This window comes from Streptomyces sp. NPDC050610, from assembly GCF_040654875.1.
Lineage (GTDB): Bacteria > Actinomycetota > Actinomycetes > Streptomycetales > Streptomycetaceae > Streptomyces.
Window position 1 is genome coordinate 55873 of the sequence record NZ_JBFAIV010000012.1, and the last position, 114831, is coordinate 170703.

100 protein-coding genes, 1 pseudogene and 1 riboswitch (2 of these 102 cut by a window edge) are annotated in these 114831 nt (G+C 71.7%); of the genes and pseudogenes, 67 read left to right on the plus strand and 34 right to left on the minus strand.

Going from position 1 to position 114831, the window contains the following annotated elements:
* A protein-coding gene (locus AB0I22_RS17015; RefSeq protein ID WP_363131571.1) for an EamA family transporter crosses the window boundary here: on the plus strand, positions 1 to 733 show its 3' portion. Its footprint begins 311 nt before the window's first position; only the last 733 of its 1044 coding nucleotides appear in the window; its start codon lies beyond the left edge, outside the window; the stop codon is at positions 731 to 733.
* 67 nt (positions 734 to 800) lie between these two features.
* Here the strand turns inward: AB0I22_RS17015 and AB0I22_RS17020 are convergent, their stop codons facing one another.
* Positions 801 to 1604 (minus strand): DUF2306 domain-containing protein, encoded by an 804-nt coding sequence (locus AB0I22_RS17020; RefSeq protein ID WP_363131572.1) that lies wholly within the window; start codon positions 1602 to 1604, stop codon positions 801 to 803.
* A 149-nt stretch (positions 1605 to 1753) separates the two neighbouring features.
* On the opposite strand from AB0I22_RS17020, the gene AB0I22_RS17025 reads away from it, so the two are divergent.
* From AB0I22_RS17025 to AB0I22_RS17090, 14 genes are all read left to right on the plus strand, one after another.
* Entirely contained in the window at positions 1754 to 2329 is a 576-nt protein-coding gene (locus AB0I22_RS17025) for a TetR/AcrR family transcriptional regulator (protein ID WP_363131573.1), read from the plus strand.
* Positions 2330 to 2705: 376 nt separating this feature from the next.
* The gene (locus AB0I22_RS17030) at positions 2706 to 3572 is read left to right on the plus strand and encodes a TIGR03084 family metal-binding protein (protein WP_363131574.1); all 867 of its coding nucleotides are present in this window, start codon (positions 2706 to 2708) and stop codon (positions 3570 to 3572) included.
* A 158-nt stretch (positions 3573 to 3730) separates the two neighbouring features.
* On the plus strand, positions 3731 to 5491 hold the full coding sequence (locus AB0I22_RS17035; protein WP_363131699.1) for an acyclic terpene utilization AtuA family protein: 1761 nt from the start codon (positions 3731 to 3733) through the stop codon (positions 5489 to 5491).
* On the plus strand, positions 5488 to 7098 hold the full coding sequence (locus tag AB0I22_RS17040) for a carboxyl transferase domain-containing protein (RefSeq protein ID WP_363131575.1): 1611 nt from the start codon (positions 5488 to 5490) through the stop codon (positions 7096 to 7098). Before AB0I22_RS17035 ends, AB0I22_RS17040 begins: the two co-directional genes overlap by 4 nt.
* A gap of 7 nt (positions 7099 to 7105) precedes the next feature.
* Positions 7106 to 9289 (plus strand): biotin carboxylase N-terminal domain-containing protein, encoded by a 2184-nt coding sequence (locus AB0I22_RS17045; protein ID WP_363131576.1) that lies wholly within the window; start codon positions 7106 to 7108, stop codon positions 9287 to 9289.
* A 52-nt stretch (positions 9290 to 9341) separates the two neighbouring features.
* A complete protein-coding gene (locus AB0I22_RS17050; RefSeq protein ID WP_363131577.1) occupies positions 9342 to 10493 on the plus strand; it encodes an acyl-CoA dehydrogenase family protein in 1152 nt (383 codons plus the stop codon).
* A gap of 182 nt (positions 10494 to 10675) precedes the next feature.
* Positions 10676 to 12277, plus strand: a complete 1602-nt coding sequence (locus AB0I22_RS17055; protein ID WP_363131578.1) for a 4-coumarate--CoA ligase family protein — start codon at positions 10676 to 10678, stop codon at positions 12275 to 12277.
* A complete protein-coding gene (locus AB0I22_RS17060) occupies positions 12274 to 13113 on the plus strand; it encodes an enoyl-CoA hydratase family protein (protein WP_363131579.1) in 840 nt (279 codons plus the stop codon). The genes AB0I22_RS17055 and AB0I22_RS17060 overlap by 4 nt, the downstream gene beginning before the upstream one ends.
* On the plus strand, positions 13101 to 13718 hold the full coding sequence (locus tag AB0I22_RS17065) for a TetR/AcrR family transcriptional regulator (RefSeq protein ID WP_363131580.1): 618 nt from the start codon (positions 13101 to 13103) through the stop codon (positions 13716 to 13718). The genes AB0I22_RS17060 and AB0I22_RS17065 overlap by 13 nt, the downstream gene beginning before the upstream one ends.
* 253 nt (positions 13719 to 13971) lie before the next feature.
* On the plus strand, positions 13972 to 14682 hold the full coding sequence (locus AB0I22_RS17070) for an FCD domain-containing protein (RefSeq protein ID WP_363131581.1): 711 nt from the start codon (positions 13972 to 13974) through the stop codon (positions 14680 to 14682).
* Complete coding sequence (locus AB0I22_RS17075) at positions 14679 to 15923, plus strand: MFS transporter (RefSeq protein ID WP_363131582.1); 1245 nt, start codon at positions 14679 to 14681, stop codon at positions 15921 to 15923. Before AB0I22_RS17070 ends, AB0I22_RS17075 begins: the two co-directional genes overlap by 4 nt.
* A gap of 279 nt (positions 15924 to 16202) precedes the next feature.
* Positions 16203 to 18005 carry a thioester reductase domain-containing protein gene (locus tag AB0I22_RS17080; RefSeq protein WP_363131583.1) on the plus strand — a complete coding sequence of 601 codons (1803 nt, stop codon included), beginning with the start codon at positions 16203 to 16205 and terminating at the stop codon, positions 18003 to 18005.
* Positions 18006 to 18399: 394 nt separating this feature from the next.
* A complete protein-coding gene (locus AB0I22_RS17085; protein WP_363131584.1) occupies positions 18400 to 18831 on the plus strand; it encodes a hypothetical protein in 432 nt (143 codons plus the stop codon).
* A gap of 412 nt (positions 18832 to 19243) precedes the next feature.
* Positions 19244 to 20473: a cell filamentation protein Fic gene (locus tag AB0I22_RS17090; protein WP_363131585.1), complete on the plus strand. Its 1230-nt coding sequence runs from the start codon at positions 19244 to 19246 to the stop codon at positions 20471 to 20473.
* A gap of 170 nt (positions 20474 to 20643) precedes the next feature.
* On the opposite strand, the gene AB0I22_RS17095 is transcribed toward AB0I22_RS17090, so the two are convergent.
* Positions 20644 to 21198 carry an EF-hand domain-containing protein gene (locus AB0I22_RS17095; protein WP_363131586.1) on the minus strand — a complete coding sequence of 185 codons (555 nt, stop codon included), beginning with the start codon at positions 21196 to 21198 and terminating at the stop codon, positions 20644 to 20646.
* A gap of 507 nt (positions 21199 to 21705) precedes the next feature.
* Between AB0I22_RS17095 and AB0I22_RS17100 the strand changes: the two genes are divergently transcribed.
* Positions 21706 to 22713: a hypothetical protein gene (locus tag AB0I22_RS17100; protein ID WP_363131587.1), complete on the plus strand. Its 1008-nt coding sequence runs from the start codon at positions 21706 to 21708 to the stop codon at positions 22711 to 22713.
* Here AB0I22_RS17100 and AB0I22_RS17105 read toward each other — a convergent pair.
* On the minus strand, positions 22652 to 23071 hold the full coding sequence (locus tag AB0I22_RS17105) for a hypothetical protein (RefSeq protein ID WP_363131588.1): 420 nt from the start codon (positions 23069 to 23071) through the stop codon (positions 22652 to 22654). The two genes, AB0I22_RS17100 and AB0I22_RS17105, sit on opposite strands and share 62 nt — an antisense overlap.
* 190 nt (positions 23072 to 23261) lie before the next feature.
* Between AB0I22_RS17105 and AB0I22_RS17110 the strand changes: the two genes are divergently transcribed.
* Complete coding sequence (locus AB0I22_RS17110; protein WP_363131589.1) at positions 23262 to 24569, plus strand: hypothetical protein; 1308 nt, start codon at positions 23262 to 23264, stop codon at positions 24567 to 24569.
* Positions 24570 to 24708: 139 nt separating this feature from the next.
* Here AB0I22_RS17110 and AB0I22_RS17115 read toward each other — a convergent pair whose 3' ends face one another.
* Positions 24709 to 25179: a hypothetical protein gene (locus tag AB0I22_RS17115; RefSeq protein WP_363131590.1), complete on the minus strand. Its 471-nt coding sequence runs from the start codon at positions 25177 to 25179 to the stop codon at positions 24709 to 24711.
* 315 nt (positions 25180 to 25494) lie between these two features.
* Between AB0I22_RS17115 and AB0I22_RS17120 the strand changes: the two genes are divergently transcribed.
* The 5 genes from AB0I22_RS17120 to AB0I22_RS17140 all read left to right on the plus strand — a co-directional run bounded on the left by AB0I22_RS17120 (position 25495) and on the right by AB0I22_RS17140 (position 27380).
* Positions 25495 to 26325 carry a helix-turn-helix transcriptional regulator gene (locus AB0I22_RS17120; protein ID WP_363131700.1) on the plus strand — a complete coding sequence of 277 codons (831 nt, stop codon included), beginning with the start codon at positions 25495 to 25497 and terminating at the stop codon, positions 26323 to 26325.
* Positions 26326 to 26327: 2 nt separating this feature from the next.
* Entirely contained in the window at positions 26328 to 26522 is a 195-nt protein-coding gene (locus AB0I22_RS17125; RefSeq protein WP_363131591.1) for a DUF397 domain-containing protein, read from the plus strand.
* Between the two features lie 164 nt (positions 26523 to 26686).
* Positions 26687 to 26896 carry a DUF397 domain-containing protein gene (locus AB0I22_RS17130; RefSeq protein WP_363131592.1) on the plus strand — a complete coding sequence of 70 codons (210 nt, stop codon included), beginning with the start codon at positions 26687 to 26689 and terminating at the stop codon, positions 26894 to 26896.
* A 26-nt stretch (positions 26897 to 26922) separates the two neighbouring features.
* Positions 26923 to 27144: a DUF397 domain-containing protein gene (locus AB0I22_RS17135; protein WP_363131593.1), complete on the plus strand. Its 222-nt coding sequence runs from the start codon at positions 26923 to 26925 to the stop codon at positions 27142 to 27144.
* Between the two features lie 5 nt (positions 27145 to 27149).
* Positions 27150 to 27380 carry a DUF397 domain-containing protein gene (locus AB0I22_RS17140; RefSeq protein ID WP_363131701.1) on the plus strand — a complete coding sequence of 77 codons (231 nt, stop codon included), beginning with the start codon at positions 27150 to 27152 and terminating at the stop codon, positions 27378 to 27380.
* Between the two features lie 139 nt (positions 27381 to 27519).
* Here the strand turns inward: AB0I22_RS17140 and AB0I22_RS17145 are convergent, their stop codons facing one another.
* Both AB0I22_RS17145 and AB0I22_RS17150 read right to left on the minus strand, forming a co-directional pair.
* Positions 27520 to 27969, minus strand: a complete 450-nt coding sequence (locus tag AB0I22_RS17145; RefSeq protein WP_363131594.1) for a GNAT family N-acetyltransferase — start codon at positions 27967 to 27969, stop codon at positions 27520 to 27522.
* A gap of 274 nt (positions 27970 to 28243) precedes the next feature.
* Positions 28244 to 28828, minus strand: a complete 585-nt coding sequence (locus tag AB0I22_RS17150) for a helix-turn-helix domain-containing protein (protein ID WP_363131595.1) — start codon at positions 28826 to 28828, stop codon at positions 28244 to 28246.
* Positions 28829 to 28898: 70 nt separating this feature from the next.
* Here AB0I22_RS17150 and AB0I22_RS17155 point away from each other — a divergent pair, with 70 nt between their 5' ends.
* Positions 28899 to 29792: an NADP-dependent oxidoreductase gene (locus AB0I22_RS17155; RefSeq protein WP_363131596.1), complete on the plus strand. Its 894-nt coding sequence runs from the start codon at positions 28899 to 28901 to the stop codon at positions 29790 to 29792.
* 135 nt (positions 29793 to 29927) lie between these two features.
* Here the strand turns inward: AB0I22_RS17155 and AB0I22_RS17160 are convergent, their stop codons facing one another.
* Positions 29928 to 30389 (minus strand): SRPBCC family protein, encoded by a 462-nt coding sequence (locus AB0I22_RS17160; RefSeq protein WP_363131597.1) that lies wholly within the window; start codon positions 30387 to 30389, stop codon positions 29928 to 29930.
* 277 nt (positions 30390 to 30666) lie between these two features.
* On the opposite strand from AB0I22_RS17160, the pseudogene AB0I22_RS17165 reads away from it, so the two are divergent.
* From AB0I22_RS17165 to AB0I22_RS17180, 4 genes and pseudogenes are all read left to right on the plus strand, one after another.
* Positions 30667 to 31476, plus strand: a pseudogene (locus tag AB0I22_RS17165) (helix-turn-helix transcriptional regulator); the annotation flags it as partial.
* Positions 31477 to 31673: 197 nt separating this feature from the next.
* Entirely contained in the window at positions 31674 to 32573 is a 900-nt protein-coding gene (locus AB0I22_RS17170; protein WP_363131598.1) for an aldo/keto reductase, read from the plus strand.
* A 153-nt stretch (positions 32574 to 32726) separates the two neighbouring features.
* Positions 32727 to 33503, plus strand: coding sequence for an alpha/beta hydrolase (locus AB0I22_RS17175; RefSeq protein WP_363131599.1), 777 nt, complete (start codon positions 32727 to 32729; stop codon positions 33501 to 33503).
* Positions 33504 to 33891: 388 nt separating this feature from the next.
* On the plus strand, positions 33892 to 35016 hold the full coding sequence (locus tag AB0I22_RS17180) for a hypothetical protein (RefSeq protein WP_363131600.1): 1125 nt from the start codon (positions 33892 to 33894) through the stop codon (positions 35014 to 35016).
* Between the two features lie 88 nt (positions 35017 to 35104).
* Here the strand turns inward: AB0I22_RS17180 and sigJ are convergent, their stop codons facing one another.
* On the minus strand, positions 35105 to 36064 hold the full coding sequence (gene sigJ, locus AB0I22_RS17185; protein WP_363131601.1) for an RNA polymerase sigma factor SigJ: 960 nt from the start codon (positions 36062 to 36064) through the stop codon (positions 35105 to 35107).
* Positions 36065 to 36259: 195 nt separating this feature from the next.
* Here sigJ and AB0I22_RS17190 point away from each other — a divergent pair, with 195 nt between their 5' ends.
* Positions 36260 to 36658: a hypothetical protein gene (locus tag AB0I22_RS17190; protein ID WP_363131602.1), complete on the plus strand. Its 399-nt coding sequence runs from the start codon at positions 36260 to 36262 to the stop codon at positions 36656 to 36658.
* Positions 36659 to 36889: 231 nt separating this feature from the next.
* Positions 36890 to 38848, plus strand: a complete 1959-nt coding sequence (locus tag AB0I22_RS17195) for a phosphocholine-specific phospholipase C (protein ID WP_363131603.1) — start codon at positions 36890 to 36892, stop codon at positions 38846 to 38848.
* Between the two features lie 45 nt (positions 38849 to 38893).
* Here AB0I22_RS17195 and AB0I22_RS17200 read toward each other — a convergent pair whose 3' ends face one another.
* The gene (locus AB0I22_RS17200; RefSeq protein ID WP_363131604.1) at positions 38894 to 39994 is read right to left on the minus strand and encodes a citrate synthase 2; all 1101 of its coding nucleotides are present in this window, start codon (positions 39992 to 39994) and stop codon (positions 38894 to 38896) included.
* 415 nt (positions 39995 to 40409) lie between these two features.
* On the opposite strand from AB0I22_RS17200, the gene pdxH reads away from it, so the two are divergent.
* Together pdxH and AB0I22_RS17210 are read left to right on the plus strand one after the other, a co-directional pair.
* Positions 40410 to 41099, plus strand: coding sequence for a pyridoxamine 5'-phosphate oxidase (pdxH, locus tag AB0I22_RS17205; protein ID WP_363131605.1), 690 nt, complete (start codon positions 40410 to 40412; stop codon positions 41097 to 41099).
* A 569-nt stretch (positions 41100 to 41668) separates the two neighbouring features.
* Positions 41669 to 43063, plus strand: a complete 1395-nt coding sequence (locus AB0I22_RS17210) for a PAS domain-containing protein (protein ID WP_363131606.1) — start codon at positions 41669 to 41671, stop codon at positions 43061 to 43063.
* 40 nt (positions 43064 to 43103) lie between these two features.
* On the opposite strand, the gene AB0I22_RS17215 is transcribed toward AB0I22_RS17210, so the two are convergent.
* On the minus strand, positions 43104 to 44009 hold the full coding sequence (locus AB0I22_RS17215; RefSeq protein ID WP_363131607.1) for an SIS domain-containing protein: 906 nt from the start codon (positions 44007 to 44009) through the stop codon (positions 43104 to 43106).
* Between the two features lie 233 nt (positions 44010 to 44242).
* Between AB0I22_RS17215 and AB0I22_RS17220 the strand changes: the two genes are divergently transcribed.
* The 3 genes from AB0I22_RS17220 (at position 44243) to AB0I22_RS17230 (ending at position 46760) form a co-directional block, all read left to right on the plus strand.
* Positions 44243 to 44935, plus strand: a complete 693-nt coding sequence (locus AB0I22_RS17220; RefSeq protein WP_363131608.1) for a metal-dependent transcriptional regulator — start codon at positions 44243 to 44245, stop codon at positions 44933 to 44935.
* Positions 44936 to 45617: 682 nt separating this feature from the next.
* Positions 45618 to 46487 (plus strand): alpha/beta hydrolase, encoded by an 870-nt coding sequence (locus AB0I22_RS17225; RefSeq protein ID WP_363131609.1) that lies wholly within the window; start codon positions 45618 to 45620, stop codon positions 46485 to 46487.
* Positions 46488 to 46634: 147 nt separating this feature from the next.
* Complete coding sequence (locus AB0I22_RS17230; RefSeq protein WP_363131610.1) at positions 46635 to 46760, plus strand: hypothetical protein; 126 nt, start codon at positions 46635 to 46637, stop codon at positions 46758 to 46760.
* A gap of 16 nt (positions 46761 to 46776) precedes the next feature.
* Here AB0I22_RS17230 and AB0I22_RS17235 read toward each other — a convergent pair whose 3' ends face one another.
* Positions 46777 to 47145, minus strand: coding sequence for a hypothetical protein (locus AB0I22_RS17235; RefSeq protein ID WP_363131611.1), 369 nt, complete (start codon positions 47143 to 47145; stop codon positions 46777 to 46779).
* A 333-nt stretch (positions 47146 to 47478) separates the two neighbouring features.
* Here AB0I22_RS17235 and AB0I22_RS17240 point away from each other — a divergent pair, with 333 nt between their 5' ends.
* The 3 genes from AB0I22_RS17240 (at position 47479) to AB0I22_RS17250 (ending at position 51509) form a co-directional block, all read left to right on the plus strand.
* Positions 47479 to 48999 carry an FAD-dependent monooxygenase gene (locus AB0I22_RS17240; RefSeq protein ID WP_363131612.1) on the plus strand — a complete coding sequence of 507 codons (1521 nt, stop codon included), beginning with the start codon at positions 47479 to 47481 and terminating at the stop codon, positions 48997 to 48999.
* A gap of 435 nt (positions 49000 to 49434) precedes the next feature.
* Positions 49435 to 50154, plus strand: a complete 720-nt coding sequence (locus AB0I22_RS17245; RefSeq protein WP_363131613.1) for a hypothetical protein — start codon at positions 49435 to 49437, stop codon at positions 50152 to 50154.
* Positions 50151 to 51509: a HAMP domain-containing sensor histidine kinase gene (locus AB0I22_RS17250; protein ID WP_363131614.1), complete on the plus strand. Its 1359-nt coding sequence runs from the start codon at positions 50151 to 50153 to the stop codon at positions 51507 to 51509. Before AB0I22_RS17245 ends, AB0I22_RS17250 begins: the two co-directional genes overlap by 4 nt.
* Positions 51510 to 51903: 394 nt before the next feature.
* Here AB0I22_RS17250 and AB0I22_RS17255 read toward each other — a convergent pair whose 3' ends face one another.
* The 3 genes from AB0I22_RS17255 to AB0I22_RS17265 form a co-directional block, all read right to left on the minus strand.
* On the minus strand, positions 51904 to 53544 hold the full coding sequence (locus tag AB0I22_RS17255; protein WP_363131615.1) for a transporter: 1641 nt from the start codon (positions 53542 to 53544) through the stop codon (positions 51904 to 51906).
* Entirely contained in the window at positions 53541 to 54329 is a 789-nt protein-coding gene (locus AB0I22_RS17260; RefSeq protein WP_363131702.1) for an ABC transporter ATP-binding protein, read from the minus strand. The genes AB0I22_RS17255 and AB0I22_RS17260 overlap by 4 nt, the downstream gene beginning before the upstream one ends.
* Before the next feature lie 249 nt (positions 54330 to 54578).
* Positions 54579 to 55253, minus strand: a complete 675-nt coding sequence (locus AB0I22_RS17265; protein WP_363131616.1) for a bifunctional DNA primase/polymerase — start codon at positions 55251 to 55253, stop codon at positions 54579 to 54581.
* Between the two features lie 350 nt (positions 55254 to 55603).
* On the opposite strand from AB0I22_RS17265, the gene AB0I22_RS17270 reads away from it, so the two are divergent.
* The 4 genes from AB0I22_RS17270 (at position 55604) to purU (ending at position 60733) form a co-directional block, all read left to right on the plus strand.
* Positions 55604 to 56992, plus strand: a complete 1389-nt coding sequence (locus AB0I22_RS17270; RefSeq protein WP_363131617.1) for a transcriptional regulator — start codon at positions 55604 to 55606, stop codon at positions 56990 to 56992.
* A gap of 170 nt (positions 56993 to 57162) precedes the next feature.
* Complete coding sequence (locus AB0I22_RS17275) at positions 57163 to 59064, plus strand: hypothetical protein (protein WP_363131618.1); 1902 nt, start codon at positions 57163 to 57165, stop codon at positions 59062 to 59064.
* Between the two features lie 147 nt (positions 59065 to 59211).
* Positions 59212 to 59712 (plus strand): hypothetical protein, encoded by a 501-nt coding sequence (locus AB0I22_RS17280; RefSeq protein WP_363131703.1) that lies wholly within the window; start codon positions 59212 to 59214, stop codon positions 59710 to 59712.
* A 148-nt stretch (positions 59713 to 59860) separates the two neighbouring features.
* On the plus strand, positions 59861 to 60733 hold the full coding sequence (purU, locus tag AB0I22_RS17285; RefSeq protein WP_363131619.1) for a formyltetrahydrofolate deformylase: 873 nt from the start codon (positions 59861 to 59863) through the stop codon (positions 60731 to 60733).
* Positions 60734 to 60787: 54 nt separating this feature from the next.
* Here the strand turns inward: purU and AB0I22_RS17290 are convergent, their stop codons facing one another.
* Together AB0I22_RS17290 and AB0I22_RS17295 are read right to left on the minus strand one after the other, a co-directional pair.
* Positions 60788 to 62089 carry a zf-HC2 domain-containing protein gene (locus AB0I22_RS17290; RefSeq protein WP_363131704.1) on the minus strand — a complete coding sequence of 434 codons (1302 nt, stop codon included), beginning with the start codon at positions 62087 to 62089 and terminating at the stop codon, positions 60788 to 60790.
* 200 nt (positions 62090 to 62289) lie between these two features.
* On the minus strand, positions 62290 to 62853 hold the full coding sequence (locus AB0I22_RS17295) for a sigma-70 family RNA polymerase sigma factor (RefSeq protein ID WP_363131620.1): 564 nt from the start codon (positions 62851 to 62853) through the stop codon (positions 62290 to 62292).
* 491 nt (positions 62854 to 63344) lie between these two features.
* On the opposite strand from AB0I22_RS17295, the gene AB0I22_RS17300 reads away from it, so the two are divergent.
* A complete protein-coding gene (locus AB0I22_RS17300; RefSeq protein ID WP_363131705.1) occupies positions 63345 to 63704 on the plus strand; it encodes an STAS domain-containing protein in 360 nt (119 codons plus the stop codon).
* Between the two features lie 69 nt (positions 63705 to 63773).
* Here AB0I22_RS17300 and AB0I22_RS17305 read toward each other — a convergent pair whose 3' ends face one another.
* On the minus strand, positions 63774 to 64892 hold the full coding sequence (locus tag AB0I22_RS17305; protein ID WP_363131621.1) for a histidine kinase: 1119 nt from the start codon (positions 64890 to 64892) through the stop codon (positions 63774 to 63776).
* 259 nt (positions 64893 to 65151) lie between these two features.
* Entirely contained in the window at positions 65152 to 65877 is a 726-nt protein-coding gene (locus AB0I22_RS17310; RefSeq protein WP_363131622.1) for a response regulator transcription factor, read from the minus strand.
* A gap of 179 nt (positions 65878 to 66056) precedes the next feature.
* Between AB0I22_RS17310 and AB0I22_RS17315 the strand changes: the two genes are divergently transcribed.
* Positions 66057 to 66962: a DUF4344 domain-containing metallopeptidase gene (locus tag AB0I22_RS17315; RefSeq protein WP_363131623.1), complete on the plus strand. Its 906-nt coding sequence runs from the start codon at positions 66057 to 66059 to the stop codon at positions 66960 to 66962.
* 37 nt (positions 66963 to 66999) lie between these two features.
* On the opposite strand, the gene AB0I22_RS17320 is transcribed toward AB0I22_RS17315, so the two are convergent.
* Positions 67000 to 68370, minus strand: a complete 1371-nt coding sequence (locus AB0I22_RS17320; protein WP_363131624.1) for a helix-turn-helix transcriptional regulator — start codon at positions 68368 to 68370, stop codon at positions 67000 to 67002.
* Positions 68371 to 68454: 84 nt separating this feature from the next.
* Here AB0I22_RS17320 and AB0I22_RS17325 point away from each other — a divergent pair, with 84 nt between their 5' ends.
* Positions 68455 to 69777 (plus strand): alpha/beta fold hydrolase, encoded by a 1323-nt coding sequence (locus AB0I22_RS17325; RefSeq protein WP_363131625.1) that lies wholly within the window; start codon positions 68455 to 68457, stop codon positions 69775 to 69777.
* Between the two features lie 358 nt (positions 69778 to 70135).
* Positions 70136 to 71455, plus strand: coding sequence for a M64 family metallopeptidase (locus tag AB0I22_RS17330; RefSeq protein ID WP_363131626.1), 1320 nt, complete (start codon positions 70136 to 70138; stop codon positions 71453 to 71455).
* Here the strand turns inward: AB0I22_RS17330 and AB0I22_RS17335 are convergent.
* On the minus strand, positions 71452 to 72186 hold the full coding sequence (locus AB0I22_RS17335; protein WP_363131627.1) for a TetR/AcrR family transcriptional regulator: 735 nt from the start codon (positions 72184 to 72186) through the stop codon (positions 71452 to 71454). The genes AB0I22_RS17330 and AB0I22_RS17335 overlap by 4 nt on opposite strands.
* A gap of 178 nt (positions 72187 to 72364) precedes the next feature.
* Here AB0I22_RS17335 and AB0I22_RS17340 point away from each other — a divergent pair, with 178 nt between their 5' ends.
* Positions 72365 to 73834, plus strand: a complete 1470-nt coding sequence (locus tag AB0I22_RS17340; protein WP_363131628.1) for an MFS transporter — start codon at positions 72365 to 72367, stop codon at positions 73832 to 73834.
* A 61-nt stretch (positions 73835 to 73895) separates the two neighbouring features.
* Here AB0I22_RS17340 and AB0I22_RS17345 read toward each other — a convergent pair whose 3' ends face one another.
* From AB0I22_RS17345 to AB0I22_RS17370, 6 genes are all read right to left on the minus strand, one after another.
* Entirely contained in the window at positions 73896 to 74666 is a 771-nt protein-coding gene (locus AB0I22_RS17345; protein ID WP_363131629.1) for an SDR family oxidoreductase, read from the minus strand.
* Positions 74659 to 75858 (minus strand): MFS transporter, encoded by a 1200-nt coding sequence (locus AB0I22_RS17350; protein WP_363131630.1) that lies wholly within the window; start codon positions 75856 to 75858, stop codon positions 74659 to 74661. The genes AB0I22_RS17345 and AB0I22_RS17350 overlap by 8 nt, the downstream gene beginning before the upstream one ends.
* Before the next feature lie 64 nt (positions 75859 to 75922).
* Positions 75923 to 77644, minus strand: coding sequence for a thiamine pyrophosphate-dependent enzyme (locus AB0I22_RS17355; RefSeq protein ID WP_363131631.1), 1722 nt, complete (start codon positions 77642 to 77644; stop codon positions 75923 to 75925).
* Entirely contained in the window at positions 77644 to 78468 is an 825-nt protein-coding gene (locus AB0I22_RS17360; RefSeq protein ID WP_363131632.1) for a phytanoyl-CoA dioxygenase family protein, read from the minus strand. The genes AB0I22_RS17355 and AB0I22_RS17360 overlap by 1 nt, the downstream gene beginning before the upstream one ends.
* Before the next feature lie 27 nt (positions 78469 to 78495).
* Positions 78496 to 79368: a fumarylacetoacetate hydrolase family protein gene (locus AB0I22_RS17365; protein ID WP_363131633.1), complete on the minus strand. Its 873-nt coding sequence runs from the start codon at positions 79366 to 79368 to the stop codon at positions 78496 to 78498.
* A gap of 4 nt (positions 79369 to 79372) precedes the next feature.
* A complete protein-coding gene (locus AB0I22_RS17370; protein WP_363131634.1) occupies positions 79373 to 80413 on the minus strand; it encodes a hypothetical protein in 1041 nt (346 codons plus the stop codon).
* Between the two features lie 1408 nt (positions 80414 to 81821).
* Between AB0I22_RS17370 and AB0I22_RS17375 the strand changes: the two genes are divergently transcribed.
* From AB0I22_RS17375 to AB0I22_RS17390, 4 genes are all read left to right on the plus strand, one after another.
* On the plus strand, positions 81822 to 82283 hold the full coding sequence (locus AB0I22_RS17375; RefSeq protein ID WP_363131635.1) for a nuclear transport factor 2 family protein: 462 nt from the start codon (positions 81822 to 81824) through the stop codon (positions 82281 to 82283).
* 145 nt (positions 82284 to 82428) lie between these two features.
* Positions 82429 to 84213, plus strand: a complete 1785-nt coding sequence (locus tag AB0I22_RS17380) for a serine/threonine-protein kinase (protein WP_363131636.1) — start codon at positions 82429 to 82431, stop codon at positions 84211 to 84213.
* Between the two features lie 154 nt (positions 84214 to 84367).
* A complete protein-coding gene (locus tag AB0I22_RS17385; protein WP_363131637.1) occupies positions 84368 to 85990 on the plus strand; it encodes a succinic semialdehyde dehydrogenase in 1623 nt (540 codons plus the stop codon).
* Positions 85991 to 86044: 54 nt separating this feature from the next.
* Positions 86045 to 87835 (plus strand): GMC family oxidoreductase, encoded by a 1791-nt coding sequence (locus AB0I22_RS17390; protein WP_363131638.1) that lies wholly within the window; start codon positions 86045 to 86047, stop codon positions 87833 to 87835.
* 610 nt (positions 87836 to 88445) lie between these two features.
* Here the strand turns inward: AB0I22_RS17390 and AB0I22_RS17395 are convergent.
* Positions 88446 to 88733, minus strand: a complete 288-nt coding sequence (locus AB0I22_RS17395; RefSeq protein WP_363131639.1) for a chorismate mutase — start codon at positions 88731 to 88733, stop codon at positions 88446 to 88448.
* Between the two features lie 270 nt (positions 88734 to 89003).
* Between AB0I22_RS17395 and guaA the strand changes: the two genes are divergently transcribed.
* The 6 genes from guaA (at position 89004) to AB0I22_RS17425 (ending at position 94934) form a co-directional block, all read left to right on the plus strand.
* Positions 89004 to 90590: a glutamine-hydrolyzing GMP synthase gene (guaA, locus tag AB0I22_RS17400; RefSeq protein ID WP_363131640.1), complete on the plus strand. Its 1587-nt coding sequence runs from the start codon at positions 89004 to 89006 to the stop codon at positions 90588 to 90590.
* A gap of 117 nt (positions 90591 to 90707) precedes the next feature.
* The gene (locus tag AB0I22_RS17405; protein WP_363131641.1) at positions 90708 to 91304 is read left to right on the plus strand and encodes a Uma2 family endonuclease; all 597 of its coding nucleotides are present in this window, start codon (positions 90708 to 90710) and stop codon (positions 91302 to 91304) included.
* Between the two features lie 103 nt (positions 91305 to 91407).
* Positions 91408 to 91992 (plus strand): Uma2 family endonuclease, encoded by a 585-nt coding sequence (locus AB0I22_RS17410; protein WP_363131642.1) that lies wholly within the window; start codon positions 91408 to 91410, stop codon positions 91990 to 91992.
* 56 nt (positions 91993 to 92048) lie between these two features.
* The gene (locus tag AB0I22_RS17415) at positions 92049 to 92882 is read left to right on the plus strand and encodes a class II aldolase/adducin family protein (RefSeq protein ID WP_363131706.1); all 834 of its coding nucleotides are present in this window, start codon (positions 92049 to 92051) and stop codon (positions 92880 to 92882) included.
* Positions 92883 to 92994: 112 nt separating this feature from the next.
* Positions 92995 to 94275, plus strand: a complete 1281-nt coding sequence (locus tag AB0I22_RS17420) for a hypothetical protein (protein ID WP_363131643.1) — start codon at positions 92995 to 92997, stop codon at positions 94273 to 94275.
* Positions 94276 to 94418: 143 nt separating this feature from the next.
* Positions 94419 to 94934: a DoxX family protein gene (locus AB0I22_RS17425; RefSeq protein WP_363131707.1), complete on the plus strand. Its 516-nt coding sequence runs from the start codon at positions 94419 to 94421 to the stop codon at positions 94932 to 94934.
* A 73-nt stretch (positions 94935 to 95007) separates the two neighbouring features.
* Here the strand turns inward: AB0I22_RS17425 and AB0I22_RS17430 are convergent, their stop codons facing one another.
* Both AB0I22_RS17430 and AB0I22_RS17435 read right to left on the minus strand, forming a co-directional pair.
* On the minus strand, positions 95008 to 95226 hold the full coding sequence (locus AB0I22_RS17430; RefSeq protein ID WP_363131644.1) for a hypothetical protein: 219 nt from the start codon (positions 95224 to 95226) through the stop codon (positions 95008 to 95010).
* Between the two features lie 53 nt (positions 95227 to 95279).
* Positions 95280 to 96587 carry a PspC domain-containing protein gene (locus AB0I22_RS17435; protein WP_363131645.1) on the minus strand — a complete coding sequence of 436 codons (1308 nt, stop codon included), beginning with the start codon at positions 96585 to 96587 and terminating at the stop codon, positions 95280 to 95282.
* A 132-nt stretch (positions 96588 to 96719) separates the two neighbouring features.
* On the opposite strand from AB0I22_RS17435, the gene AB0I22_RS17440 reads away from it, so the two are divergent.
* The 4 genes from AB0I22_RS17440 to AB0I22_RS17455 all read left to right on the plus strand — a co-directional run bounded on the left by AB0I22_RS17440 (position 96720) and on the right by AB0I22_RS17455 (position 101154).
* Positions 96720 to 98744 (plus strand): serine/threonine-protein kinase, encoded by a 2025-nt coding sequence (locus AB0I22_RS17440; RefSeq protein ID WP_363131646.1) that lies wholly within the window; start codon positions 96720 to 96722, stop codon positions 98742 to 98744.
* 113 nt (positions 98745 to 98857) lie between these two features.
* Positions 98858 to 100132, plus strand: a complete 1275-nt coding sequence (locus AB0I22_RS17445) for a PspC domain-containing protein (protein WP_363131647.1) — start codon at positions 98858 to 98860, stop codon at positions 100130 to 100132.
* Positions 100133 to 100172: 40 nt separating this feature from the next.
* The gene (locus AB0I22_RS17450; protein ID WP_363131648.1) at positions 100173 to 100886 is read left to right on the plus strand and encodes a response regulator transcription factor; all 714 of its coding nucleotides are present in this window, start codon (positions 100173 to 100175) and stop codon (positions 100884 to 100886) included.
* Positions 100887 to 100917: 31 nt separating this feature from the next.
* On the plus strand, positions 100918 to 101154 hold the full coding sequence (locus AB0I22_RS17455) for a DUF397 domain-containing protein (RefSeq protein ID WP_363131649.1): 237 nt from the start codon (positions 100918 to 100920) through the stop codon (positions 101152 to 101154).
* Here AB0I22_RS17455 and AB0I22_RS17460 read toward each other — a convergent pair.
* The gene (locus tag AB0I22_RS17460; RefSeq protein WP_363131650.1) at positions 101149 to 101607 is read right to left on the minus strand and encodes an ATP-binding protein; all 459 of its coding nucleotides are present in this window, start codon (positions 101605 to 101607) and stop codon (positions 101149 to 101151) included. The two genes, AB0I22_RS17455 and AB0I22_RS17460, sit on opposite strands and share 6 nt — an antisense overlap.
* A 221-nt stretch (positions 101608 to 101828) precedes the next feature.
* Between AB0I22_RS17460 and AB0I22_RS17465 the strand changes: the two genes are divergently transcribed.
* From AB0I22_RS17465 to AB0I22_RS17480, 4 genes are all read left to right on the plus strand, one after another.
* Positions 101829 to 102692: a helix-turn-helix transcriptional regulator gene (locus AB0I22_RS17465; RefSeq protein WP_363131708.1), complete on the plus strand. Its 864-nt coding sequence runs from the start codon at positions 101829 to 101831 to the stop codon at positions 102690 to 102692.
* A 13-nt stretch (positions 102693 to 102705) separates the two neighbouring features.
* The gene (locus AB0I22_RS17470; RefSeq protein ID WP_363131651.1) at positions 102706 to 102903 is read left to right on the plus strand and encodes a DUF397 domain-containing protein; all 198 of its coding nucleotides are present in this window, start codon (positions 102706 to 102708) and stop codon (positions 102901 to 102903) included.
* A gap of 241 nt (positions 102904 to 103144) precedes the next feature.
* A complete protein-coding gene (locus AB0I22_RS17475) occupies positions 103145 to 104260 on the plus strand; it encodes an alpha/beta hydrolase-fold protein (RefSeq protein ID WP_363131652.1) in 1116 nt (371 codons plus the stop codon).
* Positions 104261 to 104347: 87 nt separating this feature from the next.
* Entirely contained in the window at positions 104348 to 105010 is a 663-nt protein-coding gene (locus AB0I22_RS17480; RefSeq protein ID WP_363131653.1) for a hypothetical protein, read from the plus strand.
* A gap of 36 nt (positions 105011 to 105046) precedes the next feature.
* Here AB0I22_RS17480 and AB0I22_RS17485 read toward each other — a convergent pair whose 3' ends face one another.
* Entirely contained in the window at positions 105047 to 106174 is a 1128-nt protein-coding gene (locus tag AB0I22_RS17485; RefSeq protein WP_363131654.1) for an NlpC/P60 family protein, read from the minus strand.
* Positions 106175 to 106619: 445 nt separating this feature from the next.
* Between AB0I22_RS17485 and AB0I22_RS17490 the strand changes: the two genes are divergently transcribed.
* Entirely contained in the window at positions 106620 to 106973 is a 354-nt protein-coding gene (locus AB0I22_RS17490; RefSeq protein WP_363131655.1) for a hypothetical protein, read from the plus strand.
* Between the two features lie 41 nt (positions 106974 to 107014).
* Here AB0I22_RS17490 and AB0I22_RS17495 read toward each other — a convergent pair whose 3' ends face one another.
* On the minus strand, positions 107015 to 108196 hold the full coding sequence (locus AB0I22_RS17495; protein WP_363131709.1) for an NlpC/P60 family protein: 1182 nt from the start codon (positions 108194 to 108196) through the stop codon (positions 107015 to 107017).
* A gap of 46 nt (positions 108197 to 108242) precedes the next feature.
* Positions 108243 to 108422: riboswitch (cyclic di-AMP (ydaO/yuaA leader) on the minus strand.
* A gap of 266 nt (positions 108423 to 108688) precedes the next feature.
* Here AB0I22_RS17495 and pcrA point away from each other — a divergent pair.
* Positions 108689 to 111241 carry a DNA helicase PcrA gene (gene pcrA, locus AB0I22_RS17500; RefSeq protein WP_363131656.1) on the plus strand — a complete coding sequence of 851 codons (2553 nt, stop codon included), beginning with the start codon at positions 108689 to 108691 and terminating at the stop codon, positions 111239 to 111241.
* Between the two features lie 170 nt (positions 111242 to 111411).
* On the opposite strand, the gene AB0I22_RS17505 is transcribed toward pcrA, so the two are convergent.
* Both AB0I22_RS17505 and AB0I22_RS17510 read right to left on the minus strand, forming a co-directional pair.
* Entirely contained in the window at positions 111412 to 113166 is a 1755-nt protein-coding gene (locus tag AB0I22_RS17505) for a peptidoglycan DD-metalloendopeptidase family protein (RefSeq protein ID WP_363131657.1), read from the minus strand.
* Between the two features lie 185 nt (positions 113167 to 113351).
* Entirely contained in the window at positions 113352 to 114200 is an 849-nt protein-coding gene (locus AB0I22_RS17510; protein WP_363131658.1) for an alpha/beta fold hydrolase, read from the minus strand.
* 334 nt (positions 114201 to 114534) lie between these two features.
* Here AB0I22_RS17510 and AB0I22_RS17515 point away from each other — a divergent pair, with 334 nt between their 5' ends.
* Positions 114535 to 114831, plus strand: partial view of a cobalamin B12-binding domain-containing protein gene (locus tag AB0I22_RS17515; RefSeq protein ID WP_363131659.1) — the 5' portion only. Its footprint extends 114 nt past the window's final position; only the first 297 of its 411 coding nucleotides appear in the window; the start codon lies at positions 114535 to 114537; the stop codon falls past the right edge of the window.

A 114831-nucleotide genomic window follows, 5' to 3' on the forward strand; every position in this document is an offset into this window, starting at 1 on the left:
CCTGGCGGGGATGAACACCCTCTTCTACCAGGCCATCGACCGGATTCCGCTGGGCGCGGCGGTCACCCTGGAGGTGCTCGGCCCGCTGGTGCTGTCGGTGGCGGCCTCGCGCCGGCTGGTGAGTCTGGTGTGGGCGGCGTTGGCACTGGGCGGGGTGTTCCTGCTGGGGCGCAGCGGCTTCGACTCGCTGGACCCGGCGGGCGCGGGGTTCGCGCTGGCGGCGGGGGTGCTGTGGGCCTCGTACATCCTGCTGTCGGCGCGTACCGGACAGCGCTTCCCGAAGGCGGACGGGCTGGCGCTGGCGATGAGCGTCGCGGCGGTGCTGAGCATTCCGCTGGGGGTGGTCAGCAAGGGGACCGCGCTGCTGGACCCGGCGACGATTGGGCTGGGCGCGGCGGTGGCGCTGATGTCGTCGGTGCTGCCGTACACGCTGGAGCTGCTGGCGTTGCGCAGGCTGCCCGCGTCGGGATTCGCGGTGCTGATGAGCCTGGAGCCGGCGGCGGGCGCGGCGGCCGGGTTTCTGCTGCTGTCGCAGTCCCTGTCGGTGGCCGAGGGGGTGGCGATCCTGCTGGTGGTGGTGGCCAGCGTGGGGGCCGTCCGTACGTCTTCGGGGAGGGGTGGGGGTGGCAGTGGCGGCGATGGCGGCGATGCCGGTGGCGGCAGTGGTGGCGGTGGAGAGTCGGTGCCGGTCGTGGGCGGCGAGGGGGCGATGGTGCTGCCGGTGGGGGAGTGACGGTGGGGCTTGTGGGTGGCACCTCGGTGGTGCCGGGGCGGTGCCTGGGCCGGCCTCTCTGACCGGGTCACGCGACAGGCCGTCCGGCGGCGGCCGGGGGCCGCGGGGAAGGCTCGCCGCGCCGGGCGGCGGGAGGCGTGGTGGTGAGGTGCAGCGCCGGCAGGCCGCGGCGGCGGATCAGGAACTCGGCTATGACGATGTTGGGCAGCCAGGCCAGGAAGGGCAGGGGCGCGTAGGCCTGTTCCAAGATGGCCTCTGCCGCGTCCGGGCCGTGCACGAAGGGTACTTGGATGAAAATCAGCACTCCGAACCAGAGCCGCAGGGTGACGGCCGCGTAGGTGAGCGCGAAGTTGCGGATCATCCAGGCTTGGTGGCTCCGGATGTCGCGTTCGCGGATGGCGCGGTAGGCGCGCCATGCCGTCCATCCCCATAACACCGCCAGTGAGCCGAAGCCGAAGAAGCCCAGCAGGCCCACTGAGTTGAACATCGACATGACGAGGGCGGAGACCGCGCCGAGCGCGACATTGGCCAGGTACGCGCGCCCGATGCCGCGGTGGACCCGTATGCGGCGCTTGCGCAGGCGCTTGGAGAACTGCCACGGGCCCAGCGCCAGCGCGAGCCCGGCGGTCACGATGTGCACGTAGAAGGCGATACGGATCGGCAGGGCCCGGGAGGCGTAGGCGTCCGAGAGCCCGACGTGCTGGTGCGCCAGGGAGTCGAGGGTGCCCTGGGCGTACTGGCCGGTGAAGTAGCCGGCGACCGCCAGCGAGGAGAGGGCCACCCAGACCCAGCTCCACTGCGCGCGCCTCAGTCGGGAAAACGCTTTGGGGGAAGGTTCTTTGGGGGGTGCGGAGGGTGCGGTGGAAGTCATCCGAACTCCATGCGGTTTCACGGTGCCCCAATGTGAATACCTTTAACGTAACAGGGGATGTTAGAGGCAGTAACATAAAACCGGCCACAGTTGTCCGAGCCGCTCGCGGCGTCCCGGCGTCAGGTGCGGCCAGTGAGGAGAAGCAGTCGGTGACACGGGCGACCTACCACCACGGCGCACTGCGGCAGGCGCTGATCGAGGGGGCGCGGGAGATCCTCGCCGAACGAGGGCACGAGCAGTTCAGCCTGAACGAGGTCGCCCGCCGGGCCGGTGTGAGCACGGCCGCCCCCTACCGCCACTTCAGCGGCAAGGACGAGTTGCTGGCCGCAGTGGCCGAGCAGGGCTACGCCACACTGCTCGACAGTCTCAGGAGGACGGCGGCGGACACGGCCGGGGCGCGCGAGCGACTGCTCCGCCTGTCCGGGGCGTACGTGCGCTTCGCGCAGGACCACCCCGACCTGTTCATCACGATGTTCCGCAGCCATCCGGGCGCCGACCCGATCGGCCACGAATCGTTCGAGGTGCTCCTGAGCGCGGTCGCCGACGCCCAGCGGGCCGGGCTCATTCCCGCGAAGCCCACACCGGAACTGATGGCCAGATCGCTGTGGGCCACGGTGCACGGCCTCGCGGTGCTCAGCCTGCGCCGGCCCCACCGGCGGTTCGCCATGGACGAGCCGGCGGAAGACCTCGCCGCCGGGACCTTGGTCGCGATCTTCGGGCTGTAGTCGGGGCGTGCGTCGGGGGTCGGGGGCGGCGGCTCTGGCGGGCTTTGGCTAGCTCCGGCTGGCTTTGGCGGGCTCCGACAGGCTCCGGCAGGCGTACGGGCGTGCCTTCCGGCGGCTTGCCTTTGGGGTCGCGCGGCCCTTTGTCTTCCTGTGCGCTCGCCATGATTAATGCAATCACGCTTGATTGTTTCGCCGTGCGCTGCCACGCTCGGAGTGCGCGGCGTGGCCCAACACGCCTTGCCTGTACGGGCGTAGCGGACCGGAACAGGACGCGGCAGGACGCAGCGAAACGCGGCAGTCGGAGTCCGATTCGGGCTCGGTGGCTTGGCGACTCGGTGACGGTGATGGTGGCGGTGACTCGGTGAGGGGGCGCGGCGTGGCCGATCCAGCGGAAGTACTCGGCGATCTGCGGGCGGAGGGCGAGGCGCTGGACGACCTGGTGGCCCGTATCGCCCCGGAGCGGTGGGCGACGCCGACGCCCGCTCCAGGCTGGACGATCGCTCACCAGATCGCGCATCTCGCGTGGACGGACGACTGCGCCGTGCGGTCCACCGAGGGGGCCGAAGCCTTCCAGCCGCTCCTCGACAAGGGGCTCGCCGCGCCCGACTCCTTCGTCGACGAGGGCGCCGCGCTGGGCGCCGCCCTGCCGCCCCCCGAACTGCTCGCCCGCTGGAGGGCGGGGCGCGAGCGGGTGGGCCGGGCGCTCGCCGGGCAGCCCGAGGGGGTCCGGCTCCCGTGGTACGGGCCGCCGATGAGCGTCGCCTCGATGGCGACGGGCCGGCTGATGGAGACCTGGGCGCACGGCCAGGACGTCGCGGACGCGCTGGGCGTGACGCGCGAGCCCACGGCCCGGCTGCGGCACGTGGCGCGCATCGGCGCGCGGGCCCGGAACTACGCCTACGCCGTACGCGGACTCACCCCGCCCGCCGAGGAGTTCAGGGTGGAGCTGACGGCGCCGGACGGGGACGTGTGGTCGTACGGGCCGCCGGGCGCGGTGCAGCGGGTGACGGGGCCCGCGCTGGACTTCTGCCTGCTGGTCACGCAGCGGGCGCACCGTTCGGAGGTGGCGGTGACGGCCGAAGGCCCGGACGCCGAGCACTGGTTGGACATCGCCCAGGCCTTCGCGGGGCCGGCGGGGGCGGGGCGCGAGCCGGGTGGCTCACGCCGTGAACCTGGGGGTCCGGGTGGGCCAGTGCAACCACCCGTCGAGCCGGGCCGCGAGCCGGGCAGGTCGGACCGGTGACGGGGCGGCAGGCGCCGCCGGACGCGTACGGGCCGGGCGCCGGGCGCCCCGGTGAACCCCGCGCCCCGCGTGACACGCCCGCTCGTACGTCCGGCCCCAGCCCCGCCCCCGCTTCAGCCCCCGCCCCCACCCCCGCCCTCGGCGGAGCCGACGGCGTCCTGCGCATAGGCAATGCCTCCGGCTTCTACGGGGACCGCTTCGACGCCCTGCGCGAGATGCTCACCGGCGGCGAGCTGCACGTCCTCACCGGGGACTACCTCGCCGAGCTGACGATGCTGATCCTGGGCCGGGACCGGCTCAAGGACCCGGCGCGCGGTTACGCAAAAACGTATCTCCGGCAGTTGGAGGAAGGCCTCGGGCTCGCCGCCGAACGCGGCGTCAAGCTCGTCGCCAACGCGGGCGGCCTCAACCCCGCCGGACTCGCCGAGGCCGTACGCGAGCTGGCCGAGCGCGTCGGCGTGCCGGTGCGCGTCGCGCACGTCGAGGGCGACGACCTGCTCGGCGCGCGCGCCTGGCCGCGCGGTGTGCTCACCGCCAACGCCTACCTCGGCGGCGCCGGCATCGCCGCGTGCCTGCGGGCCGGCGCGGACGTCGTCGTCACCGGCCGCGTCACCGACGCGGCCCTCGTCACCGGGCCCGCCGTCGCCCGCTTCGGCTGGGCCCCCGACGACCACGACCGCCTCGCGGGGGCCGTCGTCGTGGGCCATGTGCTGGAGTGCGGCCCCCAGGCGACCGGCGGCAACTACTCCTTCTTCGGCGAGCTCTTCGGCGAGGCGTTCGGCCGGAACGGGCTGCGCCGCCCCGGCTTCCCCCTCGCCGAACTGCACGCGGACGGCTCCGCCGTCATCACCAAGCATCCCGGCACCGGCGGCGCCGTCACCATCGGGACCGTCACCGAGCAGCTCCTGTACGAGACCGCCGGCCCCCGCTACCTCGGCCCGGACGTGACCGCCCGCCTCGACACGGTCCGGCTCACCCAGGAGGGCCCCGACCGGGTCCGCGTCGACGGGGTGCGCGGCGAGCCGCCGCCCGCGACCCTCAAGGTCGGGCTGACCCGCCTCGGCGGCTGGCGCAACGAAGTCGGCTTCGTCCTCACCGGCCTCGACATCGACGCCAAGGCCCGCCTCGTGAAAAGCCAGTTGGAGGCCGCCCTCGACGCCTCGAAGCGGCGGCCCGCCGAGGTGCGCTGGACCCTGGCCCGTACGGACCGCGCCGACGCGCCCGTACAGGAGGAGGCGAGCGCGCTGCTGCGGCTGGTCGTACGCGACGAGGACCAGGACGCCGTCGGGCGGGCGGTCAGCGGAGCCGCCGTCGAGCTGGCCCTCGCCAGCTACCCCGGCTTCCATGTGACGGCCCCGCCGGGCAAGGGCGAGCCGTACGGCGTCTTCGAAGCCGCCTACACGGACGCGGCCGGCGTTCCCCATGTCGCCGTGCTGCCGGATGGGGGGCGGGTGGACGTACGGGCCGTACCTCCGCCGGTACGCGCCGACGGGGCGTGCGCGGGCGTGGGAGCTGCGCCGGTATCGCCCGTACCGGTCTCCGCGCCGACCCCTGATGCCCAGCTCCCGCCCCCGATACCGCGCGGCCCCCGCCGACGTGCCCCCCTCGGCCTGGTGGCCGGCGCGCGCAGTGGGGACAAGGGCGGTTCCGCGAACGTCGGGGTGTGGGTCCGTACCGACCTGGCCTGGCGGTGGCTCGCCCACGAGTTGACGGTCGAGCGGATTCTCGAACTACTGCCGGAGGCACGTGAGTTGAGCGTCACCCGGCACGTACTCCCCAATCTGCGCGCCCTCAACTTCGTCGTCGACGGCCTGCTCGGCGAGGGCGTCGCCTACCGGGCGCGCTTCGACCCGCAGGCCAAGGCCGTGGGGGAGTGGCTGCGCTCCCGCCACCTGGACATACCGGAGGTGCTGCTGTGACCGTGCTCGCATCCGGGCTCGACGTGTCGGGCCCCGAGGCCGCCGACTACGCCGCGAACCGCGAGGCCATGCTGGAGAAGCTCGCCACCGTCGAGGCCGAGCACGCGAAGGCGGTCGGCGGGGGCGGCGAAAAGTACGTGGCCCGCCACCGCGAGCGTGGCAAGCTCCTCGCCCGCGAGCGGATCGAACTGCTCCTCGACCCCGACACGCCCTTCCTCGAACTGTCCCCGCTCGCCGCCTGGGGCAGCGACTACGCGGTGGGCGCCGCCCTCGTCACCGGCGTCGGCGTCATCGAGGGCGTCGAGTGCCTGATCACCGCCAACGACCCGACCGTACGCGGCGGGGCCAGCAACCCCTGGACGCTGCGCAAGGCGCTGCGCGCCAACGAGATCGCCTACGCCAACCGGCTCCCCGTCGTGAGCCTCGTCGAGTCCGGCGGCGCGGACCTGCCCAGCCAGAAGGAGATCTTCATCCCCGGCGGGGCGCTCTTCAAGGACATCACCCGGCTGTCGGCGGCGGGCATCCCCACCGTCGCCGTCGTCTTCGGCAACTCCACGGCCGGCGGCGCGTACGTACCCGGCATGTCCGATCACGTGATCATGGTCAAGGAGCGGGCGAAGGTCTTCCTCGGCGGTCCGCCGCTGGTGAAGATGGCCACGGGCGAGGAGAGCGACGACGAGTCGCTGGGCGGCGCCGACATGCACGCCCGCACCTCCGGGCTCGCCGACTACTTCGCGCTCGACGAGCCCGACGCCATTCGCCTTGCCAGGCGGGTCGTCGGCCGGTTCAACTGGCGCAAGGCGCGCGCCGATCCGGCTTTCGCCGCACCGCCGCCCAAGTACTCCGAGGACGAGCTCCTCGGGATCGTCCCCGGTGACCTGCGTGTCCCCTTCGACCCGCGCGAGGTCATCGCCCGGATCGTGGACGGCTCCGACTTCGACGAGTTCAAGCCGCTCTACGGGACCAGCCTCGCTACCGGCTGGGCCGAGCTGCACGGCTATCCCGTCGGCATCCTCGCCAACGCCCAAGGCGTCCTCTTCAGCCAGGAGTCCCAGAAGGCCGCCCAGTTCATCCAGCTCGCCAACCAGCGCGACATTCCGCTGATCTTCCTGCACAACACCACCGGCTACATGGTCGGCCGCGAGTACGAGCAGGGCGGCATCATCAAGCACGGCGCGATGATGATCAACGCGGTCTCCAACTCCAAGGTGCCGCACCTCAGCGTCCTGATGGGCGCCTCCTACGGGGCCGGGCACTACGGCATGTGCGGGCGCGCCTACGACCCGCGCTTCCTCTTCGCCTGGCCCAGCGCCAAGTCCGCCGTCATGGGGCCGCAGCAGCTCGCCGGCGTGCTGTCGATCGTGGCCCGCGCCTCCGCCGCCGCCAAGGGGCAGCCGTACGACGATGAGGCCGACGCCGGGCTGCGCGCCATGGTGGAGCAGCAGATCGAGTCCGAGTCGCTGCCGATGTTCCTCTCCGGGCGGCTCTACGACGACGGCGTCATCGACCCGCGCGACACGCGCACCGTGCTCGGGCTGTGTCTGTCCGCCGTTCATACCGCGCCTGTCGAGGGGGCGCGTGGTGGGTTCGGCGTCTTCCGGATGTGAGGCATCAGTGATTGACGTTCTTCTTGTCGCCAACCGTGGTGAGATCGCCCGGCGGATTTTCCGTACCTGCCGTGAGCTGGGCATCTCCACCGTCGCCGTGCACTCCGACGCGGACGCCGACGCCCCGCACGTACGCGAGGCCGATGCCGCCGTGCGGCTGCCGGGGGACGCGCCCGCCGAGACGTATCTGCGCGGCGACCTCATCGTGAAGGCCGCGCTCGCCGCCGGGGCCGATGCCGTGCACCCCGGCTACGGCTTCCTCTCCGAGAACGCCGCCTTCGCGCGTGCGGTCGCCGACGCCGGGCTGGTGTGGGTCGGGCCGCCGCCCGCCGCGATGGAGGCCATGGCCTCCAAGACCCGGGCCAAGTCCGTCATGGGGGCGGCCGGGGTGCCGCTGCTCGAATCCGTCTCGCCGGAGTCGGCCTCTGCTCGGGATCTGCCGTTGCTGGTGAAGGCGGCTTCGGGTGGGGGTGGGCGGGGGATGCGTGTCGTGCGGGAACTCCCTTTGTTGGAGGGGGAGTTGGCCTCCGCTCGTACGGAGGCTGCCGCCGCCTTCGGGGACGGTGAGGTCTTCGTCGAGCCTTACGTGGAGGGCGGGCGCCACGTCGAGGTGCAGGTGCTGGCCGACGCGCACGGCGCCGTCTGGGCGCTCGGCACCCGCGACTGCTCCCTCCAGCGCCGCCACCAGAAGGTCATCGAGGAGGCGCCCGCGCCGGGACTCTCCCCGGAGCTGCGGGACGAGCTGCACGGCGCGGCCGTCGACGCGGCGCGGGCGATCGGGTACGAGGGCGCGGGCACGGTGGAGTTCCTCGTCTCCGGCTCCGGGCGCGCGTACTTCCTGGAGATGAACACCCGCCTCCAGGTCGAGCATCCGGTGACGGAGTGCGTGTACGGGCTGGACCTGGTGGCCTGGCAGGTGCGGGTGGCGGAGGGCGCGCCGCTGCCGGGTGGCCTGCCGCCGGCTCCTGTGGGGCACGCGGTGGAGGCCCGGCTGTACGCGGAGGACCCGGCTCGGGGGTGGACGCCACAGACGGGGGTGGTGCATCGGCTCTCCGTGCCGGGTGTGGGGGAGGGGCGCGTCGAGGTGCGGGGCTCCGGGGAGGGAAGCGTCGGAGTGCGGGGCGTCGGGGAGCGGAGTGTCGGGGAGCGGAGTGTCGGGGAGCGGCGTCGGGCTCTCCGGGGCGGGGGTCCGGGACCGTATATTTACGGGCCGCCCGCCCTGAATCCTGAAGGAACCCGGAACTCCGGCCCACAAATACACGGCAGCGTCCCGGACCCCCGCCCCTGCGAGCCCGCCGCCTCCCGCTCATACCCGACTGACGGCCGTACTGGGCTGCGCGTCGACTCGGGCGTCGCCGACGGCGATCTCATCGGCGTCCATTACGACCCCATGCTCGCCAAAGTCATCGCCTGGGCGCCCAGCCGGGGCGAGGCTCTTCGATTGCTGGCGTCTGGTCTCGAACGCGCGCGTATTCATGGGCCTGTGACCAATCGGGAGCTGCTGGTGCGGTCGCTTCGGCATCCGGATTTCGTCGCTGCCCGGCTGGACACCGGGTTCTACGAGCGGAATCTGGTGGAGCTGACGGCCGAATCCCCGGATCGCGGCACGGCCCGGATCGCCGCGCTTGCCGCTGCCCTCGCCGATTCCTGCGGGCGGTCCCGGTTCGGCGGGTGGCGCAACGTTCCCTCCGCCCCGCAGAGCAAGACCTACCGTCGTGATCCCGGTGGAGCCGAATGCGAGGTGCGTTATCGGCTCGGGCGGGACGGGCTTCTCGCCGAGGGGTGTCCGGATGTGCGGTTGCTTGCTGTGGATTTTGGCTCGGTGGTATTTGAAGTCGCGGGTGTTCGGCGGGAGTTCGCCGTTTGCTTTTATGGCGAGCGTGTTTATGTGGATTCGGCGCTTGGGGCCTATGCCTTTACTGCCTTGCCGCGCTTTCCCGATCCCGCCGCCCGTACCGAACCCGGCTCTCTGCTCGCCCCCATGCCCGGCACCGTCATCCGCCTCGCCGACGGGCTCGCCGTCGGCGACCGGGTGGCCGCCGGGCAGCCGCTGCTGTGGCTGGAGGCGATGAAGATGGAACACAAGGTCGTCGCCCCGGCGGACGGGTTTCTCACCGCGCTCCACGTCGCGCCCGGCCGGCAGGTCGAACTGGGGGCGCTCCTCGCCGTTGTCGCCGATTCGCGCGCGTAAGACGACGCCTGGTGATGTGCCAGGAGTTGGTTCGTGTCGTAAGGAGCCTTTCGTGATCGAGACCCCGGAACAACGTGACCTCCGCGCGGCCGTGGCCGCGCTCGGCAAGCGCTACGGCCGCGAGTATTTCGCCGGCGTCGTCCGCGACGGCAAGCACAGCGACGAGCTGTGGGCCGAGGCCGGACAGCTCGGCTACCTCGGTGTGAATCTGCCGGAGGAGTATGGGGGAGGGGGTGGCGGAATTGCCGAGTTGGCCATTGTTCTGGAGGAGTTGGGGGCCGCTGGGTGTCCGCTGCTCATGATGATCGTCTCGCCCGCCATCTGCGCCACCGTCATCGCCCGGTTCGGCACCGAGCCGCAGAAGCGGCGCTGGCTGCCGGGGCTCGCGGAGGGCTCCGCCAAGATGGCGTTCGGCATCACCGAGCCCGACGCCGGCTCCAACTCGCACCGCATCACCACCACCGCCCGCCGGGACGGCGACGGCTGGGTCCTGACCGGGCGCAAGGTCTTCGTCTCAGGTGTGGACATCGCGGAGGCGACGCTGATCGTCGGCCGGACTGAGGACGCGCGTACGGGCAAACTCAAGCCCTGCCTGTTCATCGTCCCGCGCGATGCGGTTGGGTTCGGCCGGAGCCAGATCGACATGGAACTCGCCGCGCCGGAGAAGCAGTTCGAGCTGGTCCTCGACGATGTGCGGCTCCCCGCCGACGCGCTCGTCGGCGACGAGGACGCCGGGCTCCTCCAACTGTTCGCCGGGCTCAACCCCGAGCGCATCATGACCGCCGCCTTCGCGCTCGGCATGGGGCGGTACGCGCTGGACAAGGCCGTCGACTACGCCCGTACGCGTACGGTCTGGAAGGAGCCGATCGGCGCACACCAGGCCATCGCGCACCCCCTCGCGCAGGCCCATATCGAGATCGAGCTGGCCCGGCTGATGATGCAGAAGGGCGCCGCGCTCTACGACATGGGCGACGACGCGGGCGCGGGCGAGGCGGCGAACATGGCGAAGTACGCGGCCGGGGAGGCCGCCGTCAAGGCCGTCGACCAGGCCGTGCACACCCTCGGCGGCAATGGCCTGACCAGGGAATACGGGCTCGCCTCCATGATCACGGCGGCTCGGGTCGCCCGGATCGCGCCGGTCAGCCGGGAGATGATCCTCAACTATGTCTCCCATCAGTCGCTGGGGCTTCCCAAGTCGTACTGAGCGGGGCGGCGGGCCGTTCCTGAGGTGAATGTCGGGTCTCGCCCGAGGAATGTCGGGCCGTGTCCGAGGCGAATGTCGGGCCCAGCCCGAGATGAATTGAGTCGTACCGAGTCGTACTGAGTGGTGCCGGGTCGCGCTGAGCGGTGCTGATTCGTGCCAAGTCGAACGCCAGGAGATCCGCCATGGAATTCCGCAGCGAGTACGCCGATGTGGCCCCCGTCGAGCTGCCCATCCACGAGGCCGTTCTGGGCCGGGCCGCCGAGTTCGGCGACCGGCCCGCGCTGATCGACGGGCTGGACGGACGTCGCGTCAGCTATTCCGAACTCTCCTACGCCGTCGGTAGGTTGGCCGCGTCATTGGCCGACTCCGGGGTGCGCAAGGGGGATGTGATCGCCCTGATCAGCCCCAACACCATCGCCTTTCCGGTGGTCTTCTACGCCGCTACCCGCGCGGGGGCCACGGTCACCACCGTCCATCCGCTCTCCACGGCGGAAGAGTTGGCCAAGCAGTTGGTCGACTGCGGGGCGCGTTGGATCGTCACCGTCTCTCCGCTGCTCGACCAGGTCCGCAAGGCCGCCGAACAGGCCGGCCACGTGCGGGAGATCATCGTCTGCGACCGGGCGGACGGGTACCGGTCCGTGCAGGACATGATCGCCTTCGACGGGCCGGAGCCGGATGTCGTCATCGACCCCGCGCGGGACCTGGCGGCCCTCCCGTACTCCTCGGGCACGACCGGCGTCCCCAAGGGCGTGATGCTCACGCACCGCTCCATCGCCACCAATCTGGCCCAGTTGGACGACCTGGTCCCCTCCCGGCCCGGCCAGGTCGTGCTGGCGGTGCTCCCCTTCTTTCATATATATGGGCTTACCGCCCTCATGAACGCGCCGCTGCGGCGAGGCGCGACGGTCGTCGTGCTGCCGCGCTTCGACGTGCGGCAGTTCCTGTCGGCCATCGAGACGTACAAGGTCAACGGGGTGTACGTGGCCCCGCCCATCGTCCTCGCGCTGGCCAAGCACCCGGCGGCCACCGGGTACGACCTGTCGTCGCTGGAGTACATCGTCAGCGCGGCGGCGCCGCTGGACGCCGGGCTCGCGGCGGCGTGCGCGCGGCGGCTCGGGCTGCCGCCGATCATGCAGGGGTACGGGATGACGGAGCTGTCCCCGACCGCCACCATCTGGCCGCTGTCCGAGGTGCCCGACGCGCCGCCCGGCTCCGTGGGCAAGCTGGTGCCCGGTACCGAACTGCGGATCGTCTCCCTGGAGGGCGACGGGCGGGATCTCGGAGTGGGGGAGGAGGGGGAGATCGTTCTACGAGGGCCGCAGGTCATGAAGGGGTACTTGGGGCGGCCCGAGGAGACGGCTGCGATGATCGACTCGTCGGGCTGGCTGCGGACGGGGGACATCGGAAGTGTGGACGCGCGGGGGTGGCTCTACGTCGTGGACCGGGTGAAGGAACTGATCAAGTACAAGGGCTACCAGGTCGCCCCCGCCGAGCTCGAAGCGGTGCTGCTGGCGCACGAGTCGATAGCCGACGCCGCCGTCATCGGGGTGCGGGACGCGGACGGCGAAGAGATCCCGAAGGCGTACGTGGTGCGGCGCGCGGACCCGGGGGCCGGGGCGCTGACCGAGGACGCCGTGCTGGCGTACGTGGCCGGGCGGGTCGCCCCGTACAAGAAGGTCCGGCGGGTGGAGTTCGTCGAGAGCGTGCCGCGAGCCGCCTCCGGCAAGCTGCTGAGGCGCGAACTGCGGGACAGGGAGCGGGCAATGGAAGGACGGGAGCGATGACATCGTTGAACGATGCGGGGAGCGATGCGCGATCCGATGACCGGCTGGTGCGGCGCTCGTACGACGACGGGATCGCCACCCTGACGCTCGACTCGCCGCACAACCGCAACGCGCTCTCGCGGCGGCTGGTGCGGGAGTTGTACGAGGAGCTGGCGGCGGCGGCCGAGCACGACGCGGCGCGCGCCGTCGTCCTGACGCACACCGGCAACACCTTCTGCGCGGGCGCGGACCTGAGCGAAGCCACCTCGGAGCCGCCGGCAGAGCCGTCCCCTGCCGAGCCGGAAGGTCTGGCCCGGCTGCTCCGTACAGTCGTGGAGCTGCCCAAACCGGTCGTCGCCCGCGTCACCGGCCACGTACGGGCCGGGGGGCTGGGGCTCCTGGGCGCCTGCGACATCGCGGTGGCGGGCCCGGGGGCGAGCTTCGCGTTCACGGAGGCGCGGCTGGGACTGGCGCCCGCCGTGATCTCCATGCCGCTGCTGCCGCGCCTCGACGCGCGGGCGGCGGCGCGGTACTACCTGACGGGCGAGCGGTTCGACGCGGCGGAGGCGGCGCGGATCGGCCTGGTGACGCTGGCGGTGGAGCCGTCGCGGGCCGCGGACGCCGACCCCGTCCGTGCGGTCGACGCGGCCCTCGCGCCCGTACTGGACGGCCTGCGGCGCGGCTCGCCGCAGGGGCTGGCCGCGTCGAAACGACTGGTCACGGCGGAGGTCCTACGGGCCTTCGACCGCGACACGCAGGCGCTGGCCGAGGAGTCGGCGCGGCTGTTCGGATCGCCGGAGGCCCGCGAGGGCATGACGGCCTTTCTGGAGAGGCGGGACCCCGCATGGGCATCGTGACCGTACCCAAACAGGACCGCAGCCGCGTCACCCGCCAGCGGCTGCTGGAGGCCGCCATCTCCTGCCTAGCCGAGCACGGCTGGGCGGGCTCGACGGTGTCGGTCGTGGCGGAGCGGGCGGGCGTGTCGCGCGGTGCGGCGCAGCACCACTTCCCGACGCGGGAGGACCTGTTCACGGCGGCCGTGGAGTACGTGGCCGAAGTCCGCTCCCAGGCGATGCGCACCCTCGCGATGCGCGCCTCCAACGGCCCCCGCCCCAGCCCCGTCCGTACCCGCGCCGTGGTCCGCGCCCTGGTCGACCTCTATACGGGCCCCCTCTTCCGGGCCGCTCTCCAGCTGTGGGTGGCGGCTTCCAACGAGGACGAACTCTGCCCACGTGTTGTGGACTTGGAGGCCCGCGTGGGCCGCGAGACCCACCGCATCGCCATCGAACTCCTCGGCGCCGACGAGCGTGTACCGGGCATCCGCGAGACCGTCCAGGGCCTCCTCGACATGGCCCGCGGCCTCGGCCTCGCCAATCTCCTGACGGACGACGCGGCGCGGCGCGAGCGGGTTGTGGAGCAGTGGGCCCACATCGTGGATTGCGTGCTCAAGAGCCGACGGTGACCGTCGTGCCCGGCGGTACGCGCGTTGCGGCGGCAGAAGGCTCCCGGTCTTGAACGGCCGGGGGCCTTCGTCTTGATCCCGGAAGTCCCGGCCGGGTGCCTGCCGGGGCGGTGTGTCAGACCGCCCCGGCGCGGAGCCGTGAGCCCCTTGGTCGCCCCGGCGATGCGGCACCGGGGTGCGAGATCGGGGGAGTGGTAAGGGTTACCTTCCTGCGACGTTCAAATGTCTGACGTCTGTATGTATGCTGCTTCCCATGAAGCGCATCAGCACACCGCGGCGGACGGCCAGCCTGTCCGCCCAGCTCGTGGACAGCCTCCGCTCGCACATCGAATCGGGCGGCTGGCCGGTGGGAACGCGAATCCCGCCGGAACAGGCCCTCATCGAGGAGCTCGGAGTCGGACGGAGCACGCTGCGCGAGGCGCTCGGCGCGCTCGTGCACCTGGGCCTGCTGGAAGCCCGGAAGGGCGACGGCACGTACGTACGCGCGTCGAGCGAGCTCCAGTCCGTCATGGTGCGGCGAGCCAGCTCCGCGCAGCGGAACAACGTGCTCGAACTGCGCACCGTCCTGGAGGAGTACGCCTCGGGGGCCGCCGCCCTGCGGCGCAGCGAGGACCAGCTGGACCAGCTGAAAGAGCTGCTCGCCGACGCCGACGCGGCCTGCGCCGGCGAGGACATGGCCGCCGCCGGGAGCGTCGACGCGCTCTTCCACCGGGCCGTCGTCCGGGCGAGCGGCAACGACCTCCTGATCGAGGTGTACGACTACCTCGGCACGGCCCTCACCTCCTCCCTGGGGGGCCTGCCCTGGGAGGCCACCGGCGCCGAGGAGCACGCCCGGCTGCACCGGCGGCTCGTCGACGCGATCGAGAACCGGGACGACAGCGGTGCCCGCGACGCGGCGGCCGCCATCGTCCGGCTCACCCACGACCACCAGGTCGAGGCGCCGCGCGGGGCGGAGGGGCAGTGAGTACGCGGTCTTCCTCCATATCCCGCCGCCGCTCCGTCTCCGGGGCGCCCGCCGCCGACCACATCCGGGCCGCCGTGTCGATCGGGCTCGTCATCGCGATCTGCCTCGTGGCCGCGAACCTGCGTACGAGCCTCACCGGCGTCGGCACGCTGCTGCCGGCGATCGAACACGGCAGCGGACTCACAGCGAGCTGGGGCGGGCTGCTGAGCACGCTCCCCCTGCTGACGTTCGCCGCGACGTCGCCCCTGGTGGCGCGGGCGTCGCACCGGTTCGGCACCGCGCGCCTGCTGGTGGCGGCCCTGGCAGTACTGGCCGCCGGAACCGTGATCCGGTCGCTCCCCTCGGTGTTCTGCCTGTTCGCCGGGACCGTGATCCTCTCGGCCGCCATCGCGTTCGGCAACGTCCTGCTGCCCGCCCTGATCAGGCGGAGCGTGCCCGCGCACCGCATCCGGGGCATCAGCGCCCTGTACGTCACCGTCATGGGCGTCACGGCCGCGGTCTCCTCCGGCATCTCCGCGCCGCTCTCCCACGCCCTGCCGGGCTCCTGGCACACCGCTCTCGCCTGGGGCGTCGCCTTCACCATCGCCGCGCTCCTCGCCTGGCTGCCCCGGATGCGGGGCGACAAGCCGCAGGCGTCCACCGGCGAGACCCACGTCCCGGCCCCTTGGCGGTCGCGGCTGGCGTGGCAGGTCAGCCTGTACATGGGCCTCCAGTCCCTGGCCTTCTACACCGCCGTCGCGTGGCTGCCCAGCATCCTGATCAACCACGGCACCAGCAGCACCACGGCCGGCTGGATGCTCTTCTACTACCAGGTCGTCTCCCTGGCGGCCGGCAGCCTTCTGCCCCTGCTCACCAAGGGCCGTCACGACCAGCGGTGGACCGCGGCCGGAGCCTCGGTCCTCGTGGCCGCCGGTTTCGCCGTGCTGGTGGCCGCGCCCTCGCTGTCCATCCTCGCCTGCACCCTGCTCGGGCTGGGCGCCGGCCCGTGCCTGGTCCTCGCGCTGAGCTTCCAGAGCGAACGCGCCGGCAGCGCCGGCGAAGCCGCCGCGCTGGCCGGCATGGCGCAGTCCATCGGCTACCTCGTAGCGGCGGCCGGACCACTGCTCCTCGGCATCCTGCACGACGCCACGGGCAGCTGGACGCTTCCGCTCGTGCTCCTGGTCGTCCTCGGCGCCGCCATGGCCGTCGCCGGGCACGGCGCGGGGCGGGACCGGCAAGTGGGCCATACGGCCCGCCGGTAGGGCATCGGTGATGGGGCCCCTCGATAGTCGAGCCCTGTCGATTGTCGGTCGGGGCCCGGCGTCAGGTGTCCCTCGCCCGGTCCGGCACCAGGCGTTCGTCGGCCGGTCCGGCGTCAGGCGTTCGTCGGCCGGCCCCGAGCCGGGCCCGAGCCGGGCCCGCGTCCCGCGTCCGCGCCCGTGTCCGCGCCCGTGTCCGCGCCCGTGTCCGCGCCCGCTCCGACTCGAACGTGAACACCCCCTTACGCGAACGGGCCGTCGCGGCCCCGGAGGAGAGCACTCATGTCCGGCTCGCAGCCCCGCACTGACGAGTTCACCGCACGTACCGCTCAGCTCAGCGCCCACCTGTACGCGACGGATCCGCAGTTCCGCGCGGCCATGCCCCTCGACGCCGTCAGCGAGGCCGTCCGGCGGCCGGGGCCGCCGCTCGCCGAAATAGTGGCCACGGTGATGGAGGGGTACGCGGACCGGCCCGCTTTGGGCGAGCGCGCCACGGAGCCGGTCACCGACCCGGATACGGGCCGCACCACGTATCGGCTCCTGCCGCGGGCCGCCCGCGCGCTGCTCGGATACGAGCAGGGCGACGTGGAGCCCGGTACGCGCTTCGCCGATCTCGGCGGTGACAGCCTCTCCGCGCTGTCGTTCTGCCAACTGCTGAAGGAGATCTTCCACGTAGACGTCCCCGTCCACGTCGTCATCAACCCGGTCAACACGCTCCAGCACGTGGCCGATCACATCGAGAGGACCCAAGCGTCGGAACACCGGCGCCCGACCGCCGACAGCGTCCATGGAATGGGCGCGACGCGGCTGCGGGCGGGTGATCTGAGGCTGGACGCGTTCCTCGACGCGGAGACGATGGCGAGGGCGGCCGGCAACCGGAACGGAAGGCTCCCGGCGCCGGCCCGTACGGTCCTGCTGACCGGCGCCAACGGCTACCTGGGCCGTTTCCTGTGCCTCGAATGGCTGGAGCGCGTGGCGGAGCGCGGTGGCACCCTGGTGTGCGTGGTCCGCGGCAGCACCGACGAGGCGGCCCGCGCGCGGCTCGACGCGGCCTTCGACAGCGGCGACCCGGAACTCCTTCAGCACTACCAAGCCCTGGCCGCCGAGCACTTGGAGGTTGTCGCAGGCGACATCGGGAAGGCCGACCTCGGGCTCGGCAAGGAGACCTGGGAACGGCTGGCCGACACCGTGGACCTGATCGTCCACCCGGCGGCGCTCGTCAACCACGTCCTGCCGTACGACCAGTTGTTCGGCCCCAATGTGCTGGGCACCGCCGAACTCATCAGGCTCGCGGTCACCTCCCGGATCAAGCAGTTCACCTACCTGTCCACGGCCGCCGTCGTCTTGGGATCCGAGACCGCCGCCGACGAGACGGCGGACATCCGCGCGACCTACGGCGCCCGCGACCTCGACAACGGTTACGCGGACGGTTACGCCGCCGGCAAGTGGGCGGGGGAGGTACTGCTGCGCGAGGCGCACGACGCGTTCGGCCTGCCCGTCGCCGTCTTCCGCTCGAACCTGATCCTCGCCCACCCCCGCTACCGGGGCCAGCTGAACGTCTCGGACATCTTCACCCGCCTCCTGCTCAGCCTGCTGGCGACAGGAATCGCCCCCGGCACCTTCTACGTCCGCGGCACCGGCGCGAACAGCGGACACTACGACGGACTCCCCGTGGACTTCACCGCCCGGGCCATCGCCTCGCTGGGCGATGACGCGCGGGAGGGATTCCGGACCTTCAACGTCGTCAACCCGCACGAGGACGGCATCTCCCTCGACACTTTCGTCGACTGGCTGGCGGACGCCGGGCACCCCATGACCCGCATCGACGACTACGACGAGTGGCTCGACCGCTTCGAGACCGCCCTACGAGCCCTCCCCGACCACCAGCGCCGCCACTCCCTGCTCCCCCTCCTGCACGCCTTCACCCTGCCGGAGTGGCCCTTGCCGGGTTCCGCCCTGCCCGCGGACGAATTCCGCGCGGCGGTACGAGCCGCCGCCCTGGGCGAGGAGAAGGACATCCCTCACCTGTCGCAGGACCTGATCACCAAGTACGTGACGGATCTACGGTCGCGACACCTGCTGTAACAGCCCTCTGCCTGTCCTCGCTCGGATGCTGGGTCGGAACTGCTGATCTGTGACGTGCTGGGCCGGGCAGGAAGTGCTTACCGGTATCAAGATCGAATCCGCGTCGCACTGCTGACAGCGGCACTGGGGCCCGGTACGCACCGGGGCCCGTCCAGAAGTTCGGCACGTGCTGACGCCCGTCCTCCGACGTCCGAGCACCCTCGGCCCCTCCTCGACACGGCAGGCGGCCCGTCCCGCCTGTGGGATGCCGCCACGGTTCATCAGACGCCCACCGGACCCCTCTGCCCTGTCCCAATGTCTCCGCGCCGGTACGGCGCGGCTGTGGGCTCTCGATCCGCAGCGCCGAATCAGGGCAAGGCGACGGCGGCCCTGCGGACCGTCTTAGAGTGTCGGCATGTCGCTGAGCCGCATATCCCTCATGTCCGGCCGTTCGGTTGAGCTCACCGAGCTGCGGATGTCTTCGACCTACGGGGGGATGCTGGAGGGCTACCCGTGCAAGCCCATCAACGACATGAAGGTCAGCAGCCTCCACCGGCAGGCCGCACGCGCCTTTCCGTCCACACCGGTCCATCTGGTTCCGCCCTCCTACGAGTACCCGGACGAGACCGCCGGCGCCTTCGGCCCCGTCGAGGTGCTGCCCGGCGTGGCTTGCATCGGTACCTTCCGCTCGGCAGCAATTGCCCTTGGGCTCGACGCGGTGCTGCACCGCTCCGCCCTCGCAGTGGTCTGGTTTCAGACTGTCCTGGATGTCCCCTCGGGCGAGAACGCCGACTTTGCACTGCGGAGCATCCGCTGGGAGGAACTGGCCCAGGACCACGAGCTCTAGCGACGGTTGCCGAACACAGCCACTGGTTGCGAGCCGTGGCAAGGACGGTCGCCTCGCAGCCGGCTGCGAGCTATCGCGCGGTGATCACGCGATGCCTTTGAGGCGGTTTGATCCTGCCCGCGGCCGTGTAGTGCCCGTGGCAATCGGCCGGGGCGAAGCGCGGTGGTCGCCCCCCCCCGGGGAGCCGGGCCGTCGCGCTTCTGAGCTGAAGAAAACCACTTGAACCTGCGCAGGGTGAGGGTGGCAGGCTTGCGCAGTGATCGTTGAGTTGGCTCCTCGCTTCCTGACCTGGGACGACGTGGACCCCGCCCGTCACGCGTTCGACAGCGCGTCCGCGGCCCGCACAGTGCGCTCGCTCGGCCCGGCCCGGTGTGTACCTGTCCGGCCGGGCGTCCCCTTCGGGGATCCCGCGATGAGCACCTGGCTCCGCGGCGAGGCCGAGCCCTGGGCCGACGCCATGTCGTACGCCCTCGCTCAGCACTACGGCCGCTGGACCGTCGGGTGGCGCTGGGCGCACGACGAGGGTGATTTCGACGGCGGACCGATAGGGAACTGGCGCTGCCCGCTGGTCTCGATCACCACGCGGGAAGAGACCCTGACCCGGGTCGAGGCGGCTCTATGTGAGTGGCGGGAGTGGCTGGAGAGTCTCGCCGGCTGGTTCGCGGCATACCCGCTCGACCTGACCGACACCGAAGATCAGCGGATCTCGTGGGAGCACGCGGCGCGGAATCTGATCATGCGGGTCGTCGACCGCACCGGGTGCGGCAGCGGCTGGCACGGCCACTGCCGCCAAGTGCTCACCTGGTTCCTCGGCCGCCGGGGAGTCGCGCCCGACGTGGCTGGGGGCCTGGTGGACGAGGCGATCAGTGGGCGGTTCCACAGTTGGACCGGCCCTGACCGGATGGTGGTCGACGACATCGCGGAGCGGCTCGCGCGCGCTCTGGGGCCGGGCCACAGCGGCGCCCGCGCGGACGCGCCGGCCCAAGATCACCTGCGGCGCTGGCTTGCGGTGCGCAAGGCGGTGCCGTGGCACGAGATCCCGGACAACGGTGCGGACGGACCGGTGGTGCCCCTCCGCGACGGTGCGGCGGAGGACATCCGGGCCTTCGACGGCGCTGTCGACCCTGCCCGAGCCGAGGGCCTGCTCAGCGCCCTGGACCTGCTGCGAGCCGACGCGGCACGCGGGGCGCGGCTCGACTCCGCGTTGCTCAGCAGCTGGCAGCAGCACCTCTTGGGCACCCCGCATCCGCCCCGGTTCCGCAGCTTGCCCGCCTCTGCCAAGGGAGGCCGGGAGCGCTACGGCATCGGACCGGATACCCAGGCCCGCTTTGACACATGCCTGGCCGAGAGTGCACCCGGCCCAGGCCGGCCGCTCGGTCCGACCGCCCGTGCCGCCCGCGCTTACCTCGACGTCTGCTTCTTCCACCCCTTCGACGACGGCAACGCCCGCTCCGCCTTCCTCACCCTCGTCTTCGTCCTCGCCCGCGAGGACATCGCACTCGGGGGAGTCGGCCTGCTGCGCCGTATCACCTTCCAGGCCGACAATCCCCAGGACCCGCTGCTCCTCGTCCGCTACATCAACGTGCACCTCGCGGAGACCCGGCGCAGCGCTGCCGGCTCAACCGGTCCGGCATCGATGTGAGCGCCTCCGCTGGTGACCACCGCGCCTGTCGGTGCGGACGACGAGGTGAATCCTGGGACGAGATGAGCGTCGACGACCTGAACTCCGGCCGTTCCCGCTGCCGCGAACCCCCCGGGCACTGATACCCGGGGCGAGTCGAAGGCGCTCCTCGGCAAGCCTCGGGCCCGGGCTCAGTCGGACTGGTCGATCGGGCCGAGCAGCCGGTTTCCGGGGGCCTTCGGGTCGTCACTCAGGTAGAACTCGGTGATGGCGGACCTGAATTCAGCGTGGCTGAGTGAGCCGTCCCCGTCCTGGTCGAGCAGGCGGAATGCCGCCTCGGAGTGCACCGGGGGGATGCCCAGGACGTCGTACATGCGGACATACTCCGCCTGGCTCAGCACTCCGTCCTGGTTGGTGTCCAGTGCCCGCATCAGCGCGTCGACGAGCGCCAGCACAGCCTCCTCGAAGTGCCGGGGGTCCGTGACGTCGGCCGCCATGACGGTGATGAACTCGTGCCGGGAGATCTGTGCGCTCCCGTCGCTGTCCCCGTGGGCGAGCAGCAACCGCCACCATGTCTCGAAGGCGGCCCGCATCGCCGCCGCGTTCTCCTCGTCGCCCTCGCGCACCAGCCCGGCGAACAGGTCGGCCATCTGCTGGAAGTCGTCACGGGTGAGCCGTCCGTCCCCGTTCCGGTCGAACCAGCGGAAGAGGGTGCTGAACTTCTGGGCTTTCACGTCCTCCGTCATGGGTGCTCTCTTTCTGGGCGGCCGCATCTCGCGGCGGGCCTGGAGTTGTTACCCGAACGAACGCGTTCCCTTTGGGACGTTAGGCGAGGCGGAGTTGGACAACCAGGGCCGTTGAGGCCCTTCCTGTGCCAGTGTCCCTACCACCCGCGCTCCCGGCCGGAGCCATGTTGACCGCTGTCTGGGGCGCGCAGTTCGGGGCGGTCCGGCCGAGGGGCTGCTTGATCAGCCTGAAGAAGTGCGTCTGACGCTGATCGACGGATTGTCCGACGCGCTCGGCCCTCGTCGCGCACGGCGGATGAAGCGGTAATTCCGGCAGTTTCGTGATCAACTTACGGCGCATTGCGCCGTTTCCGAGTGCTTTGACGTTGAGGGGCACCCATGCACAAATACGTTCCGATGCCGCTCCTGCGCATAGTCGTAGTCCTGATACCGGAGATACGAACAGTGGTGGATCCCTACTGGACGAGGGCTTTACGGATAGCCGTCGGCCTGACGCTGGCTATACGCGTGACCGCCGGCCTGACGTTCGCCGCGGCCGCCGTGGCTCTCATCTGGGCGCTGGGGATCGACACCCAGCCGGCGCCGCACACCGGCGTCCTGGTCTTGATGTGGATTGCGACCGGTTCCGCTGTCGTACGCGCGGCGCTGCTGTGGGTCCGGCGGTTGTACGGCAGGCGCCGGGCCCGGCTCTCTGATTCCGGCGTCAGCCTGGAAAAGACGTACAGGGACGAACTGGATGTTCTGGATGAGCTCACAGAGGTGCCCGATGGGTCGCAGGGTTGGACCAAGGCGCGGCGGTTGCTCGTCAACGTCGCCCTCTTCGCGGCCTCGCTGACGGCAGTCACGCTGCCCTCCCTGCCGAGCCGGGCCAGCCTGCCCGCCGCTCTCCAGCGCGCGGATGCCGAAGTCGCGACAGCGACCATCGCCGAACGGCCGGACATTGTGAGAAAGGAATACGACGAAGACCATCACGACCTGGTTGTGAGCTACTACAGCAAACTGCGGGTTTCAGTGCCCGGCAGGGCCGAACCGCTCCTTGTCGGCCCGGTCCGCAGTGACGAACCCTTCAAGGTGGGCTCTCACATTCCGGTGCTGTGGTCCCCGAGCAACCCCGCCCTGGGCGGTTACACCGACTCCCCGGCCGAGCTGAAACGACTGTTGGAGAGCAAGTGGGAGATCAATCTGACAGGCAGCGGCGTCACCGACGATACATGGGTGATGGTCGCCTGGATCTTCGGGCTGTGCATGCTGCCCTGGGTCTTCCTCTTCGCGCTCGGCATCGACGACGACGTGCTGTCCGAACTCGCCTGGTCCCCCCTCCCTCAGACCATCCACGCCCTCGTCTTCCTCGGCACGTCCTACGGATCCACGCCCGCCCTCACCGGTCGACCGCCCAACGGACTGCAGCCACTCTGGCAACAGGTCGGCTGGCTGCTTCTCGCAGGACTCATCTTCAGCCCGATCGGGCGGCTGGTGAAGGAAAACTGGAGGAATGCGCCCACGGCTGCGGATTGAGAAGCCTGACCAAGTACTGACAGTCGACGAATACCGTGTCCTTCAAGGACGCGTGTGCCCCTGGGCCGGCGAGGGCCGGAGTGGGGCGGACGTTCTCGCAGGCATAGGGGACGATGACCACTTGGTACGCCTCGCCGTCGAGGACGCGCTCGGACTGAACCTGACGGCCCACGGACCGCCCCGCGAGTCCGGAGCCGGAGCCGGAGCCGGAGCCGGGGGCGGTGGCGGTGCAGGTGCCGTGACCCTGCGGGGGCGCCTTCGGTGATGCGGCGGCCGCCGGTGAGGCGCTCAGCGCGAGGAGCACGGTGGTCGGGGCGAGCGAGACGAGCGCCGCGAGCAGCCGTCCGTCGTGTTTCAAGGGGTGGTCTCTCTGAATCGGTGGCGTACGGGTTTGTTGGGGACGAACCGGTCCGCCGCCCGTGCGCGCCAGGGTCGAAACAAGACGCTCTGTGATCGCTTCTGGCCAGTTCTGGGCTCTCGCCATCACCCCCGTGGCCGCTACGTTCCCCCCTTGACCGGATACTCACCATCAGGGGGAAGGGCAACGAATGCGCCCCATAAGACCCGTCAGCCGCATAGGCAGAGCACTCACGGCCTGTGCCGCCTCGGCCGCCGTAGCCACCGTCGGCCTTGCCGCCTCACCAGTCTCGGCCGCACCTGCCAAGTCCGCCACCGCCTCGCAGGTCAAGCCCGGCGACGTTTGCACCGCGGCCGACCTCGGCACACGCCACCCGTACATCAAGACCACCGAAGTCTCCCCGGCCATAACCCACTTCAAGGGCTGGTACGTCACCGAGGGCACAACCGGCGCCCATACCGTCACCACCAGCACCCAGACGACCATCTCCGTCTCCGTCGGCCTCGATGGCAAGGTCGAGGGCAGTTTCGACGTCGAGACCCTCGGGAAGGTCGGCGCGAGCCTGGGCCTGAACGTAAAGGTCGAATACTCCTCCACCAGCACCGAGTCGAATACGGTCGCGTGGAACTTCAACCAGCCCGGCTACTACGGCGTCTACAAGGGCACCAAGAAGGTCACCGGTACGTACGGGAGCCTCAACTGCAACCGCGCCCAACAGGGCGACGGCAGTTGGGGGTTGAAGTGGATCGAGGGGGCCGGCAGCGGCAACTTCACCACCTACACCGCCCTCGAAGAAGGAGCGGTGCGCTGCCAGGACAAGGTGCCCGCCAACAGCATCATGGCCAAGGCACAGGAACTGCTCGACTGCGGCTCCGCTACCGCCACGGCGAAGCACGAGGCCGGTCCTGTGCCGTCGGCGAAGGCCGACGCCGCCAAGAAGGCTGACGCCAGGGACGCGGCCGCGAAGGCTGCCATCAGGGACGCGGCCGAGAAGGCCGCGGCGAAGAAGACGGCCGGGAGCACGGCCGGCTCCCGCGCAGCGCAGGGCCTCACCTGTGACCCCGGCTTCTACAAGATCGGTGTACCCGGCAGGTCGCTGTACTGGACCGGGCACGTCCTGGCGGCCGACGGTGTGCGCCTGCGGCCCTCGACGATCTTCAGTGGAGACCTTGATCAGTGGTCTCTGTGCAACAAGGTGGAGCACAACGGCGTCATCGAGGCCACCCTCGTCAACCACCGCAGCCAATGGTGCCTGACCGTCCCCGCGCAGACCGCGGCCACTGAACGCGCGGTCCTGCAGACGGCCCAGTGCGCGGAGGACGACCTCCAGCGGTTCTCCATCTACCGCGACGTGCCCGGCAGCTCGCAGATCGGTGTGCAGAACAAGTACACCGGCTCCATGATGGGCCACGACCGGTACGCGGACGGCGAGTTCATCCGCCAGTACTCCAGCGGTCGGCCGGACGGTACGGGCACGTACACCCTGACCGGAGTCTGAGGCCCACGCCCGCCCGGGTCCGCGACGGCGGCCCTGGCCTGGCCGAGCCACCACCAGGGATCCTCGGCCTGTAGGTCTTCCGGACCCGTCAATGAACTGACCTGCCCATCTGCCACGGACAGTTGCTGATCAGAGGGGTTTACGGCCCGGCCACCTCGGCGACGCCGACGCAATGCCGCGTCGCGCGCCGAGGTGTCGTCGCGTCGAGGGCCACGTGGTCGGTGCGGGTGCGCCGGTAGTGCCGGTGGCCCGTGGCGTCGGCGTGCTGCCGCAACCACGCCCGCACCGCGTCCGGGGAGCCCTGCTCCCCGGACCGCGCGCCGCACTTCGCGTCGCCGCCGGAGAGGCATACGGCGCTGAACGCGGGCCGGGCCGTGAGCACTTCGCTCCTCCGGTCTGGCTCGCCGAGCCGGATGGCAGTGTCCGGCCTGCCCCGGCCCGCGCGGTGCTCCGCGCACTGGCACGGCGGGAACGCGATGCTGCCGAACGGGAGGTTCGCCCCCACCCCCGCTTCGCCCAGCCGCCCACCTGACGTGGGCACCACCAGCACCCCGTCCTTGCCGCTCTCCGCCATCAGCCGTGCCAGTTCCGCCCGCGCCGTGCTCTTCATGACCCCAACCGCCTCAGTCCGTGCCACACCTCGTCCGCCAACTCCCTTGTGGGCTCCGCGTATGTACGCGGCACCCAGTTGGGAGCCAAGCGCCAGAAGCCGCCGGATCGGATGAGCCCGTACAGCGCCTGAAGGTCATCCTCTGAGGCTGGGGGCTCGGGAGTCGGCGCTGGCATGGTGCGGCGGCTCGGAGGAAGGTCCGTCACGAACATCACCGCTCCTCTCTGTAGTCATTCCACTACCGGATTGGCTCAGCGTGCTCTACATTCGGAGTGTCATCAACTTGCGTCATCTGATTGGAGAGTTGGTCGGTACCTGTTGAATCGAAAAGAGCTGGACCCCGAGGAATCGGCGCGCGCGGCCTTCGGTGCGCGTCTGCGCAGGCTGCGTGAGGAACGTGGCTTGACTCAGGACGAGCTGGCAGTGCAGATGGGGTGCTCTGGTTCGCACATTTCAGCTGTGGAAACTGGTCGCCGTTCCCCAACTCGTCGGTTTTCGGTAAGTGCTGACAGGGCGCTCGGCACGGGAGATCTCTTCGAACGGCAGGGCCGGGCCGTCTGGAACCCCGCGATACTTGAGGGCTTCCCCGAGTTCGTTGCCCGCGAGGTCAAGGCGGCGGAGATCCGGATTTTTGAGCTGGGCATCATTCCGGGGCTGCTCCAGACGCCGGAGTACGCGGCGGCCATCACCATGGGGGCCGTGCGGCGCGGCGCGATCACTGAGCAGCAGGCCGAAGAGCGGCTGTCTCTACTCGCACGGCGGCAAGCGTCTCTGGAGCGGACACCTCCGCCCCTGGTCTTCGTGGTGCTGGACGAAAGCTGTATTCGTCGTCCCGTCGGTGGTCCGGCTGTCATGGACGCGCAGCTTGACCGCCTGTATGCGTTCGCCGAGCGTCCTTCGACGGTTCTGCAAGTGGCTCCGTATGACCTCGGGGAGCGGCGAGCCTTCGATCTGCCGGTTCACTTGGTGACGCTTCCGGACCGGACCCAATTCGCCTACGCCGAGTCCGCTCAACAAGGGCGCCTGGAACGCGATGCGAGGTTCGTGCAACCCCTGTTGACGGCCTACCATCAGCTTCAGGCCGAAGCGCTGTCCCAAGTGGCATCCGTAGCCGTGATCGAGCAGGCACGAAAGGGCACCCTGTGAAGATGACCGAGTCCCCCCGTTGGTTCAAGTCCTCCTACAGCAGCAATGGCGGCGCTTGCATAGAGATCGCCACCAACCTCACTTCGTGCGGCGTCGTCCCCGTTCGTGACAGTAAGAATCCGACCGGCCCCGCGTTGAAGATCGACGCTTCGGCGTGGAGCGACTTCGTCGCGTTCGTCAGGACCACGGACATCTGAGATCGGCAGCACGACGGGCCCCCGCCGAATTCGCCCCGGATTTCGGCGGGGGCTTCTTGCGGGCTTCGCGAACACCACTTGGCGTCCTACCATCAGTTACAGGCCGTAGCGCTTCCCGGTACGGCGACCGTGGCCGTAATTGACCAGCTACGAAAGGGCAACTTGTGACAACCAAGTCTCCCCATTGGGTCAAGTCCTCGTACAGCAGCAACGGCGGTCAGTGCGTCGAGTGGTTGCCTTCCGCAGGGGCAGCGCGCGGTGTCGTCCCTGTCCGTGACAGCAAGAATCAGAACGGTTCTGTTCTGGTCGTCTCGGTTGACGCGTGGACTGCGTTCGTGGACGAGGTGAAGTGCAGCGGATTCGAGGTCACCTAGTGGTTCCTGGACGGCGGCCAGTTAATGTGAGCAGAAGTGACCTCAAGCGTTTGACGTGGAGTAAATCCAGCCACAGCAGCCCTGAGGGCGGTAACTGCGTCGAGTGGGCGCCGGGCGTAGCGGCAGCGTCTGGTGTTGTCCCTATTCGTGACAGCAAGAACCCAAATGGCCCCGCCCTGGTCATCACGGCGAAAGCGTGGACCGCTTTCGTGACCGGGGTGAAATGCAGCGGATTTGAGGTCACCTAGTGGTTTTGCACACGAGTGACTTCAGGTGCACGGTGTGGCGTAAATCCAGCTACAGCAGCCCCGATGGTGGCAACTGCGTTGAGTGGGCGCCGGCCGTAGCGGCAGCGTGCGGCTTGGTTCCTGTTCGTGATGGCAAGAATCCCAACGGCCCTGCCCTGGCCATCTCGATGGACGCGTGGACCGCGTTCGTGGACGAGGTGAAGAGCGGCGGCCGGGCCTCGCTGCTCGCCGAATAGGAGCGACGCTCATCTGCCTGCCGTAGCTGGCGGCCACGGTCTGTTTCATCGGTCGGGGCTGGTGTGGTTCAGCGCATCGAGGTTCTGTTGGTCGCGTGCACCCCACCAGGCACCGTGACGACGGCGCGGCCGCGCTCGCCTATCCCTCGGCAGGGGGCTCGACCGGGAAGCGGTAGACCGTTGACTGCCGCGCCTCGAAGCCGAGGCGTTCGTACAGCCGGTTCGCCGCCGCGCGGTCCGGTCGGGAGGTGAGGTCGACCGTGCGGGCACCCGCCTCGCGGGCGATCCGTAGGGCCTCTTGGGTGAGGAGTCCGGCGACCCCTTGGCCGCGTGCCGCGTTGTCGACGACGACGTCTTCGACGCGGGCCCGCAGGCCGGACGGCAGGGGTACGAGCACCAACGTCAGGGTGCCGACAACGGCGTCGGGGGTACGGGCCACGAGCAGCGTATTGGCGTCGGAGGTCGTCAGCCGGGTGAGCGCTTCGTGGTCGAGGGGCTTCGCGGTCGACGAGAGCTGCGGCAGCAACCGGCTGAAGGCGGCGACGAGTTCCTGGCTCGCCTCTCGGGCGACCTCTACTCGGATATCCATGCGGGGAGCCTAATCGGGCTGGGGAAACCGCCCCCGATCCGTGCCAGTTGCCCGTCTCGGCCCGGCTCCAGGCCGATGGGGCGTTGGCTCCGTTCAGCGGCCTCGGGTGCGCGTGATGATCCGCAGGGGCCGGGAACTCCGCGCAGCCGGCGCCGGACTCACTCACCGAACGGGCTGCCGGCGGCTGGGAGTCTCGTTGCCGTAACTCCGTGGCTGAAGCCCGCGTGTTGGGCTGGGGCGAGGGTCGGTCAGGTGGTCGCGCCGACTTCGTACCTCATGGCCGGTGCGTACCCGTGGCTTCCCAGGCCGCTTCGATCATCTGGAAGATCTCGTCCACCGCTCCATCCGGATCGGCCGCCTCGCGCGCCAGCGCGTACGCGTCGATCGCGAATCGGGCGATCGTCCGGCAGGCCGTCGGGGTCCGGGTCTGTTCGGGGTCGGCGGTGATGGCTGTGGCCAGGGATTCCGCGTGGCGCAATTGCATGGACTCGTCGTACTTCCGCAGGGCGGGGGACTCGTCGATCATGCGCCAGATGGGGGCGGCGCCGTCGGCCGTGCAGTGGCGGACCAGGGCCTGGACCTCGTGGCGCAGTGCGGGGATGAGCGGTTCGTGCGGGGCGCGGCCGGTGACCGCCTGGGTGAGGCGTTGCTCGAAGTCCTCGTCCTGTTCGAAGACGAGGGCCTCTTTCGAGGCGAAGTGGGAGAAGACCGTGGTGACGGCGACATCGGCCTCGGCGGCCACGTCGCGGATGCCCACCTCGTCGTACCCCTGCTCCAGGAAGAGCCGCAGGGCGGTGTCGGCGATCTTCTGGCGGGTCGCGGCCTTCTTGCGTTCGCGGCGTCCGGTCGGCACGGTCATGGTTTCAAGCTATCAGGTACGAAGGAGTAACTGTTCGTAAAGACTAACCGTTAGTGTTACGGTCGGTGGCATGAAGCGAGTGAACATCGCCGAGTTCGGCGGTCCTGACGTTCTGCAACTCATCGATGCCGAGGAGCCCCACGCGGGCCCCGGCCAAGTACGCGTCGCCGTGCGGGCAGCGGGCGTGAACCCCGTCGACTGGCGGATCCGCGAGGGCCAGAAGCTGGGGGCCCACCCGATCACGCTGCCCACCGGGATCGGGCTGGACGCCGCCGGGGTGGTGGACGAGGTCGGTGACGGTGTCGAAGGGTTCGCGGTCGGCGACCGCGTGTTCGGCGAGGGGGTGAGTACGTACGCCGAGTTCGCCGTGCTGACGGCCTGGGCCCGGATGCCCGAGGGGCTGACGTTCGAAGAGGCCGCCGGTTACCCCTCCGTGGTGGAGACCGCGCTGCGCATCATCGGCCAGACCGGGGTGCAGCCCGGGCAGACTCTGCTGGTCAGCGGGGCGTCCGGGGGAGTCGGGTCGGCGGTGCTGCAGATCGCCCGCGAGCGCGGCATCACCGTGATCGGCACGGCCGGGGCCGCGAACCAGGACTACCTGCGGAGCCTGGGCGCCGTCGCCACGACGTACGGCGAGGGCTGGGTCGAGCGGGTACGGCAGCTCGGCCAGGTCGACGCGGCGCTCGATCTGGCCGGTTCGGGCGTGATCCGTGAGCTCATCGAGCTGACCGGGGACCCCGAGAAGGTCGTCTCCATCGCCGACCTCGGCGCGCCGGACCTCGGCGTCCGGTTCTCCGGCGTGGCCGGGAGCGTGCCGGACGCGCTCGCCGTGGCCGCCGACCTCATCTCGCGGGGGAAGCTCCACATCCCGGTCGAGAAGTCGTACCCGCTCGCCGAGGCCGCGGCGGCGCACATCGACAGCCAGGCCGGCCACACGCGCGGACGCCGGGTCATCGCCATCTGAGCCGCTTCCCGTACCGCCGTACGCCGTACGGGCCGTAGCGATCCGTAACCGCCCCAGGCTCATGCCGGCGGTTACGGATCGACTGCGGCCGACCGGCGTGCGGCACTGCGCGGCAGAGGCCGGCCAGTCGGACGATCACGGCGTGTGACAGTGGGCGGCCAGGCCCCGCAGGCCGGCCGCGAAGACGTCGGTCCGGAAGGTCTCCGCCAGCTCGTCGGCGTCGATGGGACGTACGTCGGTATTGGTCCGGTCGCAGTCGAAGGTCACCGACCAGCCGACGTACGTCTCATCGGTGGCGGTGATGGGCAGCACCCGCATGGTGGCCCGGTAGGACCGCACCGGGTACGGGGAGCTGACGATGCCGTACGTCATGGACCGCGTGTGGTCGTCCAGCGCCAGGAGGGACTCCACCACGGTCTCCCCGTCGGCCATGGACAGCGTGCGGACACTGCCGACGCGGTCGGGCGCCGATCCGTCCGCCAGGGCGCAGCCCGCGACGGCCGGCTGCCAGGCGGCCAGGCCGCCGAAGTCGCGGACCACGCGCCACACGGTGGCGACCGGGGCCGGGATGACAGCGCCGGCGAATGCTTCGGGCATGGGAGAACTCCGGTTCTTAAGGAGGGGGAAAGGAGGGGGGAGGGGACGGCCGCCGTCGCGGCTTCCCGGACCTGCTCGCGAGAGCGGAAGAGAGGGCGACGGGGGCGTCGGCACTCGGTCGGCAGTGCGCTGACCGGCCATGACGCCGACGTTACGAGCGCGGCGGCGGGCGTGGGAGGGTGCGCTGCGGCCACCCGGAGTACGGGCCCGGCCGCCGCACCCGGGTGGGTGCAGCGCACCCACGCCCCGGCGGCCGTCCGCGATTAGCGTGGCGGTCATGGAAAGCGAGAACGAACTCGGCGACTACCTGCGCGCCCGCCGTGCGGCGGTCGCGCCGGCGGACGTCGGACTGCCCGACGACGGGCCCCGGCGGGTGCCGGGGCTGCGGCGCGACGAGGTGGCGCTGCTGGCCGGGATGAGCACGGATTACTACATCCGGCTGGAGCAGGGCCGCGAGCGGCATCCGTCCGAGCAGGTGCTGCGGGCGCTCGCCGCGACGCTGCGGCTGGACGACGCGGCGGCGGGCCACCTCTTCCGGCTGGGGCTGTCCGTCTTCGGGACGGCGGCCGCCGCGCCGACCGTCGCGCCGGAGCTGCTGCGGCTGATGGACGGCATGCGCGAGGTGCCGGCCTTCGTGGTCGGGGCGGCGCAGGACGTGCTGGCGGCCAACGCGATGGCGCGTGAGCTGTACCGCGGTTTCGCCCGGTACGACAACCTGCTGCGGATGATCTTCCTCGACCCCTTCGCGCGCGAGTTCTACGCCGACTGGGACCACGCGTCGCGCATCGCGGTCGGCAACCTGCGGGCGTCCTCCTCGCGGTTCCCGCGGGACGAGCGGATCGAGCGGGTCGTCGGCGAGCTGAGCGTGCGCAGCCCCGCCTTCGCGGGCCTGTGGGCGCGGTACGAGGTCCGGCCCCGTACGCACGAGGACAAGCACTTCCGGCACCCGGCGGTGGGGGAGATGCGGCTGCACTTCGAGGCGCTCGCCGTCACCAGCGCCCCCGGACAGCACCTGTCCGTCTACAGCGCGGAACCCGGCAGCGCCGGCGCCGACGCCCTGGTCCTGCTGGGCCGGCTGTCCGAGCGGGAATCCGGTCGGTTGTCCGGGCGGGAACCCGGCCGACCGTCCGGGCGGGAATCCGGCCGACCGTCCGAGCGAGGCTCCGGTCGGCTGTCCGAGCGGGAACCCGACCGGCTGTCCGAGCGAGGCTCCAGCCGGTCGTCCGAGCGGGAAGAGATCCCGACGGACCAGGACGATTCTGTGGAAGAAGGAGAATTCCGATCATGACCGCCTCTCTGTCCGACGCCGCCGGCACCTTCGAGATCGCCGGCAAGAAGGTCGCCCGTCTCGGTTTCGGCGCCATGCGCCTGACCGGACTCGGCGTGTGGGGCGAGCCCGACGACCGCGCGGAGTGCGTCCGCGTGGTGCGCCGCGCCGTCGAACTCGGCGTGCAGCTGATCGACACCGCGGACTCCTACGGCCCGTACGTGAGCGAGGAGATCATCCGGGAGGCGATCCACCCCTACCGCGACGACGTGCTGATCGCGACCAAGGCCGGGCTGACCCGCAACGGACCCGACATGATCAGGACCGACAAGGGACTGGTGAACGTCGGTACGGCGGCGTGGCCGCCGGTCGGGCGCCCGGAGTACCTGCGCCAGCAGGCCCTGATGAGCCTGCGCCGGCTCGGCGTGGACCGCATCGACCTGTTCCAGCTGCACCGCGTCGATCCGGAGGTCCCGCTGGCGGACCAGGTCGGCGAGCTGAAGCTGCTCCAGGACGAGGGAAAGATCGGCGAGATCGGGCTGTCCCAGGTCACCGTCGACCAGATCGAGCAGGCCCGTACGGTCGCGGAGATCGCCACCGTCCAGAACCGCTACAACCTCACCGACCGCAGCTCCGCCGACGTCCTGGAGTACTGCGCCCGCCACGGCATCGGCTTCATCCCCTGGGCGCCCGTGGCCGCGGGCGAACTGGCCCGGCCGGGCGGCCCGGTCGACCGGATCGCGACCGCCCACGACGCCGGCCCGTCACAGGTGGCGCTGGCCTGGCTGCTGGCCCGCTCCGAGGTCGTCCTGCCCATCCCCGGCACCTCCAAGGTCGCGCACCTGGAGGAGAACCTGACCGCGGCCGACCTGCGACTGAGCGACGCGGAAGTCGACGAACTGACCGCTACGAACTGACCGCCACGCACTGACCGCCACGGTGTGACGGCCGCTCCGGGAAGGCGGCCCGTCCGACCCTTCGCGCCGGGAGCCGGCCGCCTTCCCCTCTCCGGCTCCCCCTCCGTTCCCCTCCCCGGCCCCTCCGCCTCCACCGAAGAAAAGATCGTCGCCATGCTGCTTCCCTATGACGAGGCGGGCCGAGGCCGCGCCGTCGTCCTGCTGCACGCCCGTCCCACCGACCGCACCATGTGGGCGGCCCACCTTCCCCTGCTCGCCGACGCGGGCGTACGGGCCATCGCGCTGGACCTCCCCGGCCACGGCGACGCGCGCGTACCCGCCGACCGTGAGGCGGCCCCCTGGGCGGATGTGCTCGACACGCTCGACTACCTCGGGGCCGACCGCTTCGTCCTGGCCGGGAACTCCCTCGGCGCCCTGACGGCGCTCCAGGCCGCCGTCACGGCGCCCGAGCGGGTCGAGGGCCTGGTGCTCATCGGGTACCGGCCCCACGACCAGCCGGCCTCCCCGCGGCTGCGAGCCGCCTGGGACGCCGAAAGGGCCGCGCTCGACGCCGACGACCTGGACGCGGCGGTCGCGGCCGGCGTCGAGGCGTGGACCTCGGCCGACGCGACCGGCGACGTACGCGCGCACGCCGCCCGTATGCTCCGCGACCAGCTCACCGGACAACTCGCCCACGGCGAGCCGCCGTTGGCGGCGGACCCGCTCGGCGAGGGAACGGCGGCGCTGCGCGCGTTGACCGCCCCCGCCCTGGTCGGCGTCGGCGAACACGACATGCCCGACTTCTTCGAGGGCGGCGAGGGACTGGCCCGCGACCTCGACGCGGGCCGGCCCGTGGTCATCCCCGGCGCGGGGCACCTCGCGCCGCTGGAGCAGCCCGCGGCGTTCTGCACCCTGCTGCTGGACTTCGTCCACCGCCTCCCCGCGCGGTAGCGCTGAACTCCGCCCCCGGGCCCCGCTGCTGGAGACGGGGTGAGCCGGGACGGGGCGGGACGAGACGGGCCGGGGCGACCGCCCCCGGTGCCCGACGGTGTCCGAAACGGCTTGGTGAGCGCCGCCTTCCGGTGCCGCGCCGGTGACAGGAAAGGCGGGCGCTGCCAGAGTGGCCGCGCAAGCAGCCTCACGGAACCGCAAAAGGGGCCACACGGAGCCGCAAGGAACCGCACGGAGCCGCAAGGAACCGAGGGGCCTCACGGGACCCCGACCGGGCCTCGCCCCGCGTCCCGGCGCCCGCCACCGCGGCGCCGGACGCCTTCCAGTACGTATCGCCTTAGCGCCCCCGCCCGCGATACGCCGGGCCGTGGGCCGGAGAGGTACAACGATGGGTTCATGGAAGTGGAACGACCAGCAGCGCCCCGCCGCCGCGATCGGCGTGCGGGCCACGATGGGCGCCGTCACGATGAAGGACGATCCGCAGGCCGCGCAGCGCCCGTACGTCTTCGCCCGCGGCCTCGACTCGCGGCTGTACGTCAACTGGTGGGACGGCAAGGCGTGGCACTGGAGCGACCAGGGAACTCCCGCCGGGCGCACGGTCATCGAGAAGGTCGGCGCCGTCACGGTGCAGGACCGTCCGGACGCCCAGCAGCGCCCGTACGCGTTCGTCATCACCGATGACTCCAAGCTGCACGTGAACTGGTGGGACGGTTCCAAGTGGAACTGGAGCGACCAGGGCGCGCCCGGCGGGCGGCAGGTCCGCGAGGGCGTCGGCGTCGTCGCGGCCCAGGACTCCCCGACGTCGGCGCAGCGCCCGTACGTCTTCGTCCTCACCGACGACTTCCGGATGTGGGTCAACTGGTGGGACGGTTCCAAGTGGAACTGGAGCGACCAGGGCGCGCCGCCGAACCGCACGATCTCCCGCGCGATCGGCGTCACCACGATGCGCGACAACCCGAACGCCTTCACCCGCCCGTACGCCTTCGTCATCACCGACGACTCCCGGGTCTGGGTCAACTGGTGGGACGGCTCCAAGTGGAACTGGAGCGAGCAGGGCACGCCGTCCGGCCAGCCGGTCAAGAAGGGTGCGGGCGTCATCAGCGCCCAGAACGACCCGCAGGCGTCGGAGCGGCCGTACGTCTTCGTCCAGGGCTACGACTCGAAGCTGTACGTGAACTGGTGGGACGGTTCCAAGTGGAACTGGAGCGCGCAGGGCGCGCCCAGCGGTCGGCTGATCCTCGACTCCGTCGGCGCGGTCACGATGAAGGACGACCCGAACGCCTTCACCCGCCCGTACGTCTTCGTCATCGGCGACGACTCGAAGCTGTACGTGAACTGGTGGGACGGCAAGGCGTGGCACTGGGCCGCGCAGGGCACGCCGTCCGGGCGCGTCGTCGAGCGCCCCGGCGAGGCCGTCACCGTCCAGGACAACGGGAACGCGGCGCAGCGCCCGTACGCGTTCGTCATCACCGATGACTCCGACCTGTGGGTCAACTGGTGGTCGCTGCCGTAACCGGCGCCGGGCGGGCGGGGCTCCGGCGGTCAAGCGGAATCCGCCGCTGACCGCGGAGCTCCCGTCCGCCCCCGGGGTGGGCTGGTGTTCAGCCCCCGCCCCGGTGCGGCGGCCCCGTCGCCCACCGCCGGAGCTTCTCCGGGTTGCGCACCGCCCAGACGCGGGTGATCCGTTCGCCCTCGACGCCGAACGCCGCGACCGTCACGGTGATCCCGTCCCGCTGGGCCACCAGGCCGGGGCGGCCGTTGACCGTGCGCTCCAGGATCGTCAGGCCGGTCGCCCTGTCGGTGAGACCGAGGAGGAAGCGGGCGATCCGCTCGCCCCCCTCGATCGGGCGGAGCGCCGCGCCGGCCGCTCCGCCGCCGTCGGCTATCAGCGCGGCGTCGGGGTCGAGGAGGCCGATGAGGACGTCGATGTCCTTGGCCTCCCACGCCTTCCTGAAGCCCCTGACGAGGCCCGCCTGCTGGGGTGTCGGGGCCTCCGGGGTCCGGGACACGCGCAGCCGGCGGCGGGCCGACGAGGCCAGTTTGCGGCAGGCGGTCGGCGTGCGGCCGACGATCTCGGCCACTTCGGCGAAGGGGTAGCGGAAGACGTCGTGCAGGATGAACGCGACGCGTTCTGCCGGGGTCATCGCGTCGAGGACGACCAGGAACGCCATGGTGACCGATTCGTCCAGGGTGACCCGGTCGGCCGGGTCCGCCGAGGCGGCGCCCGGCCATCCGTCGGCCCACTCCGTACGGTCGGGAACGGGCTCCGGGAGCCATTCCCCCACGTAGCTCTCGCGCCGGACCCGGGCCGAGCCGAGCAGGTCCAGGCAGATGCGGCCGGCGACCTTCGTCAGCCAGGCGCCGGGGGACCGGGTGGCCTCCCGGCGCTGCCGGGGCATGGCGTACCAGCGGGCGTAGGTCTCCTGGACGACGTCCTCGGCCTCCGCCAGGGAGCCCAGGAGCCGGTAGGCGAGGTTGATCAGCTGACGCCGCTCGCTCGTGATCGCGGCCAGGCCCGGATCGTCGGGCCGGCCGTCTCCCGGCTCGGATGAGCTGGTCATGGTGGCGTCGTCTCCCTTCGTCCTTCGTTTTTCGTCCTACTTGGTCCTTCGTCCTTCGTCGCGGTCGCTCTCGGTAGTCCGACGAAACAGCGCACCGATCTGTGAGGCCGGCGCGTCGCCTCACGTTCCCAGGGGCTGCGTCGTCGGACTACCGAGACAGCGTCCGGACCGCGAAGGGAAGGTCTCGCCGTGTTCATGTCCACGACGGCCAAGCGGGGCGACCGCACGTTCTTGCGTGCCGCGATCGCCTTGCAGACCGCGACCGTCTTCGTCCAGGCGGTCTCCGCCGGGCTGCTGCTGTCCTCGTCGTCCTTCGGCATGACCCTGCACAGCGTCGGCGCGCGCGTGATGTTCGCCGCGGTGATGGTGCATCTCGCCGCGGCGATCCTGGCCTGGCGGCCGGGCGGCGGCTCGCCCGGGCCCATCCTGTACGCGGCCGGGTTCATGGTGATCACGTCGGCGCAGGTGGTACTGGGCATAGCGCACGTGACGTCCCCGCACGTCCCCTTGGGTGTCCTGATGTTCGGCCTGAGCCTTCTCCACCTCGGCCGACCGCCGGCCGCCCACCGCGCCCGTACGGCCGCCGCGGAGTGACGGCCACCGTGCCCACGCGGCATCCGCGCCCACACGGCCCCCGACGACCGGCGGGCCACCGCGCCCACGCAGCCGCCCCGGAGTGACCGCCGGCGCGTCGGCCCCCGGCCCGCACTCGGTATAGCCGCCCCCGCTTCCCTTCACTGCCGTCCCAAAGTCACCGCTCGTCAATTCCGTTGCGCCCGCCACACGGTTAGCGTGCTGGGGCCCCCGAATTTGAGGAGTTGCCCCGTGACCTCACTCACGCGCCGCGCATTCGTCGGTACCTCCACCGCGGCCGCGGCCGCCGGACTGATCGGAGCGGCCGGTACGGCCGCCGAGGCGGTGGACACGGACGAGAGCGCCGCCGCCTCGGCGCGCAAGGACGGCGGGACCGGCGAGATCAAGCACATCGTCGTGCTCATGCAGGAGAACCGCAGCTTCGACCACTACTTCGGCTCCCTGCGCGGCGTACGCGGCTTCGACGACCGGCAGGGGCTCGTCTTCCCCGACGGGTCCACCGTGCTGCGCCAGCCCGCCTCCGGGCGTACGGACGGCGGCTATCTGCTCCCGTACCGGATGGACACCACCCGCTACAACGCGCAGAACGCCAACGGGCTCCCGCACGACTGGAAGACCAGCCACGACGCGATCAACCACGGCGCCATGAACCAGTGGATATCCGCCAAGGGCGAGCGCTGCATGGGCTACTTCACCCGCGAGGACATCCCGTACCAGTACGCGCTCGCCGACGCCTTCACCGTCGCCGACCACTACTTCGCCTCCCTGGCCGGGCCCACCGACCCCAACCGCCTCTACCTGTGGAGCGGCACCGCAGGGCCCGGCACCGACGGCACCACCGGGCCGTTCACCGACAACAGCGTCGTCACCGAGAACCCCGTCGCCGACTGGACCACCTACGCCGAGCGTCTCCAGCAGGCCGGCGTGAGCTGGCGCGTCTACCACAATCCGGGCATGGACGAGCGGTACGGCGACTACGACTGCAACGGGCTCTCGTACTTCAAGCAGTTCCACGCCTTCGCGAAGGACGACCCGCGCTACGTCAACGCCATGACCAAGTTCGACCTGTCCGCCTTCGACCGGGACTGCAAGGACGGCACCCTGCCCACCGTCTCCTGGCTCGTGTCCCCGTACCTCTTCTGCGAACACCCGGCCGCCAGCCCCGACTACGGCGCGGACTACGTCAACACCGCCCTCCAGTCCCTCTTCGCCAACCCCGAGGTCTGGAAGCACACCGCGTTCCTCGTCATGTACGACGAGAACGACGGCTACTTCGACCACGTCGTGCCGCCCACCGCGCCCGCCGGGACCCCCGGCGAGTTCGCCAAGGGCCAGCCGATCGGGCTGGGCAACCGGGTGCCGCTGTGGGTCGTCTCGCCCTGGTCGCGCGGCGGCTGGACGAACTCGCAGGTCTTCGACCACACCTCGGTGCTGCGGCTGATGGAGCGCGTCACGGGCGTGCGCGAGCCGAACATCACCGACTGGCGGCGCGCGGTCTGCGGCGACCTCACCAGCTGCTTCGACTTCTCCGCCCCCGACTACTCCATCCCCCGCCTCCCTGACACCAAGGAGCTGGTCCGCAAGGCGGACCAGAGCAAGAAGCTGCCGCCGGTCAAGCTGCCCGGCAACGGCCAGCAGACCAAGCCCGTACAGGAGCCGGGCACCCGGCCGCACCGCCCGCTGCCCTACCGGCCGGACGCGAAGACCGCCGTGGACGCGCATACGGGCAAGGTCACCTGCACCATGACCAACCACGGTGAGGCCGCCTTCCACTACACCGTCTTCCCCAACGCCCACCTGCCGTTCGCCGGCACCCCGTTCACGGTCGCGCCGGGCGCGCAGGCCGTCTACGAGTGGGACACGGCCAAGACGGGCGGCGCGTACGACTTCACGGTGTACGGGGCCGACGGGTTCGTACGGCGCTTCAAGGGCGCGGCGAAGGACACGGCGCGGGCGACCGCGAAGGCGGACCGGCGGACCGTCCGGCTGACGCTCGGGCACACGCACGGCGAGGAGGCCCGCTTCACGCTGGAGCCCGGCGGCTCCGGCGGCAAGCGCCGCACCGTGGACGTACAGGTGGGCCGGCCCTCCCATGTGGAGTGGCCGACGCAGGACGGGCGCTACGACGTGACGGTCACCGGCGCGGACGGCTTCGTACGGCGCTGGGCGGGCACGGCCTACCAGGACTGAGCCACGGGGGAGGGGCCGTGGGGAAGGCCCCTCCCCGCCGCGGCCTCAGTTCACGATGCCCTCGTACCCGCCGATGTCCCGCGGGTCGCGCGCCCCCGGGCCGATGTAGCGCGCCGAGGGCCGCACCAGCCGCCCCGTGCGCTTCTGCTCCAGGATGTGCGCGCTCCACCCGGCGGTGCGGGCGCACGTGAACATCGACGTGAACATGTGCGCCGGCACCTCCGCGAAGTCCAGCACGATCGCCGCCCAGAACTCCACATTGGTGGCCAGCACCCGGTCCGGGCGGCGGTTGTGCAGCTCCTCCAGCGCGGCCTTCTCCAGCGCCTGCGCGACCTCGAAGCGCGGCGCGGCCAGCTCCTTGGCCGTCCGGCGCAGGACCCGGGCCCGGGGGTCCTCGGCGCGGTAGACGCGGTGGCCGAAGCCCATGAGCCGGTCGCCGCGGTCGAGCGCCCGCTTGACGTAGGCGGTCGCGTCGCCGGTCCGTTCGATCTCCTCGATCATGCCGAGGACGCGGGACGGGGCGCCGCCGTGCAGCGGCCCGGACATGGCGCCGACCGCCCCGGAGAGCGCGGCGGCGACGTCGGAGCCGGTGGAGGCGATGACGCGGGCGGTGAACGTCGAGGCGTTCATGCCGTGTTCGGCGGCGGACGTCCAGTACGCGTCGACGGCCTTGACGTGCCGCGGGTCGGGCTCGCCGCGCCAGCGCTTCATGAAGCGCTCCACGACGGTCTGCGCCGTGTCGATCTCCTTCTGGGGCACCATCGGCAGCCCCTGGCCGCGCGCCGACTGGGCCACGTACGACAGCGCCATCACGGCGGCGCGGGCGAGGTCGTCGCGGGCGGTGGCCTCGTCGATGTCGAGCAGCGGGCGCAGCCCCCAGACGGGCGCGAGCATCGCGAGCGCGGACTGCACGTCGACCCGGATGTCACCGGAGTGCACCGGGATGGGGAACGGCTCGGCGGGCGGCAGACCGGGGTCGAAGGCGCCGTCCACCAGCAGCCCCCATACGTTCCCGAAGGACACGTGGCCCACCAGGTCTTCGATGTCGACGCCTCGGTAGCGGAGGGAGCCGCCTTCCTTGTCGGGCTCGGCGATCTCCGTTTCGAACGCGACGACTCCCTCTAGTCCGGGTACGAAGTCGGACATCTGGCGGCTCCTCATGATCTGATCTACAGGCGGTTTTTGACCAAAATGTCAGAATCTGGGTGAAGATGTGGCGTCACCGTGCGGCGACCGGCGTGCTGGTGTCGTGACGGGTCCACGGCTGCGTGGCGCGGCTCGCGGCCCGTAGTGCTCTTCCCGGTCATGCCCCGCGCGGCGGGTGGTCACCCAAGAGGGCGGGGACTGGTTCGGACCGGACGCCGCAACCGCCGGCCACCGCCCGGCACGCCGCTCCGGGCTGCGATTTTGGCGGCTCGCGGACGCGCGGGGAAGAGTGATGTGCGGCACACCTGGCGATTGGGGCGGGTGAGGGTTACGCGGCGGCGCGTACGGGCAGGCTGAACCGCGCCCGCCGGGGCGGCGCGGGCCTTCCGGCGCCTCACAGACCGCCGAGTCCTCGATGCTGCAAGATGAGCGCGTGCCCGATGCCGACGAACTCGACCCCGCCGCGATGCGCGTGCAGTACCGCTACCAGGGCCTCGCCGAGGCCGACTTGGCCCCCGAGCCGTACGAGCAGTTCCGGCGCTGGTTCGCGCAGGCCGCGGCCGGCGGGCTGTACGAGCCCAACGCCATGGTCGTCTCCACCGCCGACGCCGCCGGGCGGCCCAGCTCCCGGACGGTCCTGCTCAAGGGGTACGACGAGCGCGGCTTCGTCTTCTACACCAACTACACGTCCCGCAAGGCCCGCGAACTCGACCGGAACCCCCACGTCTCGCTGCTCTTCCCCTGGCACGCCATCGCCCGCCAGGTCATCGTCACCGGCGTCGCCGACCGCGTCGGCCGCGACGAGACGGCCGCCTACTTCCGCACCCGCCCCTACGGCTCGCAGCTCGGCGCCTGGGCCAGCCACCAGTCCGAGGCCGCCGCGGACCGGACCCAACTCGACGCCGCGTACGCCGAGTTGGCGGAGCGCTACCCCGAGGGCGAGCAGGTGCCGGTGCCGCCGGGCTGGGGCGGCTTCCGGGTGCGCGCGGAGGCGGTGGAGTTCTGGCAGGGCCGCGAGAACCGCCTGCACGACCGGCTGCGGTACGTGCGGGAAGGGGCGGGGCAGGGGCAGGCCGCTTGGCGGGTGGAGCGCTTGTGGCCGTGAGCGCGCGCCTGTGAGCACGCGCGGGCGTCCGGGGCCGTAGTGCCTACGGGCGACCGTGTCCGTACGGCCGCGCCGGCCCGGTGAACGCAGGCGACCCGCGGGCCTCGGTCCCTCCGGAGAGGGAGCCGGCCGGACAAACCGGCGGCCCGCGGGTCGGGTGACTGCTTGGGATTGAGCCGACTGCTCGCCGGCCCCGCACAGAGTGCGACGACGGGCCGTCAGCCCGCAGCCACCTCGCTTGTCCGGGATGAAATCACTTCCCGATCACCTCCTTTCGGCGTTAGCGGCACTCTAGGAGGCGGCCGTCGCAGCGCTCAACCGATTTTTCGAACCGCCGCGCGAGCTGCTGTCCGATCCCCCCGCCGGGCCCCGGCGCGTACGGCCCGTGCCGCGCCCCTCCGCCCCACGTCGCGCCCCCGATGCCCGGCTCCGCGCCCCTTTCGAGACGCACGGCGCCCCTTGCGGCCCAATTTCCCGGAGGCAACGATTTCGCCGAACCGTGTGTGGCGCGCGTCACGTTCGAGTTCAATATCTTCTTGTGCAGCACGCCCAAGCAGGGGGGTCGCCCAATGACTGCTTCGCAGCGTTCAGACGCATCGCACGGCACACCGCCGTCCGGCCCACCGCGCTCCGCGTCCGGTGACGGCTCCGGCCTGCTCGCCGCACTGCTCGACGGGATGGACGCCGCGCTCTGCGCCTTCGACGCCGACGGCGTCGTCACCCACTGGAACCGGGAGGCGGAGCGAATCCTCGGCTGGACGGCGGCGGAAGCCGTCGGGCGGCGGGGGCTCACCGACTGGGCGGTGCGGGCGGCGGACGCCGAGGAGGTGGAGGCGCGGCTGCTGAGCGCGATGAAGACGCCGGGCCGCCATGTGCACGAGTTCGCGCTGGTGACCAAGGACGGCGGGCGGGTGCTGGTCCGTACGCAGTCCTCCGCGGTGCCGGGCGCGGACGGCGGCCCGGCCGGGGTCTACTGCGCGTTCAGCGAGGTGCACGCGCAGATCGACCTGGAGCGGTCGATCGCGCTCAGCGAGGCGCTGTTCGAGGACGCCTCGTGGGGCGTGGTCCTGGTCGACGCCGACCTGCGCCCGGCGGTCGTCAACGAACACGCCTCGGCCGCCCTGGGCGCGGCCGGCTCGGGGCTGCTCGGCCGCCCGCTGGGCGAGCTGCTGGAACAGGGCGTCGAGGAGCTGGAGGGCGCGCTCCAGCACGTACTGGCCGAGGGCGCGCCGCTCGCGCCGACCGAGCTGTGGGTGACGCTGCGCGGCGGCGAGGGGCACACGCCCGAGCGCCGCTGCTGGCGCAGCGGCTTCCTGCGGCTCGCCTCGCCGCTCGCCGAGGAGCCGGTGCCGCTGGGGGTGGCGTGGCTGTTCCTGGACGTGACGGAGGAGCGGCTGGCCGAGCAGCAGGGCGCGCGGCTGCGGTTCCGCGCCAGCCAGCTGCACCGGGCGGGGCGCGCGGTCGCCGAGTGCGAGGACCCGATGGAGGCGGCCACCCTCCAGCTCGACTTCGCGCTCGCGGGGTTCGCGGACCACGCGCTGATCGACGTGCTGACGGTGCCCGTGGCGCTCGCGGAGCCGCCCGTCCGGCTCGTACGGGCCGCGCTGACGCCCGCGGGCGCGCCGGGGCCGCAGCCGCCGACGATGCCGTGCGACATCCCGGTCGGCTACCCGGAGGGCCACCCGGCGCTGCTGGCGGTCGAGCGCTGCGGCTCGGTGCGCTCCAGCTCGTCGGGCGACTCCGACGCGGCCGTCGCGCTGTGGGCGGCGGCCCGCAAATGGCCGGACGGCACGGCGCACGCCCTCAGCGTCGTGCTGCGCAGCCGCGGCCGCACCCTGGGCGCCGCCACCTTCCTGCGCGGCCCGTCCCGCCGCCCGTTCGACCGGGTGGACGCGACGTACGCGGAGGACGTGGCGGCCCGCGTCGCCGCCTCGGTGGACCTGGCGGCGGTGGTACGGGCGTGAGGGCCGCCGGGGCGCGGTACGGGTCCGCGGCCGCCGGGCGCTAGTGGCGGTAGAAGATCCGGTCGCCGTACTCCGTCATGATCCGGCCGTTCCACTCGTGGCCGCCGTCGACGTTGCCGGAGCGCAGCATCGGCGGGTCGATGCCGCGGGCGGCGAGGTTCCCGGCCGCCGCGGCCATGACGGCCTGCATCAGGGCGCTGGTGACGACGGTGGAGGCGGGGGCGAAGGGGGCGCTGATGCCCTCGGCGGTGAGTTCGGCGTCGCCGAGCGCGATCTTGGTGTCGAGGACGATGTCGCAGTGGTCCTTGAGGTACGTGCCGGAGACGTGCCGGGACTTGGTCTCGGCGGCGTACGCGACCGAGGTCACCCCGATGACCTTCAGGCCGAGGGCGCGGGCGTTCTGCGCCATCTCGACGGGCAGGGAGTTGCGGCCCGAGAGGGAGATGACGACGAGGACGTCCCCGGGCCGGGCGGGGCTGGTGTCCAGGACGGCCCCGGCGAGCCCGTCGACGCGCTCCAGGGCGCTGCCGAGGGTGGCCGGCATGACGCTGACGCCGACGGCGCCCGGGACGGCGAGGAGGTTCATGAGGGCGAGCCCGCCGGCCCGGTAGACGACGTCCTGGGCGGGGAGCGAGGAGTGGCCCGCACCGAAGACGAAGAGGCGGCCGCCCTCGGCGACGGTGTCCGCGAGGAGGGCGCCGGCGGCGGCGACGTGCTCGGCCTCCTCGTCGCGCACGGTCGTCAGCAGCTCGATCGCGGCGTCGAAGAACTGCCCGGCCAGCGCGGCTCCGGCCGGCTCGGGTCCGGTGGAGCCGGTGGTCCCGGCGGCCCCGTTCGGCCCGGCCGGCTCGGAGACGTCGGTCCCGGCGTCGGTCCCGGCATCCGTCCCGGCATCCGTCCCGGAGTCAGTCCCGGCGGTCGTCGCAGCACGCGTGGCGGCACACATCGCAGCAGGAGCCTTTCGGTCGGTGCGTACTCTGGTGGCGCGGATCACGTTGCGGTCTGGACCAGTGCCCTGTCAATACAGCCCGCGGTCTCGCGCGGGAGCACGCCCGTGATCACGCTACGACGCCCCGAATGGCCGCGGCGCCGTCGCGCGCGGTCGGCGACGGCACCGTTGTCAGTGGGATGCGTCAGAATTGAGTTCAGGGCCACCGCACGACGGATCGAGGGACACCCATGTCCGGACTGATCGACACCACGGAGATGTATCTCCGCACCATCCTTGAGCTGGAGGAGGAGGGTGTGGTCCCGATGCGCGCCCGAATCGCGGAACGGCTCGATCAGAGCGGCCCGACGGTCAGCCAGACGGTCGCGCGGATGGAGCGCGACGGCCTGGTCACGGTCGCCGGGGACCGCCACCTGGAGCTGACGGAGGAGGGCCGGCGGCTGGCGACGCGCGTGATGCGCAAGCACCGGCTCGCCGAGTGCCTGCTCGTCGACGTGATCGGGCTGGAGTGGGAGCAGGTGCACGCGGAGGCGTGTCGCTGGGAGCACGTGATGAGCGAGGCGGTGGAGCGGCGCGTGCTGGAGCTGCTGCGCCACCCCACGGAATCGCCGTACGGCAACCCCATCCCGGGCCTGGAGGAGCTGGGGGAGAAGGCCGAGGCCGACCCGTTCCTCAACGACGGCATGGTCAGCCTGATGGAGCTGGAGCCGGGCGCCGGGGGCAAGACCGTGGTGGTGCGGCGGATCGGCGAGCCGATCCAGATGGACGCGCAGCTGATGTACACGCTGCGCCGCGCCGGGGTGCAGCCGGGCGCGGTGGTGAGCGTGACGGAGTCGGCGGGCGGGGTGCTGGTGGGCAGCAGCGGTGAGGCGGCGGAGCTGGAGGCGGACATCGCCTCGCATGTCTTCGTGGCGAAGCGCTGACGCGACCTTTCCGGTTGTCCGCTTCGGTTGTCTGGTCCGGCCGTCCGGTCCGACTGTCCGGGCCGGTCGTCCGCTCCGGCTGCCAGGTCCGGCTGTCCGGTCCGGCCGTCCGCTTCGGCCGTCCGCTCCGGCTGCCAGGTCCGGCTTTTCGCCGCTGTCCGCCGAGCGCCTTCGAGGGCCGCGCCGACGCGCGGTCTCGGGGGCGCTCTGTCGCGCCCGCAGGGGCCGTACCGCCGTGGATTCGCACGGCGAAGTGCGCCAATAACCTTGACCTGAACCGGAGTTAGCAGAAACGACGCGGCCGGGCCTCAGGCATGCCACGCTGTCGCTCAGCAGGTGCGCGTACGTGCTGTGCGCGAATGACCTCGGCTGGGGGCTGACGTGGGCGGCGCTCTGACGGCCAGGGCCCCGGCGCCGCAGGCGGCCGGGGCCCAGCCTCCCCATGCTCCCCCGAGGCGACCCGGAGCCCCGAGCTCCCAAGGTCTCCCCTCGCGGACCCTCATCCCCGAGCGGTCCGCCTCCCGGACGATGTCTCCCCTGAGGGGCGGCGGCCAACCCTGGCCCGCAGTCACTCGAACGAGGGGTGTTGCGTGGCATAACGGTGCGTTCGAATAAGAGTTCGATACTGTGGGGCTGTTCGCGGTTGGAGCTGCCCGGGGGATGAATGGGGGTGCCAGGACTGATGGCGCGGCGTATCGACGTGACAGGGGCGGGTGGAGTGCGTCTCGCCGCCTGGGAATTCGCCGACCCGCCCAAGGCGGCCGGCCGGAACGGGGAGGGCGGCCGCTCCTCGGTGCTGTTGCTGCACGGCCTGATGGGCCGGGCCTCGCACTGGGCGGAGTCGGCGCGCTGGCTCGCCACGCGGTACCGCGCGGTGGCGCTGGACCAGCGCGGCCACGGCCGCAGCGAGAAGCCGGCGGACGGCTCGTACACCCGTGACGCGTACGTCAGCGACGTGGAGGCCGCCGTCGAGCAGCTCGGCCTCGCGCCGGTCGTCCTCATCGGCCACTCGATGGGCGCCCTCACGGCCTGGCAGTTCGCGGCCCGCCGACCCGATCTCGTACGGGCCCTGGTCATCAGCGACATGCGGGCCTCGGCGCTCGGCCCGGCCTCGCAGAAGGAGTGGGTCGCCTGGTTCGCATCCTGGCCGGTGCCGTTCGCGACGCTCGCGGACGTACGGAAGTGGTTCGGCGAGGGCGACCCGACGCTGGAGCGGCCCAAACCCGCGCGGGGCGACTTCTACGCCGAGGTGATGGCCGAGCGGGCGGACGGCTGGCGGCCGGTCTTCTCCCGCCGCCAGATGCTGGTCTCCCGGGCGACCTGGATCCGCGACGCGCACTGGGACGAACTGGCGCTGGTCCAGTGCCCCACCCTCGTCGTCCGCGGCCTCGACGGTGAACTCGGCCGGGCCGAGGCCCAGGAAATGGTCCGCGTCCTCCCCCGAGGGCAGTACGCGGAGGTGCCGGACGCCGGGCACCTCGTCCACTACGACCGCCCGGAGGGCTGGCGCCAGGCGGTCGACCCGTTCCTGGCCGCCGTCGCGCCGAGCTGAGCCGGGGAGGAGAGGGGGCGGCGGGCCGCCGCGGTCACAGGGGCCAGGGGTGACGTGCGTGATGTACAGGCGCTCCTGGCGGACGATGGTCAGGTGTCCGAACGTCCCGCGCGGCAGGATTTCCGACCGCATGCCAGGTGACTGGCCGTGGAAGGAAGTGCCGTCGAGGTGGAGCGCCGCCGCTGCGCGCAGCGGCTCGTCCGCACGTTCCTCGATCTGGGCGATGAAGGCGAGGTCGGGCGTGTCACCGATGACGGAACACGAGTCCGGTAGGTACTCCCACGTCCACTCACTCGCCGGTGGCACCGGCGACCGCCGCGCGGGCGCCGTCCATGACGGCCCTGACCTCGTCCATCGCGGCCCGCCAGGCCGGATCGTCCCTGTCGAGCTCCTGGGCCGCCCGTTCGGCCGCGCGCAGACGGCCGACGAGGTCGGGGCGGCGCTCGATCTCGATGATGGCGGCCCACTTCAGCTGGAACATGGCGATCGGTCCGAAGCTGTTGGACTGGGTGGCCATCGTGAAGACGGTGTCCCGCTCGGTCGCCATCTCGGCCAGCCGGCCCGGGGCGACCTGGGCCAGGGCCGCCCGCAGCGCGGGGAATGTCTTGTCCGGTCTGGGAATCAACTCTCCGCCGCCGTGTACGGGTTGCGAGCTCATGTCTTCTCCAAGGGATGCCCGGCCACCGTACGGCAGTCGGAGCGGGCATGGCGGACGATGAGCGTATGGGGCCGGATCGGTTCCGAGAGTGCTCGGACGGGTGCGCCGGGGGGCCGTATGGGGTGTGGATTCGGCCAGGTGTGGCGGGGGCGGGGCCTGGGTGTGGGCGGTGATCAGGGGGTTCGCGGCCGGGGGCCGGGCGGTCAGGGGGGTATTCGGCCGTCTGCGGGGATTCAATTCAACGGGCGTTGACATGCGGCCGCGGGCGGGTGTGCACTGGAAGTCAACAGGCGTTGGCCAACAGACGTTGGCAGCGGTTGATCGGGAGGCATCATGTCGGATCACAGCACTCGCACTGCCCGTACCGAGACCGAAGCGGCCGACGGCGGCCGCGCCCCGGACGTCATCGTCGTGGGGGCCGGGCCCACCGGGCTGCTGCTCGCCGGGGACCTGGCCGCCGCAGGGGTCCGCGTCGTCCTGCTGGAGCGGCGCTCGCTGGAGTCCAACCTCTCCCGCGCCATCGCCGTGCACGCCCGCACCCTGGAGGTGCTCGACATGCGCGGGCTCGCCGAAGACCTCCTCGCGACCGGCGAGTTCGTCCCCGTCCTGGGCATCGCGGGCGCCCGGCTGGAGCTCTTCCGGCTGCCGACGCGGTTCGCCGGCGTCCTGATTACGCCCCAGTACGAGACCGAGCGGGTCCTGGAGGAGCGGGCCGTCCGGCTCGGCGCCGACATCCGGTACGGCGCCGAGGTCCTGGCGCTCCGTCAGGACGGCGACGGCGTCGAAGCGGACGTACGCACCGACGCCGGCACCCAGACGCTGCGCGCCGCCTACGCCGTCGGCGCCGACGGCATGCGCAGCATCGTGCGGCAGTCCCTCGGGCTGCCCTTCCCCGGCCGGTCCGTGATCCGCTCCGTCATGCTGGCCGACGTCCGGCTGCGGTCCGCCCCGGCCCGTACGCCCGCCTTCGCCTCCTCCCGCACGGGGATCTCCTTCATCGCGCCGCTAGGGAACGGCTGGCACCGCGTCATCGCCTGGGACCGCGCCGTACAGCCGCCCGTGGACACGCCCGTCGACATGGAGGAGGTCCGCACCGTCACCCGCGGGGCGTTCGGCACCGACTTCGGCATGTACGAAGCGCGCTGGACCTCCCGCTTCCACAGCGACGAGCGGCAGGCCCCGCACTACCGCGTCGGCCGCGTCTTCCTCGCCGGGGACGCCGCCCACGTGCACTCGCCCGCCGGCGGCATGGGCATGAACACCGGCCTCCAGGACGCGGCCAACCTCGGCTGGAAGCTCGCCGCCGCCGTACAGGGACGGGCCGGCGCCACGCTCCTCGACAGCTACGAGGCGGAACGGCACCCCGTCGGCAAGCTCGTCCTGCGCGTCAGCGGATCGATCCTGCGCGGAGTGCTGATCAAGTCGCCCGCCCTGCGCGGCGCCCGGGCCGCCGCGATGGGCCTCGCGATGCGGGCCGCGCCCCTGCGGCACCGGGCCGCCATGACGGTCTCCGGCCTCGGCATCGACTACCCCGCCCCGCCCGGCGCCCACCCCCTCACCGGCCGCCGCGCCCCCGACCTGCCGCTCGCCGGTACGGGCGCGGCGGAGGAGAAGGGACCCGCCCGGCTCCACGAGGCGCTGCGCGACGGCGGATTCGTACGGGTCGTGCCGCGCGGGGAGAGTGCGGACGGCGACACGGCCCTGCCGTCCGTACGGACCACCGTCAGGCGCGCCGACGCCGCGCGGACCACGCTCCTGATACGCCCCGACGGGCACGTGGCCTGGGCGAGCGACCGGCCCGACCCGGCCGGGCTGCGCGCCGCGCTGGCCGCTCTCACGGGCGGGGCGGTCTGAGCGGACCCACGGGGGCGGTGGGCCGAGCCGTCTCACGGGGCCGGGGCCGGGCGATCTCACGTGGGCGGGCCGCGAGACCCCGCCCACCGGGGCTCGTCATACGCCGGAAGGACGAGAAAAGTCCCGTCCTTCCGGGACCAAAGACCCTCCGCCGTGCCGCCTTCCCGGGCGTCTGTCTGGTTGTACGCCCGCAAGCGGTGTACGCCCGTCAGCGTCCGGAAGGGGGATCAGGCTGTGTTCTCAGGGTTCTCGGTGTTCTCAGGGAGCTCAGGCGTTTCCGCTGCCGACCGTGGTCGTCTGCCGTCGCCGTCCCCCCGAAGGCCGCCGGTAACGAGCCGTCGCCGCAGGTACGCACGACAATGGTGGGGCACCTGAAGCCGCCCCTTCCGTCCGTACCGCCCCGATCGCCCGTACCGTCATCCGCCTGGAAGTGCCGTGCCGCCTCTCCTCACCGCGTTCCTCCGGCGCCCGGCCGCCGTCGCCGCCGCGGTGGCGACGGCGGCCGGGCTGGCGACGGTGACCGGCTGCGGGACCGGCGGTGAACCGGTCAGCGCCGGTACGACCGCCCCGGCCGCCGCCCCGTCCCCGCTGTGGCCCAGCCGCTCCCCGGCCGCCGTGCCCACCGCCGAGGACCAGGGAAAGGTTCCTTCCACCGTCGTGCCCGGCTTCCGGCGGGTGCCCTCCGAGAACATCCGCGAGGTCGACCCGCTCGCCGTGATCAAGGCCGAGCTGGCCGCCCACCCGGGCGAGGTCACCGGCGCGGACGGGATGGACGCGGCGACCGCCCGCAAGCTGGCCGACTGCGCCCCCGGCAAACCCGGCTGCCCCCTCCTCGCCCCCGTCCACCGGGACATCACCGGCAATGGCAAGGACGACCTGATCCTCGGCTTCGAGATGGAGGACGGGCTGCTGGGGCTGCGCTGCTACACCTTCGTGCATGGAGTGCTCACCCGCATCATGGCCACCGCCGTCCACCCCACCTCGGTGGAGGTCGCGGGCCGTGACCTCATCGTGTGGGAGCCCTCGACGACCCCCAACTACGCCATCCGCTCCGTGTACTCCTGGGACTCGCACCGCCACTACATGGAGCTCCAGAGCGACGAGATCCGGCGCACCGACGCCTCCGGCAGGCCCACGACGCCGGCGCGCCGATGACGGCCCGGCGGCCGGGGCCACGCGCGTGGCGGCGTGGCAGGCCGCAGCCGCAGCCTCGGTCGTCGGATGGGCAATGGTCCCGGCCGAAGTGGTTCCGGCTCGCCCGGTCCGGCTCCCTCTACGCGAAGTTCACGCTCTTCCTCGCCGTCATGTGCTGCATCGTCGCCGCCGTGCTCGGCACCCTCGTACACGTCATCGTCACCCGGCAGACCGTCCACCAGGCCCGTTCCGAGGCCCTGTCCCGGCTCGACATCGCCGCCCGCTCGTACGTGGCGGGCGACCGGCTGCGCCCCGAAGCCGCCCTCGACGCGCCCGAACTCCCCGCCGCGCTGCGGAAGATGGCGCTGCGCGGTGAACGCGGCACCGCCCTCGGCTCCTTCGAGGGCGAACCCGCCATGTGGGCGGCGGGCCCCGCCGACGGGAAGGCGCTGACCGTGAAGATCGACTACCGGCGCAGCGCCGAGACCATCAGCGGACTCGACCGCGCCATCGTCGTCTCCTCGGCCCTGGCGATCGTCGGCACCCTCGTCATCGGGGTGTTCGCCGTCTCCCGCGTCACCCGGCGGCTGCACCGTACCGCCGACGTGGCCCGCCGCATCAGCGCGGGCGACCTCGACGCCAGGGTCGCCGACCCGCGCACCACCGACCCCACCCGGCAGCAGGACGAGGTGGCCGCCGTGTCCGCCGCGCTGGACGCCATGGCCGCCACGCTCCAGGCCCGGCTCCAGAGCGAACAGCGGTTCACCGCCGACGTCGCCCACGAACTGCGCACCCCGCTCGCCGGGTTGCAGGCCTCCTCCGACCTGCTGCCGCCGGGGCGGCCGACCGAGCTCGTACGGGACCGGGTGCAGGCGCTGCGCCGGCTCACCGAGGACCTGCTGGAGATCTCCCGGCTGGACTCGCTGACGGAACGGGCCGACCTGGACGCGCACCAGTTGGGGCGGCTGGCCGAGCGGGCGGTACGGGCGTCCGGGCTGCCGGCCGAGGTGCGCGTCGTGCACGACGCGTGCGTGATGACGGACCGCCGGCGGCTGGAACGGGTGCTGGGCAATCTGCTGTCCAACGCGCACCGGCACGGGCGGCCGGCGGTGGTGGTGACCGTGGACGGGCCCGTGATCACTGTTCGCGATCACGGGGAGGGGTATCCGGAGTACCTCCTGGACCACGGGCCCCAGCGGTTCCGTACCGAGCCGACGGCCGCGCGGGGCGGCCTGGAGAAGGGGCATGGGCTGGGGCTGACGATCGCTGTGGGGCAGGCGCGGATCATCGGGGCGGAGTTGGTGTTCTCCAATGCCGCGGGCCCTGACGGGGGTGGGGCGGTGAGTACGTTGCGGTTGCCGGTGGGGCCACGGTAGCCAAGGGGCTACTGCCCCTTGACCCCGTGTCCTCAATTGCCGGACGGGCTGATTGGGCCGGCCTTTTCGGGGCTCTGCCCCGGGCCCCGGTCCTCAATTGCCGGACGGGCTGATTGGGCCGGCCTTTTCGGGGCTCTGCCCCGGGCCCCGGTCCTCAATTGCCGGACGGGCTGATCGGGCCGACCTCTTCGGGGCTCTGCCCCGGGCCCCGGTCCTCAATCGCCGGACGGGCTGGATCGGGCTGGGGCTGGGTGGGCCCGGTCCTCAATCGGCGGACGGGCTGATGGGGCCGGGCTTTGGTGTCCGCGAGCGTCTGGCGGGCGGACATGGCTGGGCCCGGGTTTCCGTTGCTCCAGCGGAAACCCGGGCCCCATGCCTGGCGAAGCTGCCGGCCTCAGCCCTTGCTCACCGCCGCCAGGATCTCCGGGAGGCGGTTCGCCACCCTCGGGGCCGCGATGCGCAGGCCCGCGTAGGCGGCGGCCAGGCCGTAGGCCGCGCCCACGGGGAGTACGAGCCACAGCAGGCCGTGGGCGTCCGTGACGTGGAGGGCGATGGTGAGGCCGAGGACGGGGGCGGCCAGGAGGCCGCCGACGAGCATGCCGCCCATGATGCTGAGGGAGGCGATGCCGGTCTGGCCCGGTGCGACGTTCTTGCGGCCGTCGGAGGGGATGGAGTACGGGGCCAGGGCCGAGGACAGCGCGCCCGTGCCGACCAGGGCGCCGAGGAGGGCCAGGGCGATGCCGTACGCCTCGGGGAACTCGGACCACTGGTGCAGGACCGCCGCCGCGCCGATCACGACCGCGGTGACGTACGGGACGGCGACCAGCGCGATCGTCAGGGCCCGTGCCCGTAGCTCCACATAGGCGTCGCGCGGCGCGGCGATCGTCTGGGCGACCATCCAGAAGGCGGAGGTGTCCTGCCCGAACTGGTTGTACATCTGGATGCCGAGGAGCCCCGCCGCCCAGCACGCGGAGTAGACACTGCCGTTGCCCTGCACGCCCGTGACGATGGGGAGGAGCAGGCCGACGCCGAGGGCGGCGGCCCAGGACATCTTGGTCTTCGGGTCGCGCCACGCGTAGCGCAGCGACCGCAGCATGACCGTGCCCGTACGGCCCGCGGGCAGCAGGCGCAGCGGTCCGCGTTCCGAGGACCGGCGCGCGGTGTCCTTCTCCACGGCCTGGAGGGTGGAGGAGTCCGGGGCGGTCATCAGGGTGGTCAGGGTGCGCTGCCACCACCACAGCAGCAGGACGAGCGCCAGCGCGGTCAGGGCCAGGCCGGCGGCGGCACGCCCGTACGAGCCCTTGCTCGCGGCGTCCACGGCGTCGACCGCGGAGGCGGGCGGCAGCCAGCGGACCACCGTGGCCACGGGGTCCAGGACGCCGAGCCCGTCGGGGCCGGTCAGCTTCTGGACGCCGAGGTTGACGCCCTGCGCGCCGATGGCGATGAACAGGCCGCTGAGGACGGCCAGGTCGCGGCCGCGCCGGCTGGTCAGCAGCCGGACGTTGGCGGTGGCGACGGCGCGGGCCAGGGCCACGCAGACCAGCCCGACCAGCAGTACGGCGAGGATGCCGACGACGGTGGCGGCGGCGCCGTGCGCGAGGGCGATCACCGAGCCGACGGCCACGGCGAGGGTGAAGACGGGGCCGATGCCGATCATCGAGGTGAACAGCAGCGCGACGATCAGGGGGCGCGGCCGCAGCGGCAGCATGGCCAGCCGGGTCGGGTCGAGCGTCTCGTCCCCGGAGGGGAAGAACAGCGGCATCGCCGCCCAGCCGAGCGCGACGATCGTGATGAGCAGGACGGCGAGGGCCGCCGCGTGGTCGTTGCCGCGCAGCGCGATGAGGCCCAGCAGGACCAGGGCCGCGAAGAGCAGCGTGAGGACGAGCGAGGTGACGTAGACGGCGGTGCGGCTGGAGGACTGGCGCAGGCCGTTGCGGAGCAGCGAGAGCTTCAGCCGTACGAACACGGGGGTCAGGGACGTCAGGGACGGGGTCCCGGCGCGGGCCGGGGCGGGGGCGGTGGACGTGGTGCTCATCGGGCGCCGCCGCCCAGCCAGTCGAGGTTCTGCGAGCCGGCCAGCCGCCGGTTCGCGCCGACGAGTTCCAGGAACGCGTTCTGGAGGCTGTCCGCTTCGCCCCGGACCTCCGCGGTCGGGCCCTGGGCGCGGATGCGGCCCGCGGCCATCACCGCGACCCACGAGCAGAGCGATTCGACCAGTTCCATGACGTGGCTGGAGAAGACGACGGTCGCGCCCGACTCGGTGTAGCGCTCCAGTACGCCGCGGATGGTCTGCGCGGAGACCGGGTCGACGCCTTCGAAGGGCTCGTCGAGGAAGAGGACCTCGGGGTTGTGCAGCAGGGCGCAGGCGAGCCCGATCTTCTTGCGCATGCCGGTCGAGTAGTCGATGACGAGTTTGTGCTGTGCGCCGGCCAGGTCGAGTACGTCCAGGAGCTGGGTGGCGCGCGCGTCGACCTCGTCGCCCGGGAGTCCGCGCAGCCGGCCGGTGTAGGCGAGGAGTTCGCGGCCGGAGAGCCGTTCGAAGAGCCGCAGCCCCTCCGGCAGCACGCCGATCCGCGCCTTGACGGCGACGGGGTCCCGCCACACGTCGTGGCCGCCGATCTCGACGCTGCCCGAGTCGGGGCGGAGCAGCCCGGTGACCATGGACAGGGTCGTGGTCTTGCCCGCGCCGTTGGGGCCGACGAGCCCGATGAACTGCCCGGCGGGCAGCTCCAGGTCGATGCCCGCGACCGCTACCTGTTCCCCGAACTTCTTCCACAGGCCGCTGATCCGCACGGCGGCCGCGCCCGTGGCCGCGCTCACGCCCGAGCCCGTACGCGCGTCCGTACCCGCCTCCGTACCGGTCCCGCCCCCGCCGGCCGTGGGCGCGCCTTCGCCGCCGGCTGCTGCCGCTGCGTCCTGCACCACTGTTGTGCCCCCTTGTTCCCCGTCGACTGATCGCAGGGGGTGGTGGTTCCGCCCCCTGGGCGTCAACCCTAGGCGGGAGGAGAACACAACGTCACGAAGCGCAGGGGACGGGGAGCGGGGGACGGGGTGCAGGGAGGCAGGGCCTCAGCGCCCGCGTGCCGCCGCGGCCTCCCGGCCGCAGGCGTAGGCGAGGGCGCTGATCAGCTCCTCGGCGTCCGGCAGCCAGCGGTTGGCGGCGGTGGGCTGGCGGGCCCACTGCACCGGGCCGTGCGAGCCGACGCGGGTCGGCGGCGCCGCCACGTAATCGCCCTCGCCGCGCGCCACGAGGTCCAGCGACGACGGCGGCCAGCCCAGCTTCCGCACCAGGTCGGGCGCCTTCGGGGCGCCGCCCGGCAGCACGAAGAAGAGCATCCGGCGGCCCGGCGTGCAGGTGATCGGGCCCAGTTCGACGCCCAGCCGCTCCATCCTGGCCAGCGCCAGGCACCCGGCCGACTCCGGCACGTCCAGCGCGTCGAAGGTGCGCCCGGTCGGCAGCAGCACCGAGGCGCCGGGCCGCTCGGCCCACAACCGGCGGGCGCCGACCGCGCTGCCGGTGGCCTGCGCGGCCCAGTCGGGGCGGGCCGGGTGCGCCCCCGGCGCGGGGCAGCCCAGGTCGCGGCAGGAGCAGTGCTCGCGCCCCTGATGCGCCTCCAGCCAGGTGCCGGCGAATACGTCCCAGTGCCGCTCTTCCGCGTACCGCACCGCGCTGTCGAGCGGCTGTTCGCCGCGTTGCGCCGGGATGTGCGGGGCCGTTACCCCGATGGTCTTTTCCACGTTCATCACAACTCCCGGCGTCACCACGGGTTACGGCCCGCCAGGGGCGCGGGCGCGGCGCATCGTTACGGCACGCAGGGCGCACGGGTGCATGACCGGGGGCGCAGACGGGGCCGCGCGGTCAGGGAGGGGTAGCCACCTGCGAGACGTTCGTCCGCACGGGCACGAGCAAGGTCATCCGGCACAGTCATCGGATACGGACACAGATCACGGGTTTCGCCCCGGATCACCAAGCGCGGTCATTACGGGCAAGTCCCGCATTCTCCCGACATTTTCGGGGCAGTGATCTCGCCACACGGACTTCACAGGTGCGCGGCGTCCGTCGCGGACGCACCGCAGTCACAGGGGGTACACACATGGCCGCACGGCCACTCGTGGCGCGGCAGCCGAACGAACGGCTGCAGGCGCTCATCCAGGAAGCCGGCTGCTCCAACGCCGGTTTGGCCCGCCGCGTCAACATGTGCGGCGCCGAACACGGCCTCGATCTGCGGTACGACAAGACCTCCGTGGCCCGCTGGCTCCGCGGCCAGCAGCCGCGCGGCCGGGCCCCCGCGATCATCGCCGAGGCGCTGGGCCGCAAGCTCGGCCGCACGGTCACCATCGACGAGATCGGCATGGCCAACGGCAAGAACCTCGCCTCCGGCGTCGGCCTCCAGTTCTCGCCGACCGTCATCGGCGCCATCGAGCAGGTCTGCGAGCTGTGGCGCAGCGACGTCGGGCGGCGCGACTTCCTCAGCGGTTCGTCCGTCGCTGCCTCCGCGCTCGTGGAGCCCAGCCGCGACTGGCTGATCACCGGCGCGGACCCCCAGGTCGCCCGGTCGCTCGGGGCGCGCGTCGGCACGTCCGACGTGCAGGCCGTACAGGCCACCACCGACGCCCTCGTGGAACTGGACCACCGCTACGGCAGCGGACATGTGCGGCCGGTGGTCGTCCACTACCTGAACAGCGTCGTCTCCGGGCTGCTCGGCGGCTCGTACCGGGAATCGGTGGGGCGCGAACTCTTCGCGGCCGTCGCCCGGTTGACGGAGCTGGCCGGGTACATGGCGGTCGACACCGGGCAGCCGGGGCTCGCCCAGCGCTACTACATCCAGGCGCTGCGCCTCTCCCAGGCCGCGGGCGACCGTGCCTACGGCGGCTACGTACTCGCCGCGAGCATGAGCCACCTCGCCGCCTCGCTCGGCAATCCGCGGGAGATCGCGCAGCTCGCGCGTGCCGCGCAGGAGGGCACGCGGGGGCACGCCCCGCCGCGGGCCGAGTCGATGTTCCTGGCGGCCGAGGCGCGCGGGCACGCGCTGCTCGGCGACTCCCGCGCCTGCCAGGCCGTCGCGGGCCGGGCACTGGCCGCGCTGGAAAAGGCGGACAACGAGGGCGAGTCGGGTGACGAGCCGGTCTGGATCCGCCATTTCGACCAGGCGTATCTGGCGGACGAACTGGCCCACTGCCACCGCGACCTCGGCCAGGCCGAGCCGGCCAAGCGCCGCGCGCAAGAGGCCCTGTCCGGCCATCCGGAGGGGCGGGTGCGCCGCCGTGCCATAGGGCTGCTGCTGCTGGCCACCGCCCATGTGCAGCAGCGCGAGATCGAGGAGGCGTGCCACGCGGGCACCCGCGCGGTGGAGCTCCTCGGCAGCCTGCGGTCCAACCGCGGCGCGGAGTATCTGGACGACTTCCAGCAGCGGCTGGAGCCGTACCGTGATGAATCCGTTGTACGGGAGTTCGGCGCCCGGCTGGAGGTGGCGGCGGCGTAGCGCCTCTCCGGCGGAAGTCCGCGCGGAGCTGTGCGGGGCGGGTCCCCGGGGCCGTCCGGGCCGGGGGGCGACGGGGACGAGACCGTTACGAGGTCAATGGTCGAGCGTTATCGTCACCCGGTAGCGTGAGCCGATGATTCCGTAAGTCCCGCACAGGTTGAGGAGCCCCGGTGACGCAGAGCGGACAGGGAAACGAGCCGCAGCGCCCAGCGGCTCCGCCCACACGGCCCGCGTACGAGGGCATCGTGCTGCCCGCCGACGGCGAACCCTTCAACCCGGCCGACCTGCGGGCCGCGCCGTCCACCGGCCGGCCGTGGGGCGAACCCTGGGGCCCGGACGCCCAGGCCGCGCCCGGCGGGGACGGCTACCCGGGGCAGGGACAGGGACAGGGACAGGGCGCGCACCGCGCGGGCGGCGGCGCGCATAGCGCGCCGGACCCCGGCTCGTACGGTGCTCCGGCCTATGACGCGTACGGCTCGCAGCAACCCGGCGGCTACCCGCCGCCCGGACACGATGCGGGACAGGGCGGCATGCCCCCGCCGTACGAGACCCCGGACCCGTACGCCGCCCAGCCGCCGTCCCACAGCGCGCCGCTGCCCCCGCAGGCGGGCCAACTCGCGCAGACCGGCTACGACTCTCAGGGTTACGCGCCGCAGGGGCAGCCGCCCCAGGGCGGTGGCGGGCGCCGCAGGCGGGCCGCGCCGCCCGAGCAGCAGGGCTCGCCCGCCGCGCCGCTGCCACCGCAGGCCGGCGAGGCCGCGCTCGCCGGGTACGGGCAGCAGCAGCCCCCGCACGCCGGATACCCGGCGCACGGATCGGCCGAGGAGACCCAGATGCTGCCCCCGCAGGCGGCGGCGGAATCCGAGGCGACACAGCTCATCCCGCCGGTCGGGGGCGCGATGCCCGGCGCGATGCCGGGAGCCATGCCCGGCGCGATGCCGCAGCCGGGGACCTCCGACCCCACCCAGCTCATCCCGCCCGTCCGCGGCGGGACCCTGCCGCCCGAGCAGCCCTCGCACGGCGGCGGGCCGCTGCCCCCGGCCTTCCCGCCCGGCGGCCCGGCCTCCGCGGCGGACTCCACCCAACTCCTGCCCCCGCAGGGCGGCGGCCCGCAGCCGGGCGCCGGATACGGCTCCGAGGCCACGCAGTTGATCCCGCCCGTCGGCGGCGGCGAGCCGCCGCGGCCCGGCGCGGCGGGCGAACGCCAGCCGCCCGCCGAGTTCGACGGCCTGTTCCGGTCGGACGGCGCGCGGCCCGCGCCCGGCCCGGCCCCGTACGAGCAGACGCCGTACGGACCGGGGCCGGGCGCTCCGGGGCCCGGCGGCCCCGGCCCGTACGGCCAGGGGCCCGGCGGACCCGCACCCGGCCAGTTCGGCCAGGCCGGGCACGAGCCGCGGGGGCGGTCCGAAGGCGGCGCGCGCCGCCGCCGGATCACCCCCCTCGCGGCGATCGGCATCGTCGTCGCGTGCTGCGCCGTCGCGGGCCTCGGCGCGGGCGCGCTGCTCAGCGGCGGGGACGACGACAAGGACAGCGGCAAGAACAGCAGCGACCAGGCCGGGCAGAACCCGGGCCCGGACACCGACGGCAAGGCCGGCGACGGCGACAAGCCGGCCGACCCGGCGCAGCCCCAGGCGAAGGCGCTGGACGCGCTGCTCAAGGACAGCAACAACAGCCGCGACGCCGTGATCAACTCCGTGGAGTCCATCAAGTCCTGCAAGAAGCTCGACAAGGCGGCGGCCGACCTGCACGGCGCGGCGGGCCAGCGCAGCGACCTCGTCGCGCGGCTGAACCGGACGCCGATCGACAAGCTCCCCGGACAGGCCGCCCTCAAGGCCCAGCTGAAGAAGGCGTGGCAGTCCTCGGCCGCGGCCGACAACCACTACGCGGCGTGGGCGGGCAAGGTCGGCGGCAAGCACGGCTGCCACAAGGGCAAGGCGCGCACCACCGCCGAGCTGGGCCAGGCCAACAAGGCGAGCGGCGACGCCACCGAGGCGAAGAAGCAGGCGGCCGTGCTCTGGAACTCGATCGCGAAGAAGTACGGCCTGACCCCGCGCCAGTACACCCAGCTGTGACGGAGCGCTGTGACGGGACTCTGTGACGTGCCTCTCCGACGTGCCTCTCCGACGGGACGGGCGCCGGGTGACCGTGTGCGACAGCCGGTGACGCCGGGGTGAAGAACGGGGGTCCGATGGCGTTCCGGGCCGGAGAACGTACGATCGATCACCGTGCAAGGTTCGGAGAAGTCTTCCCGTCGCGGCCGCCGCTCGACCACCATGGGCGGCATGCCCCTCAATGACATGCCGTGGTGGCGCTGGCGCGCGAATGTGCGCTCGGCGCTGCACATGCTCGCCGACCCGGTCTTCCAGCGGGAGTGCTGGCTCCCCGCCCTGGAGGGGTACGGAGACGTCACCGACGCCGTGTACCGGCTGGTCGAGGACACCTGGCTGGACAACTGGTCCGCCGAGAAGTACGTCGGGACGATCTTCCGCGACCAGACCGAGGCGGCCCTCGTCGACGCCGCCGTGCTGCGCGTACTGCGGATCATGCACCAGATCGGCGCCGACGCCCCGGTCTCCGCCTACCTGGAGCACGAGGCGTGGCCGGACGCCGTACGGGCGGCCCGCGAGGCGCATCTACGGCTCGCGGTCAACGACGGGGACGACCCGGACGCGGCGCCGCGCTCACTGGAGGTGCTGGCGATCGTGACGCGCGTGGTGTGACGCTTCCCGAGCCGTCCCCGCGCCCGGCGGCCCCCTTGTGGCCTCTGTGCGGTCCCCGTGCGGCCTTCGTGTGATCCTCGCCGCTCGACGTCGCCGGTGTGCTGCGAGCGGCCCGGCGGCCCCGCCGGGTGTGCGACGCTATTGGGCTATGAGTGATTCGCAGCCCGTCGCGCCCGAGCAGTACGTCCTGACCCTGTCCTGCCCGGACAAGCAGGGCATCGTGCACGCCGTGTCCAGCTACCTGTTCATGACCGGCTGCAACATCGAGGACAGCCAGCAGTTCGGCGACCACGACACCGGGCTCTTCTTCATGCGGGTGCACCTCAGCGCCGAGCCGCCGGTGACGCTGGAGAAGCTGCGGGCGAGCTTCGCGGCCGTCGGCGACTCCTTCCAGATGGACTGGCAGATCCACCGGGCCGACGACAGGATGCGCGTCGTCCTGATGGTGTCCAAGTTCGGCCACTGCCTGAACGACCTGCTCTTCCGCTCCCGGATCGGCGCGCTGCCCGTCGAGATCGCGGCCGTCGTCTCCAACCACACGGAGTTCGGCGAGCTGACCCGCTCGTACGGCATCCCCTTCCACCACCTCCCGGTGACCAAGGACACCAAGGCGCGGGCCGAGGCCGAACTGCTGGAGCTGGTCCGCGCCGAGAACGTCGAACTCGTGGTGCTCGCCCGCTATATGCAGGTGCTCTCCGACGACCTCTGCAAGGCGCTGTCGGGCCGGATCATCAACATCCACCACTCCTTCCTGCCGAGCTTCAAGGGCGCCAAGCCGTACCACCAGGCGCACGCCCGCGGCGTGAAGCTCATCGGCGCGACCGCGCACTACGTGACGGCCGACCTGGACGAGGGCCCGATCATCGAGCAGGAGGTGGAGCGCGTCGGCCACGACGTGACCCCGGACCAGCTCGTGGCGGTCGGCCGCGACGTCGAGTGCCAGGCGCTGGCGCGCGCGGTGAAGTGGCACAGCGAGCACCGCGTGCTGCTCAACGGCCGGCGGACGGTCGTCTTCGCGTAACGCCGTCGCGCGACGCGCATTCCGTTGCGTCGCGCGGTCCCCAGGCCCCCGCCCTCAGAGGCGGGACAGCGACGCCGCCGCGAAGAGCACGTCCCGGATCGCCTCGCGGTCGCCGTCCTGGCCCGCGGCGGCCTCCTCCGGAGAGATGTGCCCCGCCGCCAGCCGGCAGAACTCGACGCCGTCCAGGGCGACGTGGGCGATCGACTCGGCGGGCGTGCCGAGGGCGGCGGGGGAGTCCAGCGCGATGTACCAGTCGCCGCCGCCGCGGCCCTCGATCTCCAGATGGAGCGTCCGGCCGGGCGCGCCGACGAGGACCGGGCCGCGGGCCGGGGATGCCAGGCCGGTGCGGCGGCGCTGGGCGAGGGCGCCGGGCAGCAGCCGGGCCGCGAGGTCGATCATGCGGTTGAGGTGGGCGGAGGACGGCGGGTCGTACGGGTAGTCGACGGCGTCGGCGATGTCCCCGGCGTGCACCCAGCACTCGAAGGCGCGGTCGAGGAACGAGTCGCGCAGCGGAAGCGTGAACCGGCCGTACGACACGTCGAGCCCGGCGGCCCCGCGCCCGGCGAACGACACCGTCCGTAACAGCGAATGCCCCTGGTCGCGCCAGGCCGTGCGGACCGCGACGGCCGGCACCGGCTGCCCGGCGGCGACCGCCGGCTCCGCCGCCCAGTACGCCTCCGTACGGGCGGTGGGGGAGCCCTCCTCGCCGTCGGGCAGCGGCTCGGCGAGGCCGAGCGAGGCGGCGACGAGGCCGTCGACGGTCATGAGGTGGCCGATGACCCCGGCGACCGTGGTGTCGCGCCGGACCGCCCGCCGCCCCTCGAACCACCGCAGGCTGACCGGCGCCCGCCACTCCGCCTCGCCCATGTCCCGCAGCAGCGCGTCGAGCCGGGCGGCCTCGGCGTCGTACGGGGCGGCCCAGTCGGGCACCGGGATACGGGCCGGGCGGCGGCCGAGGCACCCTTCGAGCACGCGGGAGCGGAGCATCGGGTCGAGGTCGAGGTTCTCCTCGGGGTGCAGCAGCCCCACGGCGTTGCGCAGCCGCACGGCCTCGTCGGCGCAGGCCGCGCACTCGGTGAGATGCGCCTCGACCTCCAGGGTCTCCTCACCGGAACAGGCGGCCAGGGCCCACGCCCCGAGCAGCGACTTGAGCACCTTGTGCGACCGGGGCGCGGCGGGCGAGGGGGCTTCGGACGGCGGGTCCTCGGGTGGCGGGGCTGGCGGGGCCGGCGGGGGCGGGGGTTCTTCGGGTTCCGCTGCCTGCCGGGACCGCAGGGTCTCCGGGTCCGGGGCGGGCGGCTGCGCGGGGTACGGCCAGCGGTCGGCGTCCTCGGGGGCGGCCCGCGGTGTCGGTATGCGCGGCGGCGTGGCGGGGCCAGGGGAGGCGCGTGGGCCGTCGCCGGGCGTGCCGTCGTCCCGGTCGCCGCCCGATCGGCCGCGCCCCGGTCCGCCGCCGCTCGGGCCGTCGCCAGCGCCGCCGCCCGGCCCCGGGCCCGTACCGGCCTGGTCCCAGGAGCCGTCGTCGGGCTCCCAGCGTCCGGGCCCGCAGCGCTCGTTCACAGCGCCCTCCCGTAGCCGGGCGGCGGGATGGAGCGGGAGGAGTGGTGGGCCGTGGAGAGGAGCTGGAGGCCCAGGCGCAGCCGGCGGCGGGCCTCGTCCTCCGTGACGCCGAGGTCGGCGGCGGCCTGGCGGTAGTCGAGGCGGCGGAAGTAGGCCAGTTCGAGCGCGGCGCGCAGTGGTGCGGGCATGGAGGTGACGATGTAGTCGGCGCGGGCGGCGGCGGACGCCTCGCGGACCTTTGCCTCGACCTCTTCGGGGGTGCCTTCGCCGCGCGTCTCGTCCTGGCGCAGCCGCTGGACGGAGTGCCGGTGGGTGACCTTGGCGATCCAGGAGCGCAGGGAGCCCTGCTTGGGGTCGTACGCGTCCGGGTTCTCCCAGACGTAGCCGAAGACGTCGCGGGTGACGCGGTCGGCGGCCCCGTCGTCGTCGAGCACCCGGTGGGCGAGGCTGTGCACGAGGGAGGCGAAGCGGTCGTAGAGCTCGCCGAGCGCGGCAGCCTCGCCCCGTGCGAGCCGCTGCTGCATCATGCGGTCCCAGCGGGGTGGTGCGTCATTCGTCATGCGGCCCCCATCCGTTCACCTCTGGCTACCCGCCCCGCACCGCGCTACCCATGGGTACGAGGCCGTTTCGAGGAAGCCCGTCCGAACCGTCCCGCGCCCTTCCCGGCAGCTCGCGGGCAGTTTGTGCCCACGCTCACATACGCATCGAATGTAGTGCGAGCCACTGACAACGTACGTCGATTTGCGGCAAAGTACGCGCCCCGGTGGCTGCGGATGGTATAAGTCCGGTCACTTTGCGTGGGTTGTCGCTGATCGACCCGGATCGTTCCTGCCTGAATAGACCGATGAGTTATGCGGGTGTGACCGGATCTTTGGGGTTTCTGCCCCCGAGGTGGGCATAGGGTCGTCACGAGCCCTATACGCCGCACGGTGTTTCATGAGGGAGCGGCCGGGCAGCCGCAGTCGTGGAAGGGCCCGTTCCGGACAGCCGCCGGACAGCGAGCGACAGGGCGACCGAGCGAAGGGGCTTCGAGCGCGTGACGTTGAAAGTGATGGAGGGCGAACAGGGCCACTGGGCCGTGCTGCAAGTCTCCGGCGAGATGGACCTGGTGACCTCGCCGGCCGTGCGGCAGCACGTCCACGACGCGGTCGCCGAGGGTCGCCGGAGCCTGGTGCTCGACCTCGGGGAGGTCCGCTTCTGCGACTCCAGCGGCGTCGGCGTGCTCATCGCCGCCCGCCGCCTGATGCGGTCCTGCCAGGGCCGGCTGCGACTCATCCTGCCCGCACAGGGCGCGGTCGACGGCTCGCACGTCAACCGGGTGCTCTCCGCGCTGGGCGTGCGCCGCCTCTTCGAGGTCTACCCCGACCTCGCGAGCGCCACGGACGAGGCGGCGGACCCCCTCTCCGCGTAGCGCGGCCTTCCGGGGGCGCGGGCTGCCACTTGGGACAGCCGGGGTGCTCGTAGCGGCGCGGGGCCGGCGTCACGGGCCCGGGAACTCCGCTCGTACGACGAAGCCGCCCTCGTCCGTCGGGTACGCCTCCAGCGTCCCGCCGAGGCTCTGCGCCCGTTCGCGCAGCCCCACCAGGCCGTGGCCGCCGCCCGGCAGCCCCGGCGCGGGAACCGCCGTGTCCGCGGGCCCGTTGCGTACCTCGACCAGCAGCCGCGCGCAGTCCGGATCGCCGGCCCGGACCCGTACCCGTACCCGCGCGCCCGGCGCGTGCTTGCGCACATTGGTCAGCGCCTCCTGCACCGTGCGGAACGCCGCCCGCTCCACGGCCTCGGGGTAGCGGCCGGGCGGGACCACGGTGTGCGCTTCCTCCCCATCCTCCCCAGCCCCCTTGTACTCGACGTCGAGCGCGCTGACCTCGATCAGCCGCGGCAGGTCCGCCAGGCGCGGCTGCGGGGCCAGCTCCTCGGCGTCGCCGCCGGCCGCGCGCAGGATGCCGACCAGGTGGCGCAGCTCGTCCAGCGTCCGTACGCACAGCTCGCGGATCGTACGCGCGCCGTCGCGCGCCGCCGGGTCCGCCGTGCTGATCTGCACGGCCCCGGCCTGGAGGCTGATGAGGCTCACCTGGTGGGCGACGACGTCGTGCATCTCGCGGGCGAGGCGGGCGCGCTCGGTGGCCACCACCTGGTCCGCCAGGAGCCGGTCCTCGCGGGCCCGGCTGCGGGTCAGCTCGGCGAGCCGGGCGGCGAGTTCGCGGCGGGTGCGGGTGAGCAGCCCGAGGGCGGCGGGGGCGGCGGCGCTGACGCACGCGTCGACCAGGGCGAGGGCCGTCTGGCGGGGCTCGTCCCAGGTCAGTTCGGAGAGCGGATACGGCAGGAAGTGCGCGAGCACCAGCAGCACCCCGGCGGCGGCGAGCAGCCGCCGGTCGGTGCGGCGGGCCGCCACGGTGTAGAGGGCGATCATCGGAGCGAACCAGATGTAGCCGATGTAGATCCCCGGCAGCGTCGCCGCGAACACCGCCACGGGGAACCGCCGCCGCCACAGCAGGACGGCGGCCGCCGCGAGCGAGACGCCGAGTTCCAGGCCGAGGTCGACGCCGTTGACGAGCACGGCGTCGGCGACCGCGAGCAGTACGGGCACGACGACGGCCATGCGGCCCGCACACCGGCTGTCGAGCCACCGGCCGCGGGGCCGGCGGGGCTGTCGCCGGGGTTCCTTCACCACGGTGTGCGCTTTTCGGCGGGCGCGGTGGAACCGAGGGGCGCGGCGCCTGCCGGTACGGCTCTCGCCCCAGCATCCGCTCGTACCGTCCGTACCGCCCGCGCCCGAGCCGCTGCCCGTACCCGTACCGCTTCGTCGGTCGCGGCGGCGGATCGTGCCGCGTCCCCCCTCACGTCGGCGGCGTGGCTGTTCAACACCCGCGGGCCGGGGGCTCGGGCAGGTCCGGGGCCGAGGCGTCGGCGGTGGTGCCGCCCGTGCGGTGGTCCCGTACCAGGCCTGTGACCAGGCCCGCGCGGTCCGCGAGGATCGCCGCCTGGACGCGGTTGAGGCCGCCGAGTTTGCCGAGTACGGCCCGCACGTGGTCCTTGACCGTGCTCGGCGCCAGCCCCATGCGGTCCGCGATCCGGGCGTTGGGCAGGCCCGCGCCGACGTGGGTGAGGACCTCGCGCTCGCGCGGGGTGAGCCGCCGCACGGCCTCGGCGGCGCGGGTCTCCGCGCCCGCCGCCAGGTAGCCGCCGATGACGGCGCTGGTGACGCCGGGGTCCAGGACGCTGCCGCCCGCCGCGAGGGTCCGTACGGACCGTACGAGCTGCTCCGGGTCGGTGTCCTTGAGGAGGAAGCCGGAGGCCCCGGCGCGCAGGGCCGCCGTGAGGTATTCGTCGGCGTCGAAGGTGGTGAGCATCGCCACGGCCGGCGGCCGCCGGTCCGCCCGCAGCCGGCGCAGCACCGTGAGCCCGTCCACGTCCGGCATCCGTATGTCGAGGAGGACGACGTCGGGCGCGTGGCCCAGCACGGTCTCCACGGCCGTGCCGCCGCCGCAGTCCGCGACCACCTCGATGTCCGGGGCCGTGCCCAGGATCATCCGCAGCCCGGACCGGACGAGCTGTTCGTCGTCCACCACCGCTACCCGGATCACCGCCCGTTACCTCGCCTCTGTTCTGTCGCGTGTTCTGTCGCGCGTGCCGTCCGCCTCAAGCCTGCCGTACCCGCCCGCGAAGCGGACCGGCGGACCGGCGCACCCCCGCCCATCGGCGGGGGTGATCCAAGACCCGCGGCGGATTCCCAGCCGGGGGACCCTCCGGCAGAGTGCTGTCCATGCTGCACCATGCCGGAGGCCGCTCCAGGCCGTCCGACCGCGGGCGGCGCCGCCGCGCCCTCGGGCGCACCGCGGCGGCTCTGGCGGTCATGGGCGTCTGCGCCGGGGCCACCACGGCATGTGTCGGCGACGAGTCGCAGGCCGCCGCGTCCCCCACAAGCGGCGGCCTGCCCGTCTCGTACGAGCCCGCCAAGGGCGGCGCCGGCGCCGAGGGGCGGGCCTTCCTCATGGAGCGGCGCATCCCGGAGCGGGTCGCGCGGGCGGTCGGCGAGCGGGTGCGGCTGCCGGCGGACGTCAAGATCGTCGCCAGGTCCTGCGGCGACTCCGAGCAGGACGTGTACGACGCCGAGACCGGCCGGATCGTCATCTGCTACGGCTCCGTGGCGGAGATCCGCGGCATGTTCGAGGAGGCGCTCGGGGAGGCGCTCGGGGACGGCGCCGACGACGGTGCCGACGACGGGGACAGCCGCCGGGCCGTCGACGCCAAGACCGCCGGGGTGCTCACCGAGACCCTCTACCACGAGATCGCGCACGCCCTGAAGGACAAGCTCCGGCTGCCGGTCACGGGCCGCGAGGAGGACGTCGCCGACCAGTTCGCCGCGTACAGCCTCATCCCGGAGGGGTCCTCCGGCGTCGCGGCGATCCTCGACGCCGCCGAGAGCTACACGCTCTACGCGCGCGACACCGACCCCGAGGACGTCGACTTCTCCGACGAGCACTCCCCGGACGCCGCCCGCGCCGCCAACTACCGCTGCTACGTCTACGGCTCCGCTCCGGCCCGCCACAAGAAGCTCGTCGACGGGGAAACGCTCACCAAGGAGCGCGCCGAACTGTGCGAAGGCGAGTACCAGGACCTGCGCCGCGGCTGGGACGCCCTCCTGAAGCCGTACCGGGTGAGCCGCTGACCAGCACGTCCTCCGGACCCCGTACCGGCGGTTCCCGCTACGCCGACGGCTCCGCCGGCGCAGGCCCCAGCGTCGTCGTGCCGGGCGCGGCCCGGTGTCCCAGCCCCGTGCGGTACGCGTTCAGGGCCGCCTCCACCCGGCCCGTACGGCGCAGCAGATCGCCCAGCAGCCGGCACAGGTCCGCCAGGTCGCCCGCCGCCCCGGTCCGTTCCAGCAGCGACAGGGCCGAGCAGTAGTGCTCCTCGGCGTGCTCCGTGTCGCCGCGGTCCTCCGCGATGAGGCCGAGCAGCCGGTGCGCGCCGCCCGCGTGCACCGCGCCCCGCTCGGCGTTCAGCTCCGCGACCTCCAGGAGCGGCAGCAGCAGCGCCTCCGCAGCGCCCGGACGGCCGCGCCGCCGCAGCACGTCGGCCAGCTCCACCTCGACCTGCACCACGAACAGCGCCGCCCGCTTGGCGGCCAGCATGGAGCGCGCGGTGCGCAGCTCGTGCTCGGCCCGCTCCAGGTCGCCGTCCTGCGCGTGCACGTATCCCAGCATCCAGTGGCAGTGGGCGAGGTCGGTGCGGAACCGCAACTGCTGGTAGAGCGCCCGCGCCTTGCCGAGGGAGGCGCCGGCCTCCGCCGAGCGCCCCTCGGCGAGCAGCGTACGGGCCACCCCGCGGTGCATCCCGGCGACCAGCTCCGGGTCGCGGACCCGCGGGGCGAGGGCCAGCGCCAGTTCGGCGGCGTGGGCCGCGCGGGCGTGCGCCCCCATGTCCATGTAGGGGGCGATCGAGGCGGTGCAGAGGAGCAGCAGGGCGTCCGGGTCGTGCGCCCCGGAGGCGGTCAGCTCGTCGACGGCGGTCTCCAGGAGGTGGCGGGCGTAGCGCAGTTCGCCGGCCAGGAGGTGCGCGGTGGCCCGGCCGCGGATCGCGGTCGCGCGCCGGGGGAGGGGCTCGTCGGCGAGCAGCCGTTCGGCGTCGGCGAAGTGGTCGCGGGCGTCGGCGAGGTGGCCGGTCTCCAGCGCGCAGTCGCCGAGGCCGAGCAGCGCCGCCGCCTCCTCCGGTACGAGCGCGAGCGCGGCGGCCTCCGCGCGCAGCGGCCGGAACAGGGCGCGGGCGTCCTCGGCGGCGCCGGTGGCCAGCGCGCGGCGGGCGCCGGTCAGCCGCAGCCGCAGCTCGGCTCCCGGGCGCGGTGGCCGGCCGGTGGCCAGCTCCTCGTACTCCACGCCGAGGCGGTCGGCGAGATAGCGCAGGGCGGTCTCGGAGGGCCGTACCTTCCCGGCTTCGAGAGTGGAGACGTAGGCCGCGGTGTAGGCGGGTTCGGCGAGCCGGCGGCGGGTGAGGCCGCGTTCCGTGCGCAGCCGCAGCACGCGGCGTCCTATGGCGGCCGGGCTATCCGTCTGTCCGCCGTCGTCGTTCGTCTGAGCCACCGCTGCCCCTCGGTAGGTTGGGCCTTGAGGAAAGTCGGGTTATCGAACCCTTTACCCGCTCTTGTGCGCCCCGCCGAAGTGAGGATGGAACAGATGCCGAAGGCCGTCGCCGGGAAGACCGCTGTCCGCCAGCCCGGTCTCGTTCTCACCGATCACGTCTTCGACGTGCCGCTCGACCACGAGGCCCCGGCCGGGGAACGGATCGAGCTCTACGCCCGCGAGGTCGTCGCGGCCTCCCGCGCCCAGGAGGAGCTGCCCTGGCTGCTGTTCCTCCAGGGCGGCCCCGGCGGTGCCGCGCCGCGCCCCGTCGGCCGTACGGGCTGGCTCGGCCGGGTCCTCGACGACTACCGCGTGCTCCTTCTCGACCAGCGCGGCACCGGCCGCTCCACCCCCGCCGACCGGCAGACGCTGCCGCTCCGGGGCGCCCCCGAGAAACAGGCGGACTACCTCGCGCACTTCCGCGCCGACGCGATCGTCCGCGACTGCGAACTGGTCCGCGCCCGGCTGGCCGGCGGCCGGCCCTGGAGCGTGCTCGGCCAGAGCTTCGGCGGGTTCTGCGCGGTCAACTACCTCTCGTACGCGCCCGAGGGGCTCGCCGAGGTGCTGATCACCGGCGGGCTGCCGGGGCTCGACGCCGACGCGGCGGCCGTCTACCGCGCCGCCTACCCCCGCATGGCGCGCAAGACCCTCGCCCACTACGACCGCTACCCGAGGGACGAGGCCGCCGCCCGCCGCATCGCCGAGCACCTCGCGGACCGCGAGGAGGTGCTGGCCGACGGCACGCTCCTGACGCCCGAGGCGTTCCAGCAGCTCGGCATTCTCCTCGGCACGGGCGACGGCTCGCACCGGCTGCACTACCTCCTGGAGTCCGCGTTCGTGCCGACCGCCGCCGGGCCCCGGCTGTCCGACGGATTCGGGGAACAGGCCGCCGCCGTCCTCTCGCACGCCGCCAACCCCCTCTACGCGCTGCTCCATGAGGCCAGTTATGCCCAGGACGGGCGCGCCACGCACTGGGCGGCCGAGCGCGTCAGGGGCGAATTCCCGGAATTCGACCGGCATTTCGAGACCGGCGACCCCTTCCTGTTCACCGGCGAGACGGTGCACCCCTGGATGCTCCGCACCCACCCCGCCCTGCGCCCGCTGCGCCGCACCGCCGAACTGCTCGCCGAGCGGGAGGGGTGGGGCCCGCTCTACGACCCGGCCCAGCTCGCCCGCAACGAGGTGCCGGTGGCCGCCGCGATCTACCACGACGACCTGTACGTCGACACCGCGCACTCGCTGCACACGGCCCGCGCGATCCGGGGGCTGCGCACCTGGGTCACGGACGAGTTCGAGCACGACGGCGTACGGACCGGGAACGGCGCCGTCGTGGACCGGCTGCTGAGGCTCGTACGGGACGAGGCGTGACCGGAGGCGTACGCGGCCGGGGCGCGCGTCCGTACGGGACGTGGCGCCCCCAGCTCGCCCACGACGAGGGGCCCCACCTCGCCTGTGACGCGAACCGCCCCACCCCGCTCGTGACGCGAACCGCCGCACCCCGCTCGTGACGCGAACCGCCGCACGCGGCCGGACGAACCGGACGCGCAGCCGCATCCGCCCTCGATGACGTCGCGGCGATGGCGTCCGCGGCGATGGCCGTAACTGCCCCTGTCCCGTAAGCAACTGCCGTCACAGTCATTGTCCGGCGTCCCGACAGCCCCTACGTTGAGCCGCGCCTTAATCCGGCTTGACCCGCCGCGCAGGCGGCGGGCTTCGGGAGGACACCATGCGCAGACGCACATCCCTCCGCGGCGCCATAGCGGCGGGCGTCGCCATCACGGCGGCGCTCGCCGCCGCCACGACGACGACCGCGGCGAGCGCCGCCGGACCCGGCTCGGCGCCGCCGCCGAGTCCGCGGCCCGTCGACCGGGTCGAGTACTTCACCGGTCCCGGCGGCCACCCGCTGCACACCGCCGTTCCCGCCGCGGAGCCGCTCTCCCGGGCGGAGCGGTCGACGATCGCCGCCGACGGGGACGTCACCTCGATCGTGCGGAACGGGCCCGTGGGCAGCAAGCTCGACGTCGTCTTCATCGGCGACGGTTACACCGCCGCGCAGCAGGGCGACTTCCACGCGGACGTCCGCGCCAAGTGGGCGAAGATCTCCGCCGTCGAGCCCTACGCCTCGTACAAGACCCTCTTCAACGTCTGGGCCGTCGACGCTGTCTCCCGCCAGTCCGGCGTCTCCGGCGACCCGGTGAGCAGCGTGGTCAAGGACACCGCCCTCGGCTCGGCCTTCTTCTGCGGCGGCACCGAGCGGCTGCTGTGCGTGAACACGAACAAGGTCGAGTCGTACGCCGCCAAGGCCCCGGCCGCCGATCTGGTGGTGGTGCTCTCCAACTCCACCAAGTACGGCGGCGCGGGGTACAACGACGTCAGTTCGCGGGTCGGTTACGACGGCATCGCCACCGCGTCCTCCGACCACGCCCAGTCCGACCAGATCGCCGTCCACGAGACGGGCCACTCGCTGGGCAAGCTCGCCGACGAGTACGACTACGGGCAGCCCGGCACCTATACCGGGCCCGAGCCCGCCGAGGCCAACATCAGCAAGCTCACGGCCGGCCCGATGGGCTCCCAGCGCAAGAAGTGGTACCGCTGGCTCGGCCAGACCTCGCCGGACGGCGGGACGGTCGGCGCGTACGAGGGCGGCGGCTACTACCAGCGCGGGCTCTACCGCCCGACCCAGAACTCGATCATGCGGACGCTCGGCCGGCAGTTCAACCTGCCCGGCCGCGAGGCGATGATCGCGGGCTTCCACCGCCACGCGTCCGTGCTGAGCAGCGCCACGCCGACCGGCCGGCCGCTGGCCCGTACGAGCGGCATCACCGTTTCGGCCCCGGCGTCGGCGCGTATCCGGTGGTACGTCGACGGCCGCGAGGCCGGGTCCGCACGGGGCGCGGCGACGGTCGTGCCGCGCGCGCTCGGACTGCCCGCCGACGGCCGTCCGCACACCGTCACGGCCCGCGCCGCCGACCGTACGGACGCGGTCCGGGACCCGGCGCTGCGGGCGCTGCTCACGGGGTCGCTGAGCTGGCAGGTCGTCGGCTAGCCGCGGGCCGGGAGGCCGTCGGGCGCGGCCTTTCCGGAGGCGGTGCACACCTCCAGCAGGCCGCCGTCGGCGTACGCGCGGGTGAGCCGGTGGAAGCCCCGGTCGAGGACGTCGTGGACGTCCTCCCGGACGCGGTCGACCGGCTCGCCCGCCGCGAGCTCCCCGTGCAGGACGTCGAAGGCGGTGCTGCCCACGGCGACGACGAGCGCCGCGAAGAGGGTCAGCTCCTGCCGGTGCACGGGGTCCGCGCCCGCCGCGCCGGCCCGTTCGACGAGGTGCTCGGTCAGCAGCAGCTTCCGCTGCTCCAGGAGCGGCAGGAAGCTGCGGCGCAGCGCGGCGCTCTCCAGCAGGATGCGGGCGAAGACGCGGCCGCGGCCGGCCCACTTGTCGGACAGCACGAGTTCGAAGGAGTCGATGTAGAAGTCCCGCAGCCGCGCGAGGAGTTCGGCGCCGGTGGGGGCGTCCGCGACGGCGTCGGGGAGCTTGGCGATGAATTCCTGTCTGCGGCTGAAGAAGATGTCCTCTTTCGAGGCGAAGTGCGTGAAGACGGTGGCGGGGGCGACGTCGGCCTCGGCCGCGATCCGGGTGAGGGTGACGGAGTCGAAGCCCTGCTCGGCGAAGAGCCGGAAGGCGGCGTCGTAGATGGCGCAGCGGGTGCGTTCCCGTTTGCGGGGGCGGATTCCGGCCCCGGCGTCGTGGGCGGCTACGGCGGTGGGCGTGTGCTCCGTCATGGGTCCAGGGTAGCCCGGCCCCGAAATGAAAATATAGGTGCTACATTTTTAGAGCTGCTCTAGTTTCTGTTGGGGCGGCGCCACCGCACACGGCTCGGCGCGCCACCGCCGCGCGCATCTCCTCCGCGCGCCGCCGCGCACCGTCCAGCACCACTCAGCACCACCAGGAGCCCCCGCCATGACCACCGCGTCCGCCCCGTCCGTCACGAGTGCCGACACCGGTCACCCGCCCGCCCCGAAGCGGCTGCCGACCACGGCGATCCTCGTCATCGCGTGCGCGGCGCAGTTCATGGTCATCCTCGATGTGTCGATCGTGAACGTCGCGCTCCCCTCGATGCGGGACACCCTGCACCTGACCCCCGCCGGCCAGCAGTGGATCGTCAACGCCTACACCCTCGGCTTCGCCGGCCTGCTGCTGCTCGGCGGTCGCGCCGCCGACCTCGTCGGCACGAAGAAGGCGCTGCTCACCGGGCTCGGCGTGTTCACCCTCGCCTCGCTCGTCTGCGGCGTCGCGAGCAGCGGCGGGGCCCTGGTCGCCGCCCGCGCGGCGCAGGGCGTCGGCGGCGCGGTCCTCGCGCCCGCCACCCTCACCCTGATCATGACGACGTTCACCGAGCCCAAGGCCCGTACCCGCGCCATGGGCGCCTGGAGCGCCGTCATGGCGGCCGGCGGCGCGACGGGCGCGGTCATCGGCGGCATCCTCACCCAGTACGCGGGCTGGCGCTGGGTCTTCTTCGTCAACGTGCCGCTCGGCGTGGCCCTGATCGCCGCCGCCATCGCGTACGTACCGGCCGCCGCCGGCATCCGGGGCGGCCTCCGCCGCCTCGACATACCCGGCGCCGTCTCCGTCACCGCCGGCCTGACCGCCCTGGTCTACGGCATCATCTCGACCGAGAGCCACGACTGGAGCGCCCCGGAGGTCTGGGCCTCGCTCGGCGGCGCCGTGCTCCTGCTCGCCGCCTTCGTCCTCATCGAGTCGAAGGTCGCCCACCCGCTGGTGCCGCTCGCGATCCTGCGCCGCCGCACCCTGGCCACCTCCAACCTCGTGGTGCTGCTCATGGGCGCGGCCATGTTCTCGATGTGGTTCCTGCTCTCCCTCTACCACCAGCAGGTCCTCGGCTTCAGCGCGATCCAGGCCGGGCTCAGCTTCCTGCCCGGCTCCTTCTCGGTCATCGTGGGCGCGCAGCTCGCCACCCGGCTCATCGGCCGGGTCGGGCCGCGCCCGCTGCTGGTCGGCGGCATGCTCCTGAGCACCGCCGGGTTCGCCTGGCTGTCGTTCATCGGCGCGCACGGCAGCTACGCCACGGACGTGCTGGTGCCGCTGATGCTCTGCGCGCTCGGCATGGGCCTGTCGATGATGCCCGCGACGGTCGCCGCGACCACCGGCACCGCCCGCGCCGAGGCGGGCCTGGCCTCCGGCCTCGTCAACACCTCCCGCCAGGTGGGCGGCGCGATCGGCCTCGCGGTCCTCGCCACCATCGCGTCCCACCTGACCGCCTCGCACCTGGCGTCCCACCCGCACGACACCGCCGCCGCCCTGACCGCCGGGTACGGGCGCGCCCTGCTGGTCGCCGCCGCGTTCACCGCGTGCGCGGCCGTCGGCAGCCTCCTGCTGCCGGGGCGCCAGGAGCGCCACCCGGCGGCGTAGCGCGAAAGAAGGCTCCCCGGTGCGGTTGTCCGCACCGGGGAGCCTTTTCGTGCCGTGAGGTCTACAGAGCGGTGGTCATTCCTCCGTCGCACCGGAACGTCGAGCCGGTGAGATAGCCCGCCCCGTCCGAGCAGAGGAAGGCCGCCAACTCGCCCATGTCCTCGGGCGTTCCGTACCGGCCGGCCGGGATGAGTCCTTCCGCGCCCGCCCGGACCTCGTCGGCGGTGACGCCCCGGTCACGGGCGCGCGCCGCGTCGACCGCCCGCACGCGCGGGGTGTCGATACGGCCGGGAACGATCGAGTTCACGGTGATCCCGTTCGCCGCGACCTCGTTCGCCAGCAGTTTCAGGTACGAATTCACGGCGGAGCGGACGACCGAGGAGACGGCCAGCTCGCCGATGGGCGCGATGACCGAACTCGACGACACGTACAGCAGCCGGCCCCACTGGTTCTTCCGCATGGTGCCGACGACCGATTCGACCACCTGCCGCAGGGATAGGAACATCGAGCTGTACGCCTGGGCGAAATCGTCGGACGTGGCGGCGGTGACCCTTCCGGGCCGGTATCCCGGACCGTTGAGCACGACGACGTCGAAATTCCCGCCGTACAGCGACAGGGCGTCCGCGATGGTGTCCGGCCGGGAAAGGTCGAGCGCGATCCCGGAGACGGCGGGGGCGCCGGCCGGCGACGCGATATCCGCCGCCGTCTTCTCGGCCCGTTCCGCGTCGCGGCCGGCGATGGTCACCGCCGTGCCCCGAGCGGCGAGACTCCGCGCGATGCCCAGACCGATACCCGAGGTCCCGCCGAGGACCAGGGCCGTCTTGTCACGCACTGACCTTCTCCTTTCGATTCGCGGCAGTGGTGAATACGTGCAGGGCCAGCAGTACGGCCGCGAACCCGAGGAAGATCAGCACGATGGTGGTGAAACCGGTGATGAGCACGCTGTCGAAGACCAGCAGCAGCAGACCGGTGAAGAACATCTTGATGGCGCCCTGCACCGCGCTGGCCGCCCCGCGCGACTTCTCCACCATGGTCATGCTCAGGGTCAGGGTGAGCGGGGCCACCACACCGCAGGTGAAACCCAGCGCGACCGAGAACAGGCCGATCTTCCACAGGCTGCTGTCCAGGTCCGCGAAGGCCGAGACCACGAATATCACCAGATAGGCCACGAGGCCGCGGAGATACGTGTCCTTCGGCGTCCAGCTGATCCAGCTGTTGAAGAAGGACCCGCAGATGATGGACACCGAATACAGGATGTAGAAGAGGCTGTTGCCCAGCGGGCTGACCCCCAGCGCGTCGAACGCGAAGGGCGCCGTCGCGTAGAACGCGATGGTGAAGGAGAAGATCAGCGCCGAAGCGATGCTGTACGACGTGAAGTTGACGTTCTTGAGGACGCTCGTATACGCCTCCACCTTGCCGGTCTTCGCCTGACCGCCCGCCGGCGCCGGATGCGTCTCCGGCATCAGCGCGGCGATCATCACCAGCCCGGCGATCACCGCCACCGCGAACAGCAGGAACTGCACGTGCCAGCCGAAGTGGATGCCGATGAAACTGCCGATCAGCGGCGCCAGCGACGGCGACAGCTGACTCGCCATCGAGAAATAGGAGAACGCCTTGCGCAGCTTTCCGGGCTCCTGCAAGGTGTCCACGATCAATGCTCGGGATATCACGGTGCACGATGCTGTGCCCAGGGCGGTCAGCACGCGGGAGATGTCCAGCACGACGATGTTCTGGGCGAGATAGCCCAGGAAGAGCCCCACTGCGGCGACGCCGAGCCCCGAGGTCAGGGCTATCTTGCGGCCCTTGGCGTCGGAGAGGCTCCCGTAGAAGAACTGGGCCAGGCCGAGCACGAGCATGTAGAACACGATGAGGTTCTTCATGGTGCCCTGCCCGACTTCCAGATCCTTCTGGATGGTCGGGAGCGACGGGTTGAAAAAATCTACTGCCATCAGACCGATGACAACACTGAAAAAAGCGAAGCAAAGTACGCGCACTTCGTTGCTCGTAAACTTCGCACCAGACATCTCCGCCGCCTACCTCTGTGTTATTTCTGTGGTGCGCATCTCGGCCCGCGCCGAACGGGCCGAGTCATGCATGACGTTCACTCTTCGACCGCGCGAAGGATTTCAGGTTCTCCTGGTACGACCGCGCCGGCGTGGCGGCGTCGCGGTCGACGGCTATGTGCAGTACCTGGACGCCGCCGTTGCCCTTGATCTTCTGCACTACGGTGTCCAGCTCTTCGAGCGTCGTCGCCCTGAACCCCTCCGCCCCGAGGGACTCGGCGAACTTCACCCAGTCGTGGTCCGGAAGCACGCTCAGCTCCGGAAGGTTCTGCCTGTTGTTCATATGCGTCGCGCCGTAGGCGGAGTTGTCGAAGATCGCGAAGATGATGTTCCTGCGATATCGCACGGCGGTCTGGATCTCCGCGCCGCTCATGAGGGCGCAGCCGTCCCCCGTGATGACGAGGCACGGTTCCTCCCGGGCGAAGGAGACGCCGATCGCCGCGCCGAACGCCCAGCCCATGACGCCCATGGTGGTGCTGGAGTAGAAGCCGGCGTCGATACGCGTCTGCCAGTAATGCGTGGCGAAGGACCGGTGATTTCCCGAATCCGCGATACAGGCACGGTCGCCCAGCCACTTGTTCAGGCACTCCACCGCACGCCCGGGGTGCATCGCGCCGGAGTCCTCATCGGGAAGCGGCACGTACAGCGGAATACGCTCCGTACGTTCCCGAAGTTCCTCGTTCCAGGCGAACTTGGCGCCGTCCGCCGCGCCATGCCCCGCCAGCGAGGCTTCCCAGTGGCGCAGGAACAGCAGCTCGTCGCAGAGCAGTGTCCGGGAGCCCGGGGAGAAGTTGCCGATGTCCTCGACGGCCGAGGTCACCTCGATGACGTTCTTGGCACGGGAGAGCCGGGCGTCGTACGCGTTGGTGTTCCACTGCGTGGGCCGGCACCCGAGCAACAGCACCGTCTCCGGGGCCTGTTCCGTGAACAGCTCGGTGGCCCGCAGATTCCCGGAGTACCCGAACACGCCGACACTGTTCGGGTGGCTCTCGGTGAAGGCGCCCTTGGCGTCCACGGTGCAGCCGACGAGGATGTCGTGGGATTCCGACAGCCGGGTCAGCAGCTGCCGCACATCCTTCTTGTTGGCGTGCGAGCCCACCAGTACGGCGATGCTCGCGGAGGAGTTGACCGTTTCGAGGACGCTCTCCAGCTCCCGCTGGTCGCACTGCACGCGCGAATTCGACAGGGCACGCGCGCTGATGGCGGATTCCGTCGTCTCCGCGGCGAGCACATCCGCGGCATAGGACAGATACACCGGCCGGGTCGGGCACTCGACCAGTTTCCTCAGCGTGATGTTCCAGTACCGGATCGGGTGCCGCGCGCTGCGCACCTGGAGCGCCGAGCTCGTGACGGGCGTCAGCATCGCCGCGACGTCCAGGCCCGTGGGCGTCACGTCCTGGAGGGCGTCGTGGGCGTCGAATCCCCTCGGCACATGTCCCGACAGCAGCGTGACGGGCGAGCGGTCCGCGTTGGCGTTGACCAGGCCCGCGACGGCGTTGGCCACCCCCGGACCGTCCAGCGCGATCGCCACGCCGGTGCCCTCCGACGCCCGGGCGTAGCCGTCGGCCATCGCCGCGGCCCCGCCTTCGGCGGCGGCGATCACCGGCGAGATCCGGGGATGGCCCGCCGGGTCCGCCGCCCGGTAGTTCGACATGAACGCGTTGATCATCTTCCCCGGGACCATGAAGAAGGCCGAAACCCCTTCGTCCCAGAGGGAATCGAGGATCACGCGCGACACGTTCGGCATCAGCGGGATTCCTGTTCCACGATGTCGGACAGGCCGCGGTACCCGATGCCTTCGGTGAAGACGGCCCTGCCGCAGGACTCCTCGATCAGCTCGCGGGAGATGTTGGGCAGGTCGGCGAAGAAATTGTTCGCCTTGTGGCTGGTGAAATCCGAGATGTGCAGCTTCTCCGTCAGCCGGGCCCGCAGATACCGCAGATAGTCCTGGGTGACCGCGCCGCCCACGGAGAAGGTCCACTGCAGGGCGAGGCGCTCGACATCGCTCTCGACCTGCGGCTGGGTGCCGCGGTGCACCGCGCGGTAGTCGAAGATCACCAGATCCCCGGCCCTGTTCCGCACCGTGTTCTTCCGCGTGTACTCGTGGTTCTTGACGAGGCCCTCGCGCTCCTCGCGGGAACGCAGCGGGCTCGACTGGACGATGTCCATGCCGCCGCCCTTGAGGGGGTCGTTGTCCTGGAGATAGATGTTGAACATCAGGATCGCGGGGAAATCACCGGGCTTGTTGACGGGCACCGACAGCATGCGGTCGTCGATGTGCCAGCCCACCACCAGCCCCTTGCGGATGGTGAAGTTCGGGTACAGCAGCAGGGAGCCGACCTTGTTGTTGAGGTCGGCCACCATCTCGTAGAACTTCTCGGAGAAAAGCGCGTCCTTGAGCTCGGGGCTCTGGAGGAACAGGCTCGGCGGCATCGTGCCGCCGACGCCGTTCGAGAGGATCTCCTCCGACACGCCCCGCAGGCTCCGCACGGTCTCGGGATCGAGGTAGTTCTCGATGACGCAGTAGCCCTCTTCGGCGAGCTGGTCGAAGTGCGCGGCCTCGAATACCATTTCTGATCCTTCCTGGAATGTCTGCGACTACGCTGCTTCGACGGGGTGTTCCAGCACACCGATGCCGGTGACCTCGGCGCGTACGGTGTCGCCGGGCGAGATCACCGCGGCGCCGGGCGTGCCGGTGGCGATGACCGTTCCGGCCGGGAGCGTGCGGCCGGCGGAGAAGTACTCCAGGATCTTCGCCGGGTTGTGCTTCATATTGGCGGCGGTATTGCGCGCCACGACCTCGTCGTTGAGGTAGGTGGTGATGCGGATGTCCTCAAGGTCCTTGGCCTGCTCCTGATCGCACAGCACCAGGCTCGGGCCGATACTGGCGAACGTGTCGAAGCCCTTGCTCCACGGGATGTACCGGAGGTTCTCCCGGATGGCGTCCTCGGCCGTCATGTCGATGACGGTGGTGAACCCGAGAATGTAATCGAAGGCGTATTCCGCGGGAACGTTCTTGGCATCCCTCCCCAGCACGATCCCCAGCTCCGCCTCGGCGGTGACACGGGAGGACTGCGCGGGGATCTTGATGGCGTCGCCATTGGCGATCACGCAGCTGTACGGGCGCAGATACGAGCCCGGAAAGGCGGGCTGGGTGGCCTCCAGGTCCTTCGCGTGGGCCACGAAGTTGAGCCCCACGCCCCAGATCTGCGGTATGGACGACAGCAGCAGCGAGTCGCGGAGGGAAGCCTTGCCGACGTTGACGCCTTCATGGCCGGCGGCGCGCTGCTCCCGGAACGCGTCGGACAGCCGCTGCATTTTCTGCCCCGAGATGAGCTGGGCGACATCGATCGGCAGCGTTTCGTTCAGTACGCCGGCGAGCTGGCGCACCGACGCCTGGTAGCCGTCGTGGTCCTCCAGGACGATGTCCTGCTGCTGGTCGACAATGTGCGGGTAGACCTTGATATTCAAATTCCTACTCCGTCTCCATGAAGGACTTCGCAATGGCTTCGATGTCGGTGCGCCCGAGGTCCTGCTGATAGGCCAGCGGCTTCACCGCGTCCATCAGCGTGGTCCGGCTGATCGAGTACTTCTCGGCCATGTCGGAGATGGCGGGGAAGTTCTTCGAATGCAGCCCGTACAGCGCGCCGAGCACCTGTAGTTCACGGTCGGTCTTGAGGGTCTCCAGCCGGGAGACGCAGTACTCACTGGTGTAGGCGAGCGCGTCCGTGTTGTAGATGCGCTTGTTCTCCCGCAGTTCCAGCGCGGCGGCCATCTGCTCCAGCACGGCGTTCCCGGCGTCCCGGCCGAGCCCCGCCAGCGTGCAGTCGACGATCGACGCGCCGTTCTCCGCGGCGGCCATGGAATTGGCGTTGGCCAGCCCCAGGTTGTTGTGCCCGTGGAAACCCAGCGGCGTCCTCAGTTGACGCGACGCCGAGCCGAAGAGCTCCGCCGTGCGCTCGGGCAGGAACTGCCCCACGGAATCGACGAAGTACAGGCCGTCGAGGTCGCAGGAGTTCTCGATCCGGCGGCCGATTTCCACGGCCTCCTCGGCATCGCACACATGCGACTTCATCAGATTGACGAAGACCGTCAGCCCGAGCTCCTTGGCACGCTCGACATAGTCGAAGACGAGCTCGTACGCCTTCATGTCGGCCCCGATGCGGGTGAACTTCATCCCGGCGTCGGCCAGCGGCTCCAGATCCTCGACGGAAGCGACCGCGGCCTGCGCGAACATGCCCCAACTGGCGTCCGCGGGCAGGAACCGGGCGGCGAGATCGCACCACTCCCGATCGGAAATGTTGGACTCGGCGATTGTATTTCCCTTGATGCCCAGCCCGTGGCCGACCTCGATCCATTCCAGCCCGGCCGAACTGACGGCCGCGAGTATGGTCTCGATGGTCTGCATGTCGAACTGGAAATTAACGGAGTATGCGCCGTCCCGCACCGTGCAGTCCATGATGGTGTGCCGAGGCGGTTGCGGGAGCGGGGGCGTGCGATGCTTGTTCACTGGCATGACTTTCCTCCTGTTGATTTCCCATTGATGAACGTTTTGCGCGCATCGTGCAGGTGTTGAACAGGGGTGACGCAGTGTGGAGCAGGCAGCGGAAAGCGGCCGCGACGGCGCGGACGGAAATGACAGGCGGGCGACGCTGGCAGCCTGATTCCATCGGGCCGATACGGGGGCCGGATCGAAATGAAATGCTCCTCGAATGCGGCTAAATGTAACATTGAGCCGCGATGACTACATCGATTTCGAGGACGGGAAAGAGAGTCGGAGATGCGCCATGGCGACCTTTACCGACCCATATTCCGAGTCGGCGGGGTCGGAGCCCATGGCAAGGCTCCGGTGCAGGGCTTGCGGCATGCTCACAGCAGTCTTCCCCCGACTGTCATGGTGCTGATGAAGCGCGCGGACCGTGCCGGCCGGCCTCGCTCGGCCAACCTCGATGCATACTGAATCAAGGTGCCGGTGTAGCCCGCAACCACTTTCAGGTTTCTTGAGGCTTTCTTTACACGGTGTGTGACGCACAAGACGCCGTGCGTCGACCGGAGTTCACGCACATGCCGACCGCCCGCCCTTGCGCCGCAAGCGCGATGCCGCAGCAAAGTCCCTACCACTGAGGCAAGTTGGAGTGCGCCCCTTCCCGAATCAAGTGACGTGGGCCACTCTGAAAACATCAGGATGCGCGTTTCCGACCGTACAGAATTGCCGGTCCGACGCCGTAATTGAACCGTCAACGCGCCGTCTGTCTGATGTCGTCTGATTCGCCAAGTCCGCCCCACTGCTGGGCATTTAGGATGGGCTTCCGGGCGATGCGCCGACGGTCCGGGGCGCCGGACCCGAGAAGACTGATGGCCTGTCAAACTATGGGCTTGCGGGCGGCGCGTCCGTTCGGGATTCAACAGCGGTGGGATTCCCGTTGATTTGCGCCGCGAAGCATCTTCGCGGCAGATGATTTCCGGTGCGGGGTGACGGGCCGCCGAGCGGATGTGCCGGCCCTCGGCGCGCGGAGAGCTGCTTCCCGCCATGCTCCCGGCGGGCCGTCGTTCGCCGCGATCACCGCGCCTACAGTGTCCGGACGGCCGACGGGGGGCGACGGGGGCCGGCGGGGAAGAGGCATGCGGTCGCCCGCATCTGGTTCGACGCCGAATCCGCCATCCAGCGCACCCGGCTCACAGCCCACCTCAAGGAAGCCGACGACGCCCGCGAGGCCGTCGAAGAGTCCGTCGCCCAGGCCAAGGCGGTCGGACGCCGCGCCCCGGAACGGTGACCGTCTCCGGACGGCGGTGAAAGCCGCCTCGGCCGCCTCATGAGCCCCGTACGGACGCCCGTAAAGCGATTGCACAAGCGTTCGATTTCGGTGAGGGTGGTGTCCTCTCCGCGTCAGAAGGGCGCGGGTCCTGGAACGGATGGGTCAGCCTTGTCCTCAGCCACGCCCACGCCCACGACCACGCGCGCTGTCGTGGAGAACCTGCTGCGCCGGATCGGCGAGGGGAACCCCGAGCGGATCGCGGAACTCTACGCGGAGCGGAGTGACTGGAAGCTGGACTGGCCGGAGGCCGAGCACGGCCGCGCCGCCACCCCGTGGATCCGCCACCGCGTCACCCGCGCCGACGCCGCCGCCCACTACCGCGAACTCGCGGAGCACCACGTGCCCGAGGGCGCGGCCACCGAGATCGAACGCGTCCTTGTCGACGGCGACGACGCGGTCGTACTCGGCGAGATCCGCCAGACCGCCCGCTCCACCGGGCGCGCGTACCGCGCCCGGTTCGCTCTGCACCTCACGGTCGAACACGGCCTGATCGTCCGCCACCACGTGTACGAGGACAGCCTCGCCGTCGCCCAGGCATTCGATACGGATGAGGCGCGCGGGGATCGCTGAGTCGGGTGCGAAGTCCGCGTCGTCCGAAGCCCGTTGAGGACCGCGGCCCGCGTCGCCTCCGCGGCGCGGGCCGCGCCCCCGACCCGCCAGGAGCGGTCCGGTACGGTACCCGCCCGCGGCCGGGAGTGTGGGGCAAGATGAGGCCATGGGGACCTTCGGTGGAGACGGTCGGCTGCTCGCCGGGCGTTACCGGCTCGGGGAGCGGCTCGGGCGGGGCGGTATGGGGACGGTCTGGCGGGCCACCGATGAGTTGCTCCGGCGCGAAGTCGCGGTCAAGGAGCTGCATCTGACCGATGCGCTCTCCGCCGCCCAGGCGGACGAGCAGCGGCAGCGGACGCTGCGGGAGGCCCGTACGGTCGCGCAGCTCAAGCATCCGAACGTGATCGTCCTGCACGACGTGGTCGAGGAGGACGGTCGGCCGTGGATCGTCATGGAGCTGGTCGACGGCCGGTCGCTGGCCGACGCGCTGGCCGCGGACGGGCCCGTCGGGGCGCGGGAGGCGGCGCGGATCGGGGTGGCGATGCTGGGGGCGCTGCGCGCCGCGCACGCGCAAGGAGTGCTGCACCGCGACATCAAACCCCCCAATGTGCTGATGGAAGCCGGTACCGGGCGCATCGTGTTGACGGACTTCGGGATCGCCCAGGTCTCGGGGGTCACGACGATCACGGAGACGGGCGCCTTCGTGGGGTCGCCGGAGTACACGGCCCCGGAGCGGATGTCCGGCCGTACGACCGGCCCGCAGTCCGACCTGTGGTCGATGGGGGTGCTGCTGTGCGCGGCGCTGAGCGGTGAATCGCCGTTCCGGCGCGACTCGTTGGGCGGAATCCTGCACGCCGTGGTCTACGACGAGATCCGGCCGCCCGTCGCCGCGGGGGAGTTGCTGCCCGTCGTGCGGGGCCTGTTGGAGCGGGACCCGGAGCGAAGAATGGGGGCGGAGGAGGCGGAGGGGCGGCTGCGCGCGTATCTGCGGACAGGCCGGATGCCGGTGCTCGGACGCCCGTACGCACCGACGCAGGCCGGCGTCCCCGTGCCCGTGGCGCCGTCCGCCGTCGCGTCCTCCTCCGCCGCCACCCGGATCCGGCGGTCTTTCCCGCGTCTGCCGGCGGCGTCCCCGGAGGCGCTGTCGCCGGAGGCGGCGCAGGCGACGCGCTCGAACCGGGCCCGGGTCGCGCTGATGGCGGCCGTCGCGGTCGTCGCGCTGGCGGGGGTGGGCGCGGGGTTCGCCGCGCTGATGCTCGGCGGCGGCGAGGGCGGCGGCTCGGGCAGCACGTCGGGGAGCGCGTCCGGCGCCCCCTCGGCCGGCACCTCGACGCGCACCTCCGGACAGCCCACGGGCGACCGTACGGGCCACACCACACCGCCCGCCTCGAAGCCCTCGGACTCGAAGCCCTCAGACTCGAAACCGTCCGACTCGAAGCCGCCCGCCTCGGAGCTCGCGCCCGGCCCCTCCGCGCGCGTCACCGTCCCCGTCGGCTACCACATGGTGCGCGACCCGGCCGGGTTCACCCTCGCGGTCCCCGACGGCTTCACCCGCTCGTTCGAGCCGCCGCGCGTCTTCTACTACGCGCCGGGCAAGGCGTTCCGGCTCGGCGTCCACATCCAGGACCAGCGCCCGGAGGGCCCGATGGGCGCGATGCGCACCTCGCACGCCGAGGGCGCGGGCCGCTATCCGGGCTACCGCTCGGCCCGCGTCGAGCGGTTCTCGCGCGCCGGGCGCCCGGCGGCGCTGTGGGAGTTCACCTGGAACGGCTTCGACGAGGACGCGGGCCCCCGCCACACGTACGACCTGACGTGGAACGAGGGCGGCAAGATGTACGACGTGTGGGTCTCCTCCCCGGCCGGCGAGGCGGCCGCGGGCCGCCGCCACTTCGACACCGCCCTGGACACCTTCGTACGGACCGAACCGGACTCGGCGCACTGGGCGCCCTGAGCCCCCGAGCCCCTGCGCCAACAACGCTTTCCGCACCCCCTGACCTGCGCGTTCGCATATCCGCGCCACCGATCACTGGCGCAGTTGTGTGTGACCGGTGAAAACTGGCTACTGGCGGGTACCCAAAGCGCCCGCACCGTCATACGCTCGCCGCATGACGGACTCGCAGGGCAGCCCACAGGACCGTTCGACCGCGACCGGCGGCAACCCCGTCGCCGCCCCCGGCGTGCGCACCGCCGCCGACGTGGTCACCCCCGACCTCGTCGCCCGCCTGACCCGCGGCGTCATCGGCAGCGGCACCACCGCCAACCACACCCCCTTCACCGGGGAGAAGCTCGCCGACCTGCCCGAGGCCACCCCCGACGACGTCGCCGACGCCTTCGCGCGGGCCCGCGAGGCGCAGCGCGGCTGGGCCGCCACGCCCGTACAGCAGCGCGCCGCGATCCTCCTGCGCTTCCACGACCTCGTGCTGCGCCGCCAGTCCGAGGTCCTGGACCTCATCCAGCTGGAGACCGGCAAGACGCGGCTGCACGCGCACGAGGAGGTGCAGGGCGTCGCCGTCGCCGCCCGCCACTACGGCCGCCGCGCCCACGCCTACCTGCGCCCCAAGGCGCACACCGGGGTCGTCCCGACGCTGACCAAGGTCACCGAACTGCGCCAGCCGCGCGGCGTCATAGGGCAGATAGCCCCCTGGAACTACCCCCTCGAACTCTCCGTCAGCGACGCCCTCCCCGCCTTCGTCGCGGGCAACGCCGTCGTCATGAAGCCCGACACCGAGACGGCGCTCACCGCCCTGTGGGCCCGCGACCTCCTCATCGAGGCCGGACTGCCCGCCGCCGTCTGGCAGGTCGTCCTCGGCGAGGGCCCCGTCGTCGGCCCCGCCGTCGTCGCCCACGCCGACTACGTCTCCTTCACCGGCTCCACCCGTACGGGCCGCGAGGTCGCCCAGGGCGCCGCCGCCCGCCTCATCGGCGTCTCCCTCGAACTCGGCGGCAAGAACGCCATGCTGGTCCTCGACGACGCCGACCTCGACAAGGCAGCCGCGGGCGCCGTCCGCGGCTGCTTCTCCTCCGCCGGGCAGCTGTGCATCTCCATCGAGCGGCTGTACGTCCACGACTCCATAGCCGACGCGTTCCTCGAACGCTTCGCCGCCCGCACCAAGGCGATGCGGCTCGGCGCGGCCCTCGCCTACGGCGCGGACATGGGATCGCTCGTCGGCGAACGGCAGTTGGAGACCGTGGACCGGCACGTCGAGGAGGCCGTCGCCAAGGGCGCCCGGCTCGTCGCGGGCGGCCGGGCCCGCCCCGACGTCGGCCCGCTCTTCTACGAGCCGACGATCCTCGACGGCGTCGAGCCCCCCATGTCCGTGTGCACGGAGGAGACCTTCGGGCCCGTCGTCTCCGTCTACCGCTTCGCCGACGAGAATGAGGCCGTGGAGCGCGCCAACGGCACGCCGTACGGGCTCAACGCCAGCATCTGGTCCAAGGACGGCCGGCGCGGCCGGGCCGTCGCCGCCCGGCTGCGGGCCGGCACGGTCAACGTCAACGAGGCGTACGCCGCCGCGTACGGCAGCGTCCAGTCGCCGATGGGCGGCATGGGCGACTCCGGGCTCGGCCGCCGGCACGGCTCCGAGGGCATCCTCAAGTACACGGAGGCACAGACCGTCGCGCAGCAGCGGATCATGCCGCTGGGCCCCGCCTTCGGCCTCGACGACGAGAAGTACGCGCGGCTGATGACCCGCAGCCTGCGCGTGATGAAGGCGCTCCGCCTCCGCTGACCGGCCGCGCCGCTCGGGCCGGTCCGCCAACCCCACCGATCTCAAGGAGAGCCAGTGTCACGGGAGAAGTGCGTCCACGACTACGACGTGATCGTCGTCGGCTCGGGGTTCGGCGGGTCGGTGACCGCCCTGCGCCTGACCGAGAAGGGCTACCGGGTGGGCGTCCTGGAGGCGGGCCGCCGCTTCACCCGCGACACCCTTCCCAAGAACTCCTGGGACCTTCGCAACTACCTGTGGGCCCCCGCGCTCGGCCTCTACGGCATTCAGCGCGTCCACCTCCTCGGCAAGGTGATGGTCCTCGCCGGGGCCGGCGTCGGCGGCGGCTCGCTCAACTACGCCAACACCCTCTACGTACCGCCGAAGCCCTTCTTCGACGACCCGCAGTGGGCGCATATAACCGACTGGCAGCAGGAGTTGGCGCCCTACTACGACCAGGCCCAGCGCATGCTCGGCGCCCGCCTCAACAAGACCATGACCCCCTCCGACGTCCACCTCAAGGCCGCTGCCGAGAAGATGGGCGTGGGCGACACCTTCCACATGGCGTCCGTCGGGGTGTTCTTCGGCGACGGCGACGACGCGGGCGGCGAGGTACGGGCCGCGCCCGGCCGCGAGGTCCCCGACCCGTACTTCGGCGGCGCGGGCCCCGCCCGTAAGGCGTGCACCGAGTGCGGCGAATGCATGACCGGCTGCCGCCACGGCGCGAAGAACACCCTCAACGAGAACTACCTCCACCTCGCGGAGCGGGCCGGCGCCGTCATCCACCCCATGACCTCCGTCGTGGCCGTCCGTGAGGACCCGGCGGGCGGCTACCAGGTCGCGACCCGCCCCACCGACGACCGGCGCACGGGCAAGGCCACGGTGTTCCGCGCCGGACAGGTCGTCATCGCCGCCGGCACCTACGGCACCCAGACCCTGCTGCACACCATGCGGGACAAGGGCCTGCTGCCGGGCCTCTCGCCGCGCCTCGGCCACCTCACCCGCACCAACTCCGAGGCCCTGGTCGGCGCCCAGACCGACAACCGCCGCTACCGCAAGGCACACGGCGCGCCCAAGGCCGACTTCACCCAGGGCGTCGCCATCACCTCGTCCGTGCACCCGGACGAGAACACCCACATCGAGCCCGTGCGGTACGGCAAGGGGTCCAACTCGATGGGCGCCCTCACCATCCTCCAGGTCCCGCACGACAGCCGCGCCCCCAAAGCCCTCGCCTACGCCGCCCGGTGCGCCCGGCACCCCCTGCTGCTGCTCCGCTCCCTCTCCAACCATCGCTGGTCCGAGCGGACCATCATCGGCCTGGTCATGCAGTCCCTGGACAACTCCCTGACCACCTACCGCAAGCCGAAGGGCATCGGCAAGGGCCTCCTCACCGCCCGCCAGGGCCACGGCGCGCCCAACCCCGACCACATCCCCGAGGCGACCCGGGCCGCGTCCCTCATCGCGGAGGAGATCGGCGGCTTCGCCGGCAGCAATGTCGGAGAGCTGATGGGCACGCCGCTGACCGCGCACTTCCTCGGCGGCTGCCCGATCGGCGCGGACGCGGACCACGGCGTCATCGACCCGTACCACCGACTGTACGGGCACCCCGGCATCCACGTCGTCGACGGCGCGGCCGTCTCCGCGAACCTCGGCGTCAACCCGTCCCTGACGATCACCGCCCAAGCGGAACGCGCCATGTCGTTCTGGCCGAACAAGGGCGATGCGGACACCCGTCCTCCGCAGGGCGCCGCGTACGAGCGGCTGCCCGCCGTCGAGCCGCGCGGCCCGGCCGTGCCGAAGGAGGCGTACGCGGCGCTGACCCTGCCGTTCCTGCCGGTGCCCGCCGTGCCGCCGAAGCCCGCGGACTGATCACGTCCCGGGCGGCGGGGGAGAGAGCGAAGGGCCCCGGGAGGCCGCTCGCGGGGGCGGGGCGGCCTGCCTCGGGGCCCTAGGCTGTCGGCTCCGGCGTCAGGGCAGCGCCGGTGCCGAGGGGCGGCGCCGGGGGGAGCGCCGCTGGCTATGGGGTGTGCACGGGCTGAAAGCGGCCCACTGGTCGGGACCATTGGCGGTGCGCCGCGACGGGGTGTGCCGCTCTTCGCGCCTTGGATGCATCGTGCTGGATGCGCCGCGCCGCACGCAACCGTTTCGACCGGATACGGTCGGTCCCGGGCGTCCCCAGAACCGACCGTCCAGTGTGTGGTGACCGGGCTGCTGTCCCCTGCTGACCGGTCACCGGACCACCGGAGCGAGGTCCCACGACGTACGCACTCGTACGTCACACGCTCCGGTGGCTCCGCCCTGTCGTGAAGGGCGCCCAAAGGACAGGGGCGGAAACCACGCGTGGATTTCAAGTGGGCCGCTCCTGGCTGGCGCGGACACCAGGTCCAACGAAGGCCGTCGGCGGCCGGTCACGCGCCGTACGGGTGACGGCCCCCGAACACAGGCCCGCGGACCCGGCGCGCACCCGGCGCCGGCCGCCTCAGACGCGGCCCCGGCACAGCTCCAGCAGCGTCATCGCCAGCGCCGTGCCGGGCCGGCCGAGCTGGTCGCTGTAGTGGCCCAGGATCTCCATCTCGCGGGAGAGGTTCACGCGGCGGCCGCCGGAGGCGATGCGCTCGCGCTGGATGACGGCCGAGGTGGCCATCCGTTCCTGTACGAGCCCGATGATCCGCCCGTCCAGATCGTCGATCCGCTCCCGCGCCCCGACGATCACGGAGGCGGCCTCGTCGGTACGGGCCCCGGTGTCGGCGGCGGTGGTCTCGGTCATCACGTGTATCTCCTGGGGGTCTGGGCCCCCGGAGCCGACGATCACTCTGATCGGACCCGGAACTCTCGGCGAGCGAACGCAGAACGCCCCGGGCCTGTCGGCCCGGGGCGCCTGGGAAGTCGCTTGTGGATCAAGCAGCACGACCATGGCAGCCGGACGGGCCGGTGCCATAGGTAAAGACGAAGGTCGAGTGCGTGAACATGGGGCTCAGTATGTGCCCGTTAGAATCGAAAGTCCAACCCCCCGTTCCACCGCCGGAAGGCCGCCGAAGTGCCCTCAGCGTCCCCTGCTGCCGCCCCCGACACCGTCCTGGTCGTCGACTTCGGCGCGCAGTACGCCCAGCTCATCGCCCGTCGCGTCCGAGAGGCCCGGGTCTACAGCGAGATCGTCCCCTCCACCATGCCGGTGGCCGAGATGCTCGCCAAGAACCCCAAGGCGATCATCCTCTCCGGCGGCCCCTCCTCGGTCTACGCCGAAGGCGCCCCGACCGTCGACCGCTCGCTCTTCGAGGCCGGGGTCCCGGTCTTCGGCATGTGCTACGGCTTCCAGCTGATGGCCGTGGCCCTCGGCGGCACCGTCGACAACACCGGAGCCCGCGAGTACGGCCGTACGCCGCTGTCGGTCTCCCGCCCCGGCTCCACCCTCTTCGAGGGCACCCCCGCCGAGCAGCCCGTATGGATGTCCCACGGCGACGCCTGCTCCGCCGCCCCCGAGGGCTTCACGGTCACCGCGTCCACGGACGTCGTGCCGGTCGCCGCCTTCGAGAACGACGACCTCAAGCTGTACGGCGTGCAGTACCACCCCGAGGTCATGCACTCCACCCACGGCCAGCAGGTCCTGGAGCACTTCCTCTACCGCGGCGCGGGCATCGAGCCCACCTGGACGACCACCAACGTCGTCGACGAGCAGGTCGCCGCGATCCGCGAGCAGGTCGGCGCCAAGCGCGCGATCTGCGGCCTGTCCGGCGGCGTCGACTCCTCGGTCGCCGCGGCGCTCGTCCAGCGGGCCATCGGCTCCCAGCTGACCTGTGTCTACGTCGACCACGGGCTCCAGCGCAAGGGCGAGACGGAGCAGGTCGAGAAGGACTTCGTGGCGGCCACCGGCGTGCAGCTGAAGGTCGTCGACGCTGAGGAGCGGTTCCTCACCGCGCTCGCCGGGGTCAGCGACCCCGAGCAGAAGCGGAAGATCATCGGCCGCGAGTTCATCCGCGTCTTCGAGCAGGCCCAGGCCGAGCTCGTCGCCGAGGCGGGCGCGGCCGGCGAGGACGTCGCCTTCCTCGTCCAGGGCACGCTCTACCCGGACGTCGTCGAATCCGGCGGCGGCACCGGCACCGCCAACATCAAGTCCCACCACAACGTGGGCGGCCTCCCCGAGGACCTGGAGTTCGAGCTCATCGAACCGCTGCGGCACCTCTTCAAGGACGAGGTCCGCATGGTCGGCACCGAGCTGGGCCTGCCCGACGCCATCGTCCAGCGCCAGCCCTTCCCCGGCCCCGGCCTCGGCATCCGCATCGTCGGCGAGGTCACCAAGGAGCGCCTGGACCTGCTGCGCGAGGCCGACGCCATCGCCCGCCAGGAGCTCTCGGCGGCCGGCCTCGACCGCGAGATCTGGCAGTGCCCCGTCGTCCTCCTCGCGGACGTCCGCTCCGTCGGCGTCCAGGGCGACGGCCGCACCTACGGCCACCCCATCGTGCTGCGCCCGGTCTCCTCCGAGGACGCCATGACGGCGGACTGGTCGCGCCTGCCGTACGACGTGCTGGGCAAGATCTCGACCCGCATCACCAACGAGGTCGACGAGGTCAACCGAGTCGTCCTCGACATCACGAGCAAGCCCCCCGGCACCATCGAGTGGGAGTGACCTCCCGCACGTAGAGGTCAACGCCGACGCCGTCGCTCATTCGTTTGGGCGGCGGCGTTGTCGTACCCCGTGGGTACGCTGCCTGTACAGGCGAGACTCTGTCGCATGGGAGCAACCATGAGCGCCGCACGTGAGTACGGGCTGGACGAGCAGCACGAGTGGCCCCGCCCGCCGGCGGGCGGCTGGACGGCGGACGACCTCGACCGGCTTCCGAATCTCCCTCCGCATACGGAGCTGATCGACGGGAGCCTCGTCCTGATGAGCGCGCAGACCCGATTCCACTCGCGCACCCTGCGCCTCCTGGACAACGAGCTGCTCGCCCAGGCCCCGGAGCATCTGGACGTCGATCGCGAGATGACGGTCAGGCTGGACGACAAGAACCGCCCGGAACCCGACATCGTGGTCTTCCGGGCCGAAGCCGCCACGCACGCCGACCAGACGTGGTATGGGCCCGAGGACGTCGTCCTCGCCGTCGAGGTCGTCTCGCCCGATTCCAGGGCCCGCGACCGGGAAGTGAAGCCCCGCAAATACGCCGCTGCCGGCGTCCCGCACTTCTGGCGGGTGGAGAAGAGCAACGATCTCCCGGTCGTGTACGTGTACGAGCTGGACCCCGCCACCAGGGCCTACACGGCCGTCGGCATCTACCACAACCGCCTCAAGCTGTCGGTCCCGTTCCCCATCGACATCGACCTCACCGCGATCGGCAGGCGGTAGCCGTCAACGCCGACGCCGTCGCTCATTCGTTTGGGCGGCGGCGTCGGCGTATCTCGTGGGTACGCTGGGTTTACGGCCCAGAATCCCGTCCATGGGAGGACTAATGACCGCTGAGATCGCGCACCACTGGCCGGTGCCGCCGCAGGACGGTTACACCGTGGACGACCTGCTGACGCTGCCCGACCTCCCGCCGCACACTGAGCTGATCGACGGGAGCCTGGTTTTCGTGAGTCCGCAGCGGGATTTCCACAGCATCGTGATCGATATGTTGGTGGCGGGTCTACGCCGCACGGCACCACCTGAGATGAAGGCCCGGCGAGAGATGACCGTAGTGCTTGACAAGCGCAATGGTCCGGAGCCGGATGTCCTGGTCGTGCGGGCCGAGGCAGCGTACAGCCGCGAGCAGACCTGCTTCCGGGCCGGAGATGTGCTGCTGGCCGTCGAGGTCGTCTCGCCGGATTCCGAGGCCCGTGACCATGACACCAAGCCCCACAAGTACGCCGCGGCGGGCATCCCGTACTTCTGGCTCGTCGAAATGGCCGGCTTCGACCACGCCCCGATCGTGCATGCCTTCAAGCTCGCTCAGGAGACGCAGACCTACATCCCCACCGGCACCTACCGCGACACTCTCAAGCTCTCCGCCCCCTTCGACATCGACATCGATCTCACCGAGATCGACAACCTCTGACGGGCCCACCCCTGTTCTCCGGCGATACCGGGCGGTAGCTTCCGTCCCGTACAGACATACGCGCGGACACATCCGCGCGCTATCGCCGGAGGAGAGCCGTCATGCCGCAGGCGCCGGAGCCCATACCCACGGATCAGCTTCAGTTCGCGATGCCGCCCAAGCACGAGAGCGTCGCCGACGAGCGGCGGCATCGTAAGGAGCGGCTGGCGGCCGCGTTGCGGCTGTTCGGGCGGTTCGGGTTCGAGGAGGGGGTCGCGGGGCACATCACCGCGCGGGACCCGGAGTTCACGGACTGCTTCTGGGTGAACCCCTTCGGGATGTCGTTCAAGCACCTCACCGTCGACGACCTCATCCTCGTCAACCACGCCGGGCAGGTCGTCGAGGGCCGCTACCACGTCAACCAGGCCGCGTTCGCGATCCACTCCCAGGTCCACCAGGCCCGCCCCGACGTGGTCGCCGCCGCCCACAGCCACTCCACGTACGGGCGGGCCCTGTCCTGTCTCGGGGAGCTGCTGGACCCGATCACGCAGGACGTCTGCGCGTTCTACGAGGACCACGCACTCTTCGACGACTACACCGGCGTGGTCGTGGACGAGGAGGAGGGGCGGCGGATCGCCAGTGCGCTCGGGTCGCACAAGGCCGTCATCCTGCGTAATCACGGGCTGCTGACGGTCGGGGACTCGGTGGACGCGGCGGCCTGGTGGTTCATCACCATGGAGCGGTCCTGCCAGGTGCAGCTCGCCGCGAAGGCGGCCGGGAAGCCCGTGCTCATCGACCACAAGAGCGCTGTGCACACCCGCGAGCAGCTCGGCAACGACCTCGTCGCGTGGATCAACTACCAGCCCCTCTACCAGCAGATCACGCGCAGCGAGCCGGAGTTGCTCGGCTGACGGCTGCCCGAATGTGAGTTCGGTTGCGCTGAGGTGCTCTCCGTATGCGGCACAATTCCCTGACATTGTCGGGAAGTTGAGGCCCCAGGGGCAGGAGAGGTGGCGTTGCGGCGTGGCGGTGGAGACGGCGGAGAACGCCGAGGCGGACGCGGGCGCGCACGGCGGCGGCTGCGCCTGCGGTGGCTGCCCGCGCGGCGTCCGGGCCGGACGCCGGCGCGCGGCCGCCGAGTTCGCCGCGCGGCGCGACGAACTCGCCGCCGGGCAGGGCGTACCGGCCGCGCTCGCCCATTCGTACGGCGCCTCCCGGCAGTGGGTGTCCGACGAGCTGACGCAGGCCGCCCGCGCCCTCGCCGGGCGCGCCCACGCCGAGCGCGAGGCATGGCACTGCCTCGTACGGCGGCGCACCGTGTTCGCCGTCTGGGGCGGCTGCGCCGCACTGCTCCTCGGCCAGGCGCTGACCGCGATCGGCGCCGGATGGACGGCGGCCCGTACGGCGGGCATCGTGGCGGCCGTCGCCGCCGCGGCGCTGCTGACCCTCGCCGCGCACCTGCACCGGTCCCGCGGCGGCCTGCTGGCGCCCGTCGTCGGCGAGGACAACCGGCTCTCCACCTCCCGGGCCGTCGCCGCCGGGTGGCTGCTGCTCGCCCTCTTCGCGGTGCTCCTGATCGCCGTCGAACTGGCCGTCGCCTCGGGAGGGGCGGACCAGCGGGAACTGCTGGACGGGCTCCGACTCGACCGTTCCGCCGGGGTGTTGGCCGTCACCGCGCTGACCTGCGCGGTCGCCGTGCTCGTACGGCGCGTCGTGGCGCTGCGCGTGCGGACGCAGCGGCTCCAGAAGGTCCGCGCGGACCGGCCGCGCGCCGCCGACCTGCTCACCGACGACGCCGGGCGCGGCAGTTTCGGCGATGTGCAGTACGTGCTGGTCTGCGGCGTCGTCGCGGCCTTCGCCGCCGTGCGGATCGCCCGCCGTCCGCAGCAACTGCCGGACATCCCCTGGGGGTTGGTCCTGCTGGTGGTGATCAGCGCGGCCGTGTACGCGGCGGGCAAGTACGCGGAGGGCGGCCGGCCGGTCATCCTGTCGGTCGTACGGGCGCGGGAGGCCGGGGACCTGGACGGGCCGATCCGTACCGGCGACGACATCGAGATCCGCGGCGCCGGGTTCCTGCCGCCCGGCGCGCGCACCCCCGACCGGCTGGCCCGGATGGTCGTCCGGATCGGCGCGGTGCACGTCCATGTGCCGCTGGTGCCGTTGCCGGGCGGTTTCACCAACCCGACCGACGCGGCGCTGACCGTGCCGATCCCGGTGGACGTCGAGCCGGGCCCGGCCGAGGTGCAGGTCATCACCGCCGCCGGGGCCGAGACCAACCGCTACCCGATCACCGTCTGCGACTGAACCGGCAGTCGCCGGGGCCGTTGCGCTCTGAGCCGGCGGTCCCCACCGTACGTATCGTCATGGGGCGAGGGTCAACGGACGGGTTGGTGCTCAGGGGAGCTTACGGAGAGGCGGCGGGTGTCATGTCACATGTGGACCGGGCGATGGGGCCGGGGATCGGCGGAGGCGGCGGGCCCGGTGCGCGGCGGGCGGCCGCCGCCCGGTACGCGCTGCTGCCGCTGCGCGTCTTCCTCGGCGTCACGTTCATCTACGCGGGGCTCGACAAACTCACCGACTCCGCCTTCCTGTCGGACAGCGGGCAGGGCTCCATCGGCGAGCTGATGCGGAGCGTGCACGGCAGCGCGGCCGTACCCGCCCTGATCGACCTGGCGCTCAAGAGCCCCGCCGGCTTCGGCTACGCCATCGCCTTCGGCGAACTGGCCGTCGGCATCGGCGTCCTCCTCGGCATCCTGGGGCGGGTCGCGGCGCTCGGCGGCGCGCTGATCTCGCTCACCCTGTGGCTGACCGTCAGCTGGGCGACGGAGCCCTACTACTACGGCAACGACCTCGCGTACCTGATGGCCTGGCTGCCGCTGATCCTGGCGGGCACGCCGTTGTTCTCGTTCGATCAGGAGTGGGCGCGGCGCCGGCGGCGGCGCGGGCGGCGGCTCTTCGGCTGAGGGCGGCCCGGCGACTCACGGACCGGCCGCCGCGGGGCATTTGACGCCCGCGGCGGCCGGTCCGTGTGTGCTGTCACCGCTCCTCAGGGTCCCGGCCGCGGCCGCGCCGGCGGATGCCGAAGGCCAGCGACGAGACGAGGCCCGCCGCGATGAAGCCCATGCCCATCGCGGGCAGCAGCGCGTAGGCCGGGAAGTGCCAGAGACCCGCGGCCATCGCCAGATACATCGCGCACCCGCCGAGGAAGATCAGACCCACGACGATCTTGCCCGGCTCGAACTCATGCCGTCGCACGGCGTACCTCCGATGGGGAGTGGCGGCAGCGGACGCTGTCCGGCCATTCTCGTTCATGGCGTCTCACGGATCACCTCGGCCTGCCCCAGCCCCACCTTGAGCGAGAGCTCCAGAGTGCCGCGCGAGGGCTTGCCGTTCACCGGCTTCAGCGTCACCTCGCGGTGCTGGTCCGGTTTGACGTCGATGTCGTCCGGCGTCTCGCCCGGCAGTTGGACGTCGCCGACGCCGATCCGCACGTTCGCCTTCACCGTGACGTCGTCGGGCACGGTCACCTTGAGCTTCCCCGCGCCGACTTCGGCCCGCGTGGTGACCGTACGGTCCTTCCGCCAGTCGACGCCGGTCAGGTCGAGGGCGCCGACGCCGCTGCCGATCCGGTAGTCGGGGCGGACGTCCGCGGCGTTCGCCGGGGCCCAGGTCTTCCGCGCCCAGTCGGCGGTCACGGACTTGGGCAGCGCCGCCGCGGCCGTCAGCAGCAGCGCCGTCGCGACGGCGGCGACGACGGTGCCGCCGCCCGTACGCCCGTACAGCGAACTGATCGTGATGCCCAGCCCGAAGACGCCGAGCGCGCACGCGAACCCGATCTCCAGGCTCGTGCCCAGCGGCTGGTGCCGCCAGGTCACGCCGATGGCCAGCCCCGCGGCGGCGAGCGCCCACAGGAAGATCCAGCCGCCCAGCGGCCGGCCCCGCCGGACGGGCCGGCGGGCCGCGCGCTCCGCCGCTTTCCGGACCCGCGACACGGACTTGCTGTCTTCCTGGCCGTAGTCGGGACCCCACAAATAGCCCGTGCCGACGGCGGGGTGACCGGTGGTGCCGTCCTTGACGATCGGGTCGCGCCACCAGGACGGGGCGCCGGGCGCGGGCGGCGCCTTGGTCTCCGGCGGCGCGTCCTTCTGCGCGGCCGCGCCGCTGGTGGCGGGGGTTTCGCCGGTGCTGTCGGCGGCCTGGCGGCGCTGCTGCGACCAGTACGTGGCGCCCGCGATGGCGCAGATCAGCAGGAGCGAGAAGGAGACGACGCCACCGTTGTTGAGCATCGACAGGAACAGTCCGCTGCCGACCAGCGCGCACAGCACCGCCGTCAGCGCGGGCCCCTCGACCCGGCCGGACAGCAGCCGGCGCCCCTCGTTCTCGTCCTCGCCCTCCAGCGGCACCAGCAGCCAGGCGAAGCCGTACGCGATGAGGCCCAGGCCCCCCGCGAAGGAGAGGACGCCCAGCACCACCCGGAAGACGACGGGGTCGAGATCGAAGCAGCGGCCGAGCCCGCCGCACACGCCGGCGACCACCTTGTGCTCGCGGCTGCGCCGCAGGGGCGGCCTGGCGCCCGGCGTGGTGTCCGCCGTTTCGGCGGTGGGTGCGTCGGTCATACGTACATGGTGTCAACCCTCGCGTGCCCAAGGCATCCGCGACAACCCTGGCCGTTCCCTGAGAACGTCCCTTAGGCAATGGCCGCTATCGTGATCCATCGAACATGAAGCGGGGAACCAGAGGGGAGCACGGTGTCGGAGTCGGTGACGGGCGGGGAGCCGGGAACGCAGTCCGATGAACAGCGGCTGGTCGCCGGGCGGTACCGGCTTCTCGAACGGATCGGCCGCGGCGGCATGGGTACGGTGTGGCGCGCCGAGGACGAGCTGCTCGGCCGCCAGGTGGCCCTGAAGCAGATCCACATCTCCCCGTATCTGGAGGACGACGAGCTCGCGACGCTGTACGAGCGCACCCGCCGCGAGGCGCGCAGCGCGGCCCGGATCGCCCACCCCAATGTGGTGGTCGTCCACGATGTGGTCGAGGACCGCGGCCGGCCGTGCATCGTGATGGAGTACGTGCCGTCGACGACGCTCGGCGACGTGCTCAAGCAGTTCGGCACGATCTCGCCGGAGGAGACGGCCCGGATCGGGCGCGGCATGATCGCGGCGCTGCGGGCGGCGCACGGGGCCGGGGTGCTGCACCGCGATGTGAAGCCGGGCAATGTGCTGCTGGGCGCGGAGGGCCGCGTCGTGCTCACCGACTTCGGCATCGCGCAGTCCAGCGGCACGTCGACGCTGACCAAGACCGGCGAGATGGTCGGCTCCATCGACTACATCGCGCCCGAGCGCGTCAAGGGCGGCAGCCCCGGCCCCGCGTCGGATCTCTGGGCGCTCGGGGCGACGCTCTACCAGGCGCTGGAGGGCCGGCCGCCGTTCCGCAAGGACACGCCCGTGGAGACGGCCTACTCGATCGCCGTGGACCCCTTCGAGCCGCCGCGCAACGCGGGTCCGCTGGCGAAGCTGGTCGAGACGCTGCTGGCGAAGGAGCCGGAGTTCCGGCCGCCGGCGGAGCTGGTGGAGCAGATACTGCGCGAGCCGATGGCGGAGGCCGAGACCGCGTACATAGAGGCGATGGTCAAGCCGACGGGTTCGACTACGGGCGGCGGCTCGACGGCGGGGGCTGTGGGAGCCGCGGGCGTTACGGGCGTTACGAATCCGGGCTTCGGCCCGGCCATGGACATGGGGACGGGTACGGCCACCGGCACGGGCGCCGGTACGGGGCAGGGCTACGGTCCGGCTTCGGGCACGGGCGGCGGCACGGGCTACGGCTCGGCTTCCGCCACGGGCGCCGGGCCGGCCACGGGTACGGGAATGGGCACGGGCACGGACCCGGCCACCGGCTTCGGCACCGGTCCGACCACCCCGACGCCGACTCCGACCTCGGCCTCGGCCCCGACACCGGCCCAGGCGCCCACCGCTCCGACGCGGCCGACACACCCGACACACCCGACACAGGGGAGCGACCCCCGCGCGCCGGGCCCCGGCACCGGGGCCACGTCCCTCGCCGAGGCGTCCACCGCACCGTCGCCGGGCCAGGGCTCCCAGAGCTCCCAGGGCAAGAGCCGTCGCCGCGGCCGTACGGTCCTGTGGACCGCGGTGGCCGTGGTGGCGGGGATAGCCGCGGCGGGCGGCGGGTACTACTTCACGCACGAGTACGGCGCGGCGGGCGACTCCAGCGCCTCGACGGGCGCCTCCGGCAAGCAGGACCCCAAGCCCACCGCGTCGTCGCCGGCGAAGCCCTCGCCCGGAAAGTCCGAACTGCCCGCTCCGCCGCCGGTGCCGGACGGCTACCGGAAGGTCACCGAGAAGGAGCTGGGCGTCAGCTTCCCCGTGCCGGAGGGCTGGACCCGGCAGGAGAAGAACTCCACGGAGGTCAACTACATCGACCCGAGCGGACTCGCGCGCATCCAGGTGAACGTCCTGGACTTCGCCAGTTCCGACCCCCTCCAGCACTGGAAGGAGGTCGAGGAGCAGGTGCAGGCGGAGCAGCGCGGCTACAAGCTGGGGCGGATGCAGAACACCAAGTACCTCGGGGAGGAGGCTGCGGTGTGGGAGTTCACCTTCCAGGGCAAGGCGCGGGAGTTCCGCGCCATCGACCTCGGCTTCGGGCACGAGGGCGGCAACGAGTACGCGATCTACCTCTCGGCGCCCTCGTCGATGTGGGACCAGTACCGGCCGGTCTTCGACTCCGTGAGGGACGGCTTCCGCCCCCGGAAGTGAGCCGTCGTCCGGTGACGTGGCGACGTGTCCGGTAAAGGGACGAAGCGTCTCTACGGGTCCCGTCAGGGGTGACCCTGATGTCCGGGGCAGGGCTGACGTGTGACGATCGGGGCATGACCGCCGCCTACACCGCGCCATCCGACCCGGACGCCGCCCCGCCGCTGCGCAAGCTCTACCGCAGCGCGGAGGGGCGCATGCTGGGCGGGGTGGCGCGGGGGCTCGCGGGGCACCTGGGGCTGCCGGTGTCGTGGGTGCGCGTCGTGTTCGCCGCGCTGCTCATGTCGGAGGGGCTGGGCGCGGTCCTGTACGCGGTGTTCTGGTTCGTCGTGCCGCTCGGCGTCGGCGGCGTCGAGGACCGGCGCGCGCCGGTGGAGACGTTCCCGGACGGCCGGCGCAGGCTGTTCATCCGCAAGCCAGACCGCGGCCAGATCTTCGCGCTGATCGCGCTCGTCATCGGCGCGGCGATCTTCCTCGACAACCTCCACCTCGGCCGCGCCAACGCGTACATCTGGCCCGTACTGCTCATAGGGGCGGGCGTCGCGCTGGTCTGGCGGCAGGCGGACAACGCGCGCCGCGCGCACTGGATGGAGGTCGGCCGCAGCAAGCGGGTGCTGCCGCTCGCGCGCGGCGCGACGGGCGTCGCGCTGGTCGGCGTGGGCGTCACGGGCATCGTGGTGCTCCAGGGCTCGGCCCGGCACCTCGGTACGGTCCTCCAGGCGTCGCTGGCCGTGCTGGTCGGCATCGCGCTGCTGGCCGGGCCCTATCTCGTACGCATGACGCAGGACCTCACCGAGGAACGGACGATGCGCATCCGGGCGCAGGAGCGTGCCGAGGTCGCCGCCCATGTGCACGACTCGGTCCTGCACACCCTCACCCTGATCCAGCGCAACGCCGAGGACTCGCGCGAGGTCTCGCGCCTGGCCCGCGCCCAGGAGCGGGAGCTGCGGGCCTGGCTGCACCGGCCGGAAGGCCGTGGCAAGGACGAGGCGCAGGCGCCGCAGACGCTGGCGGAGGCGGTCAAGGCCGCCGCGGCCGAGGTCGAGGACCACCACGGCGTGCCCATCGAGGTCGTCGTGGTCGGGGACTGCCCGCTGGACGAGAAACTGGGCGCACAGATGCAGGCCGGGAGGGAAGCGATGGTCAACGCCGCCAAGTACGGTGGCGAGGGCGGGGCGGTGCAGGTCTTCGCGGAGGTCGAGGGGCGCACGGTCTTCGTCTCCGTACGGGACCGGGGTCCGGGTTTCGACCTGGACGCGGTGCCGGGCGACCGGATGGGCGTACGGGAGTCGATCATCGGCAGAATGCAGCGCAACGGCGGTACGGCGCGCCTGCGGTCCGCACCGGACGGCGGCACCGAGGTGGAACTGGAAATGGAGCGGTCGGCGTGAGCGGGCCGCGCGGCCGAGCGAGGACGAGGGACGGACGACGATGAGCGAGGGCAACGAGTCGACGGGCGGCGCCGCGACGGGTGCGGACGAGGGCCGTACGGTACGGGTGGTGCTGGTCGACGACCACCGGATGTTCCGTACGGGCGTACAGGCCGAGATCGGCCAGACGGACCGTACGGGCGTCGAGGTCGTCGGCGAGGCCGCCGACGTGGACCAGGCGGTCACCGTCATCACCGCGACCCGCCCCGAGGTCGTACTCCTGGACGTCCACCTGCCCGGCGGCGGCGGCGTCGAAGTACTGCGCCGCTGCGCCTCGTTGATGGCCGCCCCCGAGCAGCCGGTGCGCTTCCTGGCGCTCTCCGTCTCCGATGCCGCCGAGGACGTCATCGGCGTCATCCGCGGCGGCGCGCGCGGCTACGTCACCAAGACCATCACGGGTGCGGACCTGGTCAACGCCGTCTTCCGGGTCAAGGACGGCGACGCCGTCTTCTCCCCGCGGCTGGCCGGCTTCGTCCTCGACGCCTTCGCGTCGACCGACGCGCCCCCGGTCGACGAGGACATGGACCGCCTCACCCAGCGCGAACGCGAGGTCCTGCGCCTGATCGCGCGCGGCTACGCGTACAAGGAGATCGCCAAGCAGCTGTTCATCTCGGTGAAGACGGTCGAGTCCCATGTCTCGGCGGTGCTGCGGAAACTCCAGCTCTCCAACAGGCATGAGCTGACGCGCTGGGCTACGGCTCGGCGGTTGGTCTGATCGCAGGGGATCAGATGGTGGGGGGAATCGGATGAAGGCTCCGAACGGTTCGTGGCCGGCGGACTCCGAGGCCATCTGGCGGAAGAGCAGCTACAGCGGGGCGCAAGGCGACTGCGTGGAGGTGGCCGACCTCAACGGCTCCCAAGCGGTCCGTGACTCGAAGGCGGGCCGCGGTCCTGTTCTCGGGTTCACCGGCGCCGCTTGGGCTGATTTCATCCGGGGCGTGAAGCACGGTGCGCTCCGGAGCCATGGTGCGCCGGGATCATGACGTGAGCTCAGCGCCTCCGGTCGGGATCTTGAGCTCCACCCAGACCTGCTTGCCGATGCCGTCCCTGCGCGGGCACGTCCCCCAGCGGTCCGCGAGCGCGATCACCAGGGCGAGCCCGCGGCCGTCCTCGTCATCGTCCTTGGCCGGGCGCGGCACCGGGAGGTCGTCATTCGCGTCGGCGACCTCCAGGCGCAACGCGCCTTCGTAGAGCCCGAATCGAGTCCCGATCTCCCGGCCGGGCGAGGTTTTGCCGTGTTCGACGGCGTTGGTGACGAGTTCGGAGAGTAGCAGCACCGCTGTCTCGGCGGGTTCATCGGTGATGCCCCAGATCGCCAGCTGCTCGCGCAGGGCGGCACGTGCGCGGCCGGCGCTTTTGCGGTGGCGGGGGAACAACTGACTGCTTTCGCTGTCGGTGGCGGGTACGGCTGCCGTTGTTTCTCCAGGTACAGGCATGGGGGAGCCCCTCAAGAGCGCGTGGGTGGCTAGCGGTTCGGCGTGGAGCCGACCGACCGCGACAGTTGCGATGAGTGAGCACTCGCAACTGTAGGTAGCGTGCTCGTAGTCTCGCCAAACTGCAAGTGGGACATCATGTTCGATTGCGGAGCGCTGGATGCTGAGTATCGTGGCGATCAACACATGCGGAAGCTCCGATAGTTGGGGGAGAGTTCTTGACCGTGGAGCAAAGGCCGACCGTGCGTCGGCGGGTGCTGGGGGCGAATCTTCGACGGTTGCGCGAGGACAGAGAGCTCTACCTGGAAGATGCTGCGAAGCAGCTCAGTTGCCATGCGGCGAAGATCAGCCGCATTGAGTCCGGGCGGAGCGGGATCAGACAACTGGACCTCAAGGTGCTGCTGGACTTTTACGGCGTGACGGAGTCGGACGAACGCGAAGGCTGGCTGGCCCTTGCGAGGGAGAGCCGCCGTCAGCGGTGGTGGCGAGTGCTGGAGGATCGCCTTCCGCAGGATTTTCTGGACCTTGTCGGTCTGGAGGACGAGGTCTGCGAATGTCGTGGATTCCAGCCGGCCATCGTGCCGGGGCTGTTCCAGACGGAGCGATACGCGACAGCGGTGATCCAGGGTGGATCTCCCGGCCCGCTGGACGAGGCCCAGGAGGCGAGACTGCGGGTCCGGCTGGAGCGCCAGCGAGCGCTGACGCGAACCGAACCCCCGCCCCTCAAGGTGTGGATGATCCTGGGTGAGGCGGCCCTGCGCCAACAGGTCGGCGGCCCTCAGGTGTTGCGTGAGCAGTTGGCGCACCTCGTAGAGGTAGCGCAGCTTCCGCACGTAACGTTGCAGGTACTACCCTTCACAGGAGGAGCTTGCCAGGGCGGGCCGTATCCTTTCTTGATCTACAGCTTCCCCCCTCCGGCGGGTCTGGAGGTGGTTCTGCTGGAGAACTTCGCGAGCCACGCCTACCTGGAGACCCGGGAGGACACGGTCCGTTTGGGAAGTGCCTTCGATCACCTTCGGGCGACAGCGTTGAGTGCGCTGGAGTCGGAGGCTCTGATCGTCGAGATCGCCGACGGACTGACCTCGTAAGGAAGAACATTTCATGTCGCCTCACCGTTCCGAATGGTTCAAGAGCTCGTACAGCGGTCAGAACGGCGAGTGCGTCGAAGCCCGCCGGATAGGCGTCGGCGTGGAGCTCCGGGACACCAAGGACCGCGGGGCCGGGACCCTGGCCTTCGGCCCGGACGCCTGGGCCGCTTTCCTCGCCGACGTGAAGCACCGCGATTTCCCCGCCGCCTAGCGGCGGGCCCGCTTGAGCTCCTGGCCGGGGCCAGGAGCTTCCGCGTGTCCCGGCACCGTCGCCGAGGCGCTGGGCGGGCCCGGTAGGCACAGGTCAGGCCCCGGCGCAGCCGGTATATGACGCTCTGGTCACAAGCGGAACCCCGATCGCGAGTACGCCATCTCTTCCGGTCGAGAGGCCCCCACGGGGCCCCGGCAGCACTGCCCCCTGCGGCTGCCCTTGATCCGGAGACGAGAGCTTGATGAGCCTTACGGGGACGCCCTTCTTTCTGACGTCGATTGTGCTGGTGATCGCGGCCCTGATGGTGCCGTTGCTGCTGTGGAGCCGAATAGGCGGGCCGCGGGCGATGCGGGGGGTGGCGCGGTTCGTCATGCTGCTGTTCGCGCAGACCACGGCGATCGTCATGGTCTTCGTGATCGTGAACAACTCCAACGGGCTCTTCGACAACTGGGACGACCTGCTCGGCACCGGCAACCACGTCAACGCGGCGGCCGACCTCGGCGCTGACGGCACCGGCGGGAAGTCGGTGAAGCACGAGCCCAAGGTGAGGCAGAAGTTCAAGCCGGCCGGGGACGAGCGGATGGGGCCGGGGGTGCAGGTCACGCAGCTCAAGGGGCGGATATCCGGGGTGGACGGCGAGGTGTACGTGTGGCTGCCGCCGCAGTACGACGACCCCGCCTATCAGGACCGCAAGTTCCCCGTCGTGGAGGTGCTGCCGGGCTTCCCCGGCTCGGCGAAGGCGTGGTTCGGGTCGCTGCACGTCAATTCGCAGCTCAAGCCGCTGATGGAGAAGGGCGAGGTGGCCCCGTTCATCGTCGTCGCGCCGCGCACCACGCTGCTCGGCGACGTCGACACCGGCTGCGCCAACGTTCCCGGCAAGGTCAACGCCGACACCTGGCTGAGCGTCGACGTCCGCAAGATGGTCCTGGACAACTTCCGGACGGCGGACAAGCCCGACGGCTGGGCCGTCGCCGGGTACTCCGCCGGCGCGCACTGCGCCGCCAAGCTCGCCGTCTCGCACCCGGACCGCTACCGGGCCGGGGTGAGCCTGTCCGGCTACAACGACCCGATCGGCGAGCCCGTCGCGCTGACGGCGAAGGACCCGGTGCTGCGGGAGAAGAACAACCCGTGGAGGATCCTCCAGCACGCCAAGACCCCGCCGCGGACCGCCCTGTTCGTCTCGGGCGGGGACGGCGACGGCTACCAGGCCGGTCTGGCGCTCAAGCAGGCGGCGAAGCCGCCGACGACCGTGTACGTGGAGAAGATCCCGAAGGGCGCGGGCGGGCACGGCACGATCGTCTGGCGGAAGCAGGTGCCGGAGGTCTTCAAGTGGCTCACGCATCAGCTCAAGGCGTGAGCGGGGCGGTCTGGAAACGAGCCGGTCTCCTATCCTCGACCAGTTGCGGAACGCCACCTGTGTGGTCGAAGTGTCGAGGAGTCCGTGGTGGAGCTTTTGCCGGATGACGACTCGCTCGGCGGTGTCCGACCGTTCTTGGAACGGGACGACGACGTCCTGGGCTACGAGCCCCAGAAGGGGTTCCCGGACCGCTGCTGGGTTCTGCACACCGTCAGGGTGGGAGGGGCACGGGTCCGGTGGGACGACGTGCTGGTGCGGGCCGGCAGGAGACTGGCGGACTGGCTGTTCACCCCTTCCTTCCGGGTCTTCCAGGGTCTTGACCTGCCCGAAGACCTTGAGAGGCCGGAGGCGGGGGAGATCGACCGTGCCTGTCTGGCTCACCTGATCGAGGTCCTCGCCCGTCACAGCCTCGACGGGATGAGTACGGAGTGCTATTGGGCTCAAGCGGCGATCGAGGAGATCGGCCGCCCGGTCCCGGCCCGTCGAGGGCGGCTGGACGAGGCACTCGCTCACCACGATGCCTGCGCGCGGCCGGACTCGGCCGTCTCGACCCGGTTTCCCGCGCACTGGTGGCCGATGGACGGCACCTGGTTCGTCCTCACCGACTGGGATCTGAGCGCGACCGAGGTATTCGGGCCTACGGCCCTGATCGCCGGCCTTCTCGCCGATGACGGGCTGGACGCGGTGCGCCACCCCAGCATCGCCGAGGTCGGGGGAGCACCCGGCCGGGGGCCCATGTGGGCGAGATGAGCCCGCTGCGCATCCCGTCGCGGGACGGCTCGCCCCTCACGCCGGGCGCGTCGCGCCCGCGAACGGCATCTGGTCGATCGGGGCCACCCGCACCGGCGCTCCCGGGCGCGGCGCGTGGATCATCTTGCCGTCGCCGACGTAGATGCCGACGTGGCTGACGCCCGAGTAGAAGAACACCAGGTCACCGGGCGAGAGGTGGGATCGGCTGACCTTCGGTCCCGCGTTGATCTGGGTGTATGTGGTGCGCGGCAGCGACACCCCCGCCGCCCGCCAGGCGGCCTGCGTCAGTCCCGAGCAGTCGTACGCGGACGGGCCGGTGGCCCCCCACACGTACGGTTTGCCCAGCGCCGCGTACGCGTAGGACACCGCGCGGGCCGCCCGCTCCGTCGAGGCTTGGGCCGTCGAAGCCCTGGCCGTCGAAGTGCGAGCCGTCGCGGCCTGGGCACTGCCGCGCGCCGCTGAGCGGTCCGCCGCCCGTACGGCCGTGCCCCGGTCCGTATCAGGGGCGTCGTCGCCCCCGCCGTCGTTCTGCGCGTTCGCGCGCTGCTCGGCCGTCAGCCCGTCCAGGAGCCGCCGCGCGGCGTCCAGTTTTCCCTCGGCGGATCGTTTGTGCGCGCTCAGCTCGGCCTGCGAGCCCTTGAGGCGGGTCAGTTGGGCGTCGGCGGCGGTCCGTACCTGCCGTACCTCGCGCAGTTCGTGTTCGACACGCTTCACGGCGGCGGCCTGCCGACCCGCCATGTGGTCGGCGAGCGAGGCGCGGTCGAGGTACTGGTCGGGGGAGGAGGAGAGCGCGAGCCGGACCGCGGGGGACAGGCCGCCTTCGCGGTACTGCGCCGTGGCGTACGCCCCCAGCGCGTTACGGGCCGAGTTGAGCCCCTCCGTCTTGCGCGCGGCCTCGTCGCGCAGCGCGTCCAGTGATTTCTCCGCGGCGCGCGCTTTGTCCTTCGCGCCGTTGTACCGCTCGGCGGCCGCTTCCGCTTCCTGGTAGTAGCGGTCCACCTGGGTCTTGACCTGGGCCGGGGTCTGTCGGGGCGCGGCGTGCCCGGTGCCCTCCAGCGCGGTGCCGGTGGCGGCGCCGGCGAGGGCGAGGGTCGCCGCGGTGCGTGCGGTGCCGCTGGTGAGCGCGTACGGCCGGTGCCGTTTGGGCTTTCGGTGCGAGGCCACGGGGGCCGTCACTTCCTTCCGGTGCCTTGCCTTCGTGTGCTGAGCGAGCTGAACGTGCTGTGTGTGACGTGTGTGCTGTGCGTCCTGGCCCCGGTTCGCCGCGGTCGGCCCGGCGGTGGCCCGTAATAGGGGGGCGAGCCGCCGCCGGGCTTTCTCGGCGCAGTGGCCGACAGTCGCCGTCCGAGCGCGGTACGGGCCCTGGCGGGGCCCGCTCGCTCCGACGGTGACAGTGGGGAGCCGGTCACCTGGTGCAGGACGCTAGGCCCGACCGTCACGGGAATGCGCGTGCATGACCGCTATTGGATGAAACCGTGCGCACGGCGACCGCACGTGATCGGTCCACTCGCGCCCATACGGAAGGATTTCGGCCGCCCTTGATCGAAGCGGCGAATGAGGCAGACCTGACCGCCGACGGGTGATATGCCCCCGGATACTGTCGGGCCTCATGGACGTACTGATTCACGCCGTCGTCGGCCTGCACATCATCGGCATCGCGGCCCTGCTCGGCGGCTTTCTCACCCAGATGAAGGCCATGGGCAAGGGCGAGGCGCGCATGGTCCCGGCGATGCTGCACGGCGCGCTGACCATGCTGGTGACGGGCGTCGCGCTGGTCGGCCTCAACCAGGCCGAGGACTACTCGCTGAACACGGTCAAGATCGGAATCAAGCTGGCGTTCCTGATCGTGGTCCTCGGCCTGGTCTACGTGAAGCGCGACGACGAGAAGGTGGAGGCGCCCGTCTTCGGCATCGTGGGCGCCCTGACCATCGCCAACATCTTCATCGCCCTGTTGTGGACGTGAGCGGCTGAGAGCCGGCGCCCCGGGGGCGTGAGCGGTCTCCGCTACGCCGGGCGCACGCTCCCGTAGATCGGCATGTAGAAGATCGACTCCACCCGCACGCTCGCCCCGGGCTTCGGCGCGTGGATCATCTTCCCGTCGCCTATGTACATGCCGACATGGCTGATGTCGTCGTAGAAGAAGACCAGGTCACCCGGCTGGAGATCGTCCGTGGCCACCCGCTCGCCGGTCTTCACCTGATCCCACGTGGTGCGCGGAAGATCGACGCCCGCCGCCTTCCACGCCGCCTGCGTCAGCCCTGAGCAGTCGTACGAATTGGGGCCGGTGGCTCCCCACACGTACGGCTTGCCCATCTGTGCGCGAGCAAAGGCGATCGCCTTGTCGGCCTTGGCGGAGTGCGCCCCGGAGGGGGCTCCGGAGTCGGTGCCGCCCCCCTTGTGGCCCGTTTCCGAGCCGCCCTGCCCCTTGCCGCTGCCGCCGCCCTGCGCGGCCTTCTCCGCCTGCCGCTTCTCCGCCTGGCGTTCGGCCTGGCGTTTGGCCAGCTCTTCGGCCTTCTTCTTGGCCGCCGCCTCCTTCTTCTTCTCGATCGCGGCCAGTCGCGCCTTCTCCTGGGCCGTCAATTTCGACAGCAGCTCCCGCGCCTCGCCGAGCTTCCCCTGGACGGTCTCCTTCTTCGCCCTCAGCTGCTTCTGCGAATCGGTGAGCGCGGCCAGGCTCCGTACCGCCTCGCCCCGGCCCTTGGCCGCCGCCTTCTGCTGCGTACGGAAATCCCGTACGGCCCGCTCCTGCCGGCCCGTCATCCGGTCGATCAGATGCGTCTGGTCGAACCAGCTCTGCGGATCGGCGGCGAACAGCAGGTTCGCCGTCTGGCTCACACCGCCGTCGCGGTACTGCGCCGCGGCGTACGCCCCGAGCGCGCGCCGTGCGTCGTTGAGCTTCCCGGTGCGCCGGGCCACGTCGTCGAGCAGCCTGTCGACCTTGCCGTTCTGCGCGTCCGTACGCTCCTTGGCGGCGTTGTACTCCTGCGTGGCCGTGCCCGCCTGCCGGTACAGGGCGTCCACGCGTCGCTGTACGTCCTCGACGGAGGTTCCGGAGGTTCCGGAGGGTTTGGGGGCTGTGGGGCGGCCGGGGGCGGCGTGCGCGGTCTGGGAGAGCAGGGTGGCGGAGGCCAGCGCCGCCGTCGTGAGGGAGACGGCGGTGCGGCGGCGGGCGGGCGTGTCGAGCAGCCCGTGCCCAGTGCTGCGGGGCTTGCGGTGTGACGCCAAGGGAGGCGACTCCTTCCGTGGACCGCCTACCGGGTTAGCTGTCGGGTTCGGGCGGTTTTGGAAGGTTTATGCCCTACGGTCCGTACGGCGCGGCGTGCGTGCGTACGGGCCGATTCACCCCGGTGGTGCGTGTGGGTCCCCGGCTCCGGGCGCCTCGCGGCGCAGTCGGACTCGGCGTTGGCGGCCCGTGCAGACGGGGCGTCGGCGGGGGGACGGGCTGCCTGAGCGAGCACCGTAGCCAACGGGTGGGGCCGCTGTGAAGGCTGGTGTTCGATATGCCGGAACCTTCCGTGACTGCGCCTCCCACGCCGCGAGCTGCCCTCTCCCGCCCTCTCCCGCCCGCTCCCGACCCCTGGACGCCGACCCTCCGCCCGTACTTTCCGCCCGTACTTTCCCCCGTCTTTTCCACAGCCGGAGCCGGGTGTCAGTGGGGCGGCCTAGACTCGGTGGGCGATGAGCAGCCTCTTTGACGACAGCTTCCTGGCGGATCTCGAACCTTCGGGCGAGGAGCCCCCGCCGCCGCCCGAGGACGCCGCACCGGAGCCGGTGCCGGACGACCTCTTCGGGGGCGCCTTCGACGCGCCCGTACAGCGGTCCGGCCCGGCCTCGGGGCAGGGCGGCTCCGGGGCGCGCGACGCGTACTACCGCGACGGCGCGCCGCGGCCCGTCATCGACCCTTCCGCGCTGCTGGAGGGGCTCAACGAGGAGCAGCGCGCCGCGGTGGTGCACAGCGGCGGGCCGCTGCTGATCGTCGCCGGCGCCGGGTCCGGCAAGACGCGCGTGCTGACGCACCGGATCGCGCACCTGCTGGGCGCGCGCGGCGTGCACCCCGGCCAGATCCTCGCGATCACCTTCACCAACAAGGCCGCGGGCGAGATGAAGGAGCGCGTCGGCGACCTCGTCGGCCCCCGGGCCAACGCGATGTGGGTGCTCACCTTCCACAGCGCCTGTGTGCGCATCCTGCGCCGCGAGTCGAAGAAGCTCGGCTTCACCTCATCCTTCTCGATCTACGACGCCGCCGACTCGAAGCGGCTGATGGCGCTGGTCTGCCGGGACCTGGACCTCGATCCGAAGCGCTTCCCGCCCAAGTCCTTCAGCGCCAAGATCTCGAACCTGAAGAACGAGCTGATCGACGAGGAGGAGTTCGCCGGCCAGGCCGCAGGGGGCACCTCCCAGACGGAGTCTGGGGGAGGATTCGAGAAGACACTCGCCGAGGCGTACGCGATGTACCAGGCGCGGCTGCGCGAGGCGAACGCCCTCGACTTCGACGACATCATCATGACCACGGTCCACCTGCTCCAGGCGTTCCCGGACGTCGCCGACCACTACCGGCGCCGCTTCCGGCACGTGCTGGTCGACGAGTACCAGGACACCAACCACGCGCAGTACACCCTCGTGCGCGAGCTGGTGGGGACCGGCACGGAAGAGGTCCCCGCCGCCGAGGTGTGCGTCGTGGGCGACGCCGACCAGTCGATCTACGCGTTCCGGGGCGCCACCATCCGCAACATCCTCCAGTTCGAGGAGGACTACCCGGACGCGACGACGATCCTGCTGGAGCAGAACTACCGCTCCACCCAGACCATCCTCAGCGCCGCCAACGCCGTCATCGAGCGCAACGAGAACCGCCGCCCCAAGAACCTGTGGACCGAGGCCGGAGCCGGAGCCACCATCACCGGCTACGTCGCCGACACCGAGCACGACGAGGCCCAGTTCGTCGCCGACGAGATCGACCGGCTCACCGACGCGGGCGACGCCAAGGCCGGCGACGTCGCCATCTTCTACCGCACCAACGCCCAGTCCCGTGTCTTCGAGGAGATCCTCATCCGGGTCGGGCTGCCCTACAAGGTCGTCGGCGGCGTGCGCTTCTACGAGCGCAAGGAGGTCCGCGACGTCCTCGCCTACCTGCGCGTCCTCGCCAACCCCGAGGACACCGTCCCGCTGCGCCGCATCCTCAACGTCCCCAAGCGCGGCATCGGCGACCGCGCCGAGGCGATGATCGACGCGCTGTCGCTGCGCGAGAAGATCTCCTTCCCGCAGGCCCTGCGCCGCGTCGACGAGGCGTACGGCATGGCGGCCCGCTCCGCCAACGCCGTCAAGCGCTTCAACGTCCTCATGGAGGAGCTGCGCACGGTCGTCGAGTCGGGGGCCGGGCCCGCGACCGTACTGGAAGCGGTGCTGGAGCGTACGGGCTACCTCGCCGAGCTCCAGGCGTCCACCGACCCGCAGGACGAGACCCGCATCGAGAACCTCCAGGAACTGGCCGCCGTGGCCCTGGAGTTCGAGCAGGAGCGCGACGAGGAGAACCCCGGCACGCTGGCCGACTTCCTGGAGAAGGTGGCCCTGGTCGCCGACTCCGACCAGATCCCGGACGAGGACGGCGACGGGGGCGGCGTCGTCACGCTGATGACGCTGCACACGGCGAAGGGCCTCGAATTCCCGGTCGTCTTCCTGACCGGCCTGGAGGACGGCGTCTTCCCGCACATGCGGGCGCTCGGCCAGACCAAGGAGTTGGAGGAGGAGCGGCGGCTCGCCTACGTGGGCATCACGCGCGCGCGCGAGCGGCTGTACCTGACCCGGTCGACGATGCGCAGCGCGTGGGGCCAGCCGTCCTACAACCCGGCCTCGCGCTTCCTGGAGGAGATCCCCGACGAGTACGTGCAGTGGAAGCGGACCGGTCCCGCGACGCCGTCGGCGTCCATGGGCGCGGTCGGCGGGTCCGGCCGGTCGGGCTCGGGCTCGGGTTCGGGCGGTTCCGGCGGCGGGATCATGTCCTCACTCTCCTCGTCGCGCTCCAAGGCGGGCCCGAGCGGCTTCGCGACGCGCCGCGCGGGCGACCGGCCGGTGGTCCAGCTGGCGGTCGGGGACCGGGTCACGCACGACTCGTTCGGGCTGGGCACGGTCGTGACGGTCAAGGGCAGCGGGGACAACGCGGAGGCGACGATCGACTTCGGCGAGCCGAAGCCGAAGCGGCTGCTGCTGCGGTACGCGCCGGTCGAGAAGCTGTAGGGCGGAGACGCTCGGGGGGGGGGAGGCGGCCCGGTTCCGAAACCGGGCCGCTGGGCCGGTCCTTCGGACCCTCGACCTCAGACTCAAGGCTTCAGTCTCGCGACCTCAGTCTCGCGACTTCAGGGCCTCGGCTTCGGGACCGCGTTACGGTCGGGGCGAGGCCGTGAGCCCTACGTCGGGTCGAGGCCGTGGGAGCGGAGCCACGGCAGCGGGTCGATGGCCGCGCCGCTGCCGGGGCGTACCTCGAAGTGCATGTGCGGGCCGGTGGAGTTGCCCGAGCTGCCGGAATAGGCGATGACGTCGCCGGCCTTGACCGTGCCGGACCGGATCTTGTTGCTGCTCAGATGGCAGTACCAGGTCTCGGTGCCGTCGGGCGAGGTCACCATGGCCATATTGCCGTAGGCGACGTTGAACTGGGTGCGTACCGTCCCGTCGGTCGCGGCCATCACGGGTGTGCCGAGGCCGACCGGAAAATCGATGCCGGTATGCACGGACATCCAGTTGACGCCCGCCTGCCCGAAATAGGCGCTGAGCCCTTTCTGCTTCACCGGCAGCAGGAACTTGGGGCGCTCGGCCTCTTTGCGGGCCGCTTCATCGGCTTTTCGTTTCTTCTCCGCGGCCTGGCGTGCCTTCAGGTCGAGGCGCTGCTGGGTGCGGCTGGCCCGGTCCGCGAAGTCGTCGGCGTCCCTGCTGACCCCGGCGAGCTGGGTGTCCAGCTTGCTGTTGGCGGCGGACGGCTTGACGGTGGCCGGATCGGGCGCCGACGCCTCGGTGTTCTTGGCATCGCTGCCGCCTCCGGTGACGCTGGCCGCGGCGATCCCGGCGACGCCTATGGCGGCGACGGAGGGGACCGCGATGGTCAGGAGCGCGGAGCGGCGGGGGCGGTAGCCGGTACGGGCGGGGGCGCCGCGGCGCCGCCCGCGGTTTCCGCCGTCGCGGCGGGAACCGGGCAGGGGAGCGGGGCCGTGGCCGGCCGCCGAGGGATCGAATGCCGACGGCTCGTGCACGGGCGGCTCTTGTGCCGAGGGCTCCGCGTCGAAGCCGTCTTCGCGGCCCGCTGCCAAGCTGTCTTCCACGCGCGTTTCGAAGTCAGCCGTGAAATCAGCCGCGAGGTCTGCTGCGAAGTCGGCTTCGGAGGTGTGGCCGTGGGCGGTATGCGGAGCGGGTTCGTGCTCGCTGCCGGGGCGGCCGGGTTCGGGTTCGGGGCCTGGGCCGTTTCCGCCGGGGTGTTCGCGGGTCTGTTCGTGCCGCGCTTCGTCGATGGTCGCGTAGGCGCTGGTGTCCCAGGTCTGGGTGTGGCCGCCGGCGTCCCACTGCTCGGGACCGCCCCACTGACCGGTGGTGCTCCCGACGGCGCCGCCGATGGTGTTGTACGAACCGGTGGTGCCGTACACCTCGTACGAACCGGTGGCGCTGCTCGCGCCGTAGGCGCCCGTGCCGCCCCATGCCGTCGTGTCCCACTGCCCGGTCTGCTGCTCGTGCAGCCCGTTCGCCGCGTAGAGGCCGGTGTCCCAGGTCTGGGTGTGGCCGCCGGCGTCCCACTGGTCGGCGCTGTGCCACTGACCGGTGGTCTCGTACGTGCCGGTGTCGCCGTACGGGTTCACGGTGCCGTACGAACCCGTGGTGTCGTACGCGCCAGTGGTGCCGCACGCGGTGTCGTACGCGCCCTTCGCACCCCACTGACCAGTTGTTTCCCACTGGCCGGTCGTGTCCCACTGGCCCGTTGTGTCCCACTGACCGGAATGCCCGGCGTCGTAGCCGCTGTAGGCGATTCCGATGTTCTGGAACGTACCGGTGGAGTAGCCGTCGTACCCGGCATAACCCTGGTGCGCCGCCTGCTCCCCGTATGTCGCGCTGTGCGCGTATGGGGTTTCCGGCGCGGGGACGGTCGGAGTGGAGTTCCCCGACGGGTGACGGTCGTTCACCACCAACTTCTCTTTCGCCTAGGCAGCACGAGAATTAGCGGCGACTGTACCCGGCGGTATGCGGCAGCCACAATCTTCGGCGGTTATCGCCACCTCAAGGACCGGTCATTTAGCCGCCTTTCGGTGGACTGGAGCCGATTCCTTGGCTTGGCGTTCGAATTGTTTTCGATGAAAAATCGGCCGCGTCATGCAACCGAAACGGCTCCCGACGCGTCACCGGCCGCCTCCTCGGCCGTCAGCGCCTGCCGAATCCCGGCCGCCACCGTGCAGTGCACCGGCAGTGCGAGGTGCCCCACCCCGCTGACCCGCACGCTGCGACAGTGCAGGTCAGGATGGTCGAGCCGGGCGGTCTCGACCGGAATCATCAACTGGTCGAGATCGCTCCAAAAGCTCACGAAACGCGTCCGGCAGCCCTTCGCGGGCAGGGTGAGCTCCGTGATGACGGGCGAGTCCGGGCGCATCTGCCGAACGAGGGGATGTGCTGAAAGCAGCGGCACCGCGCGTGTCCCGCCGTGCGGCGTGCCGAGCGTGACCAGGATGCGGATACGGGCGTCCCCGCCGAGCCGCTGCGCGTAGTAACGGGCTATCAGCCCGCCCAGGCTGTGCCCGACGACGTCCACCCGCTGATGGCCGGTACGGGCGCAGAGCTCCTCGACATGACGGCCCAGCAGCGCGGCTGCCGTACGGATATCGCAGGTCAGCGGCGAGTAGTTGAGGGACTCCACCTGCCGCCAGCCGTGCTGGCGCAGATAGCGGCGCAGCAGGACGAAGACGGAGCGGTTGTCGATGAAGCCGTGCAGGAGGAGTACGGGAGGGTGCGGTGAGGGCGCGTCGCCGGGCGCCTCGTCCGGTGGCGCCGGCCCTTCGCGGGCGAGGGGCGCGCCGGGCGGGGGAGGCGGCGGGCGGCGCTCCTGGGCAAGGCCCGTCGGATAGAGGATCACGTGCCCGGCGAGTATCGCCAGCTCCAGCGCGGTGGCCCGGACGGCCTCGGCCGAGGAGCGAAGGAGTGAAAAAGGAAAGGGCATGGCCACCATGGCCGACCTCCCGAACCGCACGCAGGAGACGGCTCTGACCCCCGTGTGCCCTCATGGGCAGCCGTGCCCGGCGCGCCGTGGGGCGCTGCCGTGACGCGCTGTCGTGACGCGCGGTGTTCGGCGCGGCCGTGCGGCGGCCTCGGTGCGGCGTACCTCGCGACCGGCCCGATGGCCTCCCCTGGCAAGGGGATTCGGACACAGTGCGTAGCGAACGTATTGTCCCACGTGTGATTTCCCCCTCCCTCGCCACCGTGAAACTGCCGCGTGCGCGATGCTGGCGATAACGTTCGTTCACACTTACGGCCGGTGACGGCAGTCGTACATGGAGGCAGTGATGGGAGTGACCGGTCCGATTCGCGTGGTGGTGGCCAAGCCGGGTCTCGACGGCCATGACCGCGGAGCGAAGGTCATCGCGCGTGCGCTGCGGGACGCCGGCATGGAGGTCATCTACACCGGGCTCCACCAGACCCCCGAGCAAATCGTCGGCACCGCGATCCAGGAGGACGCCGACGCGATCGGGCTGTCCATCCTCTCCGGCGCGCACAACACCCTCTTCGCCAAGGTGATAGAGCTGCTGCGGGAACGCGACGCCGAGGACATCAAGGTCTTCGGCGGCGGCATCATCCCCGAG

Coding starts and splice junctions, on each gene's coding strand:
- AB0I22_RS17020 (WP_363131572.1), bottom strand. CDS start 1,604: ATGACTTCCACCGCACCCTCCGCACCCCCCAAAGAACCTTCCCCCAAA.
- AB0I22_RS17055 (WP_363131578.1), top strand. CDS start 10,676: ATGGAATTCCGCAGCGAGTACGCCGATGTGGCCCCCGTCGAGCTGCCC.
- AB0I22_RS17060 (WP_363131579.1), top strand. CDS start 12,274: ATGACATCGTTGAACGATGCGGGGAGCGATGCGCGATCCGATGACCGG.
- AB0I22_RS17065 (WP_363131580.1), top strand. CDS start 13,101: ATGGGCATCGTGACCGTACCCAAACAGGACCGCAGCCGCGTCACCCGC.
- AB0I22_RS17070 (WP_363131581.1), top strand. CDS start 13,972: ATGAAGCGCATCAGCACACCGCGGCGGACGGCCAGCCTGTCCGCCCAG.
- AB0I22_RS17080 (WP_363131583.1), top strand. CDS start 16,203: ATGTCCGGCTCGCAGCCCCGCACTGACGAGTTCACCGCACGTACCGCT.
- AB0I22_RS17085 (WP_363131584.1), top strand. CDS start 18,400: ATGTCGCTGAGCCGCATATCCCTCATGTCCGGCCGTTCGGTTGAGCTC.
- AB0I22_RS17090 (WP_363131585.1), top strand. CDS start 19,244: ATGAGCACCTGGCTCCGCGGCGAGGCCGAGCCCTGGGCCGACGCCATG.
- AB0I22_RS17095 (WP_363131586.1), bottom strand. CDS start 21,198: ATGACGGAGGACGTGAAAGCCCAGAAGTTCAGCACCCTCTTCCGCTGG.
- AB0I22_RS17110 (WP_363131589.1), top strand. CDS start 23,262: ATGCGCCCCATAAGACCCGTCAGCCGCATAGGCAGAGCACTCACGGCC.
- AB0I22_RS17115 (WP_363131590.1), bottom strand. CDS start 25,179: ATGAAGAGCACGGCGCGGGCGGAACTGGCACGGCTGATGGCGGAGAGC.
- AB0I22_RS17125 (WP_363131591.1), top strand. CDS start 26,328: ATGACCGAGTCCCCCCGTTGGTTCAAGTCCTCCTACAGCAGCAATGGC.
- AB0I22_RS17145 (WP_363131594.1), bottom strand. CDS start 27,969: ATGGATATCCGAGTAGAGGTCGCCCGAGAGGCGAGCCAGGAACTCGTC.
- AB0I22_RS17150 (WP_363131595.1), bottom strand. CDS start 28,828: ATGACCGTGCCGACCGGACGCCGCGAACGCAAGAAGGCCGCGACCCGC.
- AB0I22_RS17155 (WP_363131596.1), top strand. CDS start 28,899: ATGAAGCGAGTGAACATCGCCGAGTTCGGCGGTCCTGACGTTCTGCAA.
- AB0I22_RS17160 (WP_363131597.1), bottom strand. CDS start 30,389: ATGCCCGAAGCATTCGCCGGCGCTGTCATCCCGGCCCCGGTCGCCACC.
- AB0I22_RS17170 (WP_363131598.1), top strand. CDS start 31,674: ATGACCGCCTCTCTGTCCGACGCCGCCGGCACCTTCGAGATCGCCGGC.
- AB0I22_RS17175 (WP_363131599.1), top strand. CDS start 32,727: ATGCTGCTTCCCTATGACGAGGCGGGCCGAGGCCGCGCCGTCGTCCTG.
- AB0I22_RS17180 (WP_363131600.1), top strand. CDS start 33,892: ATGGGTTCATGGAAGTGGAACGACCAGCAGCGCCCCGCCGCCGCGATC.
- sigJ (WP_363131601.1), bottom strand. CDS start 36,064: ATGACCAGCTCATCCGAGCCGGGAGACGGCCGGCCCGACGATCCGGGC.
- AB0I22_RS17190 (WP_363131602.1), top strand. CDS start 36,260: ATGTCCACGACGGCCAAGCGGGGCGACCGCACGTTCTTGCGTGCCGCG.
- AB0I22_RS17200 (WP_363131604.1), bottom strand. CDS start 39,994: ATGTCCGACTTCGTACCCGGACTAGAGGGAGTCGTCGCGTTCGAAACG.
- pdxH (WP_363131605.1), top strand. CDS start 40,410: ATGCTGCAAGATGAGCGCGTGCCCGATGCCGACGAACTCGACCCCGCC.
- AB0I22_RS17210 (WP_363131606.1), top strand. CDS start 41,669: ATGACTGCTTCGCAGCGTTCAGACGCATCGCACGGCACACCGCCGTCC.
- AB0I22_RS17215 (WP_363131607.1), bottom strand. CDS start 44,009: ATGTGTGCCGCCACGCGTGCTGCGACGACCGCCGGGACTGACTCCGGG.
- AB0I22_RS17220 (WP_363131608.1), top strand. CDS start 44,243: ATGTCCGGACTGATCGACACCACGGAGATGTATCTCCGCACCATCCTT.
- AB0I22_RS17225 (WP_363131609.1), top strand. CDS start 45,618: ATGGCGCGGCGTATCGACGTGACAGGGGCGGGTGGAGTGCGTCTCGCC.
- AB0I22_RS17235 (WP_363131611.1), bottom strand. CDS start 47,145: ATGAGCTCGCAACCCGTACACGGCGGCGGAGAGTTGATTCCCAGACCG.
- AB0I22_RS17240 (WP_363131612.1), top strand. CDS start 47,479: ATGTCGGATCACAGCACTCGCACTGCCCGTACCGAGACCGAAGCGGCC.
- AB0I22_RS17250 (WP_363131614.1), top strand. CDS start 50,151: ATGACGGCCCGGCGGCCGGGGCCACGCGCGTGGCGGCGTGGCAGGCCG.
- AB0I22_RS17255 (WP_363131615.1), bottom strand. CDS start 53,544: ATGAGCACCACGTCCACCGCCCCCGCCCCGGCCCGCGCCGGGACCCCG.
- AB0I22_RS17265 (WP_363131616.1), bottom strand. CDS start 55,253: ATGAACGTGGAAAAGACCATCGGGGTAACGGCCCCGCACATCCCGGCG.
- AB0I22_RS17270 (WP_363131617.1), top strand. CDS start 55,604: ATGGCCGCACGGCCACTCGTGGCGCGGCAGCCGAACGAACGGCTGCAG.
- purU (WP_363131619.1), top strand. CDS start 59,861: ATGAGTGATTCGCAGCCCGTCGCGCCCGAGCAGTACGTCCTGACCCTG.
- AB0I22_RS17295 (WP_363131620.1), bottom strand. CDS start 62,853: ATGACGAATGACGCACCACCCCGCTGGGACCGCATGATGCAGCAGCGG.
- AB0I22_RS17300 (WP_363131705.1), top strand. CDS start 63,345: ATGGAGGGCGAACAGGGCCACTGGGCCGTGCTGCAAGTCTCCGGCGAG.
- AB0I22_RS17305 (WP_363131621.1), bottom strand. CDS start 64,892: ATGGCCGTCGTCGTGCCCGTACTGCTCGCGGTCGCCGACGCCGTGCTC.
- AB0I22_RS17315 (WP_363131623.1), top strand. CDS start 66,057: ATGCTGCACCATGCCGGAGGCCGCTCCAGGCCGTCCGACCGCGGGCGG.
- AB0I22_RS17325 (WP_363131625.1), top strand. CDS start 68,455: ATGGAACAGATGCCGAAGGCCGTCGCCGGGAAGACCGCTGTCCGCCAG.
- AB0I22_RS17330 (WP_363131626.1), top strand. CDS start 70,136: ATGCGCAGACGCACATCCCTCCGCGGCGCCATAGCGGCGGGCGTCGCC.
- AB0I22_RS17335 (WP_363131627.1), bottom strand. CDS start 72,186: ATGACGGAGCACACGCCCACCGCCGTAGCCGCCCACGACGCCGGGGCC.
- AB0I22_RS17340 (WP_363131628.1), top strand. CDS start 72,365: ATGACCACCGCGTCCGCCCCGTCCGTCACGAGTGCCGACACCGGTCAC.
- AB0I22_RS17350 (WP_363131630.1), bottom strand. CDS start 75,858: ATGTCTGGTGCGAAGTTTACGAGCAACGAAGTGCGCGTACTTTGCTTC.
- AB0I22_RS17355 (WP_363131631.1), bottom strand. CDS start 77,644: ATGCCGAACGTGTCGCGCGTGATCCTCGATTCCCTCTGGGACGAAGGG.
- AB0I22_RS17360 (WP_363131632.1), bottom strand. CDS start 78,468: ATGGTATTCGAGGCCGCGCACTTCGACCAGCTCGCCGAAGAGGGCTAC.
- AB0I22_RS17370 (WP_363131634.1), bottom strand. CDS start 80,413: ATGCCAGTGAACAAGCATCGCACGCCCCCGCTCCCGCAACCGCCTCGG.
- AB0I22_RS17380 (WP_363131636.1), top strand. CDS start 82,429: ATGGGGACCTTCGGTGGAGACGGTCGGCTGCTCGCCGGGCGTTACCGG.
- AB0I22_RS17385 (WP_363131637.1), top strand. CDS start 84,368: ATGACGGACTCGCAGGGCAGCCCACAGGACCGTTCGACCGCGACCGGC.
- AB0I22_RS17395 (WP_363131639.1), bottom strand. CDS start 88,733: ATGACCGAGACCACCGCCGCCGACACCGGGGCCCGTACCGACGAGGCC.
- AB0I22_RS17405 (WP_363131641.1), top strand. CDS start 90,708: ATGAGCGCCGCACGTGAGTACGGGCTGGACGAGCAGCACGAGTGGCCC.
- AB0I22_RS17410 (WP_363131642.1), top strand. CDS start 91,408: ATGACCGCTGAGATCGCGCACCACTGGCCGGTGCCGCCGCAGGACGGT.
- AB0I22_RS17425 (WP_363131707.1), top strand. CDS start 94,419: ATGGGGCCGGGGATCGGCGGAGGCGGCGGGCCCGGTGCGCGGCGGGCG.
- AB0I22_RS17435 (WP_363131645.1), bottom strand. CDS start 96,587: ATGACCGACGCACCCACCGCCGAAACGGCGGACACCACGCCGGGCGCC.
- AB0I22_RS17445 (WP_363131647.1), top strand. CDS start 98,858: ATGACCGCCGCCTACACCGCGCCATCCGACCCGGACGCCGCCCCGCCG.
- AB0I22_RS17450 (WP_363131648.1), top strand. CDS start 100,173: ATGAGCGAGGGCAACGAGTCGACGGGCGGCGCCGCGACGGGTGCGGAC.
- AB0I22_RS17455 (WP_363131649.1), top strand. CDS start 100,918: ATGAAGGCTCCGAACGGTTCGTGGCCGGCGGACTCCGAGGCCATCTGG.
- AB0I22_RS17460 (WP_363131650.1), bottom strand. CDS start 101,607: ATGCCTGTACCTGGAGAAACAACGGCAGCCGTACCCGCCACCGACAGC.
- AB0I22_RS17470 (WP_363131651.1), top strand. CDS start 102,706: ATGTCGCCTCACCGTTCCGAATGGTTCAAGAGCTCGTACAGCGGTCAG.
- AB0I22_RS17475 (WP_363131652.1), top strand. CDS start 103,145: ATGAGCCTTACGGGGACGCCCTTCTTTCTGACGTCGATTGTGCTGGTG.
- AB0I22_RS17490 (WP_363131655.1), top strand. CDS start 106,620: ATGGACGTACTGATTCACGCCGTCGTCGGCCTGCACATCATCGGCATC.
- pcrA (WP_363131656.1), top strand. CDS start 108,689: ATGAGCAGCCTCTTTGACGACAGCTTCCTGGCGGATCTCGAACCTTCG.
- AB0I22_RS17510 (WP_363131658.1), bottom strand. CDS start 114,200: ATGGTGGCCATGCCCTTTCCTTTTTCACTCCTTCGCTCCTCGGCCGAG.